The following is a 104,003-nucleotide window of genomic DNA, read 5'->3' as shown; positions in this document are numbered from 1 at the left end:
GCCTCCGGCGCGCCCCCCCCTTACCCCCCTGGGGGTGCGGGGGCCTTCCGGGGGGGGGCGGCCCCGCCTCCGGGGCCCCCGCGGCGCCACCACTTCCCTCGCTCAGGGGGTGATGGTGGTCTGGTCGTCGATGACGTTGGCGGCGTCCATCAACGGGCCTTCATCGGCCTGTGGGCCCTCGGCGTTGAGCTGGAGCACGTAGACCGCGCCCTGGCTGGGGATCACCACCGTCTTCTGGGCGATGACGCGGGCGCTGCCGTCCTTCTGGTACGTGCCTTTGAGCTGCCACGCCTGGAAACCGCCGAGCGTGGACGCGGTCCCGTCGCCGCTGCCCTGGTAACCGGGCAGGTTCTGCACCTCGCCCGGGGCGTACTGGATGAGCTTCGCCGGGTCGACGTCGCCGGAGAGCCTGGAGTACAACGCGGAGATGGTGGGCGGATCGGCGGGGTTGGTGGGCTGGGTGAAGACGATGCCGCCGTACGACGTGCCGGCGTTCTGGTTGAGCTGCCAGCCGGCGGGCACCGGCAGGTCGACGTTCGGGCCGGGATCGCCGTGGTGAACGGGCGTCTCGGTGATGTGGTTGTCCTTGACGTAGTCGGCGATGGTGTATTTCGCTTTCGCGGCCGGGGCGGAGCTGGTTGCAGCCGACGTCGTGGACGTTGAGGTGGATGTGGACGTCGAAGTCGACGATTGACTGCCGGATTTGTGGTCGTTGCCGCAACCGACGAGCGCCAAACTCAGCGCTACGGAAATGGTTGCTAGCGTCAAATGTTTCATAATCCAATCTCCCGAAAATGGGGCCGGTACCAGCGCCGGCCACGCCGAAATGACAGTAGCCGAAATGGCCTGCAACTTCGCCGGTATCTTTTGCTCTTTTTGGCGCTAGCGCGACCGGCCCGTAAATCGTTATCCAATTCGTCTGGAAAACACTCACCCAGAACCGCGTTGTCCAGTAAGAGACAGGTATGCGGTCACGAAGGGCCCTCGTCGCGCTGCTGGCGGCGTCGGTCGTCTTCATGGCGTTCATCGCCGCGGCGCCGCCGCCCATTGCTTATGACGGTGAGCCCGCATTCGTCGCCAACCCGGCCGACCACGTCGCCACATTGATCGGCACCGGGACGGGCGGCCAGACGGTGGGGGAGATCAACAACTTCCCGGGCGCCGCCGTGCCGTTCGGGATGGTGCAGTACTCGCCCGACACCGTCGGCAACTACGCCGGCTACAACTACGACAACCCGCGCGCAAGCGGGTTCAGCATGACGCACGCCTCGGTGGGTTGCGCCGCATTCGGTGACATCTCGATGTTGCCGACCACCAATGCAATTGGCTCGCAACCATGGAAGGCCTGGGAACGGATCGCGCACGACGACACCGAAAGGGGAGTGCCGGGCTACTACACGGTGCGGTTCCCGGGCACCCGGGTGAAGGCGGAACTCACCGCCACCACGCACACGGGTGTCGGCCGATTCAGCTACCCGCGCAACGGCCGCCCCGCCCTGCTGCACGTGCGCTCCGGGGCGTCGCTGGCGGGCAACTCCCGCGCGACCATCCAGATCGGTGAGGACAACACCACGATCACCGGCTGGGCGACCAGCGGCGGATTCTGCGGCAAGAACAACACGTACACGGTCTATTTCGCGATGAAGTTCAGCCAGCCATTCGTTTCGTACGGAGCGTGGGATGGCAATGCGGTGTATCCCGGTACCCGCAGCGCGAATTCGCCGTACAGCGGCGGCTACGTGGAATTCCCGGCGGGAGCCGTGCTCGAGGTGCGGACCGCGATCTCCTACGTCGGTATCGACGGAGCGCGGGCCAACCTGGCGGCCGAGGATGGGGCGAGCTTCGACGACGTGCGCGGCGCTGCGTGGAGGATGTGGAACGCCACGCTGTCGCGGATCTCGGTCGCCGGCCGTAACGCCGACGACCTCGAGACGTTTTACACCGCGCTCTATCGATCGTTGCTGCACCCCAACACCTTCAACGACGCGGACGGACGCTACATCGGATTCGACGGCGCCGTGCACACCGTGGCCGCGGGCCACACGCAGTACGCCAACTTCTCCGACTGGGACACCTACCGATGTTTGGCGGCCTTGCAGGCGCTGCTGTTTCCGGACCGGGCAAGCGACATGGCCCAATCGCTGGTGAACGACGCCGAACAGAGCGGAGCGCTGCCACGGTGGGCGCTGGCCAACGCCGCGACCGCGGAGATGAGCGGGGACAGCGTGGTACCGCTCATCGCGAACTTGCACGCCTTCGGTGCCGAGGACTTCGACACCAAGACCGCGCTGCGCTACATGGTGAACGCGGCGACGAAAGGCGGTGTCGGGCTTAACGGTTACGTCGAAAGGCCGGGGATCGACACGTATCTGCAATTCGGTTACGCGCCGTTCTCCTTCGAGTTCCGCACCGATGGCTGGGTCGCCGCCGCGTCGATCACGCTCGAGTGGTCGGTCGACGACTTCACCATCTCGCGGTTCGCCGATTCGCTTCCAGACGCGGCGACCGCCGCCGAATTCCAAGGCCGGTCGCAATACTGGCAGAACCTGTTCAACCCGACCACCGGGTACATCTCACCCCGCAACTGGACCACCTTCTTCCGCGCCGGCCCGGCGTTCGTGGTGTCCCCGAAGGATTTCGGCCAGATCGGGTTCGACGAGGGCAACGCCACGCAGTACGTCTGGTGGGTGCCGCACAACGTGGCCGGCCTGGTGACCGCGCTCGGCGGCCGCGAGGCGGTGGCCGGGCGGCTCGACGGCTTCACCAAGAAGCTGAACGTCGGCCCCAACGAGCCCTACCTGTGGGCCGGCAACGAACCCGGCTTCGGGGTGCCGTGGCTGTACAACTACGTCGGTCAACCGTGGAAGGCGCAGCGCACGGTCGACCGGGTGCGTGGGCTGTTCGGACCGACGGCCGACGGGGAGCCGGGCAACGACGATCTGGGCGCGCTGGCCAGCTGGTACGTCTGGGCGGCCCTGGGCCTCTACCCGAGCACGCCGGGAACGTCGATCCTCACCGTGGCCGCACCGATCTTCGACCGTGCCGTGCTCGCGCTCCCCGGCGGCAGAGCCATTCGGATCTCCGCGCCGGGCGCTTCCGGGCCGCGTCACCTCAAATACATCAGCGGCCTGCGTGTCGGCGGCCGGCCCACCGATCACACCTGGTTGCCCGAGTCATTCATCCGCACCGGCGGGGACCTGAGCTTCTCGCTCGTCGCCTATCCGGACAGGACTTGGGGCACAAGCGAATCGTCCGCGCCGCCGTCCTTCGGTGCGGGCAGTTCGGCGGTAACCGTCAACGTCCCAAGCCCCATCGTCACGATCGAGCCGGGCACGACGGGCACCGTGAAAATCGACGCCCAACGCATGATCGCTGATGCCGGCGGCTACACCGTCACCGGCACCGCCTCGGACGTCGGTATCAGCGTGACGCCAGCGACGGGACAGTTCTCCCCGGACGGATCGGCGAGCATCGACGTACCCATCAAGGTCGAACGGTCGGTGACCCCGGAGTACTACCTGGTGTACTTGACCTCCACGGTCGGCCAAAGCGCGCGCACCTCAACCATTCTCGTGGTCGTGCAGCCTGGAACCGAGTGATCCGGGGCGCGCTTTAGATCATCTCGTTCTTGGTCAACCACCGCATCACCGGCCAGCCGGCGAACACGGGCAGCCAACAGGTGAGCACCCGATACAGCAGAACGGACGGCACACCGATGGCCGCCGGCACCCCGAAGGCGGCCAGGCCACCGATCAGCGCGGCTTCGACGGCCCCGACCCCGCCGGGCGTCGGCGCGGCGGACGCCAGCGTTCCGCCGACCATGGTGACCACGGTGCAGGTGACGAACGAAGCGCCGCCGCCGAATGCTTCGACGCTGGTCCACAGGGCCAGCGCAGCACCCAGAGTCGTTCCCGCGCAGCCGGCTACGATCAGCGCCAGTCGCTTCGGTTCCCGGGCGACCTCGACGAGGTCGGTTGTCACCTCTTTGAGTTTGGGGCGCACGTCGGTGGCCAGCCAGCGTCGCAGGGTGGGGACGAACAGAAAGGTGCCGACAATCCCGAGCGCCAGGCCCGCGATCAGGTAGAGGACCGTGGCGGTGGGGACGAAGTGCGACAGGTTCATCGACGCGCCGGCGACGGTGCTGAACAGGATCAGCAACACGAGGTGCATGATCACCTGCACGGATTGCTGCAGGGCCACCGCCGTGGTGGCCCGCATGGCGGACAGCCCGCCGCCCTTTTGCAGGTACCGTGTGCTCAGCGCGAGGCCGCCCACTCCCGCCGGGGTGGTGGTGGCGGCAAAAGTGTTGGCCACCTGCGCGATTGACAGCCTCCAGAAGTTCACCGTCTCGTCGGCGGACGCCCACAGCGCGGCGGCCGCCCCGACGTAGGTCAGCGCCGAGACCCCCAGGCCCAGCAGCGCCCACCACCAGTTCGCGGTCCTCAGCTGGGAGAAGAACGTGGGCGCGGTGCTGATGAAGGGGTACGCCACATAGACCAGGGCGCCGAAGAGCACCAGCTGAATGATCTGGCCGCGGGTGAATCGGGTGATGGTTTCGGGTTTGATCTGGTCGGCCCCGGTCTGCCGCTTCACCTCCGCGCGGGCGGCCGATATGACGGCGCCCGCATCCGAGATTGACCTGCGAATGGGCCGCGGCACAGCGACTTTCGTCAATCGACGCGACGCGCGCAGGATGGTGTCCCGATCGAACGCCTCGATCGCGGCGGCCACCGCCGCTTTGGGGTCATACAGGGCCGAGGTCGTCACCAGCAGCTGAGCGATATCGGATTGGAGTTGAGCTTCGGTGGCGCCGTATTCGGCGCTGTGAAAGCCGCCGAAGAGCACGGTGCCGTCGTCGACGGTGATTTCGTTGCCTCGCAGGTCGCCATGCGCGATCTGCTGGTCGTTGAGGATCCGCAGGGCTTGCCACACCTGCTGAACCGGCGTGGACTGTGCGCATCGACCGAGCGGAAGGCCATCGGGCGGCTTGTGCGAGTACAGGATCCAGCCCCGATCGAGGGTGGCGACGGCGATCGTCGCGGTGTTGGCCAGGTTCACCTGCCCGACGGCGATCGTCATCAGGGCGCGATGCTCGACGGCGCGGCGCATGGAGGTCACCAGGGGTGCGGTCTCGGTGTCGCGCAGGCGCAGCTTGATCCACAGCTGGCGCAGCGTGCCGCCGCTGCGCTGATGCGGGCCGTAGAGCTCGACGACCGCTGCGCGGTCGGGCTCGTCGCATCCGGCCGAAAGGACGAGCGGGCCGCGGCCGGCCGGCCGGACCACGCTGAGCCGCGAAACCACGAACCCGCGCCTGGCCATCGCGCGCACCGCCGCCTCCAGGGGCACCTCAAGCGCTGGGGTGCCGACCACGAGCACCACCAGCGAGCCGACGAGCCAGCCGACGGCCAGGCCCAACAGGGCGCGGGCCGGCACGATGGCGCTGACGACGAGGTGGATCGGCACGAAGGCCAGCAGCAGCGCCCACCACCAACGCCGCCAGCGCGCGGGCAGCCACGGCCCCGAGACGGTCAGCACCGCCGCCAGCATCCCGATCCAGCGCGGGTCGTCGAGGAACTGCCCCAACACGGTCTGCAGGCGTTCGGAGAGGTCGAAGTGCCAGCGCGGCGCCGAAAACCCGTTGCCGCCCGCCGACAGCGGCAGCGCCGCCAGCAGCGCGGCCGCCGCATACGCCCCGAGCAGTTTCCATTGCCGCCCGACGATAAGGCCGATCAAGATCATGAAGGGCAGGGCCAGGATCGCCAGGCCGTACGCGAGGTACACCAGGTCGGCCTGTCGCGGGGAGAGCACCCCGACGATCTGCGAGATCGACTTTTCCAGCGCGTCCCACTGCGGCCGGGTGATCAGCGAACTGGTGATCACCACGGCGAGGAAGGTCGCGCTCGCGGCCAGCCGCAGGATGTCGTTGGTGCGCCGGGTCAACGGCTGCAGCAAGCTGCCGGAAACGCTGACCTCGCGCCCGTCGACTCGCATGTTGTGCCGATCCTTCGGATCCGTTCGGCGCCGCTGATCGATCCCGCTCGCCGGCTCGCCGACAACTTAACGCCGATACCCGGTTGCGCGACAGCTCCCGCCAACCTGGCGCGCGTAGGGTCGTGTACGTAGGTGAGCTAGCGAAATTGGAGGGCGTGAGCGTGGCCAGAACGGACAACGACACCTGGGAGATCACCGAGAGCGTGGGGGCGACGGCGTTGGGGGTGGCCTCCGCCCGCGCGGCCGAGACGCGCAGCGAGAATCCGTTGATCCGCGATCCCTTTGCGCAGGTTTTCCTCGACGCCGCCGGCGACGGGGTGTGGAACTGGCATTCGGCGCCGCAGCTGCCGGACGAACTCGTCGAGGCCGAACCCGAGTTGCCGCTGCAGATGCAGGCGATGGTCGGCTACATGGCCTCGCGTACCGCGTTTTTCGACGAGTTCTTCCTGGCCGCCACGCGCGCCGGCATCCGGCAGGCGGTGATCCTGGCGGCGGGCCTGGACGCGCGGGCATGGCGGCTGCAATGGCCGGACGGCGGATGCGTCTACGAGTTGGACCAGCCCCGGGTGCTGGACTTCAAATTGTCGACGCTGGCCGAACACGGGGCGCAGCCCGCGTGCCACCGGATCGCCGTCCCGGTCGACCTGCGCCACGATTGGCCGGCGGCGTTGCGGCAGGCCGGGTTCGACCCCTCGGCGCCCAGCGTGTGGTCGGCCGAGGGGCTGATGCCGTACCTGCCTGCGGCCGCACAGGAGCTGCTGTTCGACCGCGTTCATGGGCTGGCCGCCCCCGGCAGCCGGGTGGCCGTGGAGGCGCTGGGTCCGAAGTTCCTCGATCCGGAGTTCCGCGCGAAGCGCCGTGCGCGGATGGACCGGGTCCGCGCCTTGATGGCGCGGGTGGACCCGGCTCGAGAGGTGCCGAGGACCGACGAGCTGTGGTATTTCGAGGAGCGCGAGGACGTCGGTGAGTGGTTCCGCCGCCATGGCTGGAGCGTGACCGTCACCCCGTCCGACAAGCTGATGGCCGGCTATGACCGCGCGGCGCCCAAGGAGGTAGAGGACGCCGTGCCGGGAAACCTGTTCGTGTCCGCCGAGCGAGCGGGAAACTAGCGGCCGTCCGCTTCGGAGTCCTCGCGACGGCCGGCGCGCCAATGCCGGTAGCCGCGGTGTGCGGCGAACGCGCCGACGACGGCGGTGACGCACCAGACCGCGATCGCGGCGTACGCCAGCGGCGACGACCGGTTCCCGATCGAGGCGCCCAGCGCGGTGTAGGCGAACGCTCGCGGGACCGACCCGACAAACGCGCCAATAGCCATCTGCCACAACGGAACTCCGAATGCCCCGAACGCATAGGACGCGAGCGCGTCGGAGATGCCCGGGACGAAGCGCTGACCGACCACCGCCCACAGACCGCGACGTTCGATCAAGGCGTCCATGCGGTCGGTCCGTTTCGGCCCCAACAGCGAACGCGCGCTGTCCCGGCCCGCCCGGCGGCCGATGAGGCTGGCGACCACGGCGGTACCCACGGTCGCGCCGAGCGTCACGAAGACACCCAGTACAGGACCGAACAACAGCCCGCTGGCCGCGGCCAGAATCGAGCCGGGCACGAACAACGCGCCCAGGACGGCCGATACGGCGACGTAGGTCACCGGCGCCGCCGGACCCGTCGCCGACACCACGCGCCGCACCTCCTCGATGTTGATGATCCGCGCGACGGCCACCAGGTAGAACAGCACGAGGAGGAACACGACGAACACGGCGAGCCGCACGATGTGAGTGCGGCGGGAGGCGGGTTGGGAATCGTCGCTGTCGTCCATGCTGACCGCGATTCTTCCGCACCGGCCCGCGAAAGGCGTCACGGCCCGTGCGCCGCCGCCGTAGAGTGCTACGCATCAGGGAGTTGAATACCTGTGAGAGGCCTTCCTCGATGCCCGAGCACCCTGAACCACCGCGGGGCAAGCGGATCGTCGTCTGCCTCGACGGCACCGCCAACCAAATCGGAGCCGGGAATCTCACCAACGTCGCCAAGCTCTTCGAGATGCTGGAGAAGGACGATCCGGCCGGCCAGCTCGCCTACTACGACCCCGGCGTCGGCACCCTGGCGCCGGCATCGGCGCATTCTTCGCTGTCGCGCGCCAAGGACTTACTGTTCGAGCAGGCATTCGGCCTGGGGCTGAAAGGCAATGTCGCACAGGCCTACCGCTACGTGATGCAGCATTGGCGCCCGGGCGACGCGCTCTACATCTTCGGATTCAGCCGCGGCGCCTACACCGCGCGTGCGTTGGCCGGCATGCTGCTGCGGCCGGGTTTGATGCGGCCCGGCTCGGAGAACCTGCTGCCCTATGCGGTCGAAAAGTACGCCATCAATCGGTATTTCACTCAGGACGAGTATGCCCACTGGGCCGAGTTCGCCCGCGCATTCTGCTGGCGCACCGAGGGCGAGCCGTTGTTTTCCACTGTTCGGCAGAACAGCCCGAATCAGGTGTGGCATCACGCGGTGCCGGTGGCGTATCTCGGCCTGTGGGACACCGTCAAGGCGGCCGGTTTCCTGAGGTTGGGTAACCTGCGCTGGCCCTACACTCGCTCGCTGCCCAACGTGGCGCGCATTCGCCACGCTGTCTCGATCGACGAACGTCGCCGCCCCTACCGGGAGTACCTCGTCGAGCGCCATCCGCAGGGACTTCAGGAACGCTGGTTCGCCGGCGTGCACGCCGATGTCGGCGGCACGTTCATGCCCGATCACCGGCTTGCCACGATCGCGTTGAAGTGGGTCACCGACGGGATCGTCGGCGAACTGGCGATCGACGCGGCGGCCTACCGGCAGCAGTGCGCGGTGACCGAAGACTTCGCGGACGCGCCGATCCACGACAACGGCAAATTGTGGTACCTCCTCGGTCGCCGGCGGAGGCCGATGGGCCCCGACGCGCTGGTGCACCCGAGCGTCCTTGTGCGCCGTCGCGACAACCCGGGCTACCTACCGAATCTGACCGACGAAGCGCAACGGCTCAGCGCCGACCCGGCCGACTGGACCTCCCCCGCGTTGTAAAGGAGAAACGCCATGGCGCTCAGTTCGCTGACCACTCTCGACCAGTACAAAGCCGCGCCGTTTCCGCCCGGCTATCCCGACAACACGCGAACGTTCTACAGCCCGGTCGACCGTGTGCATGAGGCGCTCAAGGATTTGTTGACGTCGGCCGACAAGAGCATCGTGGTCGCGATGTACGGCTACGATGACACCGAACTGAATTCGGTGCTGCAGTCGTCGCTGAACGACGAAAAGATCTATGTGCAAATGAGTCTCGACTCCACTCAAGCCGCGGGCAAGTCCGAGCGTGCTCTGCTTGCCCCGTGGCTCAACGACAAGACCGGCAACAGCATCGCGATCGGTCACAGCGAGAAGTCGGCGATCATGCACCTGAAGATGGTGATCATCGACGGCGTCGACGTCATCACCGGTTCGACCAACTGGTCCACCGGCGGAGAGTCCAAGCAGGACAACCAGCTCACCGTGATCCGGGACCCGTACGTGTGCGCGGAAGCCCGGTCGCGGATCGACATCATTCACGACGGCATGCTCAAGCAGATGGCGGCCAAGGCGCAATCCGGCGGCGCGCCCTAGGTGACATCGCCCTGACTTGAGGCGCGCAGCCGCTGTGCCAGTCCGGTCGCGCGCACGGCGCGGCGCTCGATGGCCGCGCGCACGGAATCCTCGGAACCTGCCACCCGGACCTTGGTCTTCGCCCGCGTCACGGCCGTGTAGAACAATTCGCGGGTCAGCAGCCGCGAATCCTCCGGCGGCATCAGCACCGTCACCTCGTCGGCCTGGCTGCCCTGGCTCTTGTGGATCGTCATCGCATGCATGGTCTCGATGTCGGTGAGCCGGCTGGTCGCGAAGCTCAGCGCCCCGCCGGCGCCGGCGATGACGGCCCGAAGCCCGTCGCTGCCGACAACGACCACCCCGGCATCCCCGTTATAGACCTTGAGCCCATAGTCGTTGGCGGTCACCAGGACTGGCCGACCGGCATACCACGGCGACGATATGGGCTGACCCGTCTCGTCGGCGAGCCAGCGCTCCACCTGCCGGTTCCAGTGCGACACCCCGTACGGCCCGTGCCGGTGCGCGCACAACAGCCGGTGCTCGTCGAGCGTCGCCAACGCCGCCCCGGTGGCGCCGAGCACCGCGGCCTCCCGCACCCTCAGCGCGTGCGGAACCAGGACCGCGCGCAGCCGGTCGGTCGGCCCGTCGGAGTCGACCCACTCGACGTGGTCGCCGCCGGCCCGCAGCAACTCCAGCACGCGGTCGGCATCGCCGACCCGGATCGCTTCGGCCAGCGCACCGATCGACTCGCCGAAGCGATGCGGCGTGCGCAGGGCCGCGACCCGCACGTCGTCGCGGGTGGCGAGCCCGTCCACCAGATCGGCCAGCACCGCGCCGGCTTCCACCGAGGCGAGCTGGTCGGGATCGCCCACCAGGATCAGCCGCGTATCGGGCCGTACCGCCTCCAGCAGGCGGGCCATCATCGTCAGCGACACCATCGACGTCTCGTCCACGACGATGACGTCGTGCGGCAGCCGGTTGCCGCGATTGTGCTTGAATCGCACCGACGTATCCGGCCGCGAGCCCAGCAGCCGATGCAGCGTCGTCGCCGGCAGGCCCATCAGGCGCGCCCGGTCCGCGGCGTCCAGCCGCTGCACCTCGGCGGCCACCGCCTCGGCGAGCCGCGCCGCCGCCTTGCCGGTCGGCGCGGCCAGCGCGATCCGGGGCCGCGGGCGGCCACCAAGCTCGGCCTGCCCGGCCAGCACGGCAAGCAGCCGCGCCACCGTGGTGGTCTTGCCGGTGCCCGGCCCGCCCGTCAGCACGGTAACCGCTTGCGAGACCGCGATTTCGGCGGCCGCGCGTTGCTCGTCATATCCGGGTGGAAAGAGCCGCTCGAGGGCGGACGCATCGCCTTTCGCCCGGGGAACGGAGAGCGCGAGCAGGTCGGCGCACACCTGCTCCTCCTCGAGCCAGTACCGGTCCAGGTACACCAGTTCCCCGAACAGTCGCAGCACCGGCGGAGAGCCGAGCAGCGGACTGCACCGCACGGCGGCCATCCACTCGTCGGCATCGGGCCAGGGCAGGTCCGCATCGCCGACTTGCGCGGCAACCGCCCGCAGGTCCACGCACACCGACCCGCCCCGCAGCGCGCGCACCAGCAGCGCGACCGCCAGGGCCACCCGCTCGTCGGGCTCGCCTGCGAGCGTCGTAAGCCGCCGCGCCACATGGACATCGGCGGCCTCGAAGACGCCGGCCTCGGTGTACGTGCGCAGCATGCCCTCGGCGGCGATCGTCTCCAGCGTCAAGCGACCGCCCTCCCGTCGAGCAGGTCCGACAATTCGGCTACCAACGACGACGGCGGCCGCCAGCTGAACACCCCCGCGGGGTGACCGTCGGCCACGGGTGTGGCCGCGCCGCACATCCCGCGCACGAAGAGGTAGAGGACCCCGCCCAGATGCCGGGCCGGGTCGTAGTCGGGCAGCCGCCACCGCAGGAACCGGTGCAGCACAACGCTGTACAGCAGCGCCTGCAGCGGGTAGTCCGAGTGCAGCATCGCCTCGACCAGCCGTGGCCGCTCGTAATCGGCGGACGTCAGCGGCCGGTCGGGATCGCCGAGCCAGTTGGTTTTGTAGTCGACCACCAGATAGCGGTGCGCCGCGCCGTCGGGCACGCGCAGCACGGCGTCGACGGAGCCGGTGAGATAGCCGCGCAACGGCTGATCACCAAGGGGGCGGCTGATCAACCGATCGGCATAGGACGCCAGCGCGTCGTCGGCCGGAAGGTGCGCGCGCAGTAGCGCGCCCATGTCCGCCAGACGGATCTCGGGCGAGGTCGAGCGTAGATCGCCGCCTACCAGCGGGAATTCGAAGTCCAACTCGCGCAACCGATCCCGGAGCCCGATCCGGCGCAGGGTCAGATCACCGGCCAGCGGACCCAACGGCGTGTCGTGCATGGGTACCATGGCCGCCGCCAGCACATCCGGGGGCACGTCGACCGGCCACCACACCGAGTGGCCGCGGATGTGCGACTCCAACTCGGCGGCCAGGTCGGTGGCCAACGGGTCGGTCGTCTCCAGCACGGCGTGCACCAGCGTGCCGAACTTCGCGCCCATCGGCAGGTCCGCCATCGGCGACGGCACTTCCGGCCCGGATACGGTCTGGGCCAACGGAATATCACCGGCTTCGTCGTCCAGTTCGGTGACCTCCGGCTCGCTGCTCACCCCGATCGACCCGAAGGTCTCCGCCACCCGGATCAGGCCGGAGTACGAGGTGCGTCGCCACCCCGTGTCGATGCCGCGGTGAAAGTGGCGGCTGTCCAGGCCGGACGGCACCGGCTCGGGCGGCACGGACGGCGCCGCGCCCACCACCGACCGCTCGATCACCGGACCGCCCGCCGCCTCCCATTCGCGCAATCGGGCCATCGCGTCGTCGTCGGAGATCTTGGCCGGTTCGCATCGGTCGGGTACGAAGGCCTCTCCCGGTCGGCGGCCGCGCAGGAGCCGCGACAGTCCGCCGTTGGGCTCGTCGAATGCCGGCGACCACCACGCCACGACCTGCGCCTGGGCGCGGGTCAGCGCGACATAGGTCAGCCGGCTGTCGTCGCTGGCGTCCTCCTGGCGGCCCAGCCTCTCGACGGTGTGGAAGTCCGGACTGTCCTTCCCGCCGATGTGCAGGCAGCGCACGCCCTCGTCATGGAAGAGCACCACATCGCGGTCCTGGGTATTGCGGTTGAACGCGAACGGCAGATACACGATCGGGTATTGCAGGCCCTTGCTCACGAAGACCGTCATGACCTGAACGGCTGCCGCGTCACTGTCCAGGCGCCGGTTGCGTTCGGGCGCGCCGCCACGTTCGTCGCGTCGCCTGCGCAGCCAGTCGCGGAGCGCGGGCAGGCTGGAGCGCTCCCGGTGCGCGACCTCCTGCAGCAACTGCGCGATGTGTGCCAGGTCGGTCATGTGGCGTTCGCCGCCGTGGGCGGACAGCACGCGATCGCCGACGCCCGACAGCTGCGCGGCCTCGAAGATGGCCGCAACGCCGCGTTCGCGCGCGTGACCGGCCCACTCCCGCAACGTTTCCGCGACCCGGTCGGTCAGGGCGTCACCGCCGGCCGCCAACGATTCCGCGGTCTCGCCGAAGAACATCGTCGCCGCCGCGGCGCGCACCATGCCGGGCCGGTGCGGTTGGTCGAACGCCTCCAGGAGGCAGAGCCAGTCCTCGGCGGCGTCCGAGGAGAACACGTCGGAGTCGCCCGTGTATACCGCCGGAACGCCCGCGTCGCAGAGCGCCTTGAAGCAGGCGGCGGCGTCCTTGTGTTTCTCCACGATCACGGCGATGTCGCGGGCCTGCAGCGGCTCGCTGTCGAACTTGGCGCCGCTCGCCAGCAATGCGCGGACGTCGGCCGCCAGGTCGGCGCCGATGTGCGCCCGCAACTCGTCGATGGGCAGGTTTTGAACCCCGCGACGGCCCAACGTTTCTCGTTGCACCACCCGCAACCGGAACGGGTCATTGCGCGGGGCTCCGGCGAGCCGGTGACCCCGGTGGTAGGCGTCGACGTCGTCCACCACGATCGCGGGGTCGCCGAGTTGGGCGCCGCGCAGCACCACCTGCAGCCGATCGATGAGGGCCGAGTCGCTGCGCCAATTGACGGCCAGCGTCTTCTTCTCACCCGCCGTCTCGGCCGCCCGCAGATACGTCGCGATGTCGCCGCCGCGAAACGCGTAGATGGCCTGCTTGGGATCGCCGATGAGGATCACCGTCGAGCGCCCGCTGAACGCGCGGTCGATCACCTGCCACTGCACCGGGTCGGTGTCCTGGAACTCGTCGACCATGACGATCGGCCAGCGGTGATGCATGCGGACCCGCGCGGGGGAGTCGTCGGTGGCCAGCGCATCGGCGAGCCGGCTCAGCAGGTCGTCGTAGTCGAGGACCCCCAGCCGCCGCTTGCGCGTGTCGAGTTCCGCGAGAACGTCTTTCGCGAAGGCTACGCACACGGCCGCCCGCGAGCCGGGCTCGGGGTCGCGCGGCCGCAACTGCGTCGAGGGATTCCTGACGACCTCGCGCGCCAGCCGGAGCGCCTCGCGGTAACCCAGCGCCGGATCGTCGCGCTCCTGTCCGAAGTGCGCGAGGTAGAGGTCGTCGACGATTTCCACGATCAGCTCGTCGAGGCTCTCCAGTAGCGTCACGTTCGCGGCGGTGTCGCCGGCTACGCCCAGCGACTTCAACACCAGCTGGCAGAACTGGTGCGTGGTGGCGATCGTCGCCGCGTCGAAGCGCGCCAGCGCGTCGCGGAGGCGCTGCGTGCGCGCCGCGCGCTGCTCGTCGGTGCCCTCCAGAAGATGAGCCACCAACTCATTGGCGCCGGCACCGTCGTCGAAAGCGGCCACCGCCTCGACCATTTGGCCGCGCACGCGCTCCCGCAGCTCCTGGCTGGCGGCCCGGCCGAACGTGATGAGCAACATCTGGTCCAGCGTCGCCACGCCCTCGGCGACGTAGCGGGTGACCAGGCCCGCCAGCGCGAACGTCTTGCCGGTGCCCGCGCTGGCCTGCAACACGGTGGTGGACCGATCGGCGGGCAGCGGCCCGAGCAGGTCGAACCGCTCGATCACCGGCCTCATCTCAAGGCTTCCTTTCGGCACGCAGCATCGGCAGCCAAACCCGGGCGGCGTACGCGCCCAGCCGGGTGTCTTCGCCGTCGTGCTCCTCACCCGGGCGCGGCGGCCCCATCAGTTCGGTCAGCCGCGCGTTCTTGCCCCACGCGCGCACGTGTGCGGGTGCGGAGTCCTCCGCGGGATACCGCTCGCTGGATTTCCACCGGTATTGCGCCTCGCGCAGCGGATCGTCGCCGCAGTGCCGGGCGGCCGCCCATGCATAGGATGTCTTGATGGGCAACGGAATCGGCTCCCGGCGCCCGGCGTCGTAGATCGTCACCAGCTCACGCAGCACCGCCAGGGCGTCCTCGTGTGGCCGCCCGAGACCCTCCACACGCGGGGTGGTGCCCCTCTTGAGGCGGCCGATGCACACCGCCGACCAGTCGCGGTCGGGGTCGTGAGCGATCAACGCCAGCAAGGGAATCCACGACTCGAGCAGATGCTTGCCGTCCAGCTTGGAGTAGGTCACCGACACCAGCCGCTCCGCGTACACCGGCGCCACCGTGCCCGTGAGCCGCCGTCCGGAGCCGAGATCGATGTCGACGTCGTACGCGCGGGCGTCGGCCCGCCGGTGCTGCTGCGCGGCGGCCGCCAGCAGGGCGGCCTGATCGCGAATCTCGGTTGCCCTGCGCCAGCCCAGTTGTCCCGGTGGCAGGGTCCCCCGCCGCCATTCGGCCTGCCGGGCGTCGTCCGGTGTCCACCCGCGCAGGATGTCGCTCAGCATCCGGTCGCCGACCGTCCACTCCTCGAGGCCGTCGAGGTCGACGGGCATGGCGTCCTGCACGCCATCGACATCCCGCGGCAGCGTGAACTCCAGGGCGCGGAAGAAGCCCTTGACCGGGTCCTTGAAGAAGCTCACGAGGTCGGCGAGGATGACGTCCTCGGCCGGCGGTGCCGGCAGCGGTCCCGAAATGAACTTGGGCGCTTCGCCGCGATCGCCCGCGGCGGCCCGCGCCGCCCGCAGCACGGTCGGGTCGAAGCTGAAGGGAACCTTCGGCACCAGCTTTCCCGGGATCACGTTGCGAACGTCGAAGGGCTGCAACGGATGCTCGACGACGATGCGCCCGCGAACCTTGCCCGTCTTCTCGCTCGACGCGGTCATGTCCAGGGTGTCCAGGAGCTCGGCCAGCGGCACCGCGGGCGGGCGCGGCTGGCCCGAGTACTCGTTGGCGCCGGTGTAGGTGATCACCAGCTTCTCGGTGGCCGCGCCGATGGCGTCCAGCAGCAATTGCCGGTCCTCCGAACGGATGTCACGTTCGCCGGTCATCGGGTCGCGGGCCAGCGCGTCGTCGCCGTCGACGACGCCGAGCCGTGGGAACACGCCGTCGTCGAGGCCCACCAGGCACACCACCCGGTGCGGCACCGAGCGCATCGGGACCATGGTGCAGACCGTCAGCGTGCCGCTGCGGAAGTTGGCCCGTGTCGGGCGCCCGGCGAGGCGCCCCTCGAGCAGTGCCCGGATGTCGGGCAGCCGCAGCATCGTGCCGGCGTGCGGTCCGGCGTCGGCCAGCGTCGAGGCGAACTCCCGGTGCATCTGACTGGTTTGCCACAGGTCCGAATCGTCGATGCGCGTCAGCAGCTCGATACCGTCGGCCAGCGCAGCCAACCAGTCGCGCAACGGCCGCGCGCCGGTGAGCGAGTCGACCGTATGTTGCAGCCGTTCCACGAATTCGGCGAACTGGCCGGCCAATTGGACGCGGTTGCTGCTGACATCGTCGAGGGGCAATGTCGCGTCCAGCCAGGCGTGCGAGTCGTCGGACATCGCGACGCCGGCCAGCACCCGGTCGATGCCGAAACGCCAAGTGTTGTGCACGAAGTCGACGTGGTACGGGCGCCGATGCTCCTGGTCGAACCCCCACCGGATGTTGGCCTGCCGGACCCAGCGGGTGATGGCCTCCAGGTCATCGTCGGTGAAATCGAAGCGGGCGCGCACGGGTGCCACCTCGGCGAAGTCGAGCACCTCGCTGGCCGTCACCCGGCTGCCGGCCAGCGCCAGCAACCGCGAGGCCACGCCGAGCAGCGGATTGGTCTGCAGCGGAGAGCGATCCGCGAGCCGCACCCGCAACCGATGCGCGGGATGCGCGCCGTGCACCACGTCGCCCAGCCCGAAATCGGCGACGATCAGCGGCGCGTACGTCTCGATGTCCGGGCACATCACCAGGATGTCGCGCGGCTCCAGCGTCGGGTCGTCCTGCAGCAGGCCGAGCAACACCTCGCGCAGCACGTCGACCTGGCGTGCCGGGCCGTGGCAGTTGTGTACCTGCACGGAGCGGTCATCGTCCGCGAGGTTACGCCCTCGCGGCCGAACGGCATTCGCGGCGATGTCGGACTGCAGCCAGCCGAGCAGCGTGTCGGGACGTTCCGGCGCGGGGAGATGCTCGTCGGTCTGCGGATCGGCGGGCAGGCCGCGCTGAAGTTCACGCAGGTCCCGCCCGAGCGTGGCCAGCAGCGGATGGCCCACGGTGCGATGGCCGGTGTCCGCGCGGCGGGGGATGGCACCCCGGGCGCCGGCCAGCGCGCGCCACGATTGGTCGCTGGGATGCGGCAGCCACAGGTGCAACTCGTGGTGGGCGGACAACGCGTCCAGCAGCTCCACGTCGGTGCACGCCAACCGGGTATGGCCGAACAGGGACAGCCGCGCCGGCAGGTCGGCCCGGCCTTCGCGCAACCCGGCGAGGGTCTTCTGGTGGCGGATGTGCGGGGGATCGGCGGGCACGGCGGCCACCAGTGCCCGCCAGAGCTCCGGTTGCCAGGCCAGGTCGGGGTCGATGCCACTCGGATCGCCCGCCAGCCAATCGGCCAGCAGGCTCGGACGTTGCCTGGCGTAGGAGGCGAACAGGCCGGCGAGCCGGCGCGCCACCGAATAGCGGCGGCCGCGGCGCAGCTCGGCCTCCGCCTCCGTCGGCGCGAAGTGGCCCAAATGCGTTGCCAGGGTGCGGCACCACGGCTGATCCAACGAGCGGTCGATCACCTGCAGCAGCGGCCAGGCCATCGCGTCCGGTGACCACGGATCCTCGTCCCCCGTGCCGGTGAGTTCGGCGATCAGGGAGCCGGGGCTACGGAATACCACTCCGGCGCACACGCCGTCACCGCCCCGGGCACGACCGAGCACATGCGAGAGCCGCTGGCTGAGCCAGCGCTCCACGCCGCGTGCGGGCACCAGCACCAGTTCTTCGGCGAACGGGTCGGTCTGCGGATTTGCCAGCAGGGCGCCGAGACCGTCGGCAAGGAGATCGGTGCGTTCGGCACGGTGGAGATGAAGCGCCATTGCGGTGCAACGATAGACCCCAGCACCGACACCGCGAGGCGGGACGGCCATCGAGGTCGCCTACGGCCGCGATCACCGGCGGTGGTGACCCATCGCCCGCCGCGATAGCGACGAAAGGCCCTGCACCGGCCGGCTCCGCTGTGCCAGGCTGAAACCATGGCCGGCGTCGCGGATGCCATCGGGTGGGTGGGTAGGCAGATCGGGGACCGCGTTCCCAAGGCGGACCTGGATCAGCGCGACCCGGACTTCATCCGAGACCAGCTGCCCGGCACCTGGCTGGTGGCGTCGCTGTATTTCCGGGCCGACGTTCGCAGGCTCGACCGCATCCCGGCGCACGGCCCGGTGCTGCTGGTCGGCAACCACAGCGGCGGCAACGTCCCGCCCGACACCTTCGTCTTCACCCTGGCGTTCTGCTCGTACTTCGGCGTGGAGCGCCCGTTCTATCAGCTCGCGCACAACCTGGTCACCCTCTACCCCCCGCTGCGCTGGTTGCGCAAATTCGGGACCGTGGCGGCCAGCCCCGAAAACGCCCGTCTCGCTTTGGAATCCGGCGCCGCCGTGCTGGTGTACCCGGGCGGCGACTACGAGGTATTCCGCCCGTCCTGGCAGCGACACGTCGTCGACTTCGGTGGCCGCAAAGGCTTCGCGCGGCTCGCCCGGGAAACCGGCGTGCCGATCGTTCCGGTGGCCAGCGTCGGCGGCCAGGAGACGGCATTCTTCCTCGGCCGCGCGCAGTGGCTGGCCAAACTGTTGCTGCTCGACAAGGTGGTCCGGCTCAAGAGTGTGCCGATCTCGCTGGCGCTGCCGTGGGGCCTCAACGTCAGCGACCTGCTCGGGCACATCCCGTTGCCCGCCAAGATCGTCATCGAGGTGCAGGAGCCGATCACGGTGCACGACGACGACCAGGCGGTGTACGACGCGGTGATCGCCAGCCTGCAGGCCGGTGTCGACCGGCTCGCCGCCGAACGCCGATTGCCGGTGATCGGCTGATGCGCGTCGAACGGCGGATCGTCGTCAATGCGGACCGCGACACCGTGTGGAAGGTGCTCAGCGACCCGGATCGCTACCCGTCGTTCCTGCCGCACCTGGAGCGCTGGGAGACCCTGACCGATGGCCCGGCGCGGGTGGGCGCCCGCTACACCGTGCTGTGGAAGATCGGCTCGATCCCCGTGGGCGGCATCGCCGAAGTGGTGGAGTTCGATGCGGCGCGGGATCTGGCCTGGATCAACATCACCGGCGTCACACAGCGGGGCCGGTTCCGGTTGCGCGACGCCGGGCCGGACCGAACCCGGGTGACATTTCGGCTCGCCTACAGCTCGGAGGGCGGGTTGCTCGGCCTGATCGCCGATCGGGTGGCGGCGTTCTGGGTCGGTCGTTCCCTGGACGAGAGCCTGAAAAACCTTCGGCGCCTTGTCGAGTCGTGACCCGCGCCTACTTGGCCAGGGTGAACTGATTGATATCGATGTAGCCGTCCCGGAAAGCCTTGGCGCAACCGGTCAGATACCTCATGTATCGCTGATACACCTCTTCGGACTGGATCGCGACAGCCTCGCTGTGGTGTGCCTCGAGCGCCGCGGCCCACAGATCGAGCGTCCGCGCGTAGTGCAGCTGCAGCGACTGCCTGCGGACCAGGTTGAAGCCCATCTTCGAGGCGTGGAACTCCACCATCTCGATCGGCGGCAACTGGCCGCCCGGGAAGATCTCGGTGGCGATGAAGTTGTTGAAGCTGGTCTGCTCCTCGGTCATCGGCAGGCCGCGTTCGAGGATCTGCTCCGGGGTGAACATGGTGATCGTGTGCAGCAGCATCACCCCGTCGTCGGGCAGCACCCGGAAGGCCGTCTGGAAGAAATCGTCGTACCGGTCGTACCCGAAGTGCTCGAAGGCGCCGATGGAGACGATCCGGTCGACGGGCTCGTCGAACTGTTCCCAGCCCTGCAGCAGCACCCGCCTGCTGTGGGTGGTGTTCATGGCGTCGAACATCTTCTGCACATGGGCGGCCTGGTGCTCGGACAGCGTCAAGCCGACGACGTCGACGTCGTATTTCTCGATCGCGCGGCGCATGGTGCCGCCCCAGCCGCAGCCCACGTCCAACAGCGTCATGCCGGGCCGCAGGCCGAGCTTGCCGAGTGCCAGGTCCATCTTGCGGAGCTGCGCCTCTTCGAGCGGGATATCTCGCATGCGATCGAAGTAGGCGCAGCTGTAGGTCATGGTGGGGTCGAGGAACAGCCGGAAGAAGTCGTCGGACAGGTCGTAGTGCGCCTGGACGTCCTCGAAGTGCGGCGTCAGGTTTTCCGTCATACCAGCTACGCGCCTTTCTGAATCCGGGGCCATTCAGCTGTACACGAGTGGGCTGCTCAGCTGGTTCACCCCTGGCTTCCCGCAATTGCCGGAATCAAACTTCGGCGCGCGTATGCGGGGAATTCCGATGAGGCTACCCCCGTTTACCGGGAGTCGGCTGGAAAACGAGGAGGAACAAATGGAGGCTTGGGACGCGATCCGCGCCCGGCGCAACGTCCGGCAGTACAAACCGGACGCGATTTCCGAAGACGACCTCAACCGCATCGCCGAGGCCGGGTGGCGCGCACCGTCGGCGAAGAACCGCCAGCCGTGGGACTTCGTGATCGTCACGGACCGGGCGCAACTGCAGGAACTGTCGACCGTCTGGCAGGGCGCGGGGCACATCGCCGCCGCGGCGGCGGCGATTGCCATCGTGGTGCCCGTGCCGCCCGACGAGCGCCGGGTGGTGACCGACAATTACGACGTCGGGCAGGCCACGATGGCGATGATGATCGCGGCCACGGACCTGGGAATCGGGACCGGGCATTCGTCGGTGGGGGACCAGGAGAAGGCGCGGGCTATCCTCGGTGTCCCCGAGGACCGGCTGGTGGCCTTCCTGCTCGGCGTCGGCTATCCCGCCGATCGCCCGCTCACCCCGATCCGCACACCGAACCGGCGGCCGTTCGACGAGGTCGTCCACCACGGTCGTTGGTGAGGAAGCGGTCTTAAGCTCTTCATCGTGGATGACCACCGGGGCGACTACGGAATCGACGGCTCGTTTCACACCGTCTCGGCGCGCTGGCAGGCGATGGGCATCGCCGCGCAGACCGCGGCCCTGGCCGGGTGGGCCGCTATCAACTGGGCGCGCGGCAAGCGGGTGAGGGCGGCGCTGGCAGCGATCTCGGCCGTCGGGATCGCTTCTGGCGCAGCGCTTTACACATACGCGACGCGGGTGGGCAAGTTCGTCGTGTGGGACCGGGTGCTGGGCGACCTCGGGCTGCGGGGTGACGAAACGGTGCTCGACCTCGGCTGCGGGCGGGGCGCGGTGCTGCTCGCCGCGGCCAAGCGGTTGCCAGGGGGCCGGGCGATCGGGGTCGATCTGTGGCACGCCGACCAGACTGACAACTCCCCGGACGCCACCTTGGCGAACGCGGCGCTGGAGCACGTCGCCGATCGCGTCGAGGTGCACACCGCCGACATGACCGCCCTGCCCCTGGCCGACGACAGCGTCGACGTAATCGTCAGCAACCTGGCCATCCACAACATCGCGACACACGCCGGCCGGCGCAAGGCTCTCGACGAAGCGGTCCGGGTGCTGCGCCCGGGTGGGCGGCTGGCCATCGCGGACCTGTGGGAGACGCGCCGGCATGCCGCGCACCTACGGGAACTGGGTTGGCGAAACGTGCGGCGCCGCAACCTCGGATGGCGCATGTACTACGGCGGCCCGTGGTTTTCCACCCGCCTGGTCACCGCGACGAAACCGGGGTGAGGACCGCCGGATCCGCACGGCGGCCGTCGCCGCCGGCGTGCATGCTTGGGGCCATGAACAGACACGAGATCACCGAGCAGATCGTCCTGGCCCGCCTGAGGCTCGGCCTGACGTGGCAGCAGCTGGCCGATGCCATCGACCGGCCGCCGGTATGGACCACCGCGGCGCTGCTCGGCCAACACCCCATTCCCGCTGAACTGGCAAGGATTCTCGCCGAGAAACTGAACTTGGACGAATCGGTGGTGCCCGTGCTGGCGGCACCACCCATGCGCGGCGGCCTGCCGACCGCCGTGCCGACCGACCCAACGATCTACCGCTTCTACGAGGCTTTGCAGGTTTACGGCGGCGCCATCAAGGAGCTGATCCACGAACAGTTCGGCGACGGCATCATGAGCGCGATCAACTTCAGCGTCGACCTGCAGAAGAAATCACACGCGTCCGGCGACCGCGTGGTGGTGACCCTGGACGGCAAATTCCTTCCATACCAGTGGATTTCGTCGGGTACCTGAAATGGCGGCCGAGGCGAAGCCGGTAGACCTCGTTCTCTCCGGCGGGGGCGTGAAGTTCATCGGCCTGGTCGGTGCGGTCGCCGCGCTCATGGATGCCGGGTACTCGGCCTATCGGGTGTCGGGTGTTTCGGCCGGATCGGTGGTCGCGGTGATCTCGGCGGCCGCGTCCAACGGGGATCAACTGACCAGTGGTCAGGTCAGGGAACTCGCGCTGTCGGTGCCGCTGCGCAGTTGGCGGGACGCGGGCCCGGTGCCCTTCGTCGGGTCCGCGTGGGGGCTGGTGCGAGACACGGCCATGTACCGCGGCGATTTCGCCCACGAGTGGATCCGCAGCGAGCTGAAGAACCTGGGGGTTGTCACGTTCGGTGATCTCGCGCTCCACGACGCCGACCTTCCTCCCGAACGGCGCTACAAGGTGGCGGTCACGGTCGCCGATGTCACCGCGGCGCAGCTGGTGCGACTGCCCTGGGACTATCAGCGGCTTTACGGGCTCGATCCCGACGAGCAGCCCGTCGCCGACGCCGTCCGCGCCTCGATGGCGATCCCGTTCTTCTACCCCCCGGTCAGGCTGACCGACACCATGGGGCTCACCTCCAACCTGGTCGACGGCGGGGTGCTGTCGAACTTCCCGGTCGACTCGCTGGACCGCACCGACGGCAAACCGCCGCGCTGGCCGACATTCGGGATCACGGTGATGCCCAAGCTCGCCGAGGGCGTGGAACAGGTGTTCCCCGCGTTGCGCCCGCTGCGTTTCCTCAAGCAGTCCGCGCTGCTGCAAAGCCTCTTCACCACCATGCTGGTCGGCCATGACCAGGCACAGCTGAGCCTGCCGTGGGTCAAATGTCGCACCATCGGAATCGCGTCCACCGACGTGAGCGTTCTCGACTTCGGTATTTCCAGGGCTCGCCTGGAAGAGCTCTGCGACAGGGGCTACGCGGCCGCGCAGGATTTTTTGTCGACCTGGGACTGGCCGGCGTATCTGGACCGGTTCCGATGAATCGTCGCGGAAGTGAAGTGACGGCACGTCGCGCACATGTCAGACTGGCGGCGAGGAGGCGAAGGGAACGCGGTGGCGGCTAGCAGCGGCCACCGCGTTCGCCATTCAGTTCATCAATACCTGTGGCGAAAGTTCCTTCAGCATCGCGTTGGCCCAGCGCATCTGGCGCAGCGTCTCGGGGTGGCAGCGCGACGCCAAGCTCAGCAGTTCGGAATCCTTGGCGGCCTGCGCGCCCTGGGCCAGCAACTCCCAATCCAGTGACACCCCCGCCGCCAGGCGGTGAATCCGCCGCAAGTCGGCGAGCAGCACCAGGCCCGGCTCCGGCCGATGCCGCAGGATGCCGCTCATCCGGGACTGAACGGCGCCGGTGATCGCGCGGGTGCGGGGCTCGGCGGACAGGTGCAGACCGTAGTGGCGGCCGTGCTCGGCCAGTTCGTTCAGGTGCTGTCGCGACCAGCCGGCCAGGTCTTGCGCCAGGTGATCGATGTCCTGGTCGCTGTGGTGCCGGGCGGCCACCAGGTTGAGCTTGTGGGCCAGTTTGCGTTCGGAGCGGTGCAGCTCGCGGATCGCCATTTTGAGCTTCATCGCCGCCCCCCGGTCGCCAGGACTTCGGTCACGGCGGCGGCCGCCCCGCCCGCCGTGGCGGGCACCGCCCCATTGACCGGCGCGGACGCCGTTGTGGTGGGCGCGTGCGCGGCGCCGTTTCTTTCGTCCTGGCCCGCTCGACTCTTCTGGATCCGAGCTGCCGCGGTCTTGTAGATCGGCTGCTTGGAAACAGGATCCCAATCGGTGAGGGTGAGTTCGTTGCCGGCCCGCTGGTGGGCCTTGCTGCCGCTGTCCCAATAGCCGTAATGGAAGGGCACGAACAGAACGCCGGCGCGGATGCCGCAGATGCGGGCGGCGCAGGTGACGCGGCCGCGCGGCGTGCTCACGTCCACAAGGTCGCCCTCACCGATGCCCAGACGCCGGGCGTCGGGTTCCGAGACCTCGACCCACACCTCGGGTGCCGCATCCTGAAGTTGCTGTACGCGAGCCGTTTTCGTGCGGGTGTGGAAGTGGTAGACGGTGCGGCCGGTGATCAACACGAACGGATACTCGGAGCTGGGCCGCTCGTGCGGGGGAAGGTATTCGGCCGCCTTGATGATGGCCTTGCCGAAGGGATTCATGGAGCGGCATTCATCCGGCTGCAACGGGGCGCCCGTGATCAGGTCTTTGCCGTACGCCTCGCAGTGGTCCGGTGCCGACCAGAACTCGGCGTCGGCGTAGAGCCGTTCGGTGCCGTCGGGATGCTCTGCGTTGCAAGGCCATTGGATGCCACTGCCGCCACGAAGCTTCTCATAACTCAGGCCGGTGTAGTCGCACGGCCGGCCCGCGGTGCATTCCTTCCACGCCTCGAACGCCGACTCGGGATCGGTCCACGGCGGGAACGGTTGGCCGTCCTTGTCACGGAAGTCCATCCGACGCGCATAGTCCAGGAAGATGTCGAGGTCCGAACGCGCGGAACCCGGTGGCTCCACGGCCTTTTCGGACAGGTGCACGGTGCGGTCCGCGTTGGTGAAGGCGCCGGTCTTCTCCCCCCACGCCGCGGCCGGCAACACCACGTCGGCCAGCGCGGCGGTCTCGGTCATGAAGATGTCCTGGACGATGAGGAACAACCGCTGCTGGGAGAAGATGTCACGGATTCGCGGCAACTCCGGCAGGGACACCGCGGGATTGGTGGCGGTGACCCACAACATCCGCAGGGTCCCCTCCTCGGCGAAGCGGAACATCTGCATGGCATGGGTCGGCGGGCCGTAGTGCGGAATCTGGATGGGCTCCAGGTTCCACAACTTCGCCAGCTCCTTGATGTGGGAGTCGTTGGACCAGTTGCGGAAGCCGGCCAGGTCCCCGTCCGCGCCGCATTCGCGGGTGTTCTCGGCGGTCGGCTGCCCGTTCATCTGCAGCACTCCGCAGCCGGGCTTGCCCAGCATGCCGCGCATCAAATGAATGTTGTTGACCTGCACGGCCGCCGCGGTCGCCTGGTGTGATTGATAGAAGCCCTGCAACACGGTGGACAGCAAGCGCTCGGCGGTGCCGAGTAGCCGCGCCGCCCGCCGGATGTCCTCGGCCGCCACCCCACAAATCTCGGCGACCCGCTCCGGCGGGAACTCCTCGGCCCGGCTGCGCAGCTCGCCGAAACCGACTGTGTGCGTGTCGATGTAGTCCCGGTCGATCCAGCCGTGGCCGATGATCTCGTGCAGCAGGCCGTTCATCAGCGCCACGTTGGTGCCGGGCAGCGGTGCGAGGTGAACGGTGGCGTGCCGGGCAACCGGCGTGAGCCGGGGGTCGACGCACACGATGGCCGGCGGCGAGTCGCCGGCCAGCCGGTCCAGCATCCTGGCCCACAGCACCGTTTGCGTCTCGGCGACGTTGTGGCCGAACAGCGCGATGACGTCGGCATGGTCGACGTCGGTGTAGGAACCCGGTTGTCCGTCGCAGCCGAACGATTCCTTGAGGGCCTCGGCCGCCGTCGCGGTGCACAGGCGGGTGTTGCCGTCGACGTGGTTGGTGCCGATCGCCCCGTGCGCGATGGCCCCCTGGGTGTAGTACGCCTCTAGGAACAACTGCCCGGAGGTGTAGAAGCCGATGGAACTGGGGCCGTAGTTGTCGAGCAGTCGCCTACTGCGAGCCACGATGTGGTCCATCGCGGTGTCCCAATCGCACGGCCTCAGTTCGCCGCCGACTCGAATCATCGGACTGGTCAACCGGTCTCGCGAGTTATTGGCCTGCCAGCCGAACAGGTCTTTGGGGTCGAGCCGGCCGTGGTTGACCCGGTCGACGGCGCGGCCGCGTACCCCCACGATCCGTCCGTCCTTGACGGCGATGTCCAGGCCGTCTCCGTTGGAATGCAACACGGCCGCCGACTGCACCCAGCGGTCCACCGACTCGGGTGTGACGCCGTCGGCCAGGTAAGTGTCGACGCGCTCGGGCCACCGCGTACCCGGTTCGTACGGTGTCCGCGTTCCCCAGGGCTCCGCGATCCGGTCTATTGTCACGCCGGGGGGCGTACCCGGCCGCCGGGGTCCAAAACGTGCTGGCCAGGCCGCCTACAGGCCGAACTCGGCCTCGATGCCGTCGATCCCGGCCCGAATGGCCTTCAGCGCGTCGGCGCGGGCACGCAATTTCGTTGCGGCGTGGGCGCGTTGGTGCAGACCGGCGAATTCACGCGCGGCCTCCTCGGCCCGGCTCACCACCATCTCCGGTAGCACGATCTCGTCGACGAAGCCGGCGGCCAGCGCCGTCTCACCGAAGAACGTCCTGGCGAGCCCGGCGGCTTGCTGGTACGCCGAGTGCGTCAGCCGCAGCTTCATGATCTCCAGCGCCGCGTACGGGATGACCATGCCGATCGCCACCTCGTTGGCCTGAATGTTGTAGGCGTGCGCGGCCACCCGGTGATCGCCGGACGACAGCAGGAACGCCCCCATCGCGATGGCGTGGCCGGTGCAGGCCATCACGACCGGCTTGGGATGCGACAGCAGCCGATAGGACAGCTCGAAGCCGCCGCGCAGCATGTCGATCGCCGGCTGCGCCTCGCCGGAGGTGAGGATCTTCAGGTCGAAGCCGCCGCTGAACACCCGGTCGTTGCCGGTAATCACCAGCGCCCCGGCGTTGTCCGCCTCGGCCCGGTCGATCGCCTCGCCCAACGCCTGCTGCATGGTCGGACCCAAGGCGTTGACCTTGCCGTCGTCCATCTTGATGACCGCGATGGAATCCTTGAGGCTGTAGTGGACCGGGCCGCTCATCGGTTGCTGGCTCCTTGCCGTCACGCGGGCTGACTGTGGTGTTTGCCCAGGTCGTCCTCGGCCTCGCCCCAGCGCAGGCTGACATCGGTGGGCTCGTCGAGCTGGCGGGTGCGCCATCTGTCCTGCGTTTCCCGCACCGCGCCGTTGATCCGTTCGATCTCGCTTCGGAACACCTCGGGACGGGTTTCCTTGCTCGCGTAGTGGAAGTACGTCAGCAGCCCGCGCAGCAGCTCCAGCTTCTGCTTCTCGCGCTTCGCCAGGTCGTGGGTCGTCATCAGCTCGATGCGCTGGACGGGCGGCAGGGAGTCCCAGTCCAGCACCACCTGGGTCTCCAGCGGAACGCGCTCGCGCTCGAAGAACCGTCGCCCGTGGGGGCGCTCCGGGCGGTCGAAGTAGCTGATGGTGCCGGTGAAGCGAGACTCGATGCCACTGCCGATCTCGGCGCGGTCGAGGGCCGAATCCCACACCATGCGCCATTCCTGGCCGGGGGCCAGCACCGGCAACTCGCGGGGGAGTCGCAGTTCGGCGACGTCGGCGTACCCGTCGGTGGCGTTCTCGTATTCGGCCACCGTCGGCGGATTCATGAACGAGAACGTGATGTCGTACGCCGCCGTCTGACCGAAGTTCCTGACCACCAGTTCGATGACGTGCCAGTCGGCGGGATGCGGTTCCATGAACATCGCGACTTGCGGCCGGGTCTGCTCGGCGACCAGGCGGCGGTTACGGGTGATCTGCCGGTTGGTGAAGATCAGGGTGACGACCGCGAGCGCGATCGCCGCCCATGCCGCCCACGCGATCCAGGTGCTGGACCCAACGTGCGTGATTCCGTGCCAGCCGTCCTGGATCCACCCCATGGAAGCCACCCTCCGCTTATATCACAGGCCGGTTGCCGGCCCGTCCCGATCGAGCGATCGCCGCCCGCCTCAGCCGCCCATCAGCATTCGCCACTGCGCCAGGTCCGCGGCGCGATACACGTAATTGGACCGTTTGACTTCCGACAACGATGCGCTCGGTTCCGCCGAATACCAATGCCCGGGAAAAACCGTCGGGTCGCCGGGCAGGGTCGCGAGTTGCTGCAGGCTGCGGTACATCTCGTCGGAGTCGCCGCCGGGAAAGTCGGTCCGGCCGCAGCCCTCCAGGAACAACGTGTCACCCGCCACGAGGCGACCATCGAGCAGGAAGCACTGGCTGCCGGGGGTGTGGCCGGGCGTGTGCAGCAACTCGATCTCAATGTCGCCGATGCTGACCTTGTCGTGATTCTCGTGGGCGGTGAGATCACCCACGCCGATCCCGGTAACTCGCGAAACCCATTGTGCTTCATGGGTATTGACATGCACCGGCACGGCTTTCCGTTCCAGCAGCTCGGCCAGGCCCTGCAGGGTGAAGCCCATCATCGATCCGCCCACGTGGTCGGGATGATGATGGGTCACCAGCACCCCCGACAGGTGCATGCCGTCGGCCTCGAGCGTGTCGAGCAGTTCGCCGGCCGCGTAGGCGGGGTCGACCACCACGCAATCGCCCGTTTCACGGTCGCCGATCAGGTAGGCGAAGTTGCGCATCTGGGTCGCGAACATGTCGCCGGCGGCGAAATCGCGCCCCGAGAGCAGTTGACGAAAGTACAGCCGGTCCGTTGACACGTGACCAGACTAGGGCGTGCCCGCGAAGGGTCCGCAGCGCAGGCGACCGCCGGGCCCAAAGCCCGTGGTTTGGTCCGGTTGCGCGCCAGGTTGTACCCTCTTTTAGGCCCACGGCACTGCCGATTCGGGTGAACGGCCCCCTTAGCTCAGTCGGTAGAGCGTTTCCATGGTAAGGAAAAGGTCAACGGTTCGATTCCGTTAGGGGGCTCGGCGGACGCCGAGCAGGCGTGGCGGCTTCAACCCCGAATGGGGTGGCCAGAGGCGATGTAGCTCAGTCGGTTAGAGCGAACGACTCATAATCGTTAGGTCGCCGGTTCGAGTCCGGCCATCGCTACAACACAACAATGCACTTTTGAGAGATTTGAGAGAGAACCGTCATGGCTTCCAGTACCGACGTGCGGCCGAAGATCACTTTGGCATGCGAGGTGTGCAAGCACCGCAACTACATCACCAAGAAGAACCGCCGGAACGACCCGGACCGGATGGAGCTGAAGAAGTTCTGCCCGAACTGCGGCAAGCACCAGGCGCATCGAGAGACGCGCTAGCGGCGACCCGCGAGTGATTATTGAGACCGACTAGGTAGATTTTAGAGCCGTGCCGTTAACCGAAGATATCGTCGGTATGCACTTCCGCTATCCCGACCATTATGTCGTGGAGCGGGAGAAGATCCGCGAGCACGCCGTCGCCGTGCAGAACGACGACGCCGCATTCCTCGAGGAGAAGGCGGCGGCCGAGCTCGGGTATGACGGGCTGCTGGCCCCGCTGACGTTCATCTGCGTGTTCGGCTACAAGGCGCAGACGGCGTTCTTCAAGTATGCGAACATCGCCGTGCAGGACGCGCAGATCGTTCAGGTCGACCAGGTGCTGAAGTTCAACGCGCCGATCGTGGCGGGTGACAAGCTGTACTGCGACGTCTACGTGGATTCGATGCGGGTGTCGCACGGCACCCAGATCATCGTGACCAAGAACATCATCACCAATGACGCCGGTGATGTCGTGCAGGAGACCTACACGACCCTGGCGGGTCGTGCGGGTGACGATGGAGAAGAGGGATTTTCTGATGCCACTGCGTGAGTTCAGCTCGGTGAAGGTGGGTGACCAGCTCCCCGAGCGGACCTACCCGCTGACCCGCCAGGATCTGGTGAACTACGCGGGCGTCTCGGGCGACCTGAACCCGATCCACTGGGACGACGAGATGGCCAAGGTCGTCGGGCTGGACACCGCGATCGCGCACGGCATGCTGACCATGGGCATCGGTGGCGGCTATGTCACCGCGTGGATCGGTGACCCCGGGGCGGTCACCGAGTACAACGTGCGGTTCACCGCGGTGGTGCCGGTGCCCAACGACGGCAAGGGCGCCGAGCTGGTCTTCAACGGCCGGGTGAAGTCGGTCGACCCGGAGACCAAGTCCGTGACCATCGCGCTGACGGCCACCACCGGCGGCAAGAAGATCTTCGGTAGGGCCATCGCGTCCGCGACCCTCGCGTAGGCCGGGCCTGTTAATGGCGTTAAAAACCGATATCCGCGGAATGATCTGGCGGTATCCGGACTACTTCGTCGTGGGCCGTGAACAGCTCCGCCAGTTCGCCTTGGCCGTCAAGGACCGCCACCCCGCCCACTACAGGGAGGACGCGGCCGCCGCACTCGGCCACGACGCGATCCTCGCGCCGCTGACCTTCGCGACCATCTTCGCCAAGCTGGTCCAGCTGGATTTCTTCCGGCACGTCGACATCGGCATGGAAACTCTGGTGATCGTGCAGGTCGATCAGCGGTTCGTGTTTGCCAAGCCGATCAAGGCCGGCGACAAGCTGTGGGCCCGGATGGACGTCATGTCGGTGGTCGAGCGGTTCGGCGCCGACATCGTGGTCACCAAGAACATCTGCATCAATGAGGATGGTGAGTTGGTCTTGGAGGCCTACACCACGCTGATGAGCCAGCACGCCGACCAGTCGGACAACCTGCGCTGGGACCCGGAGTCCGGGCAGGTCGTCAGAACGGCGTAATTAGTATCTGACTCGCGCGTCGATGTACACTCGGACCTCGGGGTTTTCCCAGCATCAGCGCGCTTTCCGTGAAGTCGAGCAATCGGAAGGCGCGCGTGTCATGTAAGCCCCGGTAGGTAAGCGCAGGTTGGCCTGCCAACCGCGAAGGGGCGTAGCTCAACTGGCAGAGCAGCGGTCTCCAAAACCGCAGGTTGCAGGTTCAAGTCCTGTCGCCCCTGCTGAACGCGACGTCCGGGGACGATGCGGGCCGGAACGGCCCGAGGAGGAGCCGGACAATAGAAAAGGCGTGCCATGGTGGACACTGGAATAGTGGCCGTCCACCACGGGACGGCCCGCGGGATACTAGCAAACTTAAGGAGCATGCGGTGAGCGACGAAGGCGACGCTGCCAACGACGCCACAAGCGACGGCGCTGACAGGGAGGACGACCGCGCAAACGGCGGTCGGACCGCTGTGGTGACGCGGCCGCAGCGCCCCACCGGCAAACGATCTCGGCAGCGGGCGGCCGACGCCGGCGAGGACGTCGACGTAGAGTCGGCGGACGAGGCCGAGGTTGCCAAAGAGGACAAGGCCACCAAGGGCGCCAAAGCCAAGAAGGCCAAGAAGCCGAAGAAGCCAGGGGACCGTTCGGCCAACCCGTTCGTGTTCGTCTTCAACTACCTCAAGCAGGTGGTTGCAGAGATGCGGAAGGTTATCTGGCCCAACCGCAAGCAGATGCTCACCTACACATCGGTGGTGCTGGCGTTCCTGGCTTTCATGGTGGCGCTGGTCGGCCTCGCGGACTTCGGCCTCACCAAGCTTGTGCTGCTGGTGTTCGGCTGAGCGAGAAGATAGAGAGGACTGAAAACCGTGACTACCTTCGACGGTGACACGTCCGCGGGTGAAGCGGTCGACGTAGAAGAGCGCGCCGAGGGCGCTGCGGAGGCCCCGGAAACGGAGGCTGAAGCGGCCCCGGAAACGGACGCTGAAACCTCGGCGGCCGAGGCTCCCGAGGAGTCGGCCGAAGAGGTCGACCCGGCGGCCGCGCTCAAGGCGGAACTGCGCCGCAAGCCCGGCGACTGGTACGTCATCCACTCCTACGCGGGATACGAGAACAAGGTCAAAGCCAATCTCGAGACCCGTGTGCAGAACCTGGACGTCGGCGACTACATCTTCCAGGTCGAGGTGCCCACCGAAGAGGTCACCGAGATCAAGAACGGTCAGCGCAAGCAGGTCAACCGCAAGGTGCTGCCCGGCTACATCCTGGTGCGCATGGATCTGACCGACGACTCGTGGGCCGCGGTGCGCAACACGCCGGGCGTCACCGGGTTCGTCGGGGCGACGTCGCGCCCGTCGGCCCTGACGCTCGACGACGTGGTCAAGTTCCTGCTGCCGCGGGGCGCGACCAAGAAGGCCGCCAAGGGCGCGGCCACCACCGCCGCGGCCGCCGAGGCGGGCGGGCTGGAGCGTCCGGCCATCGAGGTCGACTACGAGGTCGGCGAATCGGTGACGGTCATGGACGGGCCGTTCGCCACGCTGCCGGCGACCATCAGCGAGGTCAACGGCGAACAGCAGAAGCTCAAGGTGCTGGTGTCGATCTTCGGCCGCGAAACGCCGGTCGAATTGACGTTCAGCCAGGTCTCCAAGATTTAGCTCGGGCCGTTGCGCCCACCCCCAGGAAGGAACACCAACATCTCATGGCCCCGAAGAAGAAAGTCGTTGGGCTGATCAAGCTGCAGATCGTGGCGGGGCAGGCCAACCCTGCGCCGCCGGTCGGACCCGCGCTCGGCCAGCATGGCGTCAACATCATGGAGTTCTGCAAGGCCTACAACGCGGCCACGGAGAACCAGCGCGGCCAGGTCATCCCGGTGGAGATCACGGTCTACGAGGACCGCAGCTTCACCTTCGCCCTCAAGACGCCGCCCGCCGCCAAGCTGCTGCTCAAGGCCGCCGGCGTGGGCAAGGGCTCGGCCGAGCCGCACAAGACCAAGGTCGCCAAGGTCACCTGGGACCAGGTTCGTGAGATCGCCGAGACCAAGAAGACCGATCTCAACGCCAACGACATCGACGCCGCCGCCAAGATCATCGCCGGCACCGCCCGGTCGATGGGGATCACCGTCGAATAGTTTTCAACACCGACACCGTGGGAGGGCCAGCTTCGGCCCGCTAACCACGACCCAACACCCGATTGGATGAATCAATGAGCAAGAACAGCAAGGCATACCGCGCCGCCGCCGAGAAGGTGGACCGCAACAGCCTGTACAGCCCGCTCGAGGCGGCCAAGCTCGCCAAGGAGACCGCGTCGGCCAAGCAGGACGCGACGGTCGAGGTGGCGATCCGGCTCGGCGTCGACCCCCGCAAGGCGGACCAGATGGTCCGCGGCACGGTCAACCTGCCGCACGGCACCGGTAAGACCGCCCGCGTCGCGGTGTTCGCGGTCGGCGACAAAGCCGAACAGGCGCAGGCCGCCGGCGCCGACATCGTCGGCAGTGACGACCTGATCGAGAAGATCCAGGGCGGCTTCCTGGACTTCGACGCCGCCATCGCGACCCCCGACCAGATGGCCAAGGTCGGTCGCATCGCTCGCGTGCTGGGCCCGCGCGGCCTGATGCCGAACCCCAAGACGGGCACCGTGACCCCCGATGTCGCCAAGGCCGTCGCCGACATCAAGGGCGGCAAGATCAACTTCCGCATCGACAAGCAGGCCAACCTGCACTTCGTCATCGGCAAGGCGTCCTTCGACGAGAAGGCCCTCGCCGAGAACTACGGCGCCGCGCTCGACGAGGTGTTGCGGCTCAAGCCGTCCGCCTCGAAGGGCCGTTACCTGAAGAAGATCACCGTGTCGACGACCACGGGCCCGGGCATCCCGGTGGACCCGGCCGTCACCCGCAACTTCGCGGAGGCCTGAGCCCTACTGCCCGCCGCACTCCGCGATGCGGCGGCGCAGGAACTCGCGGCCCGGCTCGGAACCGTTGACTCGCAACGCTTCTCGGTACCAGGTGACGGCATCGCCCGGTCTGCCCGCACGCCTGAGCAGGTCGGCGCGCACCGTCGCGACCAGATTGGAGCGGCCGAGCCGGGGGTCGTGGGCCACCTCGTCCAGGGCCGCGAGGCCGGCGTCGGGTCCGTCGCGGAAGCCGACCGCCAGGGCGCGGTTGGCGCGCACGACCGGTGAGTCGGTCAGCGTCAGCAGCCGGTCGTAGGCCGCGCAGATGGTGGCCCAGTCGGTCCGGTCCCAGGACGGCGCCGTCGCGTGCAGCGCGGCGATCACCGCCTGTGGCAGGTAGGGGCCCGTCGAACCTTCAGCCCGGCGTAGCCGGTCCAGCCCCCGGGCGATTCGGCCGCGGTCCCACCGGCGACGGTCCTGCTCCTCGAGCGGCACCAGCATCCCGGCGTCGTCGACCCGGGTGGCGCGTCGCGAATCGTGCAGCAGCATCAGGGCCGCCAGCGCCTGGGCCTCGGGCTCCTGCGGCATCAGCGCGCACAGCTCGCCGGCCAGCCTGATCCCCTCGTCGCACAGCTCGTCGCGGATCGCCGAGGGGCCCGCGGTGGACCAATAGCCCTCGGTGAACACCGAGTAGACGCAGCCGAGCACGTGCGGGGTGCGTTCGGGCAGCAGCTCGGCGGGCGGCACCCGCAACGGGATGTTGGCATGCCGAATCTTGTTCTTGGCGCGCGTGATTCGCTGCCCGATCGCCACGTCGGTCTGCAGCAGCGCGCGGGCGATCTCGGGGACGGTCAGCCCGGATACCAGCCGCAGGGTGAGCGCCAGTTGGGATTGGCGGTCCAGGGCGGGGTGCGCGCAGGTGAACATCATCCGCAACTCGTCGTCACGAACGGGAGACGGGTCGGTGTGATCGGTGCGCGCCCGTATTTCGTCGATCACGGCCGCCAATTCCTTTCCGGGACGGACGGATTCGCGGCGCAGGCGGTCGCGCGCCCGGTTGCGGGCGACGGTCACCAGCCATCCGCCGGGATTGTCCGGCAGGTCATCGCGGTCCCAGGTGCGAAGCGCCTCGGCGCAGGCTTCCTGGACGGCGTCCTCCGCCACGGTGAGGTCGCCGGACCACCGCGCGAGCGCGGCGACCGCGGGTCCCCATTCCCGCCGGAAGACGCCGTCCAGGTCGGACACCGGCGACGCTCAGAGCCCCGAGAGCCCGGCCAGCTGCCGCACCTGCACCGTCGAGGCGGGGATCATCGAGGCCAGCTTGACGGCCTCGTCGCGGTCCGCGGCATTCAACAAATAGATCCCGGTGGCGATTTCGGCGCCTTCCACGTAGGGCCCGTCGGTGATCAGGACCTCGCCGTCGCGCACCCGCACGGTCGTTGCCGTGGAGCGATCGTGCAGCGCGGCGCCGCCGATGATGTGATCGCCTGCGGCCGCGTGGAGATCGGCGTGCTTTGCCGCCACCGCTTCCCACTCCGGTGTGCCCGGCGTGTGCGCGGATTCGGCCGGCTCCAGCAGCAGCGCGAGCCAGTCGTTGCCGCTGAGCTCGCGGGACAGCTCGACCGAGTGCACCGCGGGCCAGACCTCCACCGCGCCGAACGTGGCGAGCGGGACGTCACGCGCCAACGCCAGTGCCTCGTCGAGGTTTTCGGCTTCGAACAGGTAGAAGCCGCAGGCCACTTCGGCGGATTCGGCGAAGGGGCCGTCGGTGACCACCGGCGCATCCGGGCCGCCGGTGATGACCGCCGCCGCGGCGGCGGGCGCCAGGGCATCCCCGGATTTGATCGCCGCGCCGGCCTTGGCGTGAAATTCTCCCCAGGCGGCCATCGCGTCCGGGCCTTCGGGCGCGCGGTCCTGTTCCCTGCTGATCAATAAGGCGAAGTACTGCATGTCTCGTCACCTCCAGATAGCGAGCGAAGCCCCGTGCTCCACTCTCTACCTATCCGACGAACGACGCAGCCCTAATCCGACAGCGGCGGAGAAATCAGCTGACGGCTCCGGGCTTCAGGTACGTCACCAGGCTGACGTCGAGCGCCTCGTCGGTGAAGTAGTGCTCGCAGCCGCGCAGGTACTTGATGTAGCGGTTGTAGACCTCTTCGGACGTGACCTCGATGGCCTTCTGCTTGTTGGACTCCAGTGTGTCGCCCCAGATGTGCAGCGTCTTGACGTAGTGCGGTCGCAGTGAAAGCGGCTCGGGTACAACGAATCCCGCCTTCTCGCCATGGTCGACCATCATCTGGGTGGAGGGCAGCCGGCCACCCGGGAAGATCTCGGTGAGGATGAACTTGATGAACCGGGCCGTCTCGAATGTCAGCTTCTTGCCGCGGGCGGCCAGGTCGTACGGGTGATAGCTGACGCTGCTCTGCACGGTCATCCGGCCGTCGTCGGGCATGATGTCGAAGGTCCGCTTGAAGAAGTCGTCGTAGTTCTCGTGCCCGAAGTGCTCGAAAGCCTCGATCGACACGATGCGGTCGACGGGCTCGTTGAAGTCCTCCCAGTTCTGCAACCGCACCTCACGCGACCGGTTGGTGTCGATGGAGGCCAACACCTGCTCACAGCGGGCATGCTGGTTCTTGGACAGGGTCAGGCCGATGACGTTGACGTCGAACCGCTCGACCGCGCGCTTCATGGTGGTGCCCCAGCCGCAGCCGATGTCCAGCAGGGTCATCCCCGGCTTGAGGTCCAGCTGGTCCAGGTTCAGGTCGATTTTGGCGTACTGGGCCTCTTCCAGCGTCATGTCGTCACGCTCGAAGTAGGCGCAGCTGTAGGTCCGGGTGGGGTCCTGGAACAGGGCGAAGAAGTCGTCGGAGACGTCGTAGTGCGCCTGAATGTCTTCGGGAGCCGTCCGTATCTTCGTGGGGCTAGCCGGTTGATCAGCCATTTTCGTCTGGTTCTCCTGGATGAAGTTCACTGCGTATTTCCCACGGCTTTGCCTCGGGGTGTGACGTGCAACGATACCCAACTCTACTTTTCCAGCGTGAATTGGTTGCAGTCGATGTATCCCGTGCGGAAGGCCCCGGCGCAGCCGGTCAGGTACTTCATGTAGCGCTCGTAGACCTCCTCGGACTGGATGTCGATGGCCTCGGCTCGGCGCGCCTGCAGGGCGCCGGCCCACAGGTCGAGGGTCCTGGCGAAGTCGGTCCGCAGCGACTGGACGTTGGTCACCCGGAAGCCGATCTTCGTCGAGTGCTCCTCGATGGTCTCGATCATCGGCAGCCGGCCGCCCGGAAATATTTCGGTCAAGATGAACTTGATGAACCTTGCCACCCCCATCGTCAGGGGCAGGCCGCGCTCGATGGCCTGCCTTCCGTGCAATGCCGAGATCGAGTGCAGCAGCATCACACCGTTGCGGGGCAGGGCGGTATAGGCGAATTTGAAGAAGTCGTCGTAGCGGTGAAAGCCGAAGTGCTCCAACGCCTCGATGGTGACGATGCGGTCCACCGGTTCGCTGAACTCGGCCCAGTCGCACAGCAGCGCCCGCCGTGACCGGCCGGTGTCGATCCCGTCGAGCACCTGTTGGCAATAGGAGTGCTGGTTTTTGGACAGGGTCAGCCCGACGACGTTGACGTCGTAGCGCTCGACGGCGCGTTTCAACATCGAACCCCAACCGCAGCCCACGTCGAGCAGGGTCATCCCCGGCTCGAGCCGGAGCTTGTCCAGGGTCAGGTCGAGCTTGGCGAGCTGCGCCTCCTGCAGCGTCATGTCCTGGCGGGGGAAATACGCGCAGCTGTAGGTGCGGGTCGGGTCCTGGAAGAGCGCGAAGAATTCGTTCGACAGGTCGTAGTGCGCCCGTACGTCGTCGAAATTGGAGCGCGTACGAACAGCGCCGGCCGGGTTGTCAGACATATGTCCTCCCGAGAGGACGGCCGCCAGAGAGGTGGCCATCTCCGGGGGCACGCTACCCGCCGGGGCTGGAAAACCCCGCATTTGCGCGCGTGCGCCGAAGTTTTTACGGGTCCGCTTCGTTTACCGTCGGCCCCGGCGGCTGGGCGCTACTTGGTCAGCGTGTACTGGGCCACGTTGGAGATGCCCTTGCGGAACAGGTTCGCGCAGCCGGTGAGATAGCGCATGAAGCGGTCGTAGACCACTTCGGACTGGATGGCGATGGCGCGCTCGCGATTGGCCTCCAGATTGGCCGCCCACATGTCCAGGGTCCGCGCGTAATGCGGCTGCATGTATTGGATCTGCTCGACCGAGAAACCGCTGGCTTGCGCATAGTCGACGATGTCGGCTTCACCGCACATCTGCCCGCCGGGGAAGATTTCCTTGCCGAGGAAATGCAAGAAACGCAGATCCGACATCGTGATTTGGACGCCGCGCTCCTGCCAGTTCGCCTGCGGGTACGTGAATATGCTGTGCATCATCATCCGGCTGTTGTCGGGGAGGGTCTTATAGGCCCAATCCCAGAACGCGGGCCAACGTTCCTTCTTGAACGCGTCGAAGGCCTCGAAGCTGATGATCCGATCCACCTGCTCGTCGAACTCTTCCCAACCCTGCAGCCGGGCCTCGGCCCGCCGCGTCGTGGGAATGGCGGCCAGCCTTTCCTTGGTGCGCGCGTAGTGGTTGCGGCTCAGCGTGATGCCGATGACGTTCACGTCGTATTTCTCAACCGCGCGGACCACCGCCCCACCCCAGCCGCACCCGACGTCGAGCACCGTCATGCCAGGCTCGAGCTCCAGCTTGTCCAGCCCCAGATCGAGCTTGGCGAGCTGCGCCTCTTCCAGCGTCATGTCGTCGTTCTCGAAGTACGCGCAGGTGTACACCATGTTGGGGTCGAGGAACAGCGCGAAGAAGTCGTCTGAGATGTCGTAGGTTGCCTGCGACTCTTCGTAATACGGCTTCAGCTTGGCCATTGGTGGACCCACCTCCTTGGACAACCGTACAACCCGGCGATACGGACTGGGATCGCAGGGGAAGCGTTTCTCTCGAGTGTTTTTGGCTCAGTTCGCTCTGGCGAAGTTGCCCGCCAACACGCCGATCACCTGATCCCACAACTGCTGTGGCAGATCATGGCCCATCCCGTCGAATAACACCAATCGGGCGCCGTCGATGGATCTGGCCACCGCCCGGCCGCCGAAGGGCCGCATCAGCTTGTCCGCCCGGCCGTGAATCACCACGGTCGGGGCGGCGGTCCGGCGGTTGTAGCGCCTCAGGCTGCCGCTGCCCAGCACGGCGTCGAAATGCCGGGCGACGCCCCAGGGGTAATAGCTGCGTTCGTAGCTCTCGATGGCCTCGGCCCGAAGTTGCTCCTCGGAAGCCAAAAAGCGCCGGCTGCCGATGATCTTGCTGACCCGGATGGAGTTATCGACGATCACCTCGCGCGGCGAGCTCGGCGGCGGCCCCTTGATGAGCGCCAGCAACTGGCGCGGACCGGGTGGTGGCAGGAAGGCCGAGTTATTGCTGGAGAAGATGACCCCGAGGGTTCTCGTCCGCTCATGGAATCGCGCCGCGAAAATCTGGGCGATCATGCCGCCCATCGACGCGCCCACGACGTGTGCGTGCTCGATGCCCAGGTGATCCAGCACGGCCGCGGCGTCATCGGCCATGTCCTCGAGCCTGTATGCCGCCTCGCTCGGCAGGCCCAGCCAGGAGCGCGCCAGCCGCGTCACCAGCGGCTGCCCCGAGCTGCGGTGCTGAGTTTTGCTCGACAGGCCGACGTCCCGGTTGTCGTACCTGATGACGCGCAGCCCGTGGTCGACCAGCCGCTCGCAGAAAGCGGTTCGCCACAGCAGCAGCTGGGCGCCCAGCCCCATGATCAGCAGCACGGGTGGGTCGTCGATGTCGCCCATGTCCTCGTAATAGAGCTTCAAGTCGCCGACGGTGGCGGTCCCGGTGCGGATCTGCATCAGAGTGCCCCTACACCTCCAGATCGGGGGAGTGCTCGCGGCTTACCTCGACCATGAAGTTGGCGAAGTAGCCGGTCAGCTGCGGGTCGGACATCATCTGCCACTTGGGGGCGAGCAGCTTCATGTACCGCTCGACGTAGAGGAACTGCTTGCCGATCAGCACCAGCTCGCGGGGCAGCTTGACGTCGTAGGCGTCGGCCAGGGCCGACAGTTGCCGCCCGATGTCGGCGTAGGACAGGTCGCCCAGCGTCTGCATGGTCAGCGGGGTGGCGAAGCGCTCCAGGTCCTTGGCGGCCTGAGCCTCGGGTTTCATGGTCCCGACGGCGCCCATCAGCACCACGATCTTGCCCGCGGCGGCGTGGTCCTTCTTCACCAGCAGCGCGTACACCAGCTCGCGCAGCAGCCAGCGGGTGCGCGGGTCGATGCGGCCCATGATCCCGAAGTCGAAGAACACGATGCGGCCCGCCTCGTCGACGTAGAGGTTGCCGGCGTGCAGGTCGCCGTGAAACAGCCCGTGCCGCAGCCCACCCTCGAAAAGCGAGAACAGCAGCGCCTTCACCAGTTCGACCCCGTCGAACCCGGCCTTGCGGATGGCGGCGACGTCGTCGATGCGGATGCCCTGCACCCGCTCCATCGTCAGCACCCGCTCGGAGGTGAAGTCCCAGTGCACCTGCGGCACCCGGATGTTGCGGCCCAGCGGGGAGGCGTGCAGGTGCGAGACCCACGCGTCCATCGACTGCGCCTCCAGCCGGAAGTTCAGCTCCTCGGCCAGGTTGTCGGAGAAGTCGGCGACCACGTCCTGCGCCGAGAGCCGGCGGCCCATCTTTGCCAGTTCGACGGCCTGGGCGAAGCGCTTGAGGATCTGCAGGTCGGCGGCGACCCGGCGGCGAATGCCGGGGCGCTGGATCTTGACGACGACCTCTTCGCCGGTGTGCAGGGTGGCGTAATGCACCTGGGCGATGGACGCCGACGCGAACGGCGTCTCCTCCCACTTGGCGAACAGGTCGGCGGGGTCACCCCCGAGCTCCTCGACGAGGAGCTTGTGCACCTCTTCGGTGTCGGCGGGCGGCACCCGGTCGAGCAGGCCGCGGAATTCGCGGGACAGCGATTCGCCGAACGCCCCGGGGCTGGACGCGATGATCTGACCGAATTTCACGTACGTCGGGCCGAGGTCGGCGAAGGTCTGCGGGAGCTGCTTGATCGCCTTCTGCTGCCACGGGCCCTTGCCCGGCAGCTTGCTGACGATCCGCGCGGCGGTGCGGGTGACCTGCCAACCGGTGACGGCCACCCGGGCCGCTTCCACCGGCAGCGGCACCCGGTCAAGCCTGGCCACGTCTCGATGTTTGGTAGAGCTCATCTAAAGCAGTCTGCCAAATCGGCGGAGTCAGTCCCAATTCCTCTAGCTCGGGCTCCAGGGTTGCACCCAGCCCTGGATCGCCCAGCCCTCCAGCGCCGCGATCAACTCGTACATGGTCGCGCCGTCGATGGTTTCGCGGATGATGTCGGCGTGCCCGGCGTGCCGGGCCAACTCGTTGATCACATGGAGGATCACCCAGCGCACCGACCAGGCCTTCTGGTCCTGGGGAAACCACGGGATGTCCTGCGGAACCGGCACCGCCGTGTCGAGGTCCGCGGTCTCCGCCAGGCGCAGCGACGTCGCGTTCTGTTCTTCGAATGCCCGCAGCAGACCGGCCAGCGTCTCGTCGGGCCGCATCACGTGCTGATCCGCGAACTCCTTGGTGATCTGCTCGAACGGGCGAGGGTCTTTCGGCGGCGCGTCCGGTGCGGCGGCGACCCGCGCCATCCAGCTGCGCTGCATCGCGGTGGCGTGCTTGATCAGCCCGCCGATCGACAGCGCGCTGACCGAGGGGGTGGACCGCGCCTGTTCGTCGGTCAGGCCGTAGGACACCGCGAGGTACGCGCTTTGGTGGTAGGCCAGGTATTCGCGCAGGGCGCTGCGTTCGTCGGCTACGGGCCGGGCAAGAGCGGGCATTCTCAGGCCTTCCGGTCGGTGATCTGGCGATGGACGTAGAGGTCTCGAAGACAAGCGATCTCGGCGCCGTGGTGGATCGCTTCCCGGTTGATGTGCAGGACGAGCTCGCTCAGCTGGTGCTCAGCGTAGGGCCCCTCCGCCGGACCGCAGCGGCGGCTGAGATCCGCCGCCGAGAGCGACCGCACTCCGTTGATCCACGTGGCGTAACAGTCATCGAGCTGTCTCAATGCGGTGACGGCGTCGGTGGCGTAGTTCCAACTCAGGTAGTCGGCGGGCGGGCCACCGAAGTGGTTGTGGTTGCGCATGGCGAAAACTCCGACGATGACGTGTGCCATGCGCCAGGCGATCGTGGTGAACGGCGGCGGGGAGGGGGCCGGGTAGGTGTAGTCCACCGACCCGTCCGGTTGTACCGTCCAGCAGTTCGGCACCGGCCGCCAGAAATACTCGTGATCGGTCAGGCCTTCCAGCCGAGGGCGCAGGTGTCCCCGCCAGTGCCAGTCGAGCTGGTCGGCCAGTTGGGTGGTGATGTCCGCCATGGCGCCTAGCTTTCCAGCAGGGGGTGACACCCGTAAGGTTCGGGGATGCAGCTGGTTTCGGCCCTCTCGACCGAGCTGTTCGTCGGGCCGCCGGATGCGCCGCTGCAGGTGGTGCGCATGGCCGTCTCCGGGTGCGCCGAGCCGACGCCGGTCCGCGTCGGCGGCGACGGGCTGGGCGGGGAGGCGCTCGCGCAGCCCGGCCGCGAGGTGGTCGAGGTCCCGGTCGCGCTGCGCGATCCGGTCGCCGGTGAGCGCCGGGCCGCGCGCGTCGACGCCGCCGGCGCCGCCCTGCCGTTCGACTTCGTCGTGGCCGAGCCCGGCTGGACCATGTTCATGGTCAGCCACTTCCACTACGACCCGGTGTGGTGGAACACCCAGGGCGCCTACACCAGCGAGTGGACCGAGGACCCGCCGGGGCGCGCCCGGCAGACGAACGGCTTCGAGCTGGTGCACGCCCACCTGGAAATGGCCCGCCGCGAGCCCGAGTACAAGTTCGTGCTGGCCGAGGTCGACTACCTCAAGCCCTATTGGGACACCCGGCCCGAGGACCGCGCCGACCTGCGCCGGTTCATCGCGCAGGGTCGCGTCGAGGTGATGGGCGGCACATACAACGAACCCAACACCAACCTGACCAGCCCGGAAACAACCATTCGAAACCTGGTGCACGGCATCGGTTTTCAGCGTGACGTGCTGGGCGCCGATCCGGCCACCGCCTGGCAGCTGGACGTGTTCGGCCACGATCCGCAATTCCCCGGGCTGGCCGCCGACGCCGGGCTGACGTCGAGCTCGTGGGCCCGCGGCCCGCACCACCAGTGGGGCCCGGCGCTGGGCGGCGGGGACGTCGAGCGGATGCAGTTCAGCAGCGAGTTCGAGTGGATTTCGCCGTCGGGCCGCGGGCTGCTCACCCACTACATGCCCGCGCACTACTCGGCGGGCTGGTGGATGGACTCGGCCACGTCGGTGGCCGAGGCCGAGGATGCCACCTTTGCGCTCTTCGATCAGCTGAAAAGGGTCGCGCTGACGCGCAACGTGCTGCTGCCCGTCGGCACCGACTACACGCCGCCGAACAAATGGGTGACCGCCATCCACCGCGACTGGGCCGCCCGCTACACCTGGCCGCGCTTCGTGTGCGCGCTGCCGCGGGAGTTCTTCGCGGCCGTGCGCGCCGGACTGGCCGAGCGCGGCCGCGCGCCGTCGCCGCAGACCCGGGACATGAACCCGATCTACACCGGCAAGGACGTGTCCTTCATCGACACCAAGCAGGCGAACCGGGCCGCGGAGAACGCCGTCCTGCAGGCCGAGCGGTTCGCCGTGTTCGCCGGGCTGTTGGCCGGCGCCGAGTACCCGCAGGCGGCGCTGGCCAAGGCGTGGGTGCAGCTCGCGTACGGGGCGCACCACGACGGCATCACCGGCTCGGAATCCGACCAGGTCTACCTCGACCTGCTGACCGGCTGGCGCGACGCGTGGGAGCTGGGCCGAGCGACGCGTGACGCCTCGCTGGCGTTGCTGTCCAGCGCGGTCGGCGGTGACGTCGTCGTGTGGAATCCGCTGGCGCAGAAGCGGACCGACGTCGTCACCGCGCGGCTCGACGCGCCGCTCGCGGGCGGGGTCCGGGTGCTGGACGCCGACGGTGCCGAGTCGCCCGCGCACGTCGAGCACGGCGGCCGGTCGGTCACCTGGCTGGCGCGGGAGGTGCCGTCGATGGGGTGGCGGGCCTACCGGCTGGTTCCCGATGACGGCCCGAGCGGCTGGCAACCCGTGGCGGGCTCGGCGATCGCGAACGAGCACTACCGCTTGGAGGTCGACCCGGCGCGCGGCGGGGGAGTCGTGTCCCTGGTCGCGGACGGCCGCGAGCTGGTCGCCGAGGGCCGGGTGGGCAACGAGCTCGCGGTCTACGAGGAATACGCGGCGCACCCGACGCAGGCCGAGGGCCCGTGGCACCTGCTGCCCAAGGGGCCGGTGGTCTGCTCGTCGGATTCACCGGCGCGGGCGCGGACCTACCACGGCCCGCTGGGGCAGCGGATCGTCGTCACCGGGCGGATCGACACGGTGGCGCGCTACACCCAGACTCTGACGCTGTGGCGCGGGGTGCCGCGGGTGGACTGCCGCACCACCATCGACGAATTCACCGGGGCCGACCGCCTGGTGCGGCTGCGCTGGCCGTGCCCGCTGCCGGGCGCCATGCCGGTCAGCGAGGTCGGTGACGCCGTCGTGGGGCGGGGTTTCGGGTTGCTGCACGACGGGACCGAATCGGTGGACACCGCGCGGCACCCGTGGACGCTGGACAACCCCGCCTACGGCTGGTTCGGCCTGTCCTCGGCGGCGCGCGTGCGGGTGGGCTCGCCGCACAGCCAAGCCGTGCGCGCGATCTCGGTGGCCGAGGTGGTGTCGCCGGACGAGGCGGTGTCCGGTCCGCTCGCGCGCGAGCTGATGGTTGCGCTGGTCCGCGCCGGGGTGACGGCGACCTGCAGCGGCGCGGACAAGCAGCGCTACGGCCACCTCGACGTCGATTCGAACCTGCCCGATGTGCGCATCGCGCTGGGCGGACCGGCCCGCAACGCGTTCACCAAGGCGGTGCTGGCGCAGGCGGACCCGGTGTACGCGGAAGACCTCGACCGCCAGTTGGCGACGACGGGACGGGCCAGGGTCTGGGTGCCGGCCGCGACGCCGTTGGCCGCGGTGTGGGTGCCGAGCGCCGATCTGCGCGCGCCGGACGCGCTGCCGGTGCTGGTGATCGCCGGCCGCGACGCGGAGAGCCTGGCCGCCGAGATCGCGTCGGTGGCCGACGACCTCGGCGACGCCGAAGTCGTCGTCACGCAGCGCGCGCCGGCGGGAACCGGCGAATTCGAGGACCGCACCGTCGCCCTGCTCAACCGGGGCGTGCCCAGCTTCGCCGTCGACGCCGAGGGCACCCTGCACACCGCGTTGATGCGGTCCTGCACCGGTTGGCCGTCGGGCATCTGGATCGACGAGCCGCGCCGGACCGCCCCGGACGGCTCGAACTTTCAACTGCAGCACTGGACACACGTTTTCGACTACGCGCTGGTCTGCGGGGCCGGCGACTGGCGGCGCGCCGAGATCCCCGGCCGCAGCGCACAGTTCTCCCACCCGCTGCTGGCGTGCGCATCCGGCCGGGCGGGGGGCGCGTTGCCCGCGGCGGGATCCCTGCTGAGCGTCGAGCCCGCCGGCCGGGTGCAGCTGGCGGCGCTCAAGGCGGCCGGCAACCCGCTCACGGCGGGCAGCGCCCGGCCCGTCGCCCCGAGCGCGGTGGCCCTGCGACTCGTGGAGACGACGGGGTCGCCAACCAGCGTGGTGATCGGTTCGGACATCGGCGAGGTGAGCGACTTCCGCGACGCCGACCTACTCGAATCGCCGCGCGCCGGCAGCCGGCCGCTCGACCTGCACGGCTATCAGGTGGCCACCGTGCTGGCCCGATTCCGAGCGCCCCCCGTGCGGACGGGTTCGGGCGCGCTGGCCCCGCAGGCCGAAACCGCGCAGCCGTTGTACGCGCGCTACTGGCTGCACAACCGGGGCCCCGCGCCGCTCGGCGGGCTGCCGGCCGTCGCTCATCGGCATCCCGCGCGGGTGGCCGCCGAGCCCGGCGGCGAGGTCATGCTGCGCCTCACAGCGGCCAGCGACTGCAGCGACACGACCCTGACCGGGGCGGTCACCCTGGTGTGTCCGCAGGGCTGGTCGGCCAAGCCCGACGAGCTCCCCCTGACACTGCGCAGCGGCGAATACCGCGAGACCGACGTGGCGGTGTCGGTGCCCGCCCACGCCCAGCCGGGGCTGTACCCGGTCCGCGCCCAGCTCCGCATCGGCGGGGAAGACGTCCCGCCCGCGTGGCGACAGACGGTCGAGGATGTCTGCCTGGTCGAGGTCGGCGCGTGCCACGAGGCGCAGCCGGTCTACCTGGTCGACGGGCCGGCTGACGTCGAGGTGACCGTCGGCGGTACGGCGGCGCTGAGCGTAAGGGTCGGCACCCACGCCGGGGCGGACCTGGCGCTCGAGGCGCACCTGATCAGCCCGTGGGGCACGTGGGAGTGGCTGGGCCCCGCCGCGGTGGGTGCCGTGCTGCCCGCCCACGGCACCGTTGACGTTCACTTCGACGTGAGCCCGCCGGCCGGGCTGGACCGCGGCGAGTGGTGGGCCCTGGTCCGGTTCGGCTGCGCCGGCCGGCTGGTCTACACCCCGGCGATACGGGTGACGGTGACATGAGCGTGGTCGCGACGGTGGCCGGCGTTCCGGTGCTTGTCGACGAGGTCGACGCGGCCGAGGCGCGGCTGCGCGGCGGGCGGGCCGCGGCCGCGCTCCCGGCCGGCGGCACCGCGGAGGGGCGTCAACTGCGGCGCTGGCTGACCCAGCTGATCGTGACCGGGCGGGTTGTCGCCGCCGAGGCCGACGCGCGCGGCCTGACCGGGGCGGGTGCGCCGAGCGAGGCCGAACTGCTGCCCGACGCGACGGCCCGGCTGGAGCTCGGCAGCATCGCCGCGGCCGCGCTGGCCGACGCGCGTGCGCGAGCGCTCTTCGCCGACATCACCGCCGCGGCGAGCGTCACCGACGAGGAGGTGGCCGCCTACCACGCCCGCAACCCGCTCCGGTTCGCCGAACCGCGTCACGAGCAGCACGGCTGGCGGGTCCCCGCACCGGTCGGCCCGCCGCTGGACGACGTCCGGCCGGCGATCGCCGACCGGCTGCGGGGCGCCGCGCGGCGGCGCGCCTTCCGGGTCTGGCTGGACGCGCGGCGCGCCGAGCTGGTGCGGCTCGCTCCCGGCTACGAGCATCCCGGCGACCCCCGCCAACCCGACAACGTCCATCGGCACTGATCGCGATGCTCACCCTTTGTCTGGACATCGGCGGCACCAAGATCGCCGCCGGCCTCGTCGATCCCGATGGCGCGCTGGTGCACACCGTCATCCGGCCCACGCCGGCCGGCGGCGGAGCGGACGAGGTCTGGGCGGCGGTCGACGCGGCCATCGCCGACGCGCTGCGCGCGGCCGACGGTGCGGTCGCCGCCGTGGGCATCGGTTCAGCCGGCCCCATCGACCTGCGCCGCGGAACCGTCAGCCCCATCAACATCAAGGGCTGGCAAGGCTTTCCGCTGCGCGACAGGGTGGCCGCCGCCGTGCCGGGTGTGCCGGTACGGCTCGGCGGCGACGGGTTGTGCATGGCGCTGGGTGAGCATTGGCGCGGCGCGGGTCGCGGCGCCGATTTCCTGCTGGGCATGGTGGTGTCCACCGGTGTGGGCGGCGGATTGGTGCTCGGCGGCGTCCCCTACACCGGCCGCACCGGCAATGCCGGCCACGTCGGGCACGTGGTGGTGGAGGACGAGGGGCCGCCCTGCGTGTGCGGCGGTCGCGGCTGCGTCGAGACCATCGCGTCCGGACCGTCGATGGTGCGTTGGGCGCGGGCAAACGGTTGGTCCGCGCCGCCCGCCGCCGGCGCCCGGGACCTGGCCGCCGCGGCGGCGGCGGGTGAGGCCGTCGCCACTCGGGCGTTCCGCCGGGGAGCTACCGCGCTCGCGGCGATGATCGCCTCGGTCGGCGCGGTCTGCGACCTGGATATCGTCGTCATCGGGGGAGGAGTCGCGAACTCCGGCCGGCTGCTCTTCGACCCCTTGCGGGCGAAGCTGGCCGAGTACGCCAGGCTGGACTTCCTGGTCGGTCTGCGGGTGGTGCCCGCCGAACTCGGCGGTGCGGCCGGACTGGTCGGCGCCGCCCGGCTGGCGGCCCTCGGCTGACCGCCCCGGCCGTCTTAAGGCCCCGTTTTGGCTGACGGGGGCGGGTCAGGCTATCCTGATGGCCGATCCACCGAAGACCGTCGGTCACCGAGAAATCGGTTGAAGGTCCGGGAGCATCCCGGCGGCCCACGCAGGAGGACGAGGCAACAACGCCGGCACGCGCCGGCGTCTTTCACGCCCCGGCCGCATCCTGCGCCGGGGCGTACTTCGTTCTAAGGGTGAATCACAGACGACACGTCGGATCGCTTTCACTTCAGGAGGTACGCATGGCCAGGGCTGACAAAGCCACCGCCGTTGCAGACATCGCCGAGCAGTTCAGGGAGGCGACCGCGACCCTGATCACCGAGTACCGCGGTTTGACCGTGGCCAACCTGGCCGACCTGCGCCGGTCGCTGAGCGGATCGGCCACCTACTCGGTGGCCAAGAACACGCTGATCAAGCGCGCGGCGTCGGAAGCCGGCGTGGAAGGTCTCGACGAACTGTTCGCCGGGCCCACCGCCATCGCGTTCGTTACCGGGGAACCGGTCGACGCGGCCAAGGCGATCAAGACCTTCGCCAAGGACAACAAGGCGCTGGTCATCAAGGGCGGCTACATGGACGGCCGCGCGTTGACCGTCGCCGAGGTCGAGCGCATCGCCGACCTGGAGTCGCGCGAGGTGCTGCTGGCCAAGCTGGCCGGCGCGATGAAGGGCAACCTCGCCAAGGCCGCCGGCCTGTTCAACGCGCCCGCCTCGCAGGTTGCCCGCCTCGCGGCCGCCCTGCAGGAAAAGAAGGCGGCAGAAGCGCCTGCGCAGGCGGCAGAGGCGCCTGCGGCGGCCGCCCCAGAACCAGCTTCGGAAGCACCCACTGAGGCTCCGGAAACCCCGGCCGAAGCCGAATAACCCCAACCGGAAATTAGGAAGGACCCACACACCATGGCGAAAATGTCTACCGACGACCTGCTCGACGCCTTCAAGGAAATGACCCTGCTGGAGCTCTCCGACTTCGTCAAGAAGTTCGAGGAGACCTTCGAGGTCACCGCGGCCGCCCCGGTCGCCGTCGCCGCGGCCGGCCCGGCCGCCGGTGGCGCCCCCGCCGAGGCCGCCGAGGAGCAGTCCGAGTTCGACGTCATCCTCGAGGCCGCCGGCGACAAGAAGATCGGTGTCATCAAGGTGGTCCGCGAGATCGTCTCCGGCCTGGGCCTCAAGGAGGCCAAGGACCTGGTCGACGGCGCGCCCAAGCCGCTGCTGGAGAAGGTCGCCAAGGAGGCCGCAGAGGAGGCCAAGACCAAGCTCGAGGCCGCCGGCGCCACCGTCACCGTCAAGTAGCTCCACTCGCAAAACCCCCGGGACCGCGCTGCGGCGCCCCCGGGGGTTTCGTGTGCTCAGCCCGCCGACCGCAGGGATTGCGCCACCCGTTCTGGTGAATCACCCAGCGCCACAAACAGTTTCAACGTCATTTCGTCCATCACCGGCACGACGGCGGCGCCGTCGTCGCCGTAGAAGCCGGCCAGTTCGAGCATGACGAATCCGTGAAGCAACGCCCAGAACTGGGCGGCTGTGGAAACGACGGTCGCGTCGTCGGCTGCGGAACCAACGGTGATTCGCCCCGCCCGCACCGACCGCTGCACTGCGCGAACCACATGCGCGAAGCTGGGAACGTGCCGCTCGATCTCGGCGACCGTGAGGGCCAGGACGTTGCCCGCCGGGGCATGGATGCCATGAGCGCTGGTACTGCCGAACATCAGGCGATACATGTGCGGTCGCTCGATCGCATAGCGCCGGTACGCGGCGCCGAGAGCGAACACATCGGCGACCGGGTCGGCCGTCTCCGGCACGGTCAGCGCGGCGTCGAACTGCCGCAGCCCCTCCGCGGCCACCTCGGCGATCAGGCCCCGCATCCCGCCGAAATGGGTGTACACCGCCATCGTCGACGTCCCCGCCGCGCCGGCGACCTTGCGGGTCTGCAGGGCGTCGGGCCCATGCTCGTTCAGCAGGTCGACGGCCGCGGACAGCATCTCGTCCCGGACACTGCGTTGCCCGGCCGGCGTGGTGCCCGAAGTCGCTTGTGAAGTCATCGTTGCCATCTTCCCATCCGCGGCGTACGTTACCTATAACAGCGTCATATCGATGTTATAGGAGCTCAGCGATGACGTCAGTGCAAACCGCCGAAACCCGGAATCCCTATCTGGAGGGCTTGCTGGCGCCGGTGCGCGCCGAAGTGACCGCCACCGACCTGCCGGTCACGGGGCACATCCCGGAGCACCTCGACGGACGCTATCTGCGCAACGGACCCAACCCGGCCGAGGAGGTCGACCCCGCCACCTATCACTGGTTCAGCGGCGACGGGATGGTGCACGGCGTCGCGCTGCGCGACGGGAAAGCCCAGTGGTACCGCAACCGCTGGGTACGCAGCCTGTCGGTGTGCGGCGCCCTGGGCGAGCCGACGCCGCGCCGGCTCGACCCCCGGGCGGGGATGCTCTCGCTGGGCGCCAACACCAACGTCCTGGCCCACGCCGGGCGCACGCTGGCTCTGGTCGAGGGCGGTGTGGCCAACTACGAGCTGACCAACGAGCTGGACACCATCGGGACCTGCGACTTCGACGGCACCCTGGCCGGCGGCTACACCGCCCACCCGCACCGCGATCCGCGCACCGGCGAATTGCACGCCGTCTCTTACTCGTTCGCCCGCGGGCGGACCGTGCAGTATTCGGTGATCGACACCCAGGGGCGCGCGCGCCGCACGGTGGACATCGAGGTGTCGGGGTCGCCGATGATGCACGACTTCTCGCTGACCGACTCCTACGTCGTCGTCTACGACCTGCCGGTGACGTTCGACCCGATGCAGGTGCTGCCGGCGGCCATGCCCCGCTGGCTCGGCCTGCCGGCCCGGCTGGTGATGCAGTCGCTGATCGGGCGCGTACGGGTGCCGAGCCCGATCAGCGCGATGATGAACCGGAACCCGAAGCACTCCGACCGGATGCCGTACGCCTGGGACCCCGACTACCCGGCGCGCATCGGGGTCATGCCGCGCGAGGGCGCAAACTCCGACATCCGCTGGTTCGACATCGAACCCTGCTACGTCTACCACCCACTCAACGCCTACTCCGAGATGCGGGACGGGACCGAGATTTTGGTGCTCGACGTGGTGCGGTACGCGCGAATGTTCGACCGCGACCGGCGCGGGCCCGGCGAATCCCCGCCGACCCTCGAACGCTGGACCATCAACCTCGCGAGCGGCGCGGTGAGCACCGAATGCCGCGACGACCGGCCGCAGGAATTCCCGCGGATCAACGAGACGCTGCTGGGCCGGGAACACCGCTTCGGCTACACCGTCGGCGCGTCCTTCCAGGGCGCCGCGCCGGCACTGTACAAGCACGACTACGCGACCGGGGGCAGCGTCGTCGCGCCGCTCGATCCGGACCTTTTGCTCGGCGAGATGTCCTTTGTGCCCAACCCCGGCGCCGGCACGACAAAACGAGCCGAGGACGACGGCATTCTGCTGGGCTACGGCTATCACCGCGGCCGCGACGAAGGCCAGTTGGTCTTGCTGGACGCCGCGACGCTCGAGCCGGTGGCTACCGTGCACCTGCCGCAGCGGGTGCCGATGGGCTTCCACGGCAACTGGGCGCCCACTGGCTAACGTGAGTTGAATAGCACGCCCGGCGCCGAGCGCGGCCGGATCTCAGGTCAGCCAATTTTTGTCGGCTGTGCCGCGCAACCCTGATGCCGTGCAGCAAGCGTGCGCTACAGTGACTCATGCCACATAAAAGGGCAGGTGGCGGGCATGCGCGTCGACGGAAGGATCTCTGATGGGTGTCGCTATTGAGGTGAACGGCCTCACGAAGTCCTTCGGGTCGTCGAGGATTTGGGAAGACGTGACGCTGGAGATCCCCGCCGGGGAGGTCAGCGTCCTGCTGGGGCCGTCGGGTACCGGCAAATCGGTGTTCCTGAAGTCCCTGATCGGTCTGCTGCGGCCGGAGCGCGGCTCGGTCGTGATCGACGGCACCGACATCCTGCAGTGCTCGGCCAAGGAGCTCTACGAGATCCGCACGCTGTTCGGCGTCATGTTCCAGGACGGCGCGCTGTTCGGTTCGATGAACCTGTTCGACAACGCCGCCTTCCCGCTGCGCGAGCACACCAAGAAGAAGGAAGGCGAGATCCGTGACATCGTCATGGAGAAGCTGACCCTGGTGGGTCTGGGCGGCGACGAGAAGAAGTTCCCCGGCGAGATCTCGGGTGGTATGCGCAAGCGCGCCAGCCTGGCCCGCGCCCTGGTGATGGACCCGCAGATCATCCTTTGCGACGAGCCCGACTCGGGTCTGGACCCGGTTCGCACCGCCTACCTGAGCCAGCTGATCCTCGACATCAACGCCCAAATCGACGCCACCGTCCTGATCGTCACGCACAACATCAACATCGCCCGCACCGTGCCGGACAACATGGGCATGCTTTTCCGGCGCAAGCTGGTCATGTTCGGCCCGCGCGAGGTGCTGCTGACCAGCGACGAGCCGGTCGTGCGGCAGTTCCTCAACGGCCGCCGCATCGGGCCGATCGGCATGTCCGAGGAAAAGGACGAGTCGACCATGGCCGAGGAGCAGGCCGCCCTCGAGGCCGGCCAGCACGCCGGCGGTGTCGAGGAGATCGAGGGAGTGCCCCCGCAGATCGTCGCCTCGCCGGGTATGCCGGAGCGCAAGGCCGTCGCCCGCCGCCAGGCCCGGGTGCGCGAGATTCTGCACACCCTGCCGCAGAAGGCGCAGGCCGCGATCATCGACGACATGGAGGGCACCCACAAGTACCGCGCGCACGAAGTCGGCGACTAAAGACCCGGTCCGAGTTTTCGCGATAACTTCGCGTAACTCCCCGGCCCGCCCTCTTGACGACGAGCCGTAAACCGGCCAGTCTGTTGGGCAGCATGTATCCAGTGGAAAGTCGAGATGCCAGCCAGCGCCGATGTCCCTGGATCGCTTGTGCTGGACAGTTGAGGAATGCGCCGCCCTGCGCTATTGTTGGACGTTGCGCTGGCTACCTCCTGCCCACCTCACCCGCCACTTGACAACGTGGTCTAAGCCTGAGCCCCCTCTAGCGGCTTGGTTCTTTAGTTGTGCGCGTGAGATTCGGACAGATCGTTCGCCGGCCAAACCGACACAATTCGCGGCGAACAGACCGGTGGTTCCGGTTCTCGTGAGTCGCACGAGGTGCTGGAAGGATGCATCTTGGCTGATTCCCGCCAGAGCAAAACGGATCGCCCACAAAGTTCCTCTAATGGAAGTTCCTTAAACGGCTCCGTACCCGGAGCGCCTAACCGAGTTTCTTTCGCCAAGCTCCGCGAACCGCTCGAGGTTCCCGGCCTGCTCGACGTGCAGATCGACTCCTTCGAGTGGTTGATCGGCTCGCCCCGTTGGCGCGAGGCCGCGGCCGCCCGCGGCGACGTCAAGCCGGTGGGTGGTCTCGAGGAAGTGCTCGACGAGCTCTCCCCGATCGAGGACTTCTCCGGCTCGATGTCGCTGTCGTTCTCCGACCCCCGCTTCGACGAGGTCAAGGCGCCGGTCGACGAGTGCAAAGACAAGGACATGACGTACGCGGCTCCGCTGTTCGTCACGGCCGAGTTCATCAACAACAACACCGGCGAGATCAAGAGCCAGACGGTGTTCATGGGTGACTTCCCGATGATGACCGAGAAGGGCACCTTCATCATCAACGGGACCGAGCGCGTGGTCGTCAGCCAGCTGGTCCGTTCGCCCGGCGTGTACTTCGACGAGAGCATCGACAAGTCCACCGAGAAGCTGCTGCACAGCGTCAAGGTGATCCCCAGCCGCGGCGCGTGGCTGGAGTTCGACGTCGACAAGCGCGACACCGTCGGCGTGCGCATCGACCGCAAGCGGCGCCAGCCCGTCACCGTGCTGCTCAAGGCGCTCGGGTGGACTAACGAGCGGATCCACGAGCGGTTCGGCTTCTCCGAGATCATGATGGGCACGCTGGAGAAGGACAACACCGCCGGCACCGACGAGGCGCTGCTGGACATCTACCGCAAGCTGCGTCCGGGCGAGCCGCCGACCAAGGAGTCCGCGCAGACGCTGCTGGAGAACCTGTTCTTCAAGGAGAAGCGCTACGACCTGGCCCGCGTCGGCCGCTACAAGGTCAACAAGAAGTTGGGCCTGCACGCCGGTGAGCCGATCACGTCGTCGACGCTGACCGAGGAAGACGTCGTCGCCACCATCGAGTACCTGGTTCGCCTGCACCACGCCCGCACGGATGGCCAGGCCGCCGTCATGACGGTCCCGGGTGGCATCGAGGTGCCGGTGGAAACCGACGACATCGACCACTTCGGCAACCGCCGGCTGCGTACCGTCGGCGAGTTGATCCAGAACCAGATCCGGGTCGGCATGTCCCGGATGGAGCGGGTCGTCCGCGAGCGGATGACCACGCAGGACGTCGAGGCGATCACGCCGCAGACGCTGATCAACATCCGGCCGGTGGTCGCCGCCATCAAGGAGTTCTTCGGCACCAGCCAGCTCTCCCAGTTCATGGACCAGAACAACCCGCTGTCGGGTCTCACCCACAAGCGCCGGTTGTCGGCGCTGGGCCCCGGTGGTCTGTCCCGTGAGCGGGCCGGGCTGGAGGTCCGCGACGTGCACCCGTCGCACTACGGCCGGATGTGCCCGATCGAGACCCCCGAGGGTCCCAACATCGGTCTGATCGGCTCGCTGTCGGTGTACGCGCGGGTCAACCCGTTCGGCTTCATCGAGACGCCCTACCGCAAGGTGGTCGACGGTGTGGTCACCGACGAGATCCACTATCTGACCGCCGACGAGGAGGACCGCCACGTCGTGGCGCAGGCCAACTCGCCGATCGACGACAGCGGCCGGTTCGAAGAGTCGCGCGTGCTGGTGCGCCGCAAGGCGGGCGAGGTCGAGTACGTGCCGTCGTCCGAGGTGGACTACATGGACGTCTCGCCGCGCCAGATGGTGTCGGTGGCCACGGCCATGATCCCGTTCCTCGAGCACGACGACGCCAACCGTGCCCTGATGGGCGCCAACATGCAGCGCCAGGCGGTTCCGCTGGTGCGCAGCGAGGCGCCGCTGGTGGGCACCGGCATGGAGCTGCGCGCCGCGATCGACGCCGGCGACGTCGTCGTCGCGGACAAGGCCGGGGTGATCGAGGAGGTCTCCGCCGACTACATCACCGTGATGGCCGACGACGGCACCCGGCACACCTACCGGATGCGCAAGTTCGAGCGCTCCAACCACGGGACGTGCGCCAACCAGTCGCCGATCGTGGACGCCGGGGACCGGGTCGAGGCCGGCCAGGTCATCGCCGACGGCCCCTGCACCGAGAACGGCGAGATGGCCCTGGGCAAGAACCTGCTCGTGGCGATCATGCCGTGGGAGGGCCACAACTACGAGGACGCGATCATCCTCTCCAACCGCCTGGTCGAAGAGGACGTGCTCACCTCGATCCACATCGAGGAGCACGAGATCGATGCCCGCGACACCAAGCTGGGCGCCGAGGAGATCACCCGGGACATCCCGAACGTCTCCGACGAGGTGCTGGCTGACCTCGACGAGCGCGGCATCGTCCGCATCGGCGCCGAGGTCCGCGACGGCGACATCCTGGTCGGCAAGGTCACCCCGAAGGGGGAGACCGAGCTGACCCCGGAGGAGCGGCTGCTGCGGGCGATCTTCGGTGAGAAGGCCCGTGAGGTCCGTGACACTTCGCTGAAGGTGCCGCACGGCGAGTCCGGCAAGGTCATCGGCATTCGGGTGTTCTCCCGCGAGGACGACGACGAGCTGCCCGCCGGTGTCAACGAGCTGGTGCGCGTCTACGTGGCCCAGAAGCGGAAGATCTCCGACGGCGACAAGCTCGCCGGCCGGCACGGCAACAAGGGCGTGATCGGCAAGATCCTGCCCGTCGAGGACATGCCGTTCCTGCCGGACGGCACGCCGGTGGACATCATCTTGAACACCCACGGTGTGCCGCGACGGATGAACATCGGCCAGATCCTGGAAACCCACCTCGGGTGGGTGGCCAAGTCCGGCTGGAACATCGAGGGTTCGCCCGATTGGGCCGCCAACCTGCCCAAGGAGCTGCAGAGCGCGGAGCCCAACGCCATCGTGTCGACGCCGGTGTTCGACGGCGCCCGGGAGGCGGAGCTGCAGGGGCTGCTGTCCTGCACGCTGCCCAACCGGGACAACGAGGTGATGGTGAACGGCGACGGCAAGGCGGTGCTCTTCGACGGCCGCAGCGGTGAGCCGTTCCCGTACCCGGTGACGGTGGGCTTCATGTACATCATGAAGCTGCACCACCTGGTGGACGACAAGATCCACGCCCGCTCCACCGGTCCGTACTCGATGATCACCCAGCAGCCGCTGGGTGGTAAGGCGCAGTTCGGTGGCCAGCGGTTCGGTGAGATGGAGTGCTGGGCCATGCAGGCCTACGGCGCCGCGTACACGCTGCAGGAGCTGTTGACCATCAAGTCCGACGACACGGTCGGCCGGGTCAAGGTGTACGAGGCGATCGTCAAGGGCGAGAACATCCCCGAGCCGGGCATCCCCGAGTCGTTCAAGGTGCTGCTCAAGGAGCTGCAGTCGCTGTGTCTGAACGTCGAGGTGCTCTCGTCGGACGGCGCAGCGATCGAATTGCGCGAAGGCGAGGACGAGGACCTCGAGCGGGCTGCGGCCAACTTGGGAATCAACTTGTCGCGCAACGAATCCGCCTCCGTTGAGGACCTGGCTTAATCACTTTTAGTTACTAAACCCGCAAGGGGAAAGGGAGTTACGTGCTCGACGTCAACTTCTTCGATGAACTCCGTATCGGCCTGGCCACCGCGGAGGACATCAGGCAATGGTCTTACGGCGAGGTCAAGAAGCCGGAGACAATCAACTACCGCACGCTGAAGCCTGAGAAGGACGGCCTGTTCTGCGAGAAGATCTTCGGACCGACTCGCGACTGGGAGTGCTACTGCGGCAAGTACAAGCGCGTCCGCTTCAAGGGCATCATCTGCGAGCGCTGCGGCGTCGAGGTGACCCGCGCCAAGGTCCGCCGCGAGCGGATGGGCCACATTGAGCTGGCCGCACCCGTCACGCACATCTGGTACTTCAAGGGTGTGCCGAGCCGGCTCGGCTACCTGCTCGACCTGGCCCCGAAGGATCTCGAGAAGATCATCTACTTCGCGGCGTACGTGATCACGTCGGTCGACGACGAGATGCGGCACAACGAGCTGTCCACGCTCGAGGCGGAAATGATGGTGGAGCGCAAGGCCGTTGAGGACCAGCGCGACGCCGACCTGGAGGCCCGCGCGCAGAAGCTCGAGGCCGACCTGGCCGAGCTGGAGGCCGAGGGCGCCAAGGCCGACGCCCGCCGCAAGGTTCGCGACGGCGGCGAGCGGGAGATGCGCCAGCTTCGGGACCGGGCCCAGCGTGAGCTGGACCGGCTGGAGGACATCTGGAGCACCTTCACCAAACTGGCCCCCAAGCAGCTGATCGTCGACGAGAACCTCTACCGGGAGCTCGTCGACCGTTACGGTGAATACTTCACCGGCGCCATGGGCGCGGAGTCGATCCAGAAGCTGATCGAGAACTTCGACATCGACGCCGAGGCCGACATCCTGCGTGACGTCATCCGAAACGGTAAGGGGCAGAAGAAACTTCGTGCGCTCAAGCGCCTGAAGGTGGTCGCGGCCTTCCAACAGTCGGGCAACTCGCCGATGGGCATGGTGCTCGACGCGGTGCCGGTCATCCCGCCGGAGCTGCGTCCGATGGTGCAGCTCGACGGTGGCCGGTTCGCCACCAGCGACCTGAATGACCTGTACCGCCGCGTGATCAACCGCAACAACCGCCTCAAGAGGCTGATCGACCTCGGTGCGCCCGAGATCATCGTCAACAACGAGAAGCGGATGCTGCAGGAGTCCGTCGACGCGCTGTTCGACAACGGTCGCCGCGGCCGCCCGGTCACCGGGCCGGGCAACCGTCCGCTGAAGTCGCTGAGCGATCTGCTCAAGGGTAAGCAGGGCCGGTTCCGCCAGAACCTGCTCGGTAAGCGTGTCGACTACTCGGGCCGTTCGGTCATCGTGGTCGGCCCGCAGCTCAAGCTCCACCAGTGCGGTCTGCCCAAGCTGATGGCGCTGGAGCTGTTCAAGCCGTTCGTGATGAAGCGGCTCGTCGACCTCAACCATGCGCAGAACATCAAGAGCGCCAAGCGCATGGTGGAGCGGCAGCGTCCCCAGGTGTGGGACGTCCTCGAAGAGGTCATCGCCGAGCACCCGGTGCTGCTGAACCGCGCACCCACCCTGCACCGGCTGGGCATCCAGGCCTTCGAGCCGATGCTGGTGGAAGGCAAGGCGATTCAGCTGCACCCGTTGGTGTGTGAGGCGTTCAACGCCGACTTCGACGGTGACCAGATGGCGGTGCACCTGCCGCTGAGCGCGGAGGCGCAGGCCGAGGCGCGCATCCTGATGCTGTCCAGTAACAACATCCTGTCGCCCGCGTCCGGGCGTCCGCTGGCCATGCCGCGGCTGGACATGGTGACCGGCCTGTACTTCCTCACCACCGAGGTCGACGGCGACAAGGGCGAATTCCGGGCGGCCGCAAAGGATCAGCCGGAGGTCGGCGTGTACTCCTCGCCGGCCGAGGCGATCATGGCCGCCGACCGCGGCGTGCTCTCGGTGCGGGCCAAGATCAAGGTGCGACTGACGCAGCTGCGTCCGCCCGCCGAGATCGAAGCGGAGCTGTTCCCCAACGGTTGGCAGCCGGGCGACTCCTGGATGGCCGAGACCACGCTGGGCCGGGTGCTGTTCAACGAGCTGCTGCCGGTGGCTTACCCGTTCGTGAACAAGCAGATGCACAAGAAGGTGCAGGCCGCCATCATCAACGACCTCGCCGAGCGCTACCCGATGATCGTGGTCGCGCAGACCGTGGACAAGCTGAAGGACGCCGGTTTCTACTGGGCGACCCGCAGCGGTGTCACGGTCTCGATGGCCGACGTGTTGGTGCCGCCCCGCAAGAAGGAGATCCTCGACCAGTACGAGGAGCGGGCCGAGAAGGTCGAAAAGCAGTTCCAGCGCGGCGCTTTGAACCACGACGAGCGCAACGAGGCACTGGTGGAGATCTGGAAGGAAGCCACCGACGAGGTCGGTCAGGCGCTCCGCGAGCACTACCCTGCCGACAACCCGATCATCACGATCGTCGACTCGGGTGCCACGGGTAACTTCACCCAGACCCGAACGCTGGCCGGCATGAAGGGCCTGGTGACCAACCCGAAGGGTGAGTTCATCCCGCGTCCGGTCAAGTCGTCGTTCCGCGAGGGCCTGACCGTGCTGGAGTACTTCATCAACACGCACGGTGCTCGAAAGGGCCTGGCGGACACCGCGTTGCGTACCGCCGACTCGGGTTACCTGACCCGTCGTCTGGTGGACGTCAGCCAGGACGTCATCGTCCGCGAGCACGACTGCGAGACCGAGCGCGGCATCCTCGTCGAGCTGGCCGAGCGTCAGCCCGACGGCACCCTGATCCGCGACCCGTACATCGAAACCTCGGCGTACGCACGGACTCTGGGCGCCGACGCGGTCGACGAGGCCGGCAACGTCGTCGTGCGCCGCGGTGAAGACCTGGGTGACCCGGAGATCGACGCCCTGCTGGCGGCCGGCATCACGCAGGTCAAGGTGCGCTCGGTGCTGACGTGTACCACCGGCACCGGCGTGTGCGCGACCTGCTACGGGCGGTCCATGGCCACCGGAAAACTGGTCGACATCGGCGAGGCCGTCGGTATCGTCGCCGCCCAGTCCATCGGTGAGCCCGGCACGCAGCTGACCATGCGTACCTTCCACCAGGGTGGTGTCGGTGAGGACATCACCGGCGGTCTGCCCCGGGTGCAGGAGCTGTTCGAGGCCCGCGTCCCGCGCGGCAAGGCCCCGATCGCCGACCTGACCGGGCGGATCCGCCTCGAGGAGGGTGAGCGCTTCTACAAGATCACCGTCATTCCCGACGACGGGAGCGAGGAGGTCGTCTACGACAAGCTCTCCAAGCGGCAGCGGTTGCGGGTGTTCAAACACGACGACGGTTCCGAGCGGGTGCTTTCCGACGGCGACCACGTCGAGGTGGGCCAGCAGCTGATGGAGGGCTCGGCCGACCCGCACGAGGTGCTGCGCGTGCAGGGCCCCCGCGAGGTGCAGATCCACCTGGTCCGCGAGGTCCAGGAGGTCTACCGGGCTCAGGGTGTGTCGATCCACGACAAGCACATCGAGGTGATCGTGCGCCAGATGCTGCGCCGCGTCACCATCATCGACTCGGGCGCGACGGAGTTCCTGCCCGGGTCGCTGATCGATCGTGCGGAGTTCGAGGCGGAGAACCGCCGGGTGGTGGCCGAGGGCGGCGAGCCCGCCGCCGGACGTCCGGTGCTGATGGGTATCACGAAGGCGAGCCTCGCCACGGACTCGTGGCTGAGCGCGGCGTCCTTCCAGGAGACCACGCGCGTGCTGACCGATGCGGCGATCAACTGCCGCAGCGACAAGCTGCAGGGTCTGAAGGAGAACGTGATCATCGGAAAGCTGATCCCGGCCGGTACCGGTATCAACCGGTACCGCAACATCCAGGTGCAGCCGACCGAGGAGGCTCGGGCCGCCGCGTACACGATCCCGTCCTACGAGGATCAGTACTACAGCCCGGACTTCGGCCAGGCCACCGGTGCCGCGGTGCCGCTGGACGACTACGGCTACAGCGACTACCGCTAGTTCGACGAGAAAGAGCTCCCGCCCAGTGCGGGGGCTCTTTTCTTGTTCGCGAGCAGATATTGCATGAATCTGGCTGCGCCGGCGCGATTTCGTGTCTGCTCGTCAGTCGAAGCGGCCAACGGCGATGAGTTCCGCCATCGGTCCAGGTCTACCTATTGACCGTAGAAGACCTCAGGAGGAATGCGTGGCCCAACTGCTCAGAGTCCAGAATTTCATGTTGTCGCGTGATGGGTTCGGCGCCGGGCTCAACCAGTGCTTCGAGCGCCCGTTCGGCGACGCCGACCAAGGTGCCCTGTTCGCCTGGGCCGGCGCGACCGCGAGTTGGGTGGGCCGCAGCGAGCCCGGCGGGAATCGCGGCCTCGACGACTACTTCATCCGCGACTTCACCAACAACATCGGCGCGGAGATCATGGGTCGCAACAAGTTCAGCCCGTACCGCGGCCGATGGCAGGACCACCCCGACTGGCAGGGGTGGTGGGGTGACGAGCCGCCGTTCCATACCCCGGTGTTCGTCATGACGCACTATGACCGCCCGCCGTTGGCACTGTCGGACACGACATTTCACTTCGTCTCGGGAGATCCGATGAGCGTCCTGGAGCAGGCGAAGCTCGCCGCCGGCGGCAAGGATGTCCGGCTCGGCGGTGGCGCGAGCACCGTGCGCCGATTTCTGGACGCGGGCGTCGTCGACGCTCTTCACGTTGCGGTCGCGGATGTGGAGATCGGCGCCGGATCGCGCCTCTGGGAGTCCCCTGAAGAGCTCGAGGACAGGTTCCACCACGAGGTCGTGCCCAGCGCCAGTGGGGTCACGCATCACTTGTTCTGGCGGCGATGACGGCCGCTCGCCAACTACACTGGCCGCGTGCTCATCGGTTCACACGTCCACAACGACGACCCGCTGGCCGCCGCGCAGGCGGACGGCGCCGACGCGGTGCAGTTCTTCCTGGGTAACCCGCAGAGCTGGAAGAAGCCCAAGCCGCGCGATGACGCCGAGGTGCTCAAGGCGTCCACCATCCCGCTGTACGTCCACGCGCCGTATCTGATCAACGTGGCATCGGCCAACAACCGTATCCGCATCCCGTCGCGCAAGATCCTGCAGGACACCTGCGACGCCGCCTCGGAGATCAACGCGACCGCCGTGATCGTGCACGGCGGCCATGCCGACGACAACGACATGGATGCCGGCTTCGAGCGCTGGGTCAAGGCGCTGGACTATCTGGAAACAGACGTGCAGGTGTTCCTGGAGAACACCGCCGGCGGCGACCATGCGATGGCCCGCCACTTCGACACCATCGGCAGGCTCTGGGATCGCATCGGCGACAAGGGCATTGGATTCTGCCTGGACACCTGTCACGCATGGGCCGCCGGGGAGGCGCTGATTGATGCGGTCGACAGGATCAGGGCCCTGACCGGACGCATCGACCTGGTGCACTGCAACGACTCGCGCGACGCCGCCGGCTCGGGTGCCGACCGGCACGCCAACTTCGGCACCGGCCAGATCGATCCCGAGCTGCTGGCCGCGGTCGTCAGGTCGGCGGACGCGCCCGTCATCTGCGAGACGGCGGACGAGGGCCGCAAGGACGACATCGCGTTCCTGCGGGAAAAGACCAGCGGCTGAGTTACGGCCCGTGCTCGGTCGGCTCGCGGCGCTTCTGGGGGTAGTCCTTCTGGCTGTGGGTTGTTCGCCGCTGAAACCTGAGCCGCCCTCGGGCTTCGTCAAGGGCACCAGCTTGCACCACATCAATGTGGGCGGACACGATCGCAGCTATCGGCTCTACGAGCCCCCGGGAGCACCGGCTTCGGCGCCGCTCGTCGTGGTGCTGCACGGCTATTCCGGGAGCGCGAGGCAAGTCGAAAGGGATTACGGCTGGGACGAATTGGCCGATTCGGCCAAGTTCGTCGTCGCCTACCCGGATGGACTCGACCGGGCCTGGAATGTCGACGGGGAGGGCTGCTGCGGCCGGCCGGGCCGGGAGGGCGTCGACGACGTCGCCTTCGTCAGCGCGGCCGTCGCCGACGTCGCCAAGCACCTCGGCACCGACCCCGCCCGCATCTATGTCAGCGGCATGAGTAACGGCGGCATCATGGCCTACACGCTGGCGTGCACCACCGATATCTTCGCGGCGATCGGTCCGGTGGCCGGCACGCAGCTGAACCGCTGCCCCAACCCACGTCCGATGTCGATCATGCACATCCACGGCACGGCGGACCGGCTGGTGACCTATGGCGGCGGGCAGGGTTTCAGCGTCATCAACGGGCCCTCGGTACCCGACGTGAATGCGTTCTGGCGCAACGTCGATCAGTGCGCCGCCCCGGCCACCACGATGAATGGCCCCCTCACCACGTCGACGGCGGGATGTGCGGGCAGCCGCGGCGTCACGCTGATCACGATCGAGGCGGGCGGCCACGAGTGGCCCCCGTTCGCCGCGCGGACGCTTTGGGAATTCTTCGCCGCGCACCCACGATGACGCCCTATTACACCTCTTGTGCGGCTGTCGGAAAAATGTAACATGAGTGGCATGTCGGATACGCATGTCGTCACCAACCAGGTCCCTCCGCTGGAGAACTACAACCCCGCGACGTCCACGGTGCTCATCGAGGCTCTGATCCGCGAGGGCGGGGGATGGGGCTCAGAAGAGGTGAACGAGGTGGGCGCGATCGCGGGTGGCCGCGAAGCGCAGCGATGGGGCGAGCTCGCCGACCGCAACCGGCCCATCCTGCACACCCACGACAAGTACGGCCACCGGATCGACGAGGTCGAGTACGACCCGGCCTACCACGAGCTGATGCGCACGGCGATCGCCACCGGCATCCACGCCGCACCGTGGGCCGACGACCGCCCGGGCGCGCACGTGGTGCGCGCGGCGAAGATGTCGGTCTGGAACGTCGAGCCCGGCCACACCTGCCCGATCTCGATGACCTACGCCGTCGTTCCCGCGCTGCGCTACAACCCAGAGCTCGCGGCGGTCTACGAGCCCCTGCTGACCAGCCGCGAATACGACCCCGAACTCAAGCTGGCCACCACCAAGCGCGGCATCACCGCCGGCATGTCGATGACCGAGAAGCAGGGCGGATCCGACGTGCGCGCCGGCACCACGCAGGCGACCCCGAACGGCGACGGCAGCTACAGCCTGACCGGCCACAAGTGGTTCACCTCGGCGCCGATGTGCGACATCTTCCTCGTCCTCGCGCAGGCCCCGGGCGGGCTGTCGTGCTTCCTGCTGCCGCGGGTGCTGCCCGATGGCAGCCGCAACCGAATGTTCCTGCAGCGGCTCAAGGACAAGCTCGGCAACCACGCGAACGCATCCAGTGAGGTCGAATACGATGGCGCCACCGCGTGGTTGGTGGGCGAGGAGGGCCGCGGCGTCCCCACCATCATCGAGATGGTCAACCTGACCCGGCTGGACTGCACCCTGGGCAGCGCCACCAGCATGCGCACCGGATTGACCCGCGCGATCCACCACGCGCAGCACCGAAAGGCGTTCGGCGCCTACCTGATCGACCAGCCGCTGATGCGCAACGTCCTGGCCGACCTCGCCGTGGAGGCCGAGGCCGCGACCATCGTCGCGATGCGGATGGCCGGCGCCACCGACAAGGCGTTGCGCGGCGACGACCAGGAGGCGCTGCTGCGCCGCATCGGCCTGGCGGCCAGCAAGTACTGGGTGTGCAAGCGAGCCACCCCGCACGCCGCCGAAGCGCTGGAATGCCTGGGCGGCAACGGCTACGTCGAGGACTCGGGCATGCCGCGGCTGTACCGCGAGGCGCCGCTGATGGGAATCTGGGAGGGGTCGGGCAACGTCAGCGCGCTGGACACGTTGCGCGCCATGGCAACTCGGCCCGAATGCGTCGATGTGCTGTTCACCGAACTGGCCGAAAGCGCCGGCGCGGACCCGCGACTGGGCGGTCACGTCGAGCGCCTGCGGCAGGACCTGACCGACCTGGACAGTATCGCGCACCGGGCCCGCAAGGTGGCCGAGGACATCTGTCTGGCGCTGCAGGGCTCGCTGCTGGTGCGCCACGGCCACCCCGCCGTCGCCGAGGCCTTCCTGACGACCCGGCTCGACCGCCAGTGGGGTGGGGCGTACGGCACCATGCCCGCCGGCCTGGATCTGGCCCCGATCCTCGAGCGTGCCCTGGTCAAGGGCTGAGCTCCAATATGACTCACGCGATCAGGCCGGTCGACTTCGACAACCTGAAGACCATGACCTACGAGGTCACCGACCGGGTTGCCCGGATCACCTTCAACCGGCCGGAGAAGGGCAACGCGATCGTCGCGGACACCCCGCTGGAGCTCTCGGCGCTGGTCGAGCGCGCCGACCTCGACCCCAATGTGCACGTCATCCTGGTGTCCGGCCGCGGCGAGGGGTTCTGCGCGGGTTTCGACCTGAGCGCCTACGCCGACCGCACCGGATCGGCCGGCGGGACCGGGGCCTATGCGGGCACCGTGCTGAGCGGAAAAACCCAGGCGGTCAACCACTTACCCGACCAGCCCTGGGACCCGATGATCGACTACCAGATGATGAGCCGGTTCGTGCGTGGTTTCTCCAGCCTGATGCACGCCGACAAGCCGACGGTCGTCAAGATCCACGGTTACTGCGTGGCCGGGGGCACCGACATCGCGTTGCATGCCGACCAGGTGATCGCCGCCGCCGACGCCAAGATCGGCTATCCGCCCACGCGGGTGTGGGGCGTCCCGGCGGCCGGGCTGTGGGCGCACCGGCTCGGCGACCAGCGCGCCAAGCGCCTGCTGTTCACCGGTGATTGCATAACCGGCGCGCAAGCCGCCGAATGGGGCCTGGCGGTCGAGGCGCCGGACCCGGCGGACCTCGACGAGCGCACCGAACGGCTCGTCCAGCGGATCGCCGCGGTGCCCGTCAATCAGCTGATGATGGTCAAGCTCGCGCTGAATTCGGCTTTGCTGCAACAAGGTGTGGGCACCAGCAGGATGGTCAGCACCGTGTTCGACGGCGTTGCCCGGCATACGCCCGAGGGCCACGCCTTCGTGGCCGACGCCGTGGAGCACGGCTTCCGGGACGCGGTGCGGCATCGCGACGAACCTTTCGGTGACTACGGCCGCCGCGCGTCTCAGGTGTAGCCATGCCCACCATGACGGCCCGGTCGGTGGTGCTCAGCGTGCTGCTGGGGGCCCACCCGGCTTGCGCCAGCGCGAGTGAATTGGTCAGGCTCACTGCCGATTTCGGCATCAAAGAGACCACCCTGCGGGTGGCGCTGACCCGGATGGTAGGCGCGGGCGACCTGATCCGCTCCGCCGACGGCTACCGGCTCTCGGATCGCCTGCTGGCCCGCCAGCGGCGGCAGGACGACGCCATCAACCCGCGAGTCAGGCCGTGGCGCGGGGAGTGGATCACGCTGATCGTGACCAGCGTGGGCGGCGACGCACGCACCCGGGCGGCGCTTCGAACCGCCCTGCACGGTAAGCGCTTCGGCGAACTGCGCGAAGGCGTCTGGATGCGACCCGACAACCTCGAGCTCGACCTCGACCCCGAGATCGACGCTCGCGTGCGCGTCCTGCGGGCACGCGACGACGATCCCGCGCAGCTCGCCGCCCAGCTGTGGGACCTGCCGGCCTGGGCCCGGGCCGGCAGCCGCATGCTCGACGAGATGGCCACCGCACCAGACATTCCCGGCCGATTCGTGGTCGCGGCGGCGACGGTGCGACACCTGCTCACCGACCCGGTGTTACCCGACGAACTACTGCCGGACGACTGGCCCGGCGCCCGGCTGCGCGCGGCTTACCACGACTTCGCCACCGAGTTGCTCGAGCGGCGCGAACCACTATTTGCGGAGGCAAAATGAACGATCCGGTGCGTATCGAACGCAACGGCCCGGTGACGACGGTGATCCTGAACCGCCCGGCGGCGCGCAACGCGGTCAACGGCCCCACCGCCGCGGCCCTGTACGCGGCGTTCGACGAATTCGACCGCGACGACACGGCGTCGGTCGCCGTCTTGTGGGGAGACGGTGGAACATTTTGTGCCGGGGCTGATTTGAAGGCCTTCGGCACACCGGACGCGAACGCCGTGCACCGGACGGGCCCGGGCCCGATGGGTCCCACGCGGATGGTGTTGTCCAAACCCGTGATCGCCGCGGTCAGCGGCTACGCCGTCGCAGGGGGCCTGGAGTTGGCCGTCTGGTGCGACCTGCGGGTGGCCGAGGAGGACGCCGTGTTCGGGGTGTTCTGCCGCCGGTGGGGGGTACCGTTGATCGACGGCGGCACCGTGCGGCTGCCGCGGCTGATCGGGCACAGCCGCGCGATGGACATGATTCTCACCGGCCGCGGCGTCAAGGCCGACGAAGCCCTGGCGATGGGCTTGGCCAACCGCGTCGTGCCCAACGGCCAGGCGCGGCAGGCGGCGGAGGAACTGGCGGCGCAACTGGCCGCGCTACCGCAGCAGTGCCTGCGGTCCGACCGGCTTTCGGCGCTACACCAATGGGGGACAACGGAACCCGAGGCGATCGACTTCGAATTCGCCAGCATCTCCCGCGTCGCCGCCGAGGCGAACGAGGGGGCCGGACGGTTCGCCGCGGGCGCGGGCCGGCACGGGGCATCCGCCGGCTAGCCGGCGCATCGTTCGGTCCCTTACGGCGCGAGCCGCACCCTGCCGGGCGGTGTGGGCGGCGTGGGCGGCGACTCCGGACCAGCGCCGCTACCGCCGGGCGCGGGAGCAGCAGGCGCCTGCGGTTGCGGTTCCTGCGCCGGGGGTGGCGGTTGTTGCCGTGGAGACGGCGTCGCGACCGGCGCGGGTGGCGTCAGGATCTGGGCCGTCGGCGGCGGCGGTGGGGGAAGTTGCGGTGGGTCGGGCTGGCCGGTTTCCCCCAAGGGGACCATGCGCATTGCCGATTGCGGGTCTCGAAGGTCGCTCCACCAGCTGGCTGCGATGTACGAGGGGCTCCGCGGCATCGATTCGTTCGAGCCGGGCACCGGATTCGCCATGGCCTGAAGGGAAGCAATCTTCGGTTGGTTGTTCGGACAGTAGGCCTCGACTGAGGCGGAGATGAAGCGGGCAATGGTGCGCGCGACGCGGTCGGGAGGGTATTGGCCGCCGGCCCCGTTGGCATTGAACGCCCGTTCCCGCATGTCGGCAACGACGCCGTCCGCCGGCATTCCGCCATCGAGTTGGCGACAAATTCTGTGGGCGGTGGCGATGAGGCTCGGCACGTTCTCGAGGGCGGGGATCTGCTTCTGGTCGAGCAGCGCCAAAAACTGGTCGTCGGGGTTGGGATCGGCCGCCGCCGCGCCGTGGGGCAGCATCACGACGCCGGTCAGTACCACGACGGCCGCAACCAGTGCGCGGGCGTGATTGCTGGTACTGGTGAACATGGCTGGCTTCCGTTCTGCTGGCAGAATCATATGCCCCGGATCTGCCCGTGGCACCTCGGCGGCGCGGTGTGTGGGTCAAACACCGCGCGGCCCCAGCAGTAGCGGCGGCATGCGCCCCGACCGCAACGCATCGGGGTATGAAAGTCGTTGTGGCGCAACGGTAAAACCCGCGTTCGCAGGCTACCTGCGCACGATTGCCGGCTAGCCGCCCTTGGTGATGGTGTTGCCCGAACCCAGGTTGTCGACCTTGGGCTCACCGTCTTTATAGGTGATGGTGTTGTTCAACCCGACCACGCTGATGCGGGTGTCGACCTTGTCCAGAGTGATCTTGTTGTCCGTGCCGCCGACGGTCACCGTCACGCAGCTGCCGGTGACGGTCAGGGTGTTGTTGGAACCGCCCACATTCAGCGACTTGCCGCTGGCGCAGTCAAGCGTCGCGGTGGTGCCCATCGACCCGTAGTTGAGCGTGTTGCCGATCTCCACCGACGCGGTGGTGCTCGCGCCGCTCGACCCCGTGGTGGGGGCCGCCCCGGCGCTCGTCGTCGTCGTGCTGCTCTTCGTTGTGGTCGTGGAACCGGCGGGCGGGTTGGCGGTCGAACTGCAGCCGGCCAGCAACACGGACGCGACGGCCGGCACCACGGCGAGCGCGGTCAGCCCCGAGGGGCGGGCAAAGATGTGGGCGGACATTGTTTCTCGATTCCCCTCGATTTGGATGGCAGCTACGGTTTGAGTGGCGATGTGGTGTCTGGTTCAGCCGGGCACCTGCTGGAGCCGATTGGTCATGCCCAGCTCGCGGCCGCGGTCCCAGATGAACGGCGTGCCGTTGTGGTAGAACACCGTCTGGTCGTAGCCGTAGACAGTGATGTCGTGCGAGACCGAGTCGGCGACGACGGTGTTGGACGAGCCCATCACCGTGACCGCGTAGCAATTGCCCAGCGCGGTGACGTTGTTGAAGGAGCCGTTGACGAACAGCGTGGCGTCGTTGCAGTCCAGCGTCTGCTGGATGCCCTGCCCGACGACGTGGGTGTCGCCGTTCTTCGCGTGAGCCGGGGGAGCGGGTGCTGCGACGACGGTGACGACGCAGGTTGCCAGCGACCCGGCGGCGGTTGTCCAGTTCACTGCGGGCCCCCTTTTGTGACGGGTGGATCTGCTCGATGAGATTACGTCCATCCGGCCATGGCTGAAACGGTTTCGCGGTTGGCGTCAACTAGAGTCATTAGTTAAGCACCACGATCATCGCAAGCGAAGGGCCCCGCCATGGCAGCTCAGCCGGAAACGCCGTCGGCGGGCGGGCGCCCGCGCGCGGGGAGAACCGGCTCGCGCCCGGCAAAGCTGAGCCGCGAAGGCATCATCGACGGCGCGCTCACCTTCCTGGACCGGGAGGGCTGGGACGCCCTCACCATCAACGCGCTGGCGATGCAGCTGGGCACCAAGGGACCGTCGCTCTACAACCACGTCGACAGCCTGGAGGATCTGCGCCGCGCGGTGCGGATCCGCGTCATCGACGACATCATCACGATGCTGAACAGGGTCGGCGAGGGCCGCGCCCGTGACGACGCGGTGCTGGTCATGGCGGGCGCCTACCGCAGCTACGCCCATCACCACCCCGGCCGGTACTCGGCGTTCACCCGGATGCCGCTGGGTGGTGACGATCCGGAGTACACGGCGGCCACCCGAGGCGCTGCCGCGCCGGTGATCTCGGTGCTGTCCTCCTACGGTCTCGACGGCGACGAGGCGTTCCACGCGGCCCTGGAGTTCTGGTCCGCGCTGCACGGCTTCGTGCTTCTGGAAATGACCGGTGTCATGGACGACATCGACACCGACGCGCTGTTCTCGGACATGGTGCTGCGGCTGGCGGCGGGTCTGGAACGGCGCGTCGCGCACGGTCAACCGCCGCTTTGACCTGCAAGACCGGCGGCGGGTATTGTGGAGGCTCGTGCCTGGCGGCTTACGGCGCCTAACCGTAAGGAAGTGAATGCCGGGCGAATTCGCATGTCCACGATGCATCGGATCTTCTCTGGTGCGCGGCGCGTGCGACACACCCGGCCGCGGGGTAGTGCGGCCGGACAAAACTGCAGTACGAAGACTTGAGAACAGCCGAAAAACGCACAACATGAACACAGAAAGCCGGTAGATGCCAACGATTCAGCAGCTGGTCCGCAAGGGTCGCCGCGACAAGATCGCCAAGGTCAAGACCGCGGCCCTGAAGGGCAGCCCGCAGCGCCGTGGCGTATGCACTCGCGTGTACACCACCACCCCGAAGAAGCCGAACTCGGCGCTTCGGAAGGTTGCGCGCGTGAAGCTGACGAGCCAGGTCGAGGTCACCGCCTACATCCCGGGCGAGGGCCACAACCTGCAGGAGCACTCGATGGTGCTGGTGCGTGGTGGCCGAGTCAAGGACCTGCCCGGTGTGCGGTACAAGATCATCCGCGGTTCCCTCGACACCCAGGGGGTCAAGAACCGCAAGCAGGCCCGCAGCCGTTACGGCGCGAAGAAGGAGAAGAGCTGATGCCGCGCAAGGGGCCCGCGCCGAAGCGTCCGTTGGTCAACGATCCGGTCTACGGGTCGCAGCTGGTCACCCAGCTGGTGAACAAAGTTCTCCTGCAGGGGAAGAAATCGCTGGCCGAGCGCATTGTTTATGGTGCGCTCGAGAACGCCCGGGACAAGACGGGCACCGATCCTGTGATCACGCTCAAGCGCGCTCTCGACAACGTCAAGCCCGCGCTGGAGGTGCGCAGCCGCCGCGTCGGCGGTGCGACCTACCAGGTGCCGGTCGAGGTCCGTCCGGACCGGTCCACCACGCTCGCGCTGCGCTGGCTTGTCAGCTTCTCGCGGCAACGCCGGGAGAAGACGATGGTCGAGCGGCTGGCGAACGAGATCCTGGACGCCAGCAACGGCCTGGGGGCCTCCGTCAAGCGGCGTGAGGACACCCACAAGATGGCCGAGGCCAACCGCGCGTTCGCGCATTATCGCTGGTGACAGCTTCCGGCGATGATGCCGGAGGCTAAATAGACAGCAACCAAGCAATCGAAAGAGTGGGAAGACTTCTGTGGCACAGAAGGACGTGCTGACCGACCTCACCAAGGTCCGCAACATCGGCATCATGGCGCATATCGACGCCGGCAAGACGACGACGACGGAGCGCATCCTCTATTACACCGGTATCAGCTACAAGATCGGTGAGGTCCACGACGGCGCCGCCACGATGGACTGGATGGAGCAGGAACAGGAGCGGGGGATCACCATCACCTCCGCCGCCACCACCTGCTTCTGGAACGACAACCAGATCAACATCATCGACACCCCCGGCCACGTCGACTTCACCGTCGAGGTGGAGCGCAGCCTGCGCGTGCTCGACGGCGCGGTCGCCGTCTTCGACGGCAAGGAGGGCGTCGAGCCGCAGTCCGAGCAGGTGTGGCGCCAGGCCGACAAGTACGACGTCCCGCGGATCTGCTTCGTCAACAAGATGGACAAGATCGGCGCCGACTTCTACTTCTCGGTCCGCACCATGGAGGAGCGCCTGGGCGCGAACGTCATCCCGATCCAGCTGCCTGTCGGCTCCGAGGGCGACTTCGAGGGCGTCGTCGACCTGGTCGAGATGAAGGCCAAGGTGTGGAGCGCCGAGGCCAAGCTCGGCGAGAAGTACGACGTGGTCGACATTCCCGCCGACCTGCAGGAGAAGGCCGACGAGTACCGCACCAAGCTGCTCGAGGCGGTCGCCGAGACCGACGAGGCGCTGCTGGAGAAGTATTTCGGCGGCGAGGAGCTCACCGTCGAGGAGATCAAGGGCGCGATCCGCAAGCTGACCATCAGCTCGGAGGCCTACCCGGTGCTGTGCGGCAGCGCGTTCAAGAACAAGGGCGTGCAGCCGATGCTGGACGCGGTCATCGACTACCTGCCCTCGCCGCTGGACGTGCCCCCGGCCGTCGGCCACGCGCCCGGCAAGGAGGACGTCGAGGTCATCCGCAAGCCGTCGACCGACGAGCCGTTCTCGGCGCTGGCCTTCAAGGTCGCGACGCACCCGTTCTTCGGCAAGCTGACCTACGTCCGGGTGTACTCGGGCAAGGTCGATTCCGGCAGCCAGGTCATCAACTCCACCAAGGGCAAGAAGGAGCGGCTGGGCAAGCTGTTCCAGATGCACTCCAACAAGGAGAACCCGGTGGAGACCGCATCGGCGGGTCACATCTACGCGGTGATCGGCCTGAAGGACACCACCACCGGCGACACCCTGAGCGACCCGAACGACCAAGTCGTGCTCGAGTCCATGACGTTCCCGGACCCGGTCATCGAGGTGGCCATCGAGCCCAAGACCAAGAGCGACCAGGAGAAGCTGAGCCTGTCGATCCAGAAGCTCGCCGAGGAGGACCCGACGTTCAAGGTCCACCAGGACGCCGAGACCGGCCAGACCGTGATCGGTGGCATGGGCGAACTCCACCTGGACATCCTGGTGGACCGCATGCGCCGCGAGTTCAAGGTCGAGGCCAACGTCGGCAAGCCGCAGGTCGCCTACAAGGAGACCATCAAGCGGCTGGTGGAGAAGGTCGAGTTCACCCATAAGAAGCAGACCGGCGGCTCGGGACAGTTCGCGAAGGTGCTGATCAACCTCGAGCCGTTCCATGGCGAGGACGGTGCGACCTACGAGTTCGAGAACAAGGTCACCGGTGGCCGCATCCCGCGCGAGTACATCCCGTCGGTGGACGCCGGCGCCCAGGACGCGATGCAGTACGGCGTGCTGGCCGGCTACCCGCTGGTGAACTTGAAGGTCACCCTGCTCGACGGCGCCTTCCATGAGGTGGACTCGTCGGAGATGGCGTTCAAGATCGCCGGTTCGCAGGTGCTGAAGAAGGCTGCGCAGCAGGCCCAGCCGGTGATCCTGGAACCGATCATGGCCGTCGAGGTCACCACGCCCGAGGACTACATGGGCGACGTGATCGGCGACTTGAACTCCCGCCGTGGCCAGATCCAGGCCATGGAGGAGCGGAGCGGTGCACGCGTCGTCAAGGCGCACGTGCCGCTGTCGGAGATGTTCGGCTACGTCGGCGACCTGAGGTCCAAGACCCAAGGCCGGGCGAACTACTCCATGGTGTTCGACTCGTACGCCGAAGTACCGGCGAACGTGTCGAAGGAGATCATCGCGAAGGCGACGGGTCAGTAAATATCGCCTCGGAGTAATCTTGCCGGGTCATTGCAAAGCCTTGGGCGCGGCACAACTGAAAACACCAACACTGCTTTAACGAGCACCAACAGTCCAGGAGGACAACGAAGTGGCGAAGGCGAAGTTCGAGCGGACGAAGCCGCACGTCAACATTGGGACCATCGGTCACGTTGACCACGGCAAGACGACGCTGACCGCGGCTATCACCAAGGTTCTGCACGACAAGTACCCGGACCTGAACGAGTCCCGCGCGTTCGACCAGATCGACAACGCTCCCGAGGAGCGTCAGCGCGGTATCACGATCAACATCTCCCACGTGGAGTACCAGACCGACAAGCGGCACTATGCCCACGTCGACGCCCCGGGTCACGCCGACTACATCAAGAACATGATCACCGGTGCGGCCCAGATGGACGGCGCGATCCTGGTGGTTGCCGCCACCGACGGCCCGATGCCGCAGACCCGTGAGCACGTGCTGCTCGCGCGTCAGGTCGGGGTGCCCTACATCCTGGTCGCCCTGAACAAGGCCGACATGGTCGACGACGAGGAGTTGCTCGAGCTCGTCGAGATGGAGGTCCGCGAACTGCTGGCCGCCCAGGAGTTCGACGAGGACGCCCCGGTGGTTCGGGTCTCGGCGCTGAAGGCGCTCGAGGGCGACGCCAAGTGGGTGGAGTCGGTCGAGCAGCTGATGGAGGCCGTCGACGAGTCGATCCCGGACCCCGTCCGCGAGACCGAGAAGCCGTTCCTGATGCCCGTGGAGGACGTCTTCACGATCACCGGTCGTGGCACCGTGGTCACCGGTCGTGTCGAGCGCGGTGTGATCAACGTGAACGAGGAAGTCGAGATCGTCGGTATCAAGCCGACCAGCACCAAGACCACCGTCACCGGTGTGGAGATGTTCCGCAAGCTGCTCGACCAGGGACAGGCCGGCGACAACGTCGGACTGTTGCTGCGTGGCATCAAGCGCGAGGACGTCGAGCGCGGTCAGGTCGTCGTGAAGCCCGGCACCACCACGCCGCACACCGAGTTCGAGGGCAGCGTCTACATCCTGTCCAAGGACGAGGGCGGCCGGCACACGCCGTTCTTCAACAACTACCGCCCGCAGTTCTACTTCCGCACCACCGACGTGACCGGTGTGGTGACGCTGCCGGAGGGCACCGAAATGGTGATGCCCGGTGACAACACCAACATCTCGGTCAAGCTGATCCAGCCCGTCGCCATGGACGACGGTCTGCGGTTCGCGATCCGCGAGGGTGGCCGCACCGTCGGCGCCGGCCGGGTCGTCAAGATCATCAAGTAGATCCAGTTCGCCGTAGGGCCCGGATTGCCAATTTCGGCGGTCCGGGCTTTACGCGTTTTACCGGGCCGGATCTTGACGATTCCGCTACGATTCCGGGACAAGGGTGTCGGGGGAAGATGGCCGGGAGGTTCGGATGTCCTTCGTATTCGCGACGCCCGAGTACGTCGCCGCCGCGGCGTCGGATTTAGCCAGGATCGGCTGGACGATCACGTCGGCGAACTCGATGGCGGTGGGGCCGACCTCGAGCGTGCTGGCCCCGGGTGCCGACGAGGTGTCGGCTGGCATCGCGGCGCTGTTCGACGCGCATTCTCAGGTCTACCAGGCGCTCAGCGCTCAAGCCGCGGCGTTCCACAACCAGTTCGTGCAGCTGATGAACGGCGGCGCTGCGCAGTATCTCGCCACCGAGGCCGCCAACACAACGCCCCTGCAGTCCGCGGCGGCCCCCGCGTCGATGGCGGCACAGCTGCCTGCGGCGACGGCCGCGGGCGGTTCGGCGCCGGGTGTACCGGCGGGTCCCCTGATGTCGGCGGTCGCGCCGGCCTCGGCGATCGCCGGGGCGCAGGCACCCGCCAGCCCGACCGTAGCCGCGGCCACCACGGGGCCGGCCGCAGTGGCCCCGGCCACCACTTCGGCGACGCCGGTGCGGATGGTGGCCCCCGCCTATACCCCGGCCACCACGCAGCCCGCGGCGCCGGCCCCGGCGCCGGTCAATCCGCTCGCGTCGACGCCGGCGCAGGTGCAGACACCGCCGGCCGCCGCGGCCCCGGCGATGCCGGTATCGACCGGCACGCCGGTGAAGATGGTGTCGGCCCATTCGCCCACCGCGACGACGTCGGCGGAGTCTTCGACGCGCCCCGCCCCGGCACTGATTCCCAAGGTGGACTGAGGCCGGACCGGTTTGCGTTTATGGCGCGCGCGGTGACACCGCGAGGGCTAACCTGACACGAAAATCCCAGCAAGGGTAAGGAGACACTCGTGTTGGCGCGCTATCTGAAAGCACAGTTGGTGGTTTTGCTGTGCGGCGGCCTGGTCGGGCCGATTTTCCTGATCGTCTACTTCACCCTCGGCCTGGGCAGCCTGCTGCAGTGGATGTTCTACGTCGGCCTGCTCATCACGGTGGCCGACGTGCTGATCGCGCTGGCGCTGGCCAACTACGGCGCGAAGTCCTCGGCCAAGACGGCGGAGCTCGAACAGCACGGGGTGCTGGCGCTCGCTCAAATCACCGGCGTCACCGAGACGGGGACGTGGATCAACAATCAGCAGGTGGTGAAGGTGAACTTGCACATCTCCGGGCCGGGTTTTCTGCCGTTCGACAGCGAAGACCGGGTGATCGCGAGCGTGACCCGGCTCGGCAACCTGAGCGCCCGCAAGGTGGTGGTGCTGGTCAACCCCACCACCAACGAGTACCGAATCGACTGGGAGCGAAGCGCGTTGGTCAACGGTCTGGTGCCGGCGCAGTTCACCGTGGCCGAGGACAACAGGACCTACGACCTGAGCGGGCAGGCCGGCCCGTTGATGGAGATCCTGCAGATCCTCAAGGCCAACAACGTTCCGCTCAACCGGATGGTCGACATCCGGTCGAACCCGGCGCTGCGCCAGCAGGTCCAGGCGGTGGTGCGCCGCGCGGCCGAACAACAGGCGCCGGCCACGCAGGCCGCCCAGCCGGCCGCTGCCGCCGGCCCGGCCCCGGTGGTGACGCCCCCGCAGCCATCGATCGCTCAGCGGCTTCAGGAGCTCGAGACGTTGCGCGCCAGCGGCGCGCTGACCGACCAGGAGTACAACAGCCGGCGGGCCCAGATCATCTCCGAAATCTGATCGGCGGGCGAGTTAGAACAGGTTTCAGTTTCGCTGCTAGCCTGGCTGCGTGGCGGGACAAACTGGATCACTGCAGGGGCGGGTGGCTTTCATTACCGGCGCCGCCCGCGCCCAGGGCCGTTCGCACGCGGTGCGGCTGGCCCGGGAGGGCGCCGACATCATCGCGCTCGACATCTGCGCCTCGGCGTCGACGAGCCTGACCTACGCGCCGGCCACGCCGGAGGACCTCAGCGAGACCGTCCGCCTGGTGGAAGCCGAGGGCCGCAAGGTGCTGGCCCGTGAAGCGGACATCCGGGACGACGCCGCGCTGCGCCAACTGGTGGCCGACGGCGTCGAACAATTCGGACGGCTCGACATCGTGGTGGCCAACGCGGGAGTCCTGAGCTGGGGCCGGCTTTGGGAGCTGACCGATGAGCAGTGGGACACGGTGATCGGGGTCAACCTGACCGGCACCTGGCGCACACTGCGCGCCACCGTGCCCGCAATGATCGAGGCCGGCAACGGGGGGTCGATCGTGGTGGTCAGCTCGTCGGCGGGGCTGAAAGCCACTCCTGGCAACGGGCATTACTCGGCCAGCAAGCACGGACTCACCGCGCTGACCAACACCCTCGCCATCGAGCTCGGCGAATACAACATCCGGGTCAACTCCATCCACCCCTACTCGGTCGATACCCCGATGATCGAGCCGGAGGCGATGATGGAGATTTTTGCCCGCCATCCCAGCTTCGTGCACAGCTTTCCCCCGATGCCCTTGCAGCCCAACGGCTTCATGACGCCCGACGAGGTGGCCGATGTCGTGGCATGGCTAGCTGGCGACGGGTCGGGCACGGTGACCGGCACCCAGATCCCCGTGGACAAGGGCGCCTTGAAGTATTGACCGGCGATCGTGGTATGAACTCCACGTGACCGCTAGCAAAGGAATCGTGATCGTCGGTGGGGGTCTGGCCGCCGCCCGGACCGCCGAGCAGCTGCGGCGATCCGAGTACGCCGGCCGCGTCACGATCATCAGCGACGAGGCGCACGTGCCCTACGATCGCCCGCCGCTGTCAAAAGAGGTGCTGCGCAAAGAGGTCGACGACGTGGCCCTCAAACCGCGCGAGTGGTACGACGAGAACGACATCACCCTGCGGCTGGGTGTGGCGGCCACCGGCCTGGACACCGTGGCCCAGACGGTGACGCTGGCCGACGGGTCCGTGATCGGCTACGACGAACTCGTCATCGCGACCGGCTTGGTGCCGCGGCGCATTCCGACGCTGCCCGATCTGGCGGGCATCCGGGTGCTGCGCACGTTCGACGAGAGCATGGCGCTGCGTGAGCACGCCTCCGCGTGCCAGCGTGCTGTCGTCGTCGGCGCCGGCTTCATCGGCTGTGAGGTGGCGGCCAGCCTACGGAGCCTCGGGGTGGACGTCGTGTTGGTTGAGCCGCAGCCGACGCCCCTGGCGTCGGTGCTCGGCGAGCGAATCGGCGAGCTGGTCGCGCGCCTGCACCGCGCGGAGGGGGTCGACGTGCGCCTCGGTGTCGGGGTGGCCGAAGTGCGCGGCGACGAGCGGGTGGACACCGTGGTGCTGAGCGACGGCACCGAGCTCGCCGCGGACCTGGTGGTCGTCGGCATCGGATCCCGCCCCGCCACGGGGTGGCTCGAGGGCAGCGGCGTCGAGGTCGACAACGGCGTGCTCTGCGACGAGGCCGGACGAACCAGCGCGCCGAACGTGTGGGCGCTCGGTGACGTCGCGTCCTGGCGCGACGCGACCGGACATCAAGCGCGCGTAGAACATTGGAGCAACGTCGCCGACCAGACCCGCGTGGTGGTGCCCGCGATGCTGGGGCAGGACGTCTCGTCGGCCGTGGTCGTCCCCTACTTCTGGAGCGACCAGTACGACGTCAAGATCCAGTGCCTCGGAGAGCCCGAAGCCACCGACACCGTCCACCTCGTCGAAGACGACGGCCGCAAGTTCCTGGCCTATTACGAGCGCGACGGGGTGCTGGTCGGGGTGGTGGGCGGCGGGATGCCGGGCAAAGTCATGAAGGTGCGCGCCAAGATCTCCGCCGGCGCGCCCATCGCGGACGTGCTGGGCTGACTCTGGCGGAAGCCGCTGCGCCCCAGCAGTTTTCGTGTCCACCGCTCACAGCCAGCGCACCGGCGGTCCATGCGGATGGCATTCGCCGAGAATCTCCAGGTCGCCGCCCGGCCAGCGGCGCGCCCGCACCAGGAACCGGATTGGTGAGTCGGGCCGGTCACGCGCCGGCTCCAGGGTGAGGTGGACGAACGGCGATCGCTCATCCGCCTGCTCGCCCAGCGCGTGAACGCGGGCGCGGACCGTGTCCCGCTCCCCGTCGGACAGGTATTGCCAGGTGATTGAATGCCACAGCACCGTCAGCGCGCCCGCGGCCAGGGTGAGGCCGGCGACCGCGTCGGCCGCCGTCTGGCGCTCCAGCCCGGCCGGCACACGCCGGGCGACCTCGATGGCGCCGCGCAACCGCTCTAGTCGGGCGCTCTGGTCGGGCCACACGTAGCTCAACACGGTGAGCTCCCCGGCGGCCCCGGTGACGTCGATGGGTGCGATGTCATAGCCGTGCCGCTCGATGATCCGTACCCGGCCGTGCGGCAGCGCGCCGCGCCACGCATCCTCGATGGTCACCGGCGAATCATCCGGCCCCCACTGGCCGCCGGCGAATCGGTAACCGTAATGGTCTCCGCGCAGGTTCAGCCCCGCGCTCGATCCGATCTCGAAAAGCCTTATCGGCAGGTCGAATTCACGGTTGACGCGCAACAGGCCACCGATGAGCGCGGCGGACCGCCCGACCTCGTTGGTCTGGGGCGGTTGCCGCAACGCCGCCCGCAGCGCCTCGGAGTGGCCGGCCGCGACGTCCTTGATCTCCGGCCACGCCGACTCGGCGTCCCAGCTGCCCCCGGTGCTGGGATACCACCGGCGCAATTGCGCTGCCCGGCCGTCGAGCACCAATCGGTGCAGCCCGCCGAGCAGACGCAGCGGCACCGCAAGGCGCGACGGGTCGTCCTCGTGCCCGGACAAGATGGCGGCGAAGACGCCGCCGGCCGCGACGTCGATGGCCACCAGCTCGAAAAGCTCCCCATACATCGGTGAGCCCGAGCCGGCGCAAAACCGTCCCTGCGCGCGCAGGGTGTGCAGCAGGTGGTCACCGGTCACCGATCCAGCCTGTCAAGTCCGGCGCCGACGACGTCAAACGCGTTGCCCAGCGCGGTCGGCAGCGGGACGGACTCGTCACCCAACCAATGCTCGTAGGCCGACAGCGCCACCGCGAGCATGGTCCAGGCGGCGGTCTGGGGCAGCAGGTCGGTCGTCTTGCTGTCCGACCGGCGGGCCACGAAGCCGGCGATCACCTCGCGCCAGCCCGCGTACATCGTCATCGAATAGGCCTGCAGTTCGGCCGTCTGCAGGATCACCCGCATCCGCTGGCGGTGCCGCGCGGTCTCGGACTCGTCAAAGGTGTTGAACGCCAACAGCGCATCGCGCAGAGCCTGGCCCAGTGGCACCCGCGGATCGACGTTGTCGAGCAGGTCGCGCAGGTGCGCGAGGTGGGTGTCGAAGTCGCCCCAGGGGATGGCGTTCTTGGACGCGTAGTAGCGGAACAGCGTCCGCCGCGAGATGCCGGCGGCCTGCGCGACGTCGTCGACGCTGACGTCGGCGAAACCGCGGGCGCTGAACAGTTCGATGGCCACGTCGGTGATGTGGTGCGGAGTCGTCGAGCGGCGACGGCCCACCCGTGGCTGCGGCACCATGACACCCCGCCCTTCCATTTCGGCACTCGATGCCATATTCTGACGAAGCTTGTGACTCGATCCCCATCGTTGTCAAGAACCGACGAAAGGCAATGACCCGTGGACCACGAAACCGAGACCGAGACCCAGCTCGTCGCCGAGACCCTGGTCGAAGAGGTGTCCATCGACGGCATGTGCGGGGTGTACTGACCCGCGTGTTCGACCCCGACCGCGGCTGGCGGTTGCACCCCCAGGTGGCGGTTCGACCCGAACCGTTCGGGGCGCTGCTCTATCACTTCGGCACCCGCAAGCTGTCTTTTCTCAAGAACCGCACCATCCTGACGGTGGTGCGGTCGCTGGCCGACCATCCCGATGTGCATTCCGCCTGCCGCGCGGCGGGTGTGGACGACTCGGGTGAGGCGCCGTACCTACACGCGCTGGGCGTGTTGGCCGATTCGAAGATGTTGGTACCTCAGGAGGTTCCATGACCGCCGGACTGGCCAGAGTGCCGCGGCTCATCGAGCAGTTCGAGAGCGGGCTGGATGCGCCAATCTGCCTGACCTGGGAGCTGACGTACGCCTGCAACCTGGCGTGCGTGCACTGCCTGTCGTCCTCGGGTAAACGTGATCCGCGGGAGCTGTCCACCCGACAGTGCATGGACATCATCGACGAGCTCGAACGCATGCAGGTGTTCTACGTCAACATCGGCGGCGGTGAGCCGACCGTGCGCCCGGACTTCTGGGAGCTGGTCGATTACGCCACCGCGCACCACGTCGGGGTGAAGTTCTCCACCAACGGGGTCCGCATCACCGAAGAGGTCGCCGCCCGGCTGGCCGCCAGCGACTACGTCGATGTCCAGATCTCGCTCGACGGGGCCACCGCGGAGGTCAACGACGCGGTCCGGGGCCCGGGGTCCTTCGCCATGGCCGTGCGCGCGCTGGAGAACCTGGCCAGTGCAGGCTTCGCCGACGCGAAGATCTCCGTCGTGGTCACCCGGCACAACGTCGACCAACTCGACGAATTCGCCGCGCTGGCAAGCCGTTACGGTGCCACCCTGCGGATCACCCGGCTGCGTCCCTCGGGCCGCGGCGCCGACGTCTGGGAGGACCTGCACCCCACCGCCGAGCAGCAGGTGCAGCTCTACGACTGGCTGGTCGCCAAGGGGGAGCGGGTCCTCACCGGCGACTCCTTCTTCCACCTGTCGCCGCTGGGGTCCTCCGGCGCGCTGGCCGGGCTGAACATGTGCGGTGCCGGCCGGGTGGTGTGCCTGATCGACCCGGTGGGCGACGTGTACGCCTGCCCGTTCGCCATCCACGACCGCTTCCTGGCCGGAAATGTGCTGTCGGACGGTGGATTCGACCAGGTCTGGAAGAACGCACCGCTGTTCCGTGAGCTCCGCGAACCGCAGTCCGCGGGCGCGTGTGGCAGCTGCGGCCACTACGACGCCTGCCGGGGCGGCTGCATGGCGGCCAAGTTCTTCACCGGCCTGCCGATGGACGGGCCGGATCCCGAGTGCGTCCAGGGCCACAGCGCGTCGGCGCTGGCCCGCCGGCGCGAGACGCCGCGCCCCCGGGCCGACCATTCCCACGGGCGGCGCGTTCGCCAGCCGGTGCCCTTGACGCTGTCCGTGCGGCCACCGGACGTGCCACCCGCGCGGCTGTGCAACGAAAGCCCGGTGTGACCATGGCCGGCCAGTGGTTTGAAACCGTTGCCATCGCGCAGCAGCGCGCGAAGCGGCGACTGCCGAAATCCGTCTACTCGGCGCTGCTTGCGGGAAGCGAAAAGGGAGTCACTGTCTCCGATAACGTCGCGGCGTTCGGTGAACTGGGATTCGCCCCGCACGTCGTGGGCGCGCAGGAAAAGCGCGACCTATCGACTACCGTGATGGGACAAGATATTTCGATGCCGGTGCTGATTTCGCCAACCGGTGTCCAGGCGGTCGACCCGGACGGTGAGGTCGCGGTCGCGCGGGCAGCGGCGGCGCGGGGAACGGCGATGGGCCTGTCCTCTTTCGCCAGCAAACCGATCGAGGAGGTCGTCGCCGCCAATCCCAAAATCTTCTTCCAGGTGTACTGGCTGGGCGGGCGCGACGCGATCGCCGAGCGGGTGGAACGGGCGCGCCAGGCCGGTGCGGTCGGTTTGATCGTCACCACCGACTGGTCGTTCTCCCACGGGCGCGACTGGGGTAGTCCCCAGATTCCCGAAGCGATGAACCTGCGGACCGTCCTGCGGCAGTCTCCGGAAGCGGTGTTCAAGCCACGCTGGCTGTGGAAATACGGCAAGACACTGCGCCCGCCGGATTTGCGGGTGCCCAACCAGGGTCGCCCCGGTGAACCCGGCCCGCCCTTCTTCGCGGCCTACGGCGAGTGGATGGGTACGCCGCCCCCGACGTGGGAGGACATCGCGTGGCTACGCGAGCTGTGGGGCGGTCCCTTCATGCTCAAGGGCGTGATGCGTGTTGACGACGCGAAAAGGGCTGTGGATGCCGGGGTTTCGGCGATTTCGGTGTCGAACCACGGTGGTAACAACCTCGACGGCACGCCGGCCTCCATCCGCGCGCTGCCCGCCGTGGCCGCCGCGGTGGGCGATGAGGTCGAGGTGCTGCTCGATGGTGGCATCCGCCGCGGCAGCGACGTCGTCAAGGCCGTGGCGCTCGGGGCGCGCGCGGTGATGATCGGCCGCGCCTACCTGTGGGGCCTCGCCGCGGCCGGCCAGGCGGGCGTGGAGAACGTGCTCGACATCCTGCGCGGGGGCATCGACTCGGCGCTGATGGGTCTGGGCCACGCCAGCGTCCACGACCTCGGCCCGGAGGACATCTTGGTGCCCGCCGGCTTCACCCGGGCGCTCGGGGTCCCGTCCGGCGGGGACGCCTGATCGGCTAATTACCGAATCCCGGGCAGATTTATCCGGAATGCTCGGCGGCCCCGAAACGGTGGTACACGCGTGGTACCCGTGACGAACGAGCACAAATTTAGAACCCCTGATGAACCAGTCAGAAAAAAAATGTTTTCTCCGAACAACAATTGGTGCACGCCAGGTGAATTCGTCCTACCATCACCGAGTGCCCGTACTCGGCGAATTGGCAATGGCGACGTCAAGCCAGCTATCGGGCACCTCGCCGTCGATATTGATCCCGCTGGGGTCGACCGAACAGCACGGCCCGCATCTGCCGTTGGACACCGACACCCGGATCGCCACCGCGGTCGCCCGTGGGGTTCGGGCCGGTCTCGAAGCGCGCCTCGAGCGCGAGTGGTTGCTGGCGCCGGCCATCGCCTACGGCGCCAGCGGCGAGCACCAGAGTTTCGCCGGAACGATCTCCATCGGCACCGAAGCCCTGACGATGCTGCTCGTGGAGTACGGCCGGTCGGCCGCTAGCTGGGCCAATCGCCTGGTCTTCGTCAACGGCCACGGCGGCAACGTCGCCGCGCTGACCGCTGCGGTGGCGCGGCTGCGGGCCGAGGGACGCGACGCCGGCTGGTGCCCATGCCTGGCCGACGGCGGCGATGCCCACGCCGGGCACACCGAAACATCGATGTTGCTGCACATCTCGCCCGGCGACGTGCTGACCGACCGATGGCTCACCGGCAACCGGGCGCCGCTGCCGGAATTACTCCCGTCGATGCGGCGCGGGGGAGTCGCGGCGGTCAGCCCCGTGGGCGTGCTCGGGGACCCGACAACCGCGACCGCCGCCGAAGGCAAGCGCATCCTCGCCGAGATGGTCGACGGCTGTGTCCGGCGAGTGGCCCGGTGGTCGCCCGGGCGCGACGGGATGCTTACATGACGGCGGCCCGGCTGCCGGATGGCTTCGCCGTCCAGGTCGACCGGCGGGTGCGGGTGCTCGGCGATGGCTCGGCGCTGCTCGGTGGTTCACCGACCCGGCTGCTGAAGCTGGCGCCGGCCGCCCAGGACATGCTGTGCGACGGCCGGCTGAAGGTTCGCGACGACGTCAGCGCCCAGCTGGCCCGCACCCTGCTCGACGCCACGGTGGCGCATCCGCGGCCGGCGGGCGGCCCGTCGCACCACGACGTCACCGTGGTAATTCCGGTGCGCGACAACCTTTCCGGGGTGCGCCGCTTGGTGAGCTCGCTGCGCGGCCTGCGGGTCATCGTGGTGGACGACGGTTCGAACCCGCCGATCGAGCCCGACGACTTCGTCGGCGCGCACTGCGACGTCGAAGTGTTGCGGCACTCCCGCTCCAGAGGCCCGGCCGCCGCCCGCAACACCGGGTTGGCCGCCTGCAGGACCGACTACGTCGCGTTTCTGGATTCCGACGTCGCTCCGCGGCGCGGCTGGCTGGAGGCGCTGCTCGGGCATTTCTGCGATCCCACCGTGGCCCTGTCCGCGCCGCGCATCGTCGGTTTGTCGCACAGTGAGAATGTGGTGGCCCGTTACGAGGCGCTGCACTCGTCGCTCGACCTCGGCGAGCGCGAAGCGCCGGTGCTGCCCCACAGCCAGGTGTCCTACGTGCCCAGCGCGGCGATCATCTGTCGGTGCTCCGCCCTGCGCAGTGTCGGCGGGTTCGACGAGACCCTGCAATCCGGCGAAGACGTCGACCTGTGTTGGCGGCTCATCGAGGCCGGCGCCCGGCTGCGCTACGAACCCATCGCGCTGGTCGCCCACGACCACCGCACCGAACTGCGGGATTGGCTCGCGCGCAAGGCGTTCTATGGTGGATCGGCGGCCCCGCTCTCGGTTCGCCACCCGGACAAGACGGCCCCGGTGGTGATCTCCGGCTGGGCGCTGATGACCTGGATCCTGATGGCGTTCGGGACCAGCCTGTCCCAGCTGGCGTCCATCGTCGTCGCCGTCCTGACCGGCCGCAGGATCGCCAGGGCGATGCGCGGCGCCGAGACGTCCATCGCCGACGTGGCAATGATCGCGACCCGTGGCCTGTGGTCGGCGGCACTGCAGCTGGCGTCGGCCCTGTGTCGGCACTATTGGCCGGTGGCGCTGCTTGCCGCCACGCTGTCGCGACACTTCCGCCGCGTCGTGCTGGTCGCGGCGATCATGGACGGCGTGGTGGACTGGCTGCGGCGCCGCGACGCCATCGGCGACGATGCCGAACCGATCGGCCTGTTGACCTATCTGTTGCTCAAGCGTGTCGACGACCTGGCGTACGGCCTCGGGTTGTGGTGGGGAGTGGTGCGGGAGCGCAACCTGCGGGCGCTGAAACCCCAGATTCGGAGCTAGCCGCCACCTTGACCCGCCCTTGAGTAAGGCCGCCCCGCACAGCGACGTGCTGATCGTCGGTGCCGGTAGCGCTGGATCGGTTGTCGCCGAACGTCTTTCTGCCGAGCCGGGCTGCGCGGTGACCGTCCTCGAGGCGGGGCCGGCCCTCGATGATCCGGGATTGCTCGCTCAGACCGCGAACGGGTTGCAGCTGCCGATCGGGGTCGGCAGCCCGCTGGTGTGCCGTTATCAGACCAGCCTGACCGATCGACCCATGCGCGCGCATCCGATCGTGCGCGGGGCGACGGTCGGTGGCTCGGGCGCAATCAATGGCGGCTACTTCTGCCGCGGATTGCCGCGCGACTTCGACCGGTTATCGCTACCCGGCTGGGCCTGGTCCGACGTCCTCGAAAGCTTCCGCGCCATCGAGACCGACCTGGACTTCAGCGGGCCGGCCCATGGCGACAGCGGTCCCATCCGGGTCCGTCGTACCCACGAAATGACGGGAACCACCGAGCGTTTCATCACCGCCGCGCAGCGCGCCGGGTTCGACTGGATCGAAGATCTCAATGACTGTGGGCCGGAACTGGTTTCGGGAGTAGGCGCCGTCCCGCTCAACATCGTGGACGGTGTGCGTACCGGATCCGGCGCGGGATTTCTGCTGCCGGCGCTGCGCCGGCCGAATCTGACATTGCACTCCCGGACGCGCGCCGCGCGGTTGCGCTTCGCCGGCGCCGCCGCCGCGGGTGTCGACGCGATCGGCCCGCACGGCCGCTTGACGCTGACCGCGGACCGGATCGTGCTGTGTGCCGGCGCCATCCAAACGGCGCAGCTGCTGATGCTCTCCGGCATCGGAGCCGAGAAGGGGCTGCGGTCCGTCGGCGTACCCGTGGTGAAGCCGCTGCCGGTGGGGACGTCGTTCAGCGATCACCCCGAATGGGTGTTGCCCACCGACTGGACGGTGGCTCCCGGCCGGCCGGTGCTCGAAGTCGTACTCAGCACCGCCGACGGGCTCGAGATCAGACCGTACACAGGGGGATTCGTCGCGATGACCGGGGACGGCACCGCCGGTCATGCCGACTGGCCGCACATCGGGGTTGCGCTCATGCGGCCGCGCGCACGTGGGCGTATTGCGCTGGCGTCGGCGGATCCCGAGGCGGCGCCCCGCATCGAGCACCGCTACGACAGCGAGCCCGAAGACGTCGCGGCGCTACGCCAAGGCGCCGAACTTGCCCGCGAATTGGCGCGTACCGCAACGCATGTCGGTGAACCCGTATGGTCCACGTCGCAACATCTCTGCGGCACAGCGCCGATGGGCGCCGATACCGACCCGCGAGCCGTCGTAGACCATCGCTGCCGGGTGCACGGTATCGACAACCTTTGGGTGATCGACGGCTCGATCCTGCCCGAAATCACCAGCCGGGGGCCGCACGCCAGCATCGTCATGCTCGGTCATCGCGCCGCCGAATTCGTTCGGTGATGCGTGCGTGAGGGCGGGCCTCAAGGCTGAGGCATGAGGCCCGCCCCGCGAGCGGCGATTGTTCATGCGGTCCACGTAGATGGCCACGTCGAGTGGCAGTGCGCGCGCAGGTGGTGCGTCACGCGACAATAGCGTCGCAATATTCGTGGACTGCACGGTCGCCATTTCACTGTTCGATTACCCGTGCTTGTCTCTTCTCGGTTACCTCCCTTCGCCGATGCGTGAAACATGCCGGCAGGCCGGAGGTGAACGCTGCCGGGCCCAGATCAGGGAGGCCGGCCAGCGAGTCCGCCGCCCGAGGGTGTGCGCCGCGCGGCCGGCGCGCGTCGATTCGGTGGACACCAGGGTGCTCGTCTGGCGCCGGCAGCGCCGCGCCGTGGGAAACTCACAGCTGGGGTGCCGAGCCGGCTCGCTCTCTCGCCTCAGGCGTACCCATTCGGCCTCCACGATCGCCGCCGCCTCATGCATCACCGGGCATACCGGCTCGACCACGCTCGCAACACCCATCAACACCACATCCACCTCGCTCGCAGAGATGATCTGTATCTGTCGATATACGTCTGGTGATACCAGAACCGGCAGACATTTTCAAGCGTTGAACCCGCTGTCGGACAACAGCATTGGCCGAAGCGGTCGCGCCCCGGCGGCGTGTCAGCGATGGCGGCCGGACAGCATCCCGCGTACCGGCCGAAGCTGCCGGCCGTCGCGGCCCGGCGCCCAAACCGCGATCAGCAGCGCGGCGGCGGCGACGATCACGGCCATCGTGATGGTCGACGCGTGCAAGGCCGCCAGGAACGCGGACTTGCTGATGTCGGCCAGCTGGCGGCCCTGGGGCCCCATCCGGCCCGCCACCTCGACCGCCTTGGCCAGCGAATCGGTGGCCGGCCCCCGGACCGGCCCGGGAAAGCCCGCCAGCTTCGGGGCGAGCTCGTGCGAATAGCGGCCGGCCAGAATCGAACCCGCCACCGCGATTCCCAACGCGCCGCCCATCTCCCGGGACGTATCGTTCACCGCGGAGGCGACGCCCTGCTTCTCGTCGGGCACCGCACCCATGATCGCCGATGTCGTCGGCGCCGTGCAGATTCCGATGCCGGTTGCCAGGATCAGTGTGGGCCAGGCGAATTCCAGATAGGAAGAGTGCAGGTTCAACCGGTACATGCACGCGAAGCCGACCGCCATCAGCAGCGTGCCGATGAACAGCACCAGCCGCAGGCCCAGCTTGGGCACGTACCAGAACGACAGCGCCGAGAAGATGCCCAGCGGCACCATGAACGGGCCGAAGGAGATTGCCGTCGCCAGGGCCGAGTAGCCCATGATCTGTTGCACGTATTGCATGCCGATGTAGAAGAACCCGAACGTGGCGCCGAACAGGATGACGATCGCGGCGACGCCGGTGGCGAAATTCGGGTCGGCGAACAACCGGACGTCGAGCAGGGGTTGCCTGCTGCGCCAGGCGAGGCGCAGCTCGACGGCACCGAACGCCGCCGCGAGCACCGCGCCCGCGACCAGCCCGCCCCAGACCAGGGGGTCGCTCCATCCGCGGGTCGGCGCCTCCAGGATCGCCGCCACGGCGATCGCCAGCGCGGCGCCGATCAGGACCGCGCCCAGCCCATCGATCCGCGGGGCGCCGCTGTCGCGGGACGAAGCGACGGTGCACGCCAGCGCGAAGATCACCAGCCCGGCGGCGCCCAGTGACCAGAAGATCGCGTGCCAGTCCCAAAAGCGAAGCAGCAAACCGGAACCGATCATGCCCAGCACGCCACCGGATCCGGCCGTGCCGGCCCAGATCCCAACCGCCTTGGTGCGCTGGGCTTTCGGATAGGCCACGCTCAGCAGCGACAGCGTCGCCGGCATCACGAAGGCGGCGCCGATCCCGGCCGCCGCGCGGCCGGCGATGATCTGCGCCGGGCTGTGCAGCATCGCCGGAGCCATCGAGCCGACCGAGAAGACCACCAAACCGATCAGCAGGGCGCCGCGCCTGCCGTAGCGGTCGCCGATCGCGCCGGCGGGCAAGAGCAGACACGCCAGGGCCACGGTGTATCCGTCGACGATCCAGTTCAGCTGGGACTGGGTGGCCGAGGTGGCCACCGCGAGGTCTCCCAGCGCGGTGTTCAAGGCCGTCATCGAGGCGACAACCAGGGCGACTCCCATGCAGGCGACGGCCAGCGTCCAGTTTCGCGCTCGGGGACTATTGCCGATGCTGACCGCATCAGTACGCTGGTCAGGCCGGACCAGGGTTTCGACCATGATGCGCCTCCTCACGGTGGCGTTGGGAAGTTTCGAGACCGACAGTCTTGTAGGTAGACCGATAGTCTCGTTTCCAAACAGGGAGGTGGGTCACAATCACTGGCAGCACCAGCGACCCCCGCCCAGCGCGCTCGCGGGCCCGTTTGCTCGAGGCCGCCGCCGCGCTGCTGAGTTCCGGTGGTCCCAGCGCGGTGACCGTCGACGCGGTCACCCGTACCGCCAACGTCGCGAGGGCCACGTTGTATCGCCACTTCCCGAGCGGAAACGATTTGCTGGCAGCGGCTTTCAACAGCCTCATCCCGCCGTCACCCGCGCCGCCGGCCGAGGGTTCGCTGCGCGACCGCCTGGTGGCGGTGGTGTTGGCGCAGGCCGAGTCGGTGGCCCAGGCGCCCGCCGTCATGACGGCGATGTCGTGGCTGGCCCTGGGCCGCGACCTGGACGAGATGCCGGAACCCCGCGACAGCCAGGCGGCGGACAGCGCGGCGATCACCACGCTGCGCGAGCGCATCGCCCAGCAGTACGCGGCCCCGTTCGACGCCATCTTCGACAGCCCGGAGGCCGCCGAACTCGGCGAGGTGGACCGCTCCCGGGCCATCGCGCTCCTCATCGGCCCCCTGGTGCTGGGGCGCCTTTCCACGCTTCCCGACTTCGATTACCGCGAGTGCGCGCTCGCGTCCGTCGACGGTTTCCTCTATGTTCAGCGCGCACACAACCGGGCCGACGCGGCGAGCGTCGAATCGGCGGGTGCCTGAGGCCGGCTACGGCCGCTGACCAGCGGGTTGGCCGCCCGGCGGGGCCGCGTCGGCGGCGTTCGGCCGGGATTTGGCCAAACCCACGATCTAGGGCATACTGTTCAGGTTGCCTTGGGCCGGGTTTGCGCCTGGTCGGGCATACGACCAGCGCCCAAACGGGCGCGTCCGGTCCCATCCTTGGAGCGCGACAAATTTTGCCGCGGTCCAGGCTGCGTGAGGGTGACACACCCGACCGCGGGGGCCGGTGGACCACGACAGGTAAACAGCGGCGCAGTATCCGGCGCGACGCTCGATCGGCCCAGGGTTGACCCGGGCTCGATCAGCGCGCTGGGAGCACCAGGTCCGGACACGGATTTTTGTAAGTGGAGTGAGGGTAGGAGAAGCGTGGCGGGACAAAAGATCCGCATCAGGCTCAAGGCCTACGACCATGAGGCCATCGACGCATCGGCGCGCAAAATCGTCGAGACCGTCGTCCGCACGGGTGCCAGTGTCGTAGGTCCGGTGCCGCTGCCGACTGAGAAGAACGTGTACTGCGTCATTCGCTCTCCGCATAAGTACAAGGACTCGCGGGAGCACTTCGAGATGCGTACTCACAAGCGGTTGATCGACATCCTCGACCCGACGCCGAAGACCGTCGACGCGCTGATGCGCATCGACCTTCCGGCCAGTGTCGACGTCAACATCCAGTAGGGGCTTGGTGAACTCATGGCAAGAAAAGGCATTCTGGGTACCAAGCTGGGCATGACGCAGGTGTTCGACGAGAACAACCGGGTCGTCCCCGTGACGGTGGTCAAAGCGGGGCCCAACGTGGTCACCCGCATCCGCACGCCCGAGCGCGACGGCTACAGCGCCGTCCAGCTGGCCTACGGCGAGATCAGCCCCCGCAAGGTGAACAAGCCGGTGACCGGTCAATACAGCGCCGCGGGCGTGAACCCGCGCCGGCACCTCGCCGAGCTGCGGCTGGATGACGAGGCCGCGACCAGCGAATACGAAGTCGGCCAGGAGCTGACGGCGGAGATCTTCGCCGACGGCGCCTATGTCGACGTGACCGGTACCTCCAAGGGCAAGGGCTTCGCCGGCACCATGAAGCGCCACGGCTTCAAGGGCCAGGGCGCCAGCCACGGCGCCCAGGCGGTGCACCGCCGTCCCGGTTCCATCGGCGGCTGCGCCACGCCCGCGCGCGTCTTCAAGGGCACCCGGATGGCCGGCCGGATGGGTAACGACCGGGTGACGGTGCAGAACCTGGTGGTGCACAAGGTTGATGCCGAGAACGGCGTGCTGCTGATCAAGGGCGCGGTCCCCGGCCGCACCGGTGGGCTCGTGGTGGTCCGCAGCGCGATCAAACGAGGTGAGAAGTAATGGCGACTAAAGGCCAGACACTCAAGATTGACGTCAAGACGCCGGACGGCAAGGTCGACGGCTCCGTCGAATTGCCGGCCGAATTGTTCGACGCCCCGGCCAATATCGCGTTGATGCACCAGGTGGTCACCGCGCAGCGGGCGGCGGCTCGCCAGGGCACGCACTCGACCAAGACCCGCGGCGAGGTCAGCGGCGGTGGACGTAAGCCGTACCGGCAGAAGGGAACCGGTCGTGCCCGTCAGGGTTCGACGCGGGCCCCGCAGTTCACCGGCGGTGGCGTCGTGCACGGCCCCAAGCCCCGTGATTACGCCCAGCGCACCCCCAAGAAGATGATCGTCGCGGCGTTGCGCGGCGCGTTGTCGGACCGGGCGCGCAACGGCCGCATTCATGCGGTCACCGAGCTGGTGTCGGGCCAGACGCCGTCGACCAAGAACGCCAGGGCATTTCTGGGCACGCTGACCGACCGCAAGAAGGTGCTGATCGTGATCGGCCGCAGCGACGAGGCCGGCGCCAAGAGCGTGCGCAACCTGCCCGGTGTGCACATCCTGACGCCCGACCAGCTCAACACCTATGACGTGCTGCGCTCCGACGACGTGGTGTTCAGCGTTGAGGCGCTCAACGCCTACATCAGTGCCCAGGCGGGCGCCAGCACCGCTAGCACCGAGGAGGTAACGGCGTAGATGGCGACCATCACCGACCCCCGCGACATCATCCTGGCCCCGGTCATCTCGGAAAAGTCCTACGGGCTGCTGGACGACAACGTGTACACCTTTGTGGTGCACCCCGATTCGAACAAGACGCAGATCAAGATCGCCATCGAGAAGATCTTCTCCGTCAAGGTCGCATCGGTGAACACCGCAAACCGGCAGGGTAAGCGCAAGCGCACCAGGACCGGATACGGCAAGCGCAAGGGCACTAAGCGGGCCATCGTCACGCTGGCGCCCGGTAGCAAGCCCATCGACCTGTTCGGGGCCCCGGCCTAGCCGCGCGCGAGAGAAAGACCTGATTAGACATGGCAATTCGTAAGTACAAGCCGACGACCCCCGGCCGCCGCGGCTCCAGCGTGTCCGACTTCGCCGAGGTCACCCGGTCGGAGCCGGAGAAGTCGTTGGTGCGCCCGCTGCACGGCCACGGTGGCCGTAACGCACACGGCCGCATCACCACCCGCCACAAGGGCGGCGGCCACAAGCGGGCCTACCGGGTGATCGACTTCCGTCGCAACGACAAGGACGGCGTCAACGCCAAGGTCGCGCACATCGAGTACGACCCGAACCGGACCGCCAACATCGCGCTACTGCACTTCCTGGACGGCGAGAAGCGTTACATCATCGCGCCGCAAGGCCTTTCGCAGGGCGACGTGGTGGAGTCGGGCGCGAACGCCGACATCAAGCCCGGCAACAACCTGCCACTGCGCAACATCCCCGCCGGTACCGTGATCCACGCCGTGGAACTGCGGCCGGGCGGTGGCGCCAAGCTGGCCCGGTCCGCCGGCTCGAGCATCCAGCTGCTCGGTAAAGAGGGCACCTACGCGTCGCTGCGTATGCCCAGCGGTGAAATCCGCCGCGTCGACGTGCGCTGCCGCGCCACGGTCGGCGAGGTGGGCAACGCCGAGCAGGCAAACATCAACTGGGGCAAGGCCGGCCGGATGCGGTGGAAGGGCAAGCGCCCCTCGGTCCGTGGTGTGGTCATGAACCCGGTGGACCACCCGCACGGTGGTGGTGAGGGCAAGACCTCCGGTGGTCGCCACCCGGTGAGCCCGTGGGGCAAGCCGGAGGGCCGCACCCGCCACCCGAACAAGGCCAGCAACAAACTCATCGTCCGGCGCCGGCGCACCGGCAAGAAGCACGGTCGCTGAGGAAGTTCCGGGACTAGGAGTACAAGCACATGCCACGCAGCCTGAAGAAGGGCCCGTTCGTCGACGGCCACCTCCTCAAGAAGGTGGACGTTCAGAACGAGAAGAACACCAAGCAGGTCATCAAGACCTGGTCTCGGCGTTCGACGATCATCCCGGACTTCATCGGTCACACCTTTGCCGTCCACGACGGACGCAAGCACGTCCCGGTGTTCGTCACCGAGTCGATGGTCGGTCACAAGCTTGGTGAATTCGCGCCGACGCGAACCTTCAAGGGACACATCAAGGACGACCGGAAGGCCAAACGGCGATGACCACAACTGAATTCCCGTCGGCGGTCGCCAAGGCGCGGTTCGTGCGGGTCTCACCGACGAAGGCACGCCGGGTGATCGACCTGGTGCGGGGCCGGTCGGTGGCCGACGCGCTCGACATCCTGCGCTGGGCGCCCCAGGCGGCCAGCGAGCCGGTAGCCAAGGTGATCGCCAGCGCCGCGGCGAACGCGCAGAACAACAACGGGCTGGACCCGGCCACCCTGGTGGTCGCCACGGTGTACGCCGACGAGGGCCCGACCGCCAAGCGCATTCGTCCGCGCGCCCAGGGTCGCGCATTCCGGATCCGCAAGCGCACCAGCCACATCACGGTCGTGGTGGAGAGCCGGCCGGCCAAGGACCAGCGTTCGGCGAAGTCGACGAGGGCCCGCCGCGCCGAGGCCAGCAAGGCCGCCGCGAAGGCGCCCGCGAAGAAGGCCGCCACCAAGGCACCCGCCAAGAAGGCACCCGCGAAGAAGGCTGCGGCGAAAACCGCCGAGGCGAAGACTTCGAAGGCAACTGCTGAGACCTCGGAAGCGAAGGGAGGCTCAGACTAGTGGGCCAGAAGATAAATCCGCACGGCTTCCGGCTGGGTATCACCACCGACTGGAAGTCCCGCTGGTACGCCGACAAGCAGTACGCGGACTACGTCAAGGAAGACGTCGCGATCCGCAAGCTGCTGTCCACCGGGCTGGAGCGCGCCGGCATCGCCGACGTGGAGATCGAGCGCACCCGCGACCGGGTGCGCGTCGACATCCACACCGCGCGCCCCGGCATCGTCATCGGCCGCCGCGGCACCGAGGCCGACCGCATCCGTGCGGACCTGGAGAAGCTGACCGGCAAGCAGGTTCAGCTCAACATCCTCGAAGTCCGCAATCCTGAGTCCCAGGCGCAATTGGTGGCCCAGGGCGTCGCCGAGCAGCTGAGCAACCGGGTGGCGTTCCGCCGCGCGATGCGTAAGGCCATCCAGTCGGCGATGCGTCAGCCCAACGTCAAGGGCATCCGGGTGCAGTGCTCGGGTCGCCTGGGCGGTGCGGAGATGAGCCGCTCGGAGTTCTACCGCGAGGGGCGGGTGCCGCTGCACACGCTGCGCGCCGACATCGACTACGGCCTGTACGAGGCCAAGACCACCTTCGGCCGGATCGGTGTGAAGGTGTGGATCTACAAGGGCGACATCGTCGGCGGGAAACGCGAACTGGCCGTAGCCGCTCCGGCGGGCGCCGACCGTCCGCGCCGCGAGCGTCCGTCGGGCACGCGCCCCCGGCGCAGCGGTGCGTCGGGGACCACGGCGACCAGCACCGAGGCCGGCCGGGCCGCCGCGGGCGCCGAAGAAAGCACTGCGGCCGCAGCGGCCGAGGCCGCGCCCGCCGCAGAACCGCAGAGCACGGAGAGCTGAATCATGTTGATTCCCCGCAGGGTTAAACACCGCAAGCAGCACCACCCCCGCCAGCGTGGCATCGCCAGCGGCGGCACGGCGGTGAACTTCGGTGACTACGGCATCCAGGCCCTGGAGCACGCCTACGTCACCAACCGGCAGATCGAGTCCGCGCGTATCGCGATCAACCGCCACATCAAGCGTGGCGGCAAGGTGTGGATCAACGTCTTCCCGGACCGCCCGCTGACCAAGAAGCCCGCCGAAACCCGGATGGGTTCGGGTAAGGGCTCGCCGGAATGGTGGGTGGTCAACGTCAAGCCGGGCCGCGTGCTGTTCGAGCTGAGCTACCCCAACGAGCAGGTGGCCCGGGCGGCCCTTACCCGTGCAATCCACAAGCTGCCGATCAAGGCACGCATCGTGACCCGAGAGGATCAGTTCTGATGGCAGTGGGAATTTCGCCTGGCGAACTGCGTGAGCTCACCGACGAGGAGCTGACCGAGCGTCTGCGCGAATCCAAGGAAGAGCTGTTCAACCTGCGTTTCCAGATGGCGACGGGGCAGCTGTCCAACAACCGCCGGCTGCGCGCGGTGCGACAGGAGATCGCGCGCGTGTACACCGTGCTGCGCGAACGAGAACTGGGCCTGGCTTCCGGGCCCGACGGTAAGGAATCCTGATGGCAGAAGCGAAGAAGGCGGCCCCGAAGGCGGCTCCGAAGGCGGCCGCAAAGGACACCGCCTCGAAAGAGAAGGGCCCCAAGCACACTCCGGCCAACCCGAAGGTGCGTGGCCGGCGCAAGGTCCGCATCGGTTACGTGGTGAGCGACAAGATGCAGAAGACCATCGTGGTCGAGCTGGAAGACCGCGTGCGTCACCCGCTGTACGGCAAGATCATCCGTACCACCAAGAAGGTGAAGGCGCACGACGAGAACAGCACCGCGGGCATCGGCGACCGCGTCTCGCTGATGGAGACGCGTCCGACGTCGGCGACCAAACGGTGGCGGCTCGTCGAAATCCTCGAGAAGGCCAAGTAGCCCCCACGGGACATCGAAACGCCCGGGACCTTAGGGTCTCGGGCGTTTCGCTGTGCCGAGCGTAACGCCGCAGGGAAAAAGGATCGGAATTCCCGCGGTGGCGCTACGCTCGGCGCATGTCGCCTGACTCCCATGCCTTTCAAGGCAAGATCGAGCTGGATATCCGGGACTCCGAGCCGGACTGGGGCCCGTACGCCGCCCCGACCGCACCGGAGAACTCGCCCAACATCCTGTACCTGGTCTGGGACGACACCGGCATCGCGACGTGGGACTGTTTCGGCGGCCTGGTCGAGATGCCCGCCATGACCCGCATCGCCGAGCGTGGTGTACGGCTGTCGCAATTTCACACCACCGCGCTGTGCTCGCCGACCCGGGCGTCGTTGTTGACCGGCCGCAACGCCACCACCGTCGGCATGGCCACCATCGAGGAGTTCACCGACGCCTTCCCCAACGCCAACGGCCGGATCCCGTTCGATACCGCGCTGCTCTCCGAAGTGCTGGCCGAGCGCGGCTACAACACGTACTGCGTCGGCAAGTGGCACCTGACGCCGCTCGAAGAATCCAATCTCGCTTCGACGAAACGACATTGGCCCATCTCGCGCGGCTTCGAGCGGTTCTACGGTTTCCTGGGCGGCGAGACCGACCAGTGGTATCCCGACCTGGTCTACGACAACCATCCGGTCAACCCGCCGGGCACGCCGGAAGACGGCTATCACCTTTCGAAGGACATCGCCGACAAGACCATCGAGTTCATCCGCGACGCCAAGGTGATCGCGCCGGACAAGCCCTGGTTCAGCTACGTGTGCCCGGGCGCCGGGCACGCGCCGCACCACGTCTTCAAAGAATGGGCGGACCATTACGCCGGCCGCTTCGACATGGGCTACGAGGCCTACCGCGAGATCGTGCTGGAAAACCAGAAGTCGATGGGCATCGTGCCGCCGGACACCGAGTTGTCGCCGGTCAACCCGTACCTGGACGTCAAGGGACCGCAGGGCGAGCCCTGGCCGCTGCAGGACACGGTGCGGCCGTGGGGCTCGCTGAACGCCGACGAGAAGAAGCTGTTCTCCCGAATGGCCGAGGTGTTTGCCGGCTTCCTCAGCTACACCGACGCCCAAATCGGCCGCATCCTGGACTATTTGGAGGAATCCGGTCAACTGGACAACACCCTCATCGTGGTGATCTCCGACAACGGCGCCAGCGGGGAGGGCGGCCCGAACGGATCGGTCAACGAGGGCAAGTTCTTCAACGGCTACATCGACACCGTCGAAGAGAGCATGAAGCTGTTCGACCACCTCGGCGGCCCGGAGACCTACAACCATTACCCGATCGGCTGGGCGATGGCCTTCAACACCCCGTACAAGCTGTACAAGCGGTACGCGTCGCACGAGGGCGGCATCGCCGACACGGCGATCATCTCGTGGCCCAATGGTGTTGCCGCACATGGGGAGATCCGCGACAACTACGTCAACGTCTGCGACATCACGCCCACGGTCTACGACCTGCTGGGCATGACGCCCCCCGACACCGTGCGGGGCATCGCGCAGAAGCCACTGGACGGCGTGAGTTTCAAAGCGGCCCTTGCTGATTCGGCCGCCAACACCGGGAAGCAGACCCAGTTCTATTCCATGCTCGGCACCCGCGGCATCTGGCATCAGGGCTGGTTCGCCAACACCGTCCACGCGGCCACGCCGGCGGGCTGGTCGCACTTCGACGCCGACCGCTGGGAGCTGTTCCACATCGAGGCCGACCGCAGCCAGTGTCACGACCTGGCCGCCGAGCACCCGGACAAACTCGAAGAACTCAAGGCGATGTGGTTCTCCGAGGCCGCCAAGTACAACGGGTTGCCGCTGTCGGACCTGAACATCCTGGAGACGATGACGCGATTTCGCCCTTACCTCGTCGGTGACCGGACCAGCTACATCTACTATCCCGACTGCGCGGACGTGAGCAGCGGCGCCGCCGCAGAAATCCGCGGCAGGTCGTTCGCGGTGCTGGCCGAGGTGAGCGTGGACACCACCGGCGCGGAAGGGGTGCTGTTCAAACACGGCGGCGCCCACGGCGGGCACGTGTTGTTCATCCAGGACGGGCGGCTGCATTACGTCTACAACTTCCTGGGCGAGCGCCAGCAGACGGTCTCCTCATCGGGCGCGGTGCCGCTCGGCAGGCATCTGCTCGGCGTGAATTATTCGCGGACCGGGACCGTGCCGGACAGCCACACGCCGCTCGGCGACGTCACGTTGTTCATCGACGACGAAGTGGTCGGCACGCTCGCGGACGTGCAGACCCATCCCGGAACGTTCGGGATCGCGGGTGCCGGGATCACCGTCGGCCGCAACGGCGGCTCGGCAGTGTGCAGCCGCTACAAAGCGCCGTTCTCGTTCACCGGGGGCACCATCGCGCAGGTCACCGTCGACCTGTCCGGCCGGCCCTATGTAGACGTGGAAGCCGAAATTGCGCTTGCCTTTTCGCGCGACTGAAGCCCTGGTGCTGTGCTTGTTGGCGCTCGCTGCGGTGGGATGTGAGAAGACCACCGGCGGAACGGCCATCGGTGGCACCGCCTCGTCAACTTCGGCCACCACGCGAGCTTCCGACCCGGCCGAGCCGGTGCCCGGCATCGAGACCACCCTGCCCGACCACATTCCGCCCAATGCCTTGGTGTGCTTCCCGCCGCCCACCAGCGGGTCGATGACCAAGGCCTCCGTGGCGGACCCGGTGGCGCCCGTGCTCACGGTCCCGTTGCCCGACGGCTGGAATGCGGTTCCCGGCACGGGCGACGTGGCGTTGACGTCGACCGGCCCCGACGGCATGTCGGTACGGGTGACCATCGCCCGCACCGACCTCGACCCCGGTGGCGCGTTCCTGCGTTATGCCACCGACTTGGGGACGGCGCACCCCGGGGCCAAGGTCACCGTCACAGCGGCCCAATTCTGCGGCTACAGCAGCCAGCTGCTCAGCGGGACCAATGGCGGGGCCGGAGCAAACGAGTTCGCCGACCGCATCGCCCACATCTGGACCAACACCCAGGCGTACCTGGTCGCCATCCATCTGGAGGGGCCCGGCAAAGCGCCCGGTTTCGAAGCGGCTAAATCGACGGTAATGCAGCAATTCGCCGTCATTATCCCCTGAAATTCGCCGTTGTCCCTGTTAGCATTTGGCCCGTGATGCCTCAATGACCGCCGGGACTCCGGCGCCTCCCGCGCCGCCGGCGCCCGCCGACCACCGGGGTCGGCAAATCGCCATCGCTTTTGGAATAGTCGCCTCCCTCATCGTCATCTACGCTCTCTCGCTGATCGCCGTGCACCTGCTGGCAAAGTCGGCGCCCCCGCTTCCCTCGGTGGATTTGAGCAAGGTGGAGGCCGAAGACAGCGTCGTTCAGGTCCGCCTGGAGAAGCTGGATACCGTCGCGAACCGCCTGACGGTGAATGTGACCGTCTACCCCAAGGATTCGTTGTACGACAAGAACTTCGGGGTGCTGACCACCGACGCCGCGGTGCGCCTGTATCCCGACAACGACCTCGGCGACCTGCAATACCCGGTAGGAAAATCGCCGGCGCAGGTCAGCACGACCATCGTCGCGCACGGCGATCCCGCCAACTGGCCGTTCGACGCCTACAAGACCGAGGTCATCGCCGCCGACGTGTTCACCGGTACCGGCGCCAGCCGCGAGAAGGCACCTGCCCGCGTCGAGGCGACCGGAAAGTTGGACGGCTGGGACGCCACCGTCACCCGCGTCCACGACCCCGAGGACGCCAACCCCGATGTGCAGGACGACTTGATCATCACGCTGCAACGGTCCAAGGGCGCGCTGATCTTCGACGTCGGCATCTGCCTGGTCCTCATCGCCCTGCCGGTGCTCGCATTGTGGGTGGCCATCCCGATGGCGTTGGGCCGGACCACCTTCCTGCCGCCGTTGGGAACCTGGTTCGCAGCGCTGCTGTTCGCCGTCGTCCCGCTGCGCAACTTCCTGCCAGGATCTCCACCGCCGGGTTCCTGGATCGACCAGGCCGTCGTCCTATGGGTACTGATAGGGCTGGTCACTGCGATGTCCCTGTTCATCGTCGCCTGGTGGCGATCCCGCGAGAAAAAGCCGCCGAAGAGGGCCTGACGCCTACTCCGGATTCGGTGCCTCCATCGAGCTGATCGCGTCGACGGCGCTCGAGACCCTGGCCTGGAAGTTGGGCGACAGCGGGATGTAGCCGCTGTTCGCCAGCTCCACCTGGCCGGGTCCGATCGCCGCCTGCAGGAACGCCTTGACCGCCTTGGCGACGTCCAGCGTCGGGTACTTCGAGCAGACGATCTCGTAGGTGGCCAAGACGATCGGGTAGACGTCCGGCTGGGCGGGGTTGTAGAACGACGAGATGTCGAGCACCAGGTCGTTGCCGCTGCCGACGATCTTGGCGCCGGTGATGGTCTTGCCGACGGTGTCGGTGCCGATCCGCACCGGCCGGAGCGACCTGCGGCTCGCCGGGGTTTTGATCTCGGCGGCGTAAAGCCCTTGCTGCAGCGCGAAAGACAGCTCGTTGTAACTGATTGCGCCCTCGGTCGATTTCACCAGTGCCGCGGTGCCGTTGTTGCCGGCGGCGCCGGTGCCGACGCCGCCGTTGAACGCCTTGCCGGCGCCCTTGCTCCAGGCCCCGCCGGACGCGGCCTGCAGGTAGGACTGGAAGTTGTCGGTGGTCCCGGACGCGTCGCTGCGGTAGATGACACGGATCTCTTCGGCCGGCATCGATGCGTTGAGCGCGGTAAGCGCCGGGTCATCCCATCGGGTGATGGTGCCGTCGAAGATCTTGGCTATCGTCGGCGCGTCGAGCACCAAGGAGTCGACCGAGCCGAGGTTGTAGGTGATGGCCAGCGGGCCGAACACCACCGGGAGGTTCCACGCGTCGGCTCCGCCGCAGCGTTGTTTGGCCGCGGCATATTGGTCTCCGGACAGCGGCGTGTCCGACCCGCCGAAATCCGTTTTGCCGGCGAGGAAGTCGCTGATTCCGGCGCCCGATCCGTTCGCGGTGTAGTTGAGGGTCTGCCCGGCGCAGACCTTCCCGTAGGCGGCGACGAACTTCGTCATCGCGTTGGCCTGCGCGGTCGAGCCGCTGGCGGTCAGAGCCTGCTTGCCGCCGCACTCCACCTTGGCGCCGGCGGCATACGCCAGCGTCGGGTGGGAGTCGGTGCTGCATGCTGAGACCGCCACTGCCGCCGCAGCGAACAGGCTGATGGCTGCCGCCGGTAGATTGCGCTTCACGTTGGTTGGCTCCTGGGGGTGGGGCCCGGCGGCGACGGCGAGCAGAGGGGCTTCGCCCCATTTCGACACACGTCGAGAATTACCGTTATCCCAGCCGGCAAGCAAACAAACATCGGGTGAACTGATCCTTTGGCCATGCGAGATGCCGGTGTGCGCGGGGAGCGGACGAGTCGCCCTGGGAAGGATTCGCTGCCCGGCGGCCTGCCGCTGGCGGCGTCGGCCCAACATGCCTGATGGCGACCGATATCTATTTTCGCCCCGCGAGCACATCGAGTTCGCTACCATCTGTCTCGTGCCGCCCAGGGCGGCGGATCGGTCAACCTCGACGAAGGCAGGAAGATGACCCATCACACGCCGCCGCAGCAGCAGCCCGCAACGCCAGCAACGCCTTCGCCCGGCACTACGACGTTGGCGCGGCCCGAAACGCAGTCGCGCAAGCCCAGGCGGCGCCTCGTCATCGGCCTCGGCGCCCTGCTGGCCTTCGTTGCGGTCTATGCGTTGTCCCTGTTCGGCTTCCACCTGCTGGCCAATTCCGGGGCCCCACTCAAGCCGCCGGACTTGAACGCAACCGGTGACACCGTCGTGTTGGTCCGCCTCGAGAAGCTGGACACCATCGCCAATCGCCTGACGGTGAAAGTGCTTGTGATACCCGAAGACTCGATGTTCGACAAACGCCTTGACGTGTTGAAGACCGACACCGCGGTCCGGATGGATCCGCCCAACGACCTGGGCGATCTGCAATACCCGGCGGGGAAGTCGCCGGCGCAGGTTGCCACCACGATCGAGGCACACGGAAACCCCAACGACTGGCCGTTCGATTCGTATCGCACGGATACACTCTCGGCCGATGTTCTCGTTGGCCAGGGCGACGCCCGCCAATACATCCCCGCCCGGGTCGAGGTCACCGGCGCGTTGGATGGCTGGGACGTGAGCGTCCAGCGCGTCGGTGAAGCCAGCCAGGAATCGGACCGGCCGGACAACGTGGTCATCACGCTGCACCGGGCCAAAGGTCCGCTGATCTTCGACCTCGGCATCTGCCTTGTCCTCTTCGCCCTGCCGACCTTGGCGTTCGCGGTGGCCATCCAGATCGCCTTGGGGAGGCGCAAATTCGTGCCGCCCTTCGTGACATGGTTCGCGGCGATGCTGTTCGCCGTCATACCCATCCGCAACTTCCTTCCCGGCTCGCCACCACCCGGGGCATGGATCGACCAGGCGTTGGTGATCTGGGTGCTGCTCGCGCTTGTCGGGGCGATGGGGCTGTACATGCTCACGTGGTATCGGCAATCCGACTGAGCCGCTCGTACCCTGGACTGGTGCTCACCGAGCTGGTCGACCTACCGGGCGGATCGTTCCGCATGGGGTGCACCAGCTTCTATCCCGAAGAGGCGCCGATCCACACCGTCACCGTGGCCTCATTCGCGGTGGAGCGACACCCGGTGACCAATGCGCAGTTCGCCGAATTCGTCTCCGCGACAGGCTATGTGACGGTTGCCGAGCAACCCATCGACCCGGCGCTGTACCCGGGGGCGGACCCGGCCGATCTGCGTCCGGGCGCCATGGTCTTTCGTCCCACTCCCGGCCCGGTCGACCTGCGCGACTGGCGGCAATGGTGGGACTGGGTACCGGGCGCCAGCTGGCGCCATCCGCTCGGGCCGGACAGTGACCTCACCGACCGGGCCGAGCACCCGGTGGTGCAGGTGGCCTACCCCGACGCCGCCGCGTACGCGCGGTGGGCCGGCCGGCGGCTGCCGACTGAGGCCGAGTGGGAGTACGCCGCCCGCGGCGGGAGCACGGGCACGTACGCGTGGGGGGACGAACCCAACCCCGACGGTCGGCTGATGGCCAACACCTGGCAGGGTCGCTTCCCATACCGCAACGACGGCGCCCTGGGCTGGGTGGGCACATCGCCGGTGGGCACGTTCCCCCCCAACGGGTTCGGCCTGCTCGACATGATCGGCAACGTGTGGGAGTGGACCGCCACCAGGTTCTCCGCGCACCACCGCCTCGACGAGCCGCCGAAGGCGTGTTGCGCCCCAACGGGGCCGGCGGATCCGGCCGTCAGCCAGACGCTGAAGGGCGGTTCGCACCTGTGCGCGCCGGAGTACTGCCACCGCTATCGTCCGGCCGCGCGGTCACCGCAGTCGCAGGACACCGCGACCACCCACATCGGGTTCCGCTGCGTCACGCAGCAAACGCGGGCCGTTCCCGGGGGCGCCGCCCACACCTGAAACGACGAGCGGGTTACCGCCGCATGGACGGCGAGTGACGGGGCGTGCATCGGCGCGCACGGTGTGCGCGAGTTCGCTAGCATCTGACCACGTGTGGCCCTCGACGAGCCCTGAAACATCAGCGGCTCACCAATGACCGCCGAGGCTCCCGCGGCGCCGGCACCGCCGCCCCCATCGGACGCACCGACACCGTCCGCACCGCCGGCCCGCAAACACATGGCGAAGCGGCCGCGCATCGTGATCGGGGTCGCCGTCCTGGCGGTGGTCGTCACGGCCTACATGCTCTCCCTGTTCGGCGTCCACTGGCTGGAGAGGTCCGAGGGGCCGCTGCCTCCGCTGGACCTGGGCCAGGGCGGGGGCGACGCGACCATCGTGCAGCTGCAGGTCGAGGAATTGAAGCCGGTCGCCAAGCGGCTCGCGGTGAATGTGCTTGTCTATCCGGGGATTTCGGCGTACGACAACAGATTCGACGTGTTGGGCACCGACGTCGCCGTGCGCCTGTACCCGACGAGCGACCTGGGCGACCTGCACTACCCGAAGGGCAAGGCGCCGGCGCAACTCAGCACCACGGTCGTGGCGCACCGCGATCCGGGCAACTGGCCGTTCGACTCCTACCGGACCGAGCCGATCTCCGCCGACGCCTTCGTCGGGTCGGGCGACAACCTGAAGAAGGTGCCCGCCCGGGTCGAGGTGACTGGGGAGTTGGACGGGTGGGACATCACCGTCAACCGCGTCCACGACCCCGGAGCGCTCCCGACGCAGCGCGGCACCGACAACGGGAACGTGGTCATCACCCTGAAGAGGGCCAAGGGCCCGCTGATCTTCGACCTGGGCATCTGCCTGGTCCTCATCAGCCTGCCCACCCTGGCACTGCTGGTCGCCATTCCGATGGCGCTGGGCAGAAGGAAGTTTCTGCCGCCGTTCGCCACCTGGTACGCCGCGAACCTGTTCGCCATCGTCCCGCTGCGCAACATCCTTCCCGGCGCACCACCGCCCGGTTCGTGGATCGACCAGGCCATCGTTCAATGGGTGCTGATCGCGCTCGTCACGGCGATGAGCTTGTACATCTTTGCCTGGGTCCGGCAAGGGGACTAGTGGGCAGGTAGGTGTTGTCAGACCGCCCTGGCATAATCGAATGTATGTTCGAATCGAAGTTGCCGTCGCCCGCGGTGATCGCGGAGTTCGATGAGCACTTCGAGCGGCGGTATCCGTCTGCGACGGCGGAGTCGGCGGCG

The 104,003-nt window shown here is 68.0% G+C and carries 97 protein-coding genes and 3 tRNA genes; 71 read left to right on the top strand and 29 right to left on the bottom strand.

All coding sequences use genetic code 11. From position 1 onward, the window contains the following. Window positions 1-102 precede the first annotated feature (102 nt). A complete protein-coding gene (locus tag A5773_RS08905) occupies window positions 103-777 on the bottom strand; it encodes an LpqN/LpqT family lipoprotein (protein ID WP_067790556.1) in 675 nt (224 codons plus the stop codon). A gap of 188 nt (window positions 778-965) precedes the next feature. Here A5773_RS08905 and A5773_RS08900 point away from each other — a divergent pair, with 188 nt between their 5' ends. Then, the gene (locus tag A5773_RS08900; protein ID WP_067790553.1) at window positions 966-3,599 is read left to right on the top strand and encodes a GH92 family glycosyl hydrolase; all 2,634 of its coding nucleotides are present in this window, start codon (window positions 966-968) and stop codon (window positions 3,597-3,599) included. A gap of 13 nt (window positions 3,600-3,612) precedes the next feature. On the opposite strand, the gene A5773_RS08895 is transcribed toward A5773_RS08900, so the two are convergent. Next, window positions 3,613-5,991, bottom strand: a complete 2,379-nt coding sequence (locus tag A5773_RS08895; protein ID WP_066952042.1) for a lysylphosphatidylglycerol synthase transmembrane domain-containing protein — start codon at window positions 5,989-5,991, stop codon at window positions 3,613-3,615. 161 nt (window positions 5,992-6,152) lie between these two features. Here A5773_RS08895 and A5773_RS08890 point away from each other — a divergent pair, with 161 nt between their 5' ends. Further along, a complete protein-coding gene (locus tag A5773_RS08890; protein WP_066952064.1) occupies window positions 6,153-7,100 on the top strand; it encodes a class I SAM-dependent methyltransferase in 948 nt (315 codons plus the stop codon). Here the strand turns inward: A5773_RS08890 and A5773_RS08885 are convergent. Further along, a complete protein-coding gene (locus A5773_RS08885; protein ID WP_067790550.1) occupies window positions 7,097-7,807 on the bottom strand; it encodes a TVP38/TMEM64 family protein in 711 nt (236 codons plus the stop codon). The genes A5773_RS08890 and A5773_RS08885 overlap by 4 nt on opposite strands. A gap of 110 nt (window positions 7,808-7,917) precedes the next feature. Between A5773_RS08885 and A5773_RS08880 the strand changes: the two genes are divergently transcribed. Both A5773_RS08880 and A5773_RS08875 read left to right on the top strand, forming a co-directional pair. Next, window positions 7,918-9,036, top strand: a complete 1,119-nt coding sequence (locus tag A5773_RS08880; protein WP_067790547.1) for a DUF2235 domain-containing protein — start codon at window positions 7,918-7,920, stop codon at window positions 9,034-9,036. A 12-nt stretch (window positions 9,037-9,048) separates the two neighbouring features. Further along, on the top strand, window positions 9,049-9,609 hold the full coding sequence (locus A5773_RS08875; protein ID WP_066952038.1) for a phospholipase D-like domain-containing protein: 561 nt from the start codon (window positions 9,049-9,051) through the stop codon (window positions 9,607-9,609). Here the strand turns inward: A5773_RS08875 and recD are convergent. Genes recD through recC form a run of 3 tightly spaced genes read right to left on the bottom strand, consistent with a single transcriptional unit; the run spans window position 9,606 to window position 17,942 of the window. Then, window positions 9,606-11,303: an exodeoxyribonuclease V subunit alpha gene (recD, locus tag A5773_RS08870; protein ID WP_066952060.1), complete on the bottom strand. Its 1,698-nt coding sequence runs from the start codon at window positions 11,301-11,303 to the stop codon at window positions 9,606-9,608. The genes A5773_RS08875 and recD overlap by 4 nt on opposite strands. A gap of 26 nt (window positions 11,304-11,329) precedes the next feature. Then, on the bottom strand, window positions 11,330-14,629 hold the full coding sequence (recB, locus tag A5773_RS08865; RefSeq protein WP_067790559.1) for an exodeoxyribonuclease V subunit beta: 3,300 nt from the start codon (window positions 14,627-14,629) through the stop codon (window positions 11,330-11,332). A gap of 13 nt (window positions 14,630-14,642) precedes the next feature. Beyond that, window positions 14,643-17,942, bottom strand: coding sequence for an exodeoxyribonuclease V subunit gamma (gene recC, locus A5773_RS08860; RefSeq protein WP_067790544.1), 3,300 nt, complete (start codon window positions 17,940-17,942; stop codon window positions 14,643-14,645). A gap of 156 nt (window positions 17,943-18,098) precedes the next feature. Here recC and A5773_RS08855 point away from each other — a divergent pair, with 156 nt between their 5' ends. Both A5773_RS08855 and A5773_RS08850 read left to right on the top strand, forming a co-directional pair. Beyond that, on the top strand, window positions 18,099-18,932 hold the full coding sequence (locus A5773_RS08855) for a lysophospholipid acyltransferase family protein (protein ID WP_067790540.1): 834 nt from the start codon (window positions 18,099-18,101) through the stop codon (window positions 18,930-18,932). After that, window positions 18,932-19,366 carry an SRPBCC family protein gene (locus A5773_RS08850; RefSeq protein WP_066952035.1) on the top strand — a complete coding sequence of 145 codons (435 nt, stop codon included), beginning with the start codon at window positions 18,932-18,934 and terminating at the stop codon, window positions 19,364-19,366. Before A5773_RS08855 ends, A5773_RS08850 begins: the two co-directional genes overlap by 1 nt. Before the next feature lie 7 nt (window positions 19,367-19,373). Here A5773_RS08850 and A5773_RS08845 read toward each other — a convergent pair whose 3' ends face one another. Next, entirely contained in the window at window positions 19,374-20,240 is an 867-nt protein-coding gene (locus tag A5773_RS08845) for a cyclopropane mycolic acid synthase family methyltransferase (protein ID WP_066952033.1), read from the bottom strand. 178 nt (window positions 20,241-20,418) lie between these two features. On the opposite strand from A5773_RS08845, the gene A5773_RS08840 reads away from it, so the two are divergent. Genes A5773_RS08840 through A5773_RS08825 form a run of 4 tightly spaced genes read left to right on the top strand, consistent with a single transcriptional unit; the run spans window position 20,419 to window position 23,214 of the window. Continuing rightward, complete coding sequence (locus A5773_RS08840) at window positions 20,419-20,934, top strand: nitroreductase family protein (RefSeq protein ID WP_067790537.1); 516 nt, start codon at window positions 20,419-20,421, stop codon at window positions 20,932-20,934. 24 nt (window positions 20,935-20,958) lie between these two features. Further along, a complete protein-coding gene (locus A5773_RS08835; RefSeq protein WP_066952031.1) occupies window positions 20,959-21,708 on the top strand; it encodes a class I SAM-dependent methyltransferase in 750 nt (249 codons plus the stop codon). Window positions 21,709-21,749: 41 nt separating this feature from the next. Further along, complete coding sequence (gene cynS / locus A5773_RS08830) at window positions 21,750-22,217, top strand: cyanase (RefSeq protein ID WP_067790534.1); 468 nt, start codon at window positions 21,750-21,752, stop codon at window positions 22,215-22,217. Between the two features lies 1 nt (window position 22,218). Continuing rightward, window positions 22,219-23,214 (top strand): patatin-like phospholipase family protein, encoded by a 996-nt coding sequence (locus A5773_RS08825; protein ID WP_067790531.1) that lies wholly within the window; start codon window positions 22,219-22,221, stop codon window positions 23,212-23,214. A 105-nt stretch (window positions 23,215-23,319) separates the two neighbouring features. Here A5773_RS08825 and A5773_RS08820 read toward each other — a convergent pair whose 3' ends face one another. The 5 genes from A5773_RS08820 to A5773_RS08800 form a co-directional block, all read right to left on the bottom strand. Beyond that, the gene (locus A5773_RS08820; RefSeq protein WP_067790528.1) at window positions 23,320-23,799 is read right to left on the bottom strand and encodes a hypothetical protein; all 480 of its coding nucleotides are present in this window, start codon (window positions 23,797-23,799) and stop codon (window positions 23,320-23,322) included. Then, window positions 23,796-26,249 carry a molybdopterin oxidoreductase family protein gene (locus A5773_RS08815; RefSeq protein WP_067790525.1) on the bottom strand — a complete coding sequence of 818 codons (2,454 nt, stop codon included), beginning with the start codon at window positions 26,247-26,249 and terminating at the stop codon, window positions 23,796-23,798. The genes A5773_RS08820 and A5773_RS08815 overlap by 4 nt, the downstream gene beginning before the upstream one ends. 51 nt (window positions 26,250-26,300) lie before the next feature. Continuing rightward, window positions 26,301-26,996: a crotonase/enoyl-CoA hydratase family protein gene (locus A5773_RS08810; RefSeq protein WP_067790522.1), complete on the bottom strand. Its 696-nt coding sequence runs from the start codon at window positions 26,994-26,996 to the stop codon at window positions 26,301-26,303. A 20-nt stretch (window positions 26,997-27,016) separates the two neighbouring features. Then, on the bottom strand, window positions 27,017-27,850 hold the full coding sequence (locus A5773_RS08805) for a hypothetical protein (protein ID WP_067790519.1): 834 nt from the start codon (window positions 27,848-27,850) through the stop codon (window positions 27,017-27,019). A 69-nt stretch (window positions 27,851-27,919) separates the two neighbouring features. After that, window positions 27,920-28,633, bottom strand: coding sequence for an MBL fold metallo-hydrolase (locus A5773_RS08800; protein ID WP_067790516.1), 714 nt, complete (start codon window positions 28,631-28,633; stop codon window positions 27,920-27,922). 135 nt (window positions 28,634-28,768) lie between these two features. On the opposite strand from A5773_RS08800, the gene A5773_RS08795 reads away from it, so the two are divergent. From A5773_RS08795 to rplA, 11 genes are all read left to right on the top strand, one after another. Then, window positions 28,769-28,841, top strand: a tRNA-Thr gene (locus tag A5773_RS08795). 52 nt (window positions 28,842-28,893) lie between these two features. After that, window positions 28,894-28,967, top strand: a tRNA-Met gene (locus A5773_RS08790). A gap of 43 nt (window positions 28,968-29,010) precedes the next feature. Beyond that, window positions 29,011-29,178, top strand: coding sequence for a 50S ribosomal protein L33 (rpmG, locus tag A5773_RS08785; RefSeq protein WP_007167776.1), 168 nt, complete (start codon window positions 29,011-29,013; stop codon window positions 29,176-29,178). A gap of 49 nt (window positions 29,179-29,227) precedes the next feature. Continuing rightward, complete coding sequence (hadA, locus tag A5773_RS08780) at window positions 29,228-29,707, top strand: (3R)-hydroxyacyl-ACP dehydratase subunit HadA (RefSeq protein ID WP_067790513.1); 480 nt, start codon at window positions 29,228-29,230, stop codon at window positions 29,705-29,707. Continuing rightward, window positions 29,694-30,122, top strand: a complete 429-nt coding sequence (hadB, locus tag A5773_RS08775) for a (3R)-hydroxyacyl-ACP dehydratase subunit HadB (protein WP_067211706.1) — start codon at window positions 29,694-29,696, stop codon at window positions 30,120-30,122. Before hadA ends, hadB begins: the two co-directional genes overlap by 14 nt. Before the next feature lie 13 nt (window positions 30,123-30,135). Continuing rightward, window positions 30,136-30,636 carry a (3R)-hydroxyacyl-ACP dehydratase subunit HadC gene (gene hadC / locus A5773_RS08770; RefSeq protein WP_066952012.1) on the top strand — a complete coding sequence of 167 codons (501 nt, stop codon included), beginning with the start codon at window positions 30,136-30,138 and terminating at the stop codon, window positions 30,634-30,636. A gap of 145 nt (window positions 30,637-30,781) precedes the next feature. After that, window positions 30,782-30,854, top strand: a tRNA-Trp gene (locus A5773_RS08765). Window positions 30,855-31,001: 147 nt separating this feature from the next. Continuing rightward, entirely contained in the window at window positions 31,002-31,457 is a 456-nt protein-coding gene (gene secE, locus A5773_RS08760; RefSeq protein WP_066952009.1) for a preprotein translocase subunit SecE, read from the top strand. A 27-nt stretch (window positions 31,458-31,484) separates the two neighbouring features. Next, the gene (nusG, locus tag A5773_RS08755) at window positions 31,485-32,267 is read left to right on the top strand and encodes a transcription termination/antitermination protein NusG (RefSeq protein ID WP_066952007.1); all 783 of its coding nucleotides are present in this window, start codon (window positions 31,485-31,487) and stop codon (window positions 32,265-32,267) included. A gap of 44 nt (window positions 32,268-32,311) precedes the next feature. Then, entirely contained in the window at window positions 32,312-32,740 is a 429-nt protein-coding gene (gene rplK / locus A5773_RS08750; protein WP_066952006.1) for a 50S ribosomal protein L11, read from the top strand. A gap of 74 nt (window positions 32,741-32,814) precedes the next feature. Then, window positions 32,815-33,522, top strand: a complete 708-nt coding sequence (rplA, locus tag A5773_RS08745; protein ID WP_066951999.1) for a 50S ribosomal protein L1 — start codon at window positions 32,815-32,817, stop codon at window positions 33,520-33,522. A 3-nt stretch (window positions 33,523-33,525) separates the two neighbouring features. On the opposite strand, the gene A5773_RS08740 is transcribed toward rplA, so the two are convergent. The 9 genes from A5773_RS08740 to A5773_RS08700 all read right to left on the bottom strand — a co-directional run bounded on the left by A5773_RS08740 (window position 33,526) and on the right by A5773_RS08700 (window position 41,936). Then, window positions 33,526-34,746, bottom strand: coding sequence for an RNA polymerase sigma factor (locus tag A5773_RS08740; RefSeq protein WP_067790511.1), 1,221 nt, complete (start codon window positions 34,744-34,746; stop codon window positions 33,526-33,528). Window positions 34,747-34,755: 9 nt separating this feature from the next. Further along, window positions 34,756-35,451 (bottom strand): YciI family protein, encoded by a 696-nt coding sequence (locus A5773_RS08735; protein WP_067790508.1) that lies wholly within the window; start codon window positions 35,449-35,451, stop codon window positions 34,756-34,758. 94 nt (window positions 35,452-35,545) lie between these two features. Then, window positions 35,546-36,442 carry a hydroxymycolate synthase MmaA4 gene (gene mmaA4, locus A5773_RS08730; protein WP_067261533.1) on the bottom strand — a complete coding sequence of 299 codons (897 nt, stop codon included), beginning with the start codon at window positions 36,440-36,442 and terminating at the stop codon, window positions 35,546-35,548. 83 nt (window positions 36,443-36,525) lie between these two features. Beyond that, window positions 36,526-37,407 carry a cyclopropane mycolic acid synthase family methyltransferase gene (locus A5773_RS08725; protein ID WP_067261511.1) on the bottom strand — a complete coding sequence of 294 codons (882 nt, stop codon included), beginning with the start codon at window positions 37,405-37,407 and terminating at the stop codon, window positions 36,526-36,528. A 146-nt stretch (window positions 37,408-37,553) separates the two neighbouring features. Next, window positions 37,554-38,414: a cyclopropane mycolic acid synthase family methyltransferase gene (locus A5773_RS08720; protein ID WP_066951991.1), complete on the bottom strand. Its 861-nt coding sequence runs from the start codon at window positions 38,412-38,414 to the stop codon at window positions 37,554-37,556. An 87-nt stretch (window positions 38,415-38,501) separates the two neighbouring features. Next, entirely contained in the window at window positions 38,502-39,407 is a 906-nt protein-coding gene (locus A5773_RS08715) for an alpha/beta fold hydrolase (protein WP_066951989.1), read from the bottom strand. 10 nt (window positions 39,408-39,417) lie between these two features. Beyond that, window positions 39,418-40,764, bottom strand: coding sequence for an AarF/ABC1/UbiB kinase family protein (locus A5773_RS08710; RefSeq protein WP_066951987.1), 1,347 nt, complete (start codon window positions 40,762-40,764; stop codon window positions 39,418-39,420). A 42-nt stretch (window positions 40,765-40,806) separates the two neighbouring features. After that, complete coding sequence (locus A5773_RS08705; protein WP_067790505.1) at window positions 40,807-41,400, bottom strand: DinB family protein; 594 nt, start codon at window positions 41,398-41,400, stop codon at window positions 40,807-40,809. A 2-nt stretch (window positions 41,401-41,402) separates the two neighbouring features. Next, window positions 41,403-41,936, bottom strand: a complete 534-nt coding sequence (locus A5773_RS08700) for a DinB family protein (protein ID WP_066951983.1) — start codon at window positions 41,934-41,936, stop codon at window positions 41,403-41,405. A gap of 45 nt (window positions 41,937-41,981) precedes the next feature. Here A5773_RS08700 and A5773_RS08695 point away from each other — a divergent pair, with 45 nt between their 5' ends. From A5773_RS08695 to rplL, 5 genes are all read left to right on the top strand, one after another. After that, window positions 41,982-46,154, top strand: a complete 4,173-nt coding sequence (locus tag A5773_RS08695) for an NEW3 domain-containing protein (RefSeq protein WP_067790502.1) — start codon at window positions 41,982-41,984, stop codon at window positions 46,152-46,154. After that, window positions 46,151-46,762, top strand: coding sequence for a malonyl CoA-ACP transacylase (locus A5773_RS08690; protein ID WP_066951978.1), 612 nt, complete (start codon window positions 46,151-46,153; stop codon window positions 46,760-46,762). Before A5773_RS08695 ends, A5773_RS08690 begins: the two co-directional genes overlap by 4 nt. Window positions 46,763-46,767: 5 nt before the next feature. Continuing rightward, complete coding sequence (locus A5773_RS08685; RefSeq protein ID WP_066951976.1) at window positions 46,768-47,676, top strand: ROK family protein; 909 nt, start codon at window positions 46,768-46,770, stop codon at window positions 47,674-47,676. Window positions 47,677-47,942: 266 nt separating this feature from the next. After that, the gene (gene rplJ, locus A5773_RS08680) at window positions 47,943-48,557 is read left to right on the top strand and encodes a 50S ribosomal protein L10 (RefSeq protein WP_067261507.1); all 615 of its coding nucleotides are present in this window, start codon (window positions 47,943-47,945) and stop codon (window positions 48,555-48,557) included. 33 nt (window positions 48,558-48,590) lie between these two features. Continuing rightward, window positions 48,591-48,983: a 50S ribosomal protein L7/L12 gene (gene rplL, locus A5773_RS08675; RefSeq protein WP_066951972.1), complete on the top strand. Its 393-nt coding sequence runs from the start codon at window positions 48,591-48,593 to the stop codon at window positions 48,981-48,983. A 56-nt stretch (window positions 48,984-49,039) separates the two neighbouring features. Here the strand turns inward: rplL and A5773_RS08670 are convergent, their stop codons facing one another. After that, window positions 49,040-49,732, bottom strand: coding sequence for a TetR/AcrR family transcriptional regulator (locus tag A5773_RS08670; RefSeq protein ID WP_066952055.1), 693 nt, complete (start codon window positions 49,730-49,732; stop codon window positions 49,040-49,042). Window positions 49,733-49,803: 71 nt separating this feature from the next. Between A5773_RS08670 and A5773_RS08665 the strand changes: the two genes are divergently transcribed. The 11 genes from A5773_RS08665 (at window position 49,804) to A5773_RS08615 (ending at window position 66,959) form a co-directional block, all read left to right on the top strand. Beyond that, a complete protein-coding gene (locus A5773_RS08665) occupies window positions 49,804-51,297 on the top strand; it encodes a carotenoid oxygenase family protein (protein WP_066951971.1) in 1,494 nt (497 codons plus the stop codon). Window positions 51,298-51,466: 169 nt separating this feature from the next. Then, entirely contained in the window at window positions 51,467-52,477 is a 1,011-nt protein-coding gene (locus A5773_RS08660) for an ABC transporter ATP-binding protein (RefSeq protein ID WP_066951969.1), read from the top strand. 393 nt (window positions 52,478-52,870) lie between these two features. Then, on the top strand, window positions 52,871-56,392 hold the full coding sequence (locus A5773_RS08655; RefSeq protein ID WP_156659432.1) for a DNA-directed RNA polymerase subunit beta: 3,522 nt from the start codon (window positions 52,871-52,873) through the stop codon (window positions 56,390-56,392). Window positions 56,393-56,433: 41 nt separating this feature from the next. Next, a complete protein-coding gene (locus tag A5773_RS08650) occupies window positions 56,434-60,381 on the top strand; it encodes a DNA-directed RNA polymerase subunit beta' (RefSeq protein WP_066951966.1) in 3,948 nt (1,315 codons plus the stop codon). A 184-nt stretch (window positions 60,382-60,565) separates the two neighbouring features. After that, entirely contained in the window at window positions 60,566-61,213 is a 648-nt protein-coding gene (locus A5773_RS08645) for a dihydrofolate reductase family protein (RefSeq protein ID WP_066951965.1), read from the top strand. A 27-nt stretch (window positions 61,214-61,240) separates the two neighbouring features. Next, on the top strand, window positions 61,241-61,996 hold the full coding sequence (locus tag A5773_RS08640; RefSeq protein WP_066951964.1) for a deoxyribonuclease IV: 756 nt from the start codon (window positions 61,241-61,243) through the stop codon (window positions 61,994-61,996). 10 nt (window positions 61,997-62,006) lie between these two features. After that, complete coding sequence (locus tag A5773_RS08635) at window positions 62,007-62,846, top strand: PHB depolymerase family esterase (RefSeq protein ID WP_067790499.1); 840 nt, start codon at window positions 62,007-62,009, stop codon at window positions 62,844-62,846. Between the two features lie 51 nt (window positions 62,847-62,897). Then, entirely contained in the window at window positions 62,898-64,526 is a 1,629-nt protein-coding gene (locus A5773_RS08630) for an acyl-CoA dehydrogenase family protein (RefSeq protein ID WP_067261504.1), read from the top strand. 8 nt (window positions 64,527-64,534) lie between these two features. After that, window positions 64,535-65,473, top strand: a complete 939-nt coding sequence (locus A5773_RS08625) for a crotonase/enoyl-CoA hydratase family protein (RefSeq protein ID WP_066951958.1) — start codon at window positions 64,535-64,537, stop codon at window positions 65,471-65,473. A 2-nt stretch (window positions 65,474-65,475) separates the two neighbouring features. Then, window positions 65,476-66,195, top strand: a complete 720-nt coding sequence (locus A5773_RS08620; RefSeq protein WP_066951956.1) for a PaaX family transcriptional regulator C-terminal domain-containing protein — start codon at window positions 65,476-65,478, stop codon at window positions 66,193-66,195. Continuing rightward, complete coding sequence (locus A5773_RS08615) at window positions 66,192-66,959, top strand: crotonase/enoyl-CoA hydratase family protein (protein ID WP_066951954.1); 768 nt, start codon at window positions 66,192-66,194, stop codon at window positions 66,957-66,959. The genes A5773_RS08620 and A5773_RS08615 overlap by 4 nt, the downstream gene beginning before the upstream one ends. 20 nt (window positions 66,960-66,979) lie before the next feature. Here A5773_RS08615 and A5773_RS08610 read toward each other — a convergent pair whose 3' ends face one another. From A5773_RS08610 to A5773_RS08600, 3 genes are all read right to left on the bottom strand, one after another. Beyond that, the gene (locus tag A5773_RS08610) at window positions 66,980-67,720 is read right to left on the bottom strand and encodes a DUF732 domain-containing protein (RefSeq protein WP_066951952.1); all 741 of its coding nucleotides are present in this window, start codon (window positions 67,718-67,720) and stop codon (window positions 66,980-66,982) included. Between the two features lie 201 nt (window positions 67,721-67,921). Next, complete coding sequence (locus tag A5773_RS08605; protein ID WP_066951950.1) at window positions 67,922-68,407, bottom strand: DUF3060 domain-containing protein; 486 nt, start codon at window positions 68,405-68,407, stop codon at window positions 67,922-67,924. A 63-nt stretch (window positions 68,408-68,470) separates the two neighbouring features. Then, window positions 68,471-68,839: a DUF3060 domain-containing protein gene (locus A5773_RS08600; protein ID WP_066951948.1), complete on the bottom strand. Its 369-nt coding sequence runs from the start codon at window positions 68,837-68,839 to the stop codon at window positions 68,471-68,473. Window positions 68,840-68,977: 138 nt separating this feature from the next. On the opposite strand from A5773_RS08600, the gene A5773_RS08595 reads away from it, so the two are divergent. From A5773_RS08595 to A5773_RS08555, 9 genes are all read left to right on the top strand, one after another. Then, window positions 68,978-69,622, top strand: coding sequence for a TetR/AcrR family transcriptional regulator (locus A5773_RS08595; protein ID WP_066951946.1), 645 nt, complete (start codon window positions 68,978-68,980; stop codon window positions 69,620-69,622). A 232-nt stretch (window positions 69,623-69,854) separates the two neighbouring features. Beyond that, window positions 69,855-70,229, top strand: a complete 375-nt coding sequence (gene rpsL / locus A5773_RS08590; RefSeq protein WP_007167812.1) for a 30S ribosomal protein S12 — start codon at window positions 69,855-69,857, stop codon at window positions 70,227-70,229. After that, a complete protein-coding gene (gene rpsG, locus A5773_RS08585; RefSeq protein WP_007167813.1) occupies window positions 70,229-70,699 on the top strand; it encodes a 30S ribosomal protein S7 in 471 nt (156 codons plus the stop codon). Before rpsL ends, rpsG begins: the two co-directional genes overlap by 1 nt. A gap of 70 nt (window positions 70,700-70,769) precedes the next feature. After that, window positions 70,770-72,875, top strand: a complete 2,106-nt coding sequence (gene fusA, locus A5773_RS08580) for an elongation factor G (protein ID WP_082948158.1) — start codon at window positions 70,770-70,772, stop codon at window positions 72,873-72,875. Between the two features lie 109 nt (window positions 72,876-72,984). Next, window positions 72,985-74,175, top strand: coding sequence for an elongation factor Tu (gene tuf / locus A5773_RS08575; protein WP_066951944.1), 1,191 nt, complete (start codon window positions 72,985-72,987; stop codon window positions 74,173-74,175). Window positions 74,176-74,308: 133 nt separating this feature from the next. After that, complete coding sequence (locus tag A5773_RS25490) at window positions 74,309-75,061, top strand: PE family protein (protein ID WP_082948157.1); 753 nt, start codon at window positions 74,309-74,311, stop codon at window positions 75,059-75,061. A gap of 89 nt (window positions 75,062-75,150) precedes the next feature. Next, on the top strand, window positions 75,151-75,990 hold the full coding sequence (locus A5773_RS08565; protein WP_066951942.1) for an SHOCT domain-containing protein: 840 nt from the start codon (window positions 75,151-75,153) through the stop codon (window positions 75,988-75,990). A gap of 49 nt (window positions 75,991-76,039) precedes the next feature. Continuing rightward, a complete protein-coding gene (locus tag A5773_RS08560) occupies window positions 76,040-76,867 on the top strand; it encodes a mycofactocin-coupled SDR family oxidoreductase (protein WP_066951941.1) in 828 nt (275 codons plus the stop codon). Window positions 76,868-76,892: 25 nt separating this feature from the next. Continuing rightward, a complete protein-coding gene (locus tag A5773_RS08555; RefSeq protein ID WP_067261498.1) occupies window positions 76,893-78,068 on the top strand; it encodes an NAD(P)/FAD-dependent oxidoreductase in 1,176 nt (391 codons plus the stop codon). Between the two features lie 45 nt (window positions 78,069-78,113). On the opposite strand, the gene A5773_RS08550 is transcribed toward A5773_RS08555, so the two are convergent. Beyond that, window positions 78,114-79,157, bottom strand: a complete 1,044-nt coding sequence (locus A5773_RS08550; protein ID WP_066951939.1) for a DUF2332 domain-containing protein — start codon at window positions 79,155-79,157, stop codon at window positions 78,114-78,116. After that, complete coding sequence (gene mftR / locus A5773_RS08545) at window positions 79,154-79,750, bottom strand: mycofactocin system transcriptional regulator (RefSeq protein WP_197505763.1); 597 nt, start codon at window positions 79,748-79,750, stop codon at window positions 79,154-79,156. The genes A5773_RS08550 and mftR overlap by 4 nt, the downstream gene beginning before the upstream one ends. A 99-nt stretch (window positions 79,751-79,849) precedes the next feature. Here mftR and mftA point away from each other — a divergent pair, with 99 nt between their 5' ends. The 7 genes from mftA to mftG all read left to right on the top strand — a co-directional run bounded on the left by mftA (window position 79,850) and on the right by mftG (window position 86,378). Then, entirely contained in the window at window positions 79,850-79,939 is a 90-nt protein-coding gene (gene mftA, locus A5773_RS25960) for a mycofactocin precursor MftA (RefSeq protein ID WP_040621348.1), read from the top strand. Window positions 79,940-79,944: 5 nt separating this feature from the next. Then, window positions 79,945-80,217 carry a mycofactocin biosynthesis chaperone MftB gene (gene mftB, locus A5773_RS08535; RefSeq protein WP_231588695.1) on the top strand — a complete coding sequence of 91 codons (273 nt, stop codon included), beginning with the start codon at window positions 79,945-79,947 and terminating at the stop codon, window positions 80,215-80,217. Continuing rightward, window positions 80,214-81,410, top strand: a complete 1,197-nt coding sequence (gene mftC, locus A5773_RS08530) for a mycofactocin radical SAM maturase (protein WP_066951938.1) — start codon at window positions 80,214-80,216, stop codon at window positions 81,408-81,410. The genes mftB and mftC overlap by 4 nt, the downstream gene beginning before the upstream one ends. Before the next feature lie 2 nt (window positions 81,411-81,412). Next, window positions 81,413-82,603 carry a pre-mycofactocin synthase MftD gene (mftD, locus tag A5773_RS08525; RefSeq protein ID WP_067261495.1) on the top strand — a complete coding sequence of 397 codons (1,191 nt, stop codon included), beginning with the start codon at window positions 81,413-81,415 and terminating at the stop codon, window positions 82,601-82,603. Between the two features lie 163 nt (window positions 82,604-82,766). Further along, window positions 82,767-83,510 carry a mycofactocin biosynthesis peptidyl-dipeptidase MftE gene (gene mftE, locus A5773_RS08520; RefSeq protein ID WP_067790497.1) on the top strand — a complete coding sequence of 248 codons (744 nt, stop codon included), beginning with the start codon at window positions 82,767-82,769 and terminating at the stop codon, window positions 83,508-83,510. Beyond that, window positions 83,507-84,919, top strand: a complete 1,413-nt coding sequence (gene mftF, locus A5773_RS08515; RefSeq protein ID WP_067790494.1) for a mycofactocin biosynthesis glycosyltransferase MftF — start codon at window positions 83,507-83,509, stop codon at window positions 84,917-84,919. Before mftE ends, mftF begins: the two co-directional genes overlap by 4 nt. A gap of 19 nt (window positions 84,920-84,938) precedes the next feature. Next, on the top strand, window positions 84,939-86,378 hold the full coding sequence (gene mftG, locus A5773_RS08510; protein ID WP_066951931.1) for a mycofactocin system GMC family oxidoreductase MftG: 1,440 nt from the start codon (window positions 84,939-84,941) through the stop codon (window positions 86,376-86,378). A gap of 651 nt (window positions 86,379-87,029) precedes the next feature. Here the strand turns inward: mftG and A5773_RS08500 are convergent. Further along, complete coding sequence (locus A5773_RS08500) at window positions 87,030-88,625, bottom strand: MFS transporter (RefSeq protein ID WP_066951928.1); 1,596 nt, start codon at window positions 88,623-88,625, stop codon at window positions 87,030-87,032. Window positions 88,626-88,768: 143 nt separating this feature from the next. On the opposite strand from A5773_RS08500, the gene A5773_RS08495 reads away from it, so the two are divergent. The 15 genes from A5773_RS08495 to A5773_RS08425 all read left to right on the top strand — a co-directional run bounded on the left by A5773_RS08495 (window position 88,769) and on the right by A5773_RS08425 (window position 99,406). Beyond that, window positions 88,769-89,377, top strand: coding sequence for a TetR/AcrR family transcriptional regulator (locus A5773_RS08495; RefSeq protein ID WP_082948155.1), 609 nt, complete (start codon window positions 88,769-88,771; stop codon window positions 89,375-89,377). Between the two features lie 384 nt (window positions 89,378-89,761). Next, on the top strand, window positions 89,762-90,067 hold the full coding sequence (gene rpsJ, locus A5773_RS08490) for a 30S ribosomal protein S10 (RefSeq protein ID WP_003873519.1): 306 nt from the start codon (window positions 89,762-89,764) through the stop codon (window positions 90,065-90,067). Window positions 90,068-90,082: 15 nt separating this feature from the next. Continuing rightward, a complete protein-coding gene (rplC, locus tag A5773_RS08485) occupies window positions 90,083-90,736 on the top strand; it encodes a 50S ribosomal protein L3 (RefSeq protein ID WP_067261490.1) in 654 nt (217 codons plus the stop codon). Next, window positions 90,736-91,416, top strand: coding sequence for a 50S ribosomal protein L4 (gene rplD, locus A5773_RS08480; protein WP_066951925.1), 681 nt, complete (start codon window positions 90,736-90,738; stop codon window positions 91,414-91,416). Before rplC ends, rplD begins: the two co-directional genes overlap by 1 nt. Continuing rightward, window positions 91,417-91,719, top strand: a complete 303-nt coding sequence (rplW, locus tag A5773_RS08475) for a 50S ribosomal protein L23 (protein ID WP_066951923.1) — start codon at window positions 91,417-91,419, stop codon at window positions 91,717-91,719. Window positions 91,720-91,748: 29 nt separating this feature from the next. After that, a complete protein-coding gene (rplB, locus tag A5773_RS08470; protein WP_066951922.1) occupies window positions 91,749-92,591 on the top strand; it encodes a 50S ribosomal protein L2 in 843 nt (280 codons plus the stop codon). A gap of 29 nt (window positions 92,592-92,620) precedes the next feature. Beyond that, entirely contained in the window at window positions 92,621-92,902 is a 282-nt protein-coding gene (gene rpsS / locus A5773_RS08465) for a 30S ribosomal protein S19 (RefSeq protein WP_066951921.1), read from the top strand. After that, window positions 92,899-93,453: a 50S ribosomal protein L22 gene (gene rplV, locus A5773_RS08460; RefSeq protein ID WP_066951918.1), complete on the top strand. Its 555-nt coding sequence runs from the start codon at window positions 92,899-92,901 to the stop codon at window positions 93,451-93,453. The genes rpsS and rplV overlap by 4 nt, the downstream gene beginning before the upstream one ends. Then, window positions 93,453-94,292 carry a 30S ribosomal protein S3 gene (rpsC, locus tag A5773_RS08455; RefSeq protein ID WP_066951917.1) on the top strand — a complete coding sequence of 280 codons (840 nt, stop codon included), beginning with the start codon at window positions 93,453-93,455 and terminating at the stop codon, window positions 94,290-94,292. Before rplV ends, rpsC begins: the two co-directional genes overlap by 1 nt. Before the next feature lie 3 nt (window positions 94,293-94,295). Beyond that, window positions 94,296-94,712, top strand: a complete 417-nt coding sequence (gene rplP / locus A5773_RS08450; protein ID WP_007167840.1) for a 50S ribosomal protein L16 — start codon at window positions 94,296-94,298, stop codon at window positions 94,710-94,712. Next, a complete protein-coding gene (gene rpmC, locus A5773_RS08445) occupies window positions 94,712-94,945 on the top strand; it encodes a 50S ribosomal protein L29 (RefSeq protein ID WP_066951916.1) in 234 nt (77 codons plus the stop codon). Before rplP ends, rpmC begins: the two co-directional genes overlap by 1 nt. Continuing rightward, window positions 94,942-95,301, top strand: coding sequence for a 30S ribosomal protein S17 (gene rpsQ / locus A5773_RS08440; RefSeq protein ID WP_197505364.1), 360 nt, complete (start codon window positions 94,942-94,944; stop codon window positions 95,299-95,301). The genes rpmC and rpsQ overlap by 4 nt, the downstream gene beginning before the upstream one ends. 116 nt (window positions 95,302-95,417) lie before the next feature. Beyond that, window positions 95,418-97,778, top strand: a complete 2,361-nt coding sequence (locus A5773_RS08435; RefSeq protein WP_066951909.1) for an arylsulfatase — start codon at window positions 95,418-95,420, stop codon at window positions 97,776-97,778. Then, window positions 97,753-98,427 (top strand): hypothetical protein, encoded by a 675-nt coding sequence (locus A5773_RS26255; RefSeq protein WP_232001820.1) that lies wholly within the window; start codon window positions 97,753-97,755, stop codon window positions 98,425-98,427. The genes A5773_RS08435 and A5773_RS26255 overlap by 26 nt, the downstream gene beginning before the upstream one ends. Window positions 98,428-98,470: 43 nt before the next feature. Beyond that, on the top strand, window positions 98,471-99,406 hold the full coding sequence (locus A5773_RS08425; protein ID WP_066951906.1) for a DUF4436 domain-containing protein: 936 nt from the start codon (window positions 98,471-98,473) through the stop codon (window positions 99,404-99,406). A gap of 3 nt (window positions 99,407-99,409) precedes the next feature. On the opposite strand, the gene pstS is transcribed toward A5773_RS08425, so the two are convergent. Beyond that, the gene (gene pstS / locus A5773_RS08420; RefSeq protein WP_066952045.1) at window positions 99,410-100,540 is read right to left on the bottom strand and encodes a phosphate ABC transporter substrate-binding protein PstS; all 1,131 of its coding nucleotides are present in this window, start codon (window positions 100,538-100,540) and stop codon (window positions 99,410-99,412) included. Window positions 100,541-100,879: 339 nt separating this feature from the next. On the opposite strand from pstS, the gene A5773_RS08415 reads away from it, so the two are divergent. The 3 genes from A5773_RS08415 (at window position 100,880) to A5773_RS08405 (ending at window position 103,863) form a co-directional block, all read left to right on the top strand. Next, window positions 100,880-101,833: a DUF4436 domain-containing protein gene (locus A5773_RS08415; protein WP_066951903.1), complete on the top strand. Its 954-nt coding sequence runs from the start codon at window positions 100,880-100,882 to the stop codon at window positions 101,831-101,833. A gap of 20 nt (window positions 101,834-101,853) precedes the next feature. Next, a complete protein-coding gene (locus A5773_RS08410; protein WP_067790492.1) occupies window positions 101,854-102,768 on the top strand; it encodes a formylglycine-generating enzyme family protein in 915 nt (304 codons plus the stop codon). A 216-nt stretch (window positions 102,769-102,984) separates the two neighbouring features. Continuing rightward, the gene (locus A5773_RS08405; protein WP_067790489.1) at window positions 102,985-103,863 is read left to right on the top strand and encodes a DUF4436 domain-containing protein; all 879 of its coding nucleotides are present in this window, start codon (window positions 102,985-102,987) and stop codon (window positions 103,861-103,863) included. The last annotated feature ends 140 nt before the right edge of the window (window positions 103,864-104,003 follow it).

It is taken from the genome of Mycobacterium sp. 852014-52450_SCH5900713 (assembly GCF_001667075.1).
GTDB lineage: Bacteria > Actinomycetota > Actinomycetes > Mycobacteriales > Mycobacteriaceae > Mycobacterium.
This window is presented reverse-complemented; position numbering and strand designations above follow the sequence as displayed.

Bases quoted from the DNA above. Each gene is read 5' to 3' on its own strand.
- A5773_RS08665 (WP_066951971.1), top strand. From the start codon at position 49,804: ATGACGTCAGTGCAAACCGCCGAAACCCGGAATCCCTATCTGGAGGGC.
- hadC (WP_066952012.1), top strand. From the start codon at position 30,136: ATGGCGTTAAAAACCGATATCCGCGGAATGATCTGGCGGTATCCGGAC.
- A5773_RS08695 (WP_067790502.1), top strand. From the start codon at position 41,982: ATGCAGCTGGTTTCGGCCCTCTCGACCGAGCTGTTCGTCGGGCCGCCG.
- A5773_RS08615 (WP_066951954.1), top strand. From the start codon at position 66,192: ATGAACGATCCGGTGCGTATCGAACGCAACGGCCCGGTGACGACGGTG.
- A5773_RS08900 (WP_067790553.1), top strand. From the start codon at position 966: ATGCGGTCACGAAGGGCCCTCGTCGCGCTGCTGGCGGCGTCGGTCGTC.
- A5773_RS08720 (WP_066951991.1), bottom strand. From the start codon at position 38,414: ATGGCCAAGCTGAAGCCGTATTACGAAGAGTCGCAGGCAACCTACGAC.
- A5773_RS08905 (WP_067790556.1), bottom strand. From the start codon at position 777: ATGAAACATTTGACGCTAGCAACCATTTCCGTAGCGCTGAGTTTGGCG.
- A5773_RS08425 (WP_066951906.1), top strand. From the start codon at position 98,471: ATGACCGCCGGGACTCCGGCGCCTCCCGCGCCGCCGGCGCCCGCCGAC.
- A5773_RS08840 (WP_067790537.1), top strand. From the start codon at position 20,419: ATGGAGGCTTGGGACGCGATCCGCGCCCGGCGCAACGTCCGGCAGTAC.
- rplW (WP_066951923.1), top strand. From the start codon at position 91,417: ATGGCGACCATCACCGACCCCCGCGACATCATCCTGGCCCCGGTCATC.
- rpsL (WP_007167812.1), top strand. From the start codon at position 69,855: ATGCCAACGATTCAGCAGCTGGTCCGCAAGGGTCGCCGCGACAAGATC.
- A5773_RS08855 (WP_067790540.1), top strand. From the start codon at position 18,099: ATGGCCGGCGTCGCGGATGCCATCGGGTGGGTGGGTAGGCAGATCGGG.
- A5773_RS08895 (WP_066952042.1), bottom strand. From the start codon at position 5,991: ATGCGAGTCGACGGGCGCGAGGTCAGCGTTTCCGGCAGCTTGCTGCAG.
- rplB (WP_066951922.1), top strand. From the start codon at position 91,749: ATGGCAATTCGTAAGTACAAGCCGACGACCCCCGGCCGCCGCGGCTCC.
- A5773_RS08825 (WP_067790531.1), top strand. From the start codon at position 22,219: ATGGCGGCCGAGGCGAAGCCGGTAGACCTCGTTCTCTCCGGCGGGGGC.
- rplP (WP_007167840.1), top strand. From the start codon at position 94,296: ATGTTGATTCCCCGCAGGGTTAAACACCGCAAGCAGCACCACCCCCGC.
- A5773_RS08875 (WP_066952038.1), top strand. From the start codon at position 9,049: ATGGCGCTCAGTTCGCTGACCACTCTCGACCAGTACAAAGCCGCGCCG.
- A5773_RS08690 (WP_066951978.1), top strand. From the start codon at position 46,151: ATGAGCGTGGTCGCGACGGTGGCCGGCGTTCCGGTGCTTGTCGACGAG.
- A5773_RS08810 (WP_067790522.1), bottom strand. From the start codon at position 26,996: ATGAGCGGCCCGGTCCACTACAGCCTCAAGGATTCCATCGCGGTCATC.
- recC (WP_067790544.1), bottom strand. From the start codon at position 17,942: ATGGCGCTTCATCTCCACCGTGCCGAACGCACCGATCTCCTTGCCGAC.
- mmaA4 (WP_067261533.1), bottom strand. From the start codon at position 36,442: ATGGCTGATCAACCGGCTAGCCCCACGAAGATACGGACGGCTCCCGAA.
- A5773_RS08715 (WP_066951989.1), bottom strand. From the start codon at position 39,407: ATGCAGATCCGCACCGGGACCGCCACCGTCGGCGACTTGAAGCTCTAT.
- A5773_RS25490 (WP_082948157.1), top strand. From the start codon at position 74,309: ATGTCCTTCGTATTCGCGACGCCCGAGTACGTCGCCGCCGCGGCGTCG.
- A5773_RS08660 (WP_066951969.1), top strand. From the start codon at position 51,467: ATGGGTGTCGCTATTGAGGTGAACGGCCTCACGAAGTCCTTCGGGTCG.
- rpmC (WP_066951916.1), top strand. From the start codon at position 94,712: ATGGCAGTGGGAATTTCGCCTGGCGAACTGCGTGAGCTCACCGACGAG.
- A5773_RS08820 (WP_067790528.1), bottom strand. From the start codon at position 23,799: ATGAAGCTCAAAATGGCGATCCGCGAGCTGCACCGCTCCGAACGCAAA.
- A5773_RS08685 (WP_066951976.1), top strand. From the start codon at position 46,768: ATGCTCACCCTTTGTCTGGACATCGGCGGCACCAAGATCGCCGCCGGC.
- A5773_RS08880 (WP_067790547.1), top strand. From the start codon at position 7,918: ATGCCCGAGCACCCTGAACCACCGCGGGGCAAGCGGATCGTCGTCTGC.
- A5773_RS08605 (WP_066951950.1), bottom strand. From the start codon at position 68,407: ATGTCCGCCCACATCTTTGCCCGCCCCTCGGGGCTGACCGCGCTCGCC.
- rplL (WP_066951972.1), top strand. From the start codon at position 48,591: ATGGCGAAAATGTCTACCGACGACCTGCTCGACGCCTTCAAGGAAATG.
- mftD (WP_067261495.1), top strand. From the start codon at position 81,413: ATGGCCGGCCAGTGGTTTGAAACCGTTGCCATCGCGCAGCAGCGCGCG.
- mftR (WP_197505763.1), bottom strand. From the start codon at position 79,750: ATGGTGCCGCAGCCACGGGTGGGCCGTCGCCGCTCGACGACTCCGCAC.
- rpsS (WP_066951921.1), top strand. From the start codon at position 92,621: ATGCCACGCAGCCTGAAGAAGGGCCCGTTCGTCGACGGCCACCTCCTC.
- mftC (WP_066951938.1), top strand. From the start codon at position 80,214: ATGACCGCCGGACTGGCCAGAGTGCCGCGGCTCATCGAGCAGTTCGAG.
- A5773_RS08625 (WP_066951958.1), top strand. From the start codon at position 64,535: ATGACTCACGCGATCAGGCCGGTCGACTTCGACAACCTGAAGACCATG.
- A5773_RS08885 (WP_067790550.1), bottom strand. From the start codon at position 7,807: ATGGACGACAGCGACGATTCCCAACCCGCCTCCCGCCGCACTCACATC.
- recD (WP_066952060.1), bottom strand. From the start codon at position 11,303: ATGCTGCGCACGTACACCGAGGCCGGCGTCTTCGAGGCCGCCGATGTC.
- A5773_RS08705 (WP_067790505.1), bottom strand. From the start codon at position 41,400: ATGCCCGCTCTTGCCCGGCCCGTAGCCGACGAACGCAGCGCCCTGCGC.
- rpmG (WP_007167776.1), top strand. From the start codon at position 29,011: ATGGCTTCCAGTACCGACGTGCGGCCGAAGATCACTTTGGCATGCGAG.
- rplC (WP_067261490.1), top strand. From the start codon at position 90,083: ATGGCAAGAAAAGGCATTCTGGGTACCAAGCTGGGCATGACGCAGGTG.
- A5773_RS08710 (WP_066951987.1), bottom strand. From the start codon at position 40,764: ATGAGCTCTACCAAACATCGAGACGTGGCCAGGCTTGACCGGGTGCCG.
- A5773_RS08700 (WP_066951983.1), bottom strand. From the start codon at position 41,936: ATGGCGGACATCACCACCCAACTGGCCGACCAGCTCGACTGGCACTGG.
- A5773_RS08620 (WP_066951956.1), top strand. From the start codon at position 65,476: ATGCCCACCATGACGGCCCGGTCGGTGGTGCTCAGCGTGCTGCTGGGG.
- A5773_RS08405 (WP_067790489.1), top strand. From the start codon at position 102,985: ATGGCGAAGCGGCCGCGCATCGTGATCGGGGTCGCCGTCCTGGCGGTG.
- A5773_RS08850 (WP_066952035.1), top strand. From the start codon at position 18,932: ATGCGCGTCGAACGGCGGATCGTCGTCAATGCGGACCGCGACACCGTG.
- A5773_RS08805 (WP_067790519.1), bottom strand. From the start codon at position 27,850: ATGGGGTGGATCCAGGACGGCTGGCACGGAATCACGCACGTTGGGTCC.
- rplJ (WP_067261507.1), top strand. From the start codon at position 47,943: ATGGCCAGGGCTGACAAAGCCACCGCCGTTGCAGACATCGCCGAGCAG.
- rplA (WP_066951999.1), top strand. From the start codon at position 32,815: ATGAGCAAGAACAGCAAGGCATACCGCGCCGCCGCCGAGAAGGTGGAC.
- cynS (WP_067790534.1), top strand. From the start codon at position 21,750: ATGCTTGGGGCCATGAACAGACACGAGATCACCGAGCAGATCGTCCTG.
- A5773_RS08735 (WP_067790508.1), bottom strand. From the start codon at position 35,451: ATGCAGTACTTCGCCTTATTGATCAGCAGGGAACAGGACCGCGCGCCC.
- A5773_RS08670 (WP_066952055.1), bottom strand. From the start codon at position 49,732: ATGACTTCACAAGCGACTTCGGGCACCACGCCGGCCGGGCAACGCAGT.
- rplV (WP_066951918.1), top strand. From the start codon at position 92,899: ATGACCACAACTGAATTCCCGTCGGCGGTCGCCAAGGCGCGGTTCGTG.
- A5773_RS08500 (WP_066951928.1), bottom strand. From the start codon at position 88,625: ATGGTCGAAACCCTGGTCCGGCCTGACCAGCGTACTGATGCGGTCAGC.
- A5773_RS08610 (WP_066951952.1), bottom strand. From the start codon at position 67,720: ATGTTCACCAGTACCAGCAATCACGCCCGCGCACTGGTTGCGGCCGTC.
- rplD (WP_066951925.1), top strand. From the start codon at position 90,736: ATGGCGACTAAAGGCCAGACACTCAAGATTGACGTCAAGACGCCGGAC.
- A5773_RS08595 (WP_066951946.1), top strand. From the start codon at position 68,978: ATGGCAGCTCAGCCGGAAACGCCGTCGGCGGGCGGGCGCCCGCGCGCG.
- A5773_RS08415 (WP_066951903.1), top strand. From the start codon at position 100,880: ATGACCCATCACACGCCGCCGCAGCAGCAGCCCGCAACGCCAGCAACG.
- A5773_RS08435 (WP_066951909.1), top strand. From the start codon at position 95,418: ATGTCGCCTGACTCCCATGCCTTTCAAGGCAAGATCGAGCTGGATATC.
- mftF (WP_067790494.1), top strand. From the start codon at position 83,507: ATGACGGCGGCCCGGCTGCCGGATGGCTTCGCCGTCCAGGTCGACCGG.
- A5773_RS08845 (WP_066952033.1), bottom strand. From the start codon at position 20,240: ATGACGGAAAACCTGACGCCGCACTTCGAGGACGTCCAGGCGCACTAC.
- A5773_RS08630 (WP_067261504.1), top strand. From the start codon at position 62,898: ATGTCGGATACGCATGTCGTCACCAACCAGGTCCCTCCGCTGGAGAAC.
- rplK (WP_066952006.1), top strand. From the start codon at position 32,312: ATGGCCCCGAAGAAGAAAGTCGTTGGGCTGATCAAGCTGCAGATCGTG.
- A5773_RS08725 (WP_067261511.1), bottom strand. From the start codon at position 37,407: ATGTCTGACAACCCGGCCGGCGCTGTTCGTACGCGCTCCAATTTCGAC.
- hadB (WP_067211706.1), top strand. From the start codon at position 29,694: ATGCCACTGCGTGAGTTCAGCTCGGTGAAGGTGGGTGACCAGCTCCCC.
- rpsG (WP_007167813.1), top strand. From the start codon at position 70,229: ATGCCGCGCAAGGGGCCCGCGCCGAAGCGTCCGTTGGTCAACGATCCG.